Origin of the sequence: Streptomyces sp. NBC_01723 (assembly GCF_036246005.1) — a bacterium.
Lineage (GTDB): Bacteria > Actinomycetota > Actinomycetes > Streptomycetales > Streptomycetaceae > Streptomyces.
This window is the reverse complement of sequence record NZ_CP109171.1, coordinates 4,931,395-5,045,276: the sequence shown is the minus strand read 5'-3', so window position 1 is coordinate 5,045,276 and position 113,882 is coordinate 4,931,395. Positions and strand designations below refer to the sequence as shown.

Below are 113,882 nucleotides of genomic sequence, written 5' to 3'. Positions count from 1 at the left end.
CTCCCGGGCCGCTTCGAGGCGGCCGAGCGCTCCGACACCGTCCTGGTCAACTGCGCCTACGACCGCGCGGGCCTGCGATTCGGCCACGACTACGGGCACTTCCTCGCCCAGACGGCCCACGCGCTCGGCGCGCTGCGGGAGCGGGCGGACGTCCGGTACGCGGCGCACATGCCGGCCGACGAGCGGTTCGTGCACGACCTGCGCCGGGAGCACGGCATCGCCCTGCCCGTCGAGCGGCTCTACGCCATGTCGAACGACACGATCCGCGACCTGTACGCCCGTGCGCGGCTGGTGATCGGGATGCGCGGGCACGCCGGGATGATCCCGTTCGGCTGCGGTACCCCGATCCTGAGCCTCGTCTCCCATCCGAAGCTGGCCTACTTCCTGTCGGACATCGGGCGCCCGGAGTGGGGGCTGTCGGTGCACGACCGGGAGCTGGGACCGCGCCTCGCGGAGCGGGCGTCCGCGGTGCTCGACGACCACGCGGCGGCGGTCGCCGACGTGTACGGCGCGCAGGAATTCCTGTGGAAGACCACGCAGGCGAACCTCCAGGAACTGCGGAGCGTCTTCGACCTGACGTGACCCCGGGCGCGAATCACCAAGAATTCACTTCCACCGCGAACGGAGTTCGCTTTTCCGCGCCCGATCGGACACCGGCGGATTCGGCGGCGTCGTTAGCCTGTTCCAATCCCCGACCTTCGAGCGTGAGAGGCCCGCGTGCCGAAACTGTCCGTCGTCGTCCCCATGCACAATGTGGAGACCTTCGCCGAGAGCACTCTGAGAAGTCTCGCCAACAACGCGGACCCGGACTTCGAGTTCCTGCTCGTCGACGACTGCTCCACGGATGCCACGTCATGGGTGATCGACCGCTGGGCGGAGCGACGCTCCGACACCCGGGTGATCCGGCACGAGACCAACCGGGGCATAGCGCAGGCCCGCAACAGCGGAATCGACGCGGCCCGGGGCGAGTACGTCACGTTCCTCGACGGCGACGACTGGTACGGGCCGGGCTACCTGCCCGAACTCGTGCGCAGCATGGATGAGTTGGGCTGCGACTTCGCCCGCACCGACCACGTGCAGGCCACCGGCAGGGAGCGGGTGATCAAGCGGCCGCCGGCGCCCGTGCGCAACACCGTGATGGACCCGCGCGACGGCATCGCGCCGCCGCACATGGAGACGATGGTGGACTACCCCTTCGTCTGGGCGGGGATCTACCGCCGGCACCTCTTCGCCGACGGCGGGATGCGCTTCGCGACCGAACTGCGCACCGCCGAGGACCGGTTGTGGATCTGGCGCCTGCACCTGAAGGCGCGCTCGTACGCGTCCGTCGGTCTGCACGGCGTGTTCTACCGGCGCGGCGTCGCCACCTCGCTGACCCAGATCAAGGACTCCCGGCAGCTGGACTTCATCCCGGCCTACGACATGCTCCTCGCGGACCTGCTGAAGGACCCGGAGGCCGAGCGCTTCCTGCCGAAGGCCGTGCGGACGTACTGCGCCATGATCGCTTTCCACCTCGGCAAGGTGGACGAGTACGAGTCGGCGGCGGCCCAGCGGCTGCGCCGGGAGGCGCGGGACGCGCTGCACCGCATGCCCCAGCACGTGCTGGAGGAGACCCTCCGGACCATCGACAGGACTCGCGGCAGGCTGCTCAACCGCCTGCGTGACGGGCGGAAGGCTGCCTGACCCATGTCCCACACCACCTCCACGCCCCACCGGACCCAGATCTTCCAGGTCTCCACCCTGTACGGAGCGGCCACCCTCGCCGCGGCGCTCGACGCGGGCCTGTTCGGGCCGCGCGACGGCGCCCGGCGGGTGCTGCTGGTCTCGAACAACGCCGCCATACCCGAGACCGCGCTGCGGCTGGACGAGATGCACGGGTACGGGCGAATAACCGCGCGGTTCGACTCCGTCGTCAGCTGGAACGAGGCGATCCGCCCGCACCACCCCAGCGCCTGGGGCCCGCGCGGAAACGACACGGCCCTGTGGCAGAAGGCCTTCCGGCTCGCCTGGGGCATCGACGAGCGGGACCTGGTCGAGCTGGCGGTCGAGTCGATCCAGGTCAACCCGGCCCGCGCGCTGGCGGCGATCTTCTCCGAGAGCGCCGTCCACGTGTACGCCGACGGCCTGATGAGCTACGGCCCGACCCGCGAGAAGCTCCCGCTGACCATCGCGAGCCGCGTCCGGCGCCTCCTCCACCTGGACCTGATCCCGGGGCTGCGGCCCCTGCTGCTGTCCGAGTACGGCGTCGAGCCCGAGATCGTCCCCGACGACGCCTTTCGTGCCGTGCTCGACGAGATCTCCCGGGAGGCGGCGGACGACTCCGAACTGGCTCCGGTGATCCGGGAGAAGCCGACGGCCGTGCTGCTCGGCCAGTACCTGGCGGCGATCAACGTCCTCACCGCGCAGGAGGAGGAGGACCTGCACGTCCGGATGCTCACCGGGGCCGCGCGGGCCGGGCACCGGTCCGTGGTCTTCAAGCCGCACCCGACGGCCCCCGCCGGTTACACGGCGGCCCTGAGCAAGGCGGCGGCGGACGCGGGCGTGCGGCTCACCGTGCTGGACGCGCCGCTGCTGGCCGAGACGCTGTACGACCGCTGCGCGCCCGAGCTGGTCGTCGGCTGCTTCTCGACGGCGATGGTGACCGCCTCGGCCTACTACGACGTGCCCGTCGCCCGGGTGGGGACGGCGCTGGTGATGGAGCGGCTCAAGCCGTACCCGAACAGCAACCGGGTGCCGTTGGCCGTGATCGATCACCTGGTGCCCGACCTGGAGCGCGGCGAGGAGCCGGCCCGCGTCGGCGCGGCCCCGGAGTCGCTGTCACCGCTGGTGCGGGCGATCGGCTTCTGCATGCAGCCCAAGACGTACGCGGACCTGCGGGAGCCGACCGAGGCGTGGCTGCGCGCCCAACTGGCCGTCACCCCCGCCCACTACTTCCCCGAGCTGCGGCTGACGGAGCTGGGACTGCCCGGCAGCCGCCCGCAGTTGCGCGCGAGGCTCCAGGTGCGGCGGGCCCGGCGGGTGGTGCGCAGGGCGGTGCGGCGCGGCGCCGGGAAGAAGTGACCCGGGCCGGGCCGCGGGCGGCATCCGCCCGCGGCCCGGCCGTCGTCGTGGGCCCCCGCCGCTCAGCCCAGCCAGCGGCCCAGCCGCAGCCCTGTCCACAGCAGGGCGGCGGCGAACGACAGCACGACCGTCGCGACCGTCAGCCCGGCGAGAGCGCCCACGGCGGCCGCCCAGCCCGCGTCCGCGGCGACCACGCGCGGCGCGAGCGCCTCCAGGAACATCAGGTGGATCAGGTAGGCCCCGAAGGAGGCCCCGGCGAGCCGGGCAAGGAGCGGGCGGAAGCGCTCCGGCACCCTGATCCGGTCGAGGGCCATCAGCAGGGTCCCCGCCAGCAGCGCCACCACGAGCGAGGCGTACGGGCCGGGGAAGTGCACCCGGTGCTCGTAGACGGCCACCGCGGCCCACGCGCACAGCCCGCCGGCCAGCCACAGCAGCCGTCGTCCCCGGCCGCCGACGGCGGAGCCCGGCAGCGAGAGCAGGACGGCCCCGGCGACGGCGTACACGATCTGGTAGACGCCGAACTGCCAGGCGAAGGGCGGGACCCGGACGTCGAGGAGGCGCCCGAGGTCGCCGAGCACGGTCGGCGCGAGGGCGATGCCGAGCAGCGCGGCACCCGCGCCCCAGGGCCGTTTGCCGGCCCGGACCAGGACGGCCACCGACAGCAGCAGGATGACGGGGACGTACGCGTACAGGTACCAGAGGTGGAAGGCGGGCCGCACGGAGCCGAACACCGCGTCCAGGGCGAGGTCGCGCACGGGGTCGGTGTGGGCGTCCCGCACCCAGTCCCAGAGGAGGTACGCGACGGTCCACACGGCCATCGGCACGACGATGCGGGTCAGCCGCTTGCGGACCTGCCCGTCGTCACGGGGCGGCGCACCGCTGAGCACGACCCACCCGGCGATGGCGAAGAACAGCGGCACGGCGCACCGGCTCAGCGCGTCCCCGGTGAGGGCGGTCCAGTAGACGGGCCCGCCGCCCGCGGGGCTGCGGTCCACGGCCTTCATGAGTTCGCCCGCGGCGTGGCAGACGATGACCCCGACCGAGGCCAGGACGCGGACGAGGTCGATGTCGTACCGGTGCTCACCCCGGACGCGCGGGGGCGAGGGCGCCGCGGCGGTGGCGGCGGGCCGTACGGAGTCGGCGGCGGTCAAGGGCTCGGCGGCGATGGGTGGTCACTCCCGGGTAGGACGCGCGGGGACATCGGTGCAGGCTATGAGGGCGCCGTGAGCGGCGGGAAGCCGTGCCGGATGAACATCGGCCACCTGTGCGTGACCTTCCGGTGAACGGCGGGAGACGTCATCCGACGGCCTCCCGGAGTTCCGCAGAAGTTCTCCCCGCGGCCCGTCCGGAGGCAGCGCGTCCGGCCGAGGACCTCCCTAGTCTGGCCGCACCCACCCCACTGGCGTTCCACGTACCCACCTGCACCTTCGTGACGGATTGAGGTCGTTCGCCCATGAACAGCCGTTCCCTGCTCCGCAGTCCGGTCTCCCGGCGTCTGCTGCGTCCCGTGGCGGATCTGATCGACCAGCGCATCGACAGTCGGGTGCGCTCGGCGGTCCGGGAGGCCACTCCACACCGGCTGACCTGCGACGTGCTGCTCGGCGCGGACGGCCGGGGCCTGTCCCGGGTGCTGGCCGAGGGCCCGCTGGAGCGGCTGCGCGCCGAGGTCGCGGCGCTGTCCGGCGACCGTGCCGCGGCCACCCGCAACGTCACGACGGCCTACCGTCTCCTGATCGCGCTGGAGTCGCTGGGCGTGGGCCGGATCGCGGGCGGCACCATGAACATCTGCGGCAAGCTCGCCACCGTCCCGCTGCTCGATCCGCCCAACGACGAGATCCTGGAGATAGGGACGCTGTACGGGATGTTCTCCACCGGGCTGGTCCGGATGCTGGAGCGCGACGGCCGCAGCCCGAACCTGACCATCGTGGACCCCTTCGCCGGTGTGCAGCTCCAGCCCGGCACCACCGTGCGTCCCGACCCGACGGGCACCCCGGTCGACGAGCACGCCGTGCGCACCAACCTCGCCCTCGCGGGCCGGGCGGGCGAGGAGGCCCGGATCCGGCGCGGCTACTCCGAGGACCCCGAGACCCGGGCGGCCGTCTCGGACCGTGCCTACGGCGTGATCGTCGTCGACGGCGACCACTCGGCGAAGGGGGTCCGCCAGGACCTCCAGTGGGCCGAGGAGATCGCCGCGCCCGGCGGGATCGTCGTCCTGGACGACTACGGCGACCCGAGCTGGCCGGGCATCAAGGAGGCCCTGGACGACCACCTGCGGGACGGCACGCGCTTCAGCTACCTGGGCAGGGCGGCCCACTCCGCCTTCCTGCGGGCGTCCTGAGCAGCGTTCGCGAGCACCCCGGACGGGTGAGGGCGGACGCGCTGAACCCGCGGGTCCGAGGGTGCCGTCAGCGGCCTCGCCGGCGCTCTCGGAGCGGCCGCCGACGCCCGGGTTGCGGACGGTGCCCGCCCGGACACATTGAGCAATTCGTGCGATTTTCCTTCCATCGGATCGCGCGCGCCGACCCCATTTCCGGCTCGGAGGAGGCATCCTCCCCTCATGGCCACTGCGCAAGAGACGCACAAGTACCCCGGTGAGCTGAACGACGTCCCCGGCTGGTTCTGGCCGCTCGACCAGGTGCTGTTCTCCTGGTTCCTGGAGCGACAGGAGACCATGGGCACCCGCGGCGACCTGCTGGAACTGGGGGCCTACCTGGGCAAGAGCGCGATCCTGCTCGGGCACCGGCTGCGGGACGGCGAGACGCTCACCGTCTGCGACCTGTTCGGGGCCGAGCCGCCGGACGCGGCCAACCGGGCGGAGGCGGCCAAGTCGTACTCCTCCCTCACCCGGCAAGCCTTCGAACGGAACTACCTCTCCTTCCACAAGACCCTGCCCACCATCGTCCAGGCGCCCAGCTCCGCGATCGTCGACGAGGTCGCGCCGGGCAGCTGCCGCTTCGTCCACATCGACGCCTCGCACCTGTACGAGCACGTCGAGGGCGACATCGGCGCGGCCCGCGATCTGCTGGGGCCCGACGGGATCGTCGTCCTCGACGACTTCCGCAGCGAGCACACCCCGGGCGTCGCCGTCGCCGCCTGGGAGGCGGTGCTCAACCGCGGGCTGCGCCCGGTCTGCCTGAGCAGCCAGAAGCTGTACGGCACCTGGGGCGACCCGGAACCGGTGCAGGAGGCCCTGCTGGCCGCGCTGCGCGGGCGCGACGACATCGCCGTGACGGTGGAGCGGGCCGCGGGACAGCGGCTGGTGCGCACCCGCGCCAAGAGCAAGCGGCTGAGCCCGCCCCCGCTGCCGGTCTCCCGGTACCCGGCGCCGAAGGAGCCGGCGGCAGCGCCGGCGGACACCGCGCCCGTGCCGGGCCAGACCACCCAGCCGCGCCCGGCGGCCGGCACGGCCCGGACCACCCGGCCGCCGAGCCCCCGCGCCCGGACCCGCCGGCTGGCCCTGGACCTGCTCCCGCCGATCGTCACCCGAGCGGTGCGCCGGTATCTGGCCGCGCGGCGGGCCAGGGCCCGTCGTTCGGATCAGTCCAGGCCGTAGGCCGTGCCGATGCCCGTGATCACCAGGGCGAGCGCTTCCTCGAAGTGCCGCTCGTAGTCCGTGAAGATCTCCGCGCCCGCCGCGGCCATCAGTGGGTAGGCGGCCAGCAGGCGGGCGCGTTCGTCCACGTCGAAGCCCTCCCGGCGCTCGTCGGGCAGCGGCTGGACGCCCTGTTCCTCGGTGACGAAACCGAGCGTGAACAGGTACGCCGTCGTACTGGCCCGCACCGCCTGGGCGAGGGTGAGCCCGGCGGCGGTGAACAGACGCAGGCTGTCCTCCATCTGCTCGGCGTGCTCCGCGCCGGTGAAGCGTGAGCCGGTCAACTACCCGGCGCTATGGCGCCGGGTTTGCACAACGGGCATCGCTGGCGGTGATGCTGCGTTTGCGTCCAGTCCCACTCCGAGGGGTTCGGGATGGGGCAGGGGCCGTTGACGGGGCCCCGCGTCGCCACAACTCCCACGCTCTGGCGCGGATGTTGCGGGAGCCGTTCTGGTCCGCGTAATCAACGAATCCGCAGGACCGGCACGCGAACCAGGCCTGCGAGACCCGGTTCGCCTTGTCGATGTACCCGCATTCGGCGCAGGTGCGGGAGGTGTACGCCGGATCGACATGCACCACCGGCACCCCCGCCTTGCGGGCCTTGTACGCGATGAACTGCCCCAGCTGGGCGAAGGCCCAGCTGGAGTGGGTGGCCCGTTGGGGCTTGCGAAGCCGTACCCGCTCGCGGATGCCCGTCAGGTCCTCCAGGGCGATCCCGCGACCGGTGCGTTCTGCCTCGGCCACCACATGCTTCGCGGTCTTGTGGTTGACGTCCCTGGCCCGACGGGCCTCCTTGCGACGCCGCTTCTTCAGACGGCGCTTGGCGGACGGAGTGTTCTTGCGCTGCAGCCTGGCGCGCAGGCCGCGTTCTCGGACGCGCGCACGATTGAGTTCGCGTCCGGCCATGATCTCGCCGTCCGATGTGGTGGCTATGTTGACGATGACTCGCCTCTGCGGTGCAGGGCCAAGGTGGCCAGCTGCTCCGGCGAGGCGGTGAACGCCACGTCCTTGATGCGCCCTGCCACCGTCCAGACCGAGACCCGTCTCTCGACCGTCTGCCAGGACAGCATCCGGTCGTCATAGGGCTGCGCACCCTGGGGCCGGAAGCAGACCGGTTTCCCGGCCGCCCGGCGGTAACGCTTCGAACCGGGCTTCCCCAGATTGCCTGCCTTCAGGTTCGCCCGCAGCGTTGCATACGCATCACACGTCTTCTTGACCACATGCTGGGCAGCCTGCGCACCCAGCCCCCACCGGGCCCTGACCTCGTCGTAGACAAGCCTGCGCAGCGCGAAATTCCGCCTCACGTCCTTCTCGAACGCCACGCCACTGACCCAGGTGGCCGCCTCATTGCAGGCACGCAGGGTCGCCTCAAGCGCCGCCGCCTGCACCGGCGTCGGCAGCAGTCTCACCTGCACCGTCAGCTTCACGATCACCCAACGTACATACGTGTACGACCATCCACCGCACGTTCCCTCCTGATCACCCGACCGGGTGAACCTGCTCTGTGCGCACCATCTCCGGCCCCCGCCGGAGACGACACCCGGCCGCTCCGCGCCGCGACCGCAAGGATGCGATTCCTCCCAGAGGTGAAGCCCTGGGGTTCCTCGCAAGACCAGGTTGAACACCCTGGCGCCGTGCCGGTAGCCGAGCAGGCTCGCGCGCAGGCCGCGGTTGGTCTTGAGCAGCCGCTCCCGCCAGGTGTCGGCCGGATCGAGCGGGGTCCCCGCCTCCACCCGCCGGTACATCTCGGTCGACCACCGCGGCGAAGTGCGGCGCGGGCCGACGGCCGCGCTCCCGACGCGGCACGGGCCTCTTCCTCGTACGCCCGGACGGGTACGTCGGCTGGGCGGGCGACTCCCCCGCCGGCCTCGACGCCCATCTCGCGCGCTTCGGCCGGCCCTGACGGAGCCCGGCGGCTACGCGCTCGCGACCGAGAGCTTCACGGCGAAGCCCAGGAACAGCGCGCCCGCCGCCGAGGTCGCCCCCGCCGAGAGCCGCCTGCGGCGCCGGAAGGCGGCGGCCAGCCGGGTGCCGCTGAAGATCAGCGCGCTGAGGTACAGGAAGCTGGCCACCTGCGCGAAGACGCCCAGGACGACGAAGGACAGAGCGGGATAGGCGTAGCCCGGGTCGACGAACTGCACGAAGAAGGCGACGAAGAACAGGATCGCCTTGGGGTTGACCAGGCTGACCACCAGGGCCCGGCGGAAGGGCCGCTCGTCGCCGCCGGCGGCGGGGACGTCGGTGTCCCGCGCGGCCTGTTCCCGGCGCGTACGCCACATCACCCACGCGGCTCGCAGCATGCCGAACGCCATCCAGGTGAGGTATCCGGCACCGGCGTACTTCACGATCCCGAACAGCACCGCGTTGGCCTGGAGCAGCGAGGCGACCCCGGCGGCCGACAGCGTCATCAGCACCGTGTCCCCGCACCACACACCGGCGGCGGCCGTGTACCCGGCGCGCACGCCGCGACGGGCTGCGACGGAGAGGACGTAGAGCGAGTTGGGACCGGGGAGCAGGACGATCAGAGCGAGACCTGCGAGGTAGGTGGGGAGATCGATGACGCCGAACATGGGCGGAGTGTCGCACGAAGTCACGAAACTCCGCCCAGGTGTTCCACTGTTCGGGAACGGCCCCTACGGCGTCAGAAGACGCCCGAGGGCTCGTACGTCCCCCAGATCTCGCGGAGCGCGTTGCAGACCTCGCCGACCGTCGCCCGCGCGCGCAGCGCGTCCTTCATCGGGTAGAGGACGTTGTCGGTGCCTTCCGCGGCCTTCCTCAGCGCGGCCAGCGCCGTATCGACCGCTTCCTGGTCGCGTTCGGCGCGGAGCTTGGCGAGGCGTTCGGCCTGCTGCGCCTCGATGGCCGGGTCGACGCGGAGCGGCTCGTACGGCTCCTCCTCGTCGAGCTGGAAGCGGTTGACGCCGACGACGACGCGCTCGCCGGAGTCGGTCTCCTGGGCGACCCGGTACGCGGAGCGCTCGATCTCGCCCTTCTGGAAGCCGTGCTCGATGGCGTTGACCGCGCCGCCAAGCTCCTCCACCTTGGCCATCAGCTCCAGGACGGCGTCCTCGACGTCGTCGGTCATCTTCTCCACGACGTAGGAGCCGGCGAAGGGGTCCACGGTGGCGGTCACGTCGGTCTCGTAGGCGAGGACCTGCTGGGTGCGCAGGGCCAGGCGCGCCGACTTGTCGGTGGGCAGCGCGATGGCCTCGTCGAAGGAGTTGGTGTGCAGCGACTGCGTACCGCCCAGAACCGCGGCGAGTCCCTGCACGGCGACGCGGACCAGATTGACCTCGGGCTGCTGGGCGGTCAGCTGCACACCCGCCGTCTGCGTGTGGAAACGCAGCATCAGCGACTTCGGATCACGCGCGCCGAACTCCTCGCGCATCACCCGCGCCCAGATCCGGCGGGCCGCGCGGAACTTGGCGACCTCCTCCAGGATCGTCGTACGCGCCACGAAGAAGAACGACAGACGGGGCGCGAAGTCGTCCACGTCCATCCCGGCCGCGACCGCCGTGCGCACGTACTCGATACCGTCCGCCAGCGTGAACGCGATCTCCTGCGCGGGCGAGGCACCCGCCTCCGCCATGTGGTAGCCGGAGATCGAGATCGTGTTCCACTTCGGGATCTCGGCCCGGCAGTACTTGAAGATGTCCGCGATCAGCCGCAGCGACGGCTTCGGCGGGAAGATGTACGTGCCCCGCGCGATGTACTCCTTCAGCACGTCGTTCTGGATCGTGCCGGTCAGCCGGTCCGCACTCACCCCCTGCTCCTCGGCCACCAGTTGGTACAGCAGGAGCAGCAGCGCGGCCGGGGCGTTGATCGTCATCGACGTCGACACCCGGTCCAGCGGGATGCCGCCGAACAGCACCCGCATGTCGTCCACCGAGTCGACCGCCACACCGACCTTGCCGACCTCACCGTGCGCGATCGGCGCGTCGGAGTCGTGACCCATCTGGGTGGGCAGATCGAAGGCCACCGACAGACCCATGGTGCCGTTGGCGATCAACTGCTGGTAACGGGCGTTCGACTCCGTCGCCGTACCGAAACCCGCGTACTGACGCATCGTCCACGGCCGGCCCGTGTACATCGACGGGTACACACCCCGGGTGAAGGGGTACCTCCCCGGCTCGCCCAGCCGCTCGGCCGGGTCCCAGCCCTCCTGGGCGTCGGGCCCGTAGACCGGTTCGATGGGCAGTCCGCTCTCGGTGGACCGAGCACTGCCCGACTCGCGTGCCATGGTGTGTCGCCTCCCGCTGAGCACCTGTTCGAACCGACCGGACCACCGACTCCTACTCGCCAGTACGGCCGATCCTCCGACGGACTGTATCCGCGCGCCCGCAACCGGTGGAGCGGCGCACGCTGGGACCTTGCTCACAGCCTCCAAGCGGTCCCGGTCACAACAATGCCGCTCCGTTCAGGCGGCGTCATCCGCGGGGAACATCTCAGGGGACATCCGTGCGGAGCCGTGGGACGACGGGGGGCCGTGATGCGTGAGGCGAGCATGGGGAACGCGGGGAGGGCGGCCGCCCTCGCCCTGGGGGCCGCGCTGGTGGCGGCCGGTTGCACCGTGCAGGGCACGGGTGCGGACGGCAAGGGGCACTCGCCGGTGCGCATAGACGTCACCGGCGCCCCGCCGAAGCACACGCCGGCCGAGGACCGGCCGTCGGGCGGGCCGCCGTCGGGTGAACCACGTACGGACGGGCCACGTTCACCCGAGCCGCGTACGGACGAGCCGCGTGCGGACGAACCTCGTTCCGACCCCGACCCGCTCCCGGCCCGGGTGCTGTGGACGCGCGGCGACTCCGGCCGGGACGTGCGCGAACTCCAGGCCCGGCTGCGTCAGGTCGAGTGGCTGGTCGACGGGCCCACCGGGACGTACGACGACCTGACCGAGCGCGCGGTGAGCGGCTTCCAGGGCAAGCGCGGGCTGTCGAGGACGGGCAGGACGGACACCGTGACCTGGCAGCGGCTGCTGGGCATGACGCGCGAGCCCGGCAAGTGGGACCTGTACCTGATGGGCGGGCAGCCGGCCGCCGCGCCCGACCCTCGCTGCACGACCGGCCGGGTGCTGTGCGTCAGCAAGTCGAGCCGGACGCTGCGCTGGATGGTCGACGGCCGGACCGTCTCGACGATGGCGGTGCGCTTCGGCTCGCAGCGCACACCGACCCGCGAGGGCGTCTTCGAGGTGTACTGGAAGTCCCGCGAGCACTGGTCGACGCTCTACGACACGGCCATGCCCTACGCGCTGTTCTTCAGCGGGGGCCAGGCCGTGCACTACTCGTACGACTTCGCGGCCCGCGGCTACGCGGGAGCTTCGCACGGCTGCGTCAACGTACGGGACGAAGCGGCGGTCAAGGATCTGTTCGCGCAGGTGAGGAACGGCGACAAGGTCGTCGTGTACCGGTGAGGCGCGGGGCGGGGTGAATGGGGCGCGGGCGGGACCGGGGGAACGTGTCCCGCCCGCGCCAGGTGCACGAGCCGCAGGTACGGGGGGAACCCCGGCTCGGTGCGGAAGCCGATGACCAGTCGGCTCACTCATTACTGCGCCCGGGTGGCCGAAAGTGTCACACCCGTGGGGCACGATTCCCTGTCGCCGGTGAAAGCGCAGGTCAGGGGGCGGAAGGCGGAGGAGGCGTGCCGCTGGGGGCGGACGGCGTCGGGGCCGGTCGGAGCGGCGCGGCGGTCGTCGTCGTCTTCGTCCTTGGCGTCGTCGCCCTTCCTCCCGCCCTTCTCCTTGCCGTCCTCGTCGCCCCTGTCGTCCTTGGCGTCTTTCTCGGTCCTGTCGTTCTTGTCGCGGCGGTCGGTCCTGTCGTCGCCGTCGCCGCCACCCGTCCGGAGTCCGCCGTCCCGGCCGTCGGCTCCGGTGACGGCGAGGAGGTGCTTGCAGTACTTCCCGACCCGCGACGAGCCGCCGGCCGCCTCCTTCAGGGCGCGCCGGTGGGCGCCGTCGACGTCCTTGCCGGCCCGCACCTTGCGGCACATCGCGACGTGGCCGGAACGCCGGGCGTCGGCACCGGCGGTCCCCCGGTCGTCCGAGTCCCGGCGCTCCGGGCTCCGGTTCGCCGCGGTGCCGCCGTCGCCCGGGGTGTCCGTGCCGGGCGTGCCCGAGGGGGTGCCGTCGGGCACCGCCCCGCCCTGCGCGCCGTCCATCGGGGAGGGCGAGAGGAGCGGACGGTCGGGGGACACGGCGGCCGAGGCGCTGGCGCCGGGTTCCGGTTGGGTGCGGTCGAACAGCACTCCGGTTCCGGCCGCGACGGCGACCCCGCCGATCATGCCGACGGTCAGCGCGGCGACCAGGCCGAGCCGCAGGGGCCGGCTCCAGCCGGGGCGCCGGGGGCCGTCGCCGGGCGGGCCGATCCGTACCAGACCGGCGTCGGAGGGCCGGGTCGCGGTGCCGGTCGCGAGCGCGCCCGGAGCTCCCGCGGAGAGGTCGGTTCGTTCGGCGTACGCCTTGCGGAAAGCGGCCAACGCGGCTGCCTCGCCGGGGAGTTCGTCGGCGGTCGGCGGGGGCGGGGTGGAGAGCGCGCCCAGGGCCAGGGCGAGCCGTTCGGCGCGTTCGCGGTCCGTGGGGCGGACAGCGTCCGGTGACTCTCCGCGCAGCAAGAGCTCCGCTGTTTCGCGGTCCAGCCACTTGTCCTGCTTGTCGGCCATCACATGTCCTTCTGCGTCCGCGCACGCGTATGCGTCACACTGGCGGACGTCACCGCACGACCGCGCGGTTCTCGCTGCGGCGGCAGGGCGTCCAGCCCGCCGCCGGATTCCGCATCGCAGGAGAGCAGTTCGGCCAGCCGCTTCAGGCCGCGGTGCGCGGCGGTGCGGACGGCTCCGGGCCGCTTGCCGAGCGTCTCGGCGGCGCTCTTGGCGTCGAGGCCCACCACCACGCGCAGGACGACGGCCTCGGCCTGATCCTGGGGCAGCCGGGCGATGAGCGAGAGGGTGCTGTCGGTGGCCAGGGCCTCCATGGCCTCGCCCGCGGTGTCGGACTCGGCGGGCCTGCCGGCCAGCTCCGTCTCGTCACCGCCGATCGCGGGCCGGCGACCGCGCATGCGGATGTGGTCAAGGGCCCGGTTGCGGGCGATCCGGGCGGCCCAGCCGCGGAACCGGTCGGCGTCCCCGTCGAACCGCTCCAGGTCGCGGGCGATCTGCAGCCAGGCCTCGGACGCCACGTCCTCGGCGTCGTGATCGCCGACGATCGTCCTCACGTACCCGAGCAGCCGCGGATGCACGGCGCGGTACACAGTCCGGAACGCGCTCTCGCTCCCGTCCTGTGCCGCACGCAGCGCGGCGGTCAACTCCGCGTCGTCCCCCAGCACCGAGAAGCCTTTCTGCGCCTAAACCGGCGCCGCTCTCGCGGACGTGGTCCTCGCCGTCGTGGTTTCGCCGTTGGTGGTTGCGGTGGTCTCCCGCAACCCCATCGCGGGAGCGAGCCCCCCGCTGGTCGGCACGAATGGCACGTTACGTCTTGAAACCGCCACTCGTCCATGTCCCGATCGCATTGCCGTACAAGATGCAACTAACCCGTGACGCGGTGAGGTGTGACAGAAAACGCACTCCCGGCGCTGAAGGGAGTACGGGCCGCCGCGCGGCCCGTGCCGCGCGACGGCCGGGGCCTCTCCTGTGGGGGGTGGCGGCCCCGGCCGTTGCCTCGGCGAGCGGACGGGGCCGCCCTCACAGGTTGGTCGTCGCGTCCCGGCACAGCAGCCGGAGCGAACCGTGACCGGCGAAGCAGCGACGGGCCTCGTCGACCGGGTCCCACAGCCGGCCGTCGGGGGTGCGGACCCAGTGGTCGCCCCCGGTCGCCCACCACTCGCCGCCGGACTCCCGCGCGATCACCTCACCGGCGTAGGCGCCCAGGCCGCGCAGCGCGGTCTCCACGGCGGCGTAGGGCGCCCCCTCGCGGCGGATGCCGTCGATCACGCGGTCGACGCGCCACAGGCTCTGCGCCGAGTAGTCGAGGCGCAGCCGGGCGCCCTCGCGCATCGTGGCCACCGCGTCCGCCGCCCACCGCACCGGCTTCGCGGCGGCCGACGGCCGGTTCTCCTGCTGGGTCGTCAATCCGCTGGTCACAGTCGTCATATGGGCTAGAGCGCCGCCGGGCGGAGTTTCGTCACAGGCTCGCGGGGGCCGTTCCGCAACCGGCGCAGGACCACCCCACCTCCGCCACGTCCGCCGCACCGCCGCCGCGCGTTCGCCGCACGACCGTCACAGGCGGGCGTCCCGCCCGCGGGCCCGGCGGGACACCACGGCGCGCAGGACCCGGCGCCCCTCCGTGGAGACCTCGAGGGCGGGGCGCAGCCCGGCCGGGCCGTGCGCGGCGAGCAGGTCCAGGACGGTGACCTGGCGGCGCAGCTCGCCCGCGACGAGCGGTGCCGGCCGGTTCGTGTCCGCCGCCGGGTCCAGGAGCCGGTGGACGCGCAGTGCGGCGGCGGAACAGGCGTCGGCCCAGGTCCGCAGCGCCGGGCCGGAGCACGCGTCCGGCGCGTCGGCCAGCATCACGCGGGCCAGCAGCACGGCCTCGTCCTCGCCCTCGCCACCGGTTCCCGCGAGTGTGGCGCGCACCTGCGCCAACTCCCCCGCCCAGTCGGGTTCGGCGTCGTCGGCGAGGGTGGCCCACAGGGGTCTGAGGACCTCGTCGTCGCCGTCGAGGAGCGGCAGACAGCGATCCAAACAAGCCAGTCCGCTCGCGGCGAGTCCGCGTGTGTCGGCCTGTGCGATCAGTTCCACCAGGCTCATCGGTTGCCTCCCTGTTCCCGCCGATTCGCCCCGCTCACCACCACGGAGCCCACACTGACCCTTACAGCGTGCGACGACCCGGGAGTGTCACAGCGGGACGACGCCCAGCCGGTCGAGGAACCGGAAGAAGAGTTTTTCGGCCACCGGACCGGAGTCGTCGCCCCCGGCGTCCGCACCGGCGGCCGGTTCCGCCGCGAGCACCTCCGCCAGGTCCACGGTGCTCGCGGTGCGCCCCGCCTCGGCGGCCCAGGCGACGGCGCGTTCGGCGGCGTCCCGGGGCTCCAGGAAGTAGTCCTCCAGCGTGAGCCCGTCCCGTTCGGCGCCCAGGTACCCGGCCATCGCGGACCGCGCCAGACAGGTCGTCCACGCCCCGCTCTCGGGCGCCGCGGCCTCCACGACCACGCAGTCGCTGTCCATGACGTACCCGAACAGGGCGGGGGCGCCGGTCTGTGCGGCCAGGTCGTTCATGTTGCCGACGTCTCCGTCGCCGCCCGGGAACTCCCACACCTGCCAGCCGTCCGGCGCGGACTGACGCAGCGCCATGTCCGCGGCGCCGGCCAGCGCGTCCAGTTCGGCCAGCGGCCGCGCGCCGCGGCCCACGACGAAATAGCCCCAGTACCCCATGTCCCGGTTCCCCCCCGGTCTCGGTTCGGCTGCCCAAAGACCACCACAGCCGTACGGGAGTTCGCAGCCGGATAGGACAATCTCGTATCAGTCGAGCCGGTTCGCCAGCGAGCTGAAGTCGGCCCAGGACAGGTCGGGTTCGCCGGGGTCCCACAGCTTCTGGACCGTCGCCGCCAGCGGCAGCTTGATGCCCTCGGCGACCTGCGCCTGCGTCTGCGCGCTCGGGATGTCGCCCCAGACCGCGAAGCTGCCGCCGAGTATCTGGTCGTCGTACTTGGCGTCGACGGCCGTGGTGCCGCGGATGACGCGCGGGGTCCACTGCTCGTAGATGCGCTCGCCGGTCGGGTAGACGAAGGTCTGCGGCTCGCCGAGCACGTAGTAGAGGAACTCGTCGTTGTAGTTGAGGACCTGGCGCCCCTCGGCGAGGTACTCGGTGGGCGGCCGGGCGCCGATCTCCTTGCCGGTCCAGTAGGCGACCTTGATGTCCTTCGACGGTTCGACGGACGTGTCCTTGAAGAAGCCGTCGTTCCAGGCGCGCGGGACGCGGTCGTGGGCCTGCACCGTCTTGGCGCGGTCGTTCAGCCACTGGGTGGTGAGGTCGGCGACGGTGCCGCCGGAGCCGTAGGCCTCGCGGGCGGCGGCGGCCAGGTCCGGGTAGGACGCCTCGGGGTCGGGCACCACGAGCGCCTGGTACTCGTCGGCGCCCAGGTGGAACTGGGAGCCGGGGAAGAGGTCGGCGTACTCGTTCAGCAGGTCGTCGACGATCTCGGCGGACTCGGGCTTGGAGATGTCGATGGCGCCGCGCGTCGGCGTGCCCTGCGCGTTGCGCAGCTGGAGGTCCGGGTGGGCGGCGATCACGGCGCCGAGGTGGCCGGGCGAGTCGATCTCGGGAACGACGGTGATGTGGCGCGAGGCGGCGAGATCGATGATCTCCTCCATCTCCGCCTTGGTCAGGTGGTCGTCGGAGACGATCTCGGGGTGCGAGTCGGACTCGATGCGGAAGGCCTGGTCGTCGGAGAAGTGCAGGCCCAGTTCGTTGAACTTGAGGTCGCCCAGCTCGCGTATCCGGTCCTTGATCCAGTCGGCGTCGTAGTGCTTGCGGGCGATGTCGAGCGAGAAGCCGCGCTTCGGCTTGGCGGGCTCGTCCTTCACCACGCCCTCCGGCGCGGTGCCGCCGCCGTCCACGGCCTGCTTCAGGGTGCGGGTGCCGTAGTAGACACCGGCCTCGGCCGGCCCGCTCACGGTGACCCTGCCGTCGCGCACGGTCATGGTGTACGACTCGGGGTTCGCGCCGTTGTCGGCCTTGACGTCGAGGAGCACGTCCCCGGCGCGTTCGTCGTCCTTCTCCCCCGCGTACGTCAGCCCGAGGTCACCGGCGATCTGCCGTCCCTCGTCGGCGAGGGCGGCGTCGGCGACGACGACGCGGTGCTCCTTCTCCGGCTGCCAGCCGGGGCCGCGGGCCGCGGTGTGCTCACGTACGGCGGGTATGGTGCGCGGTTCCTCGGACAGCGGGTAGGAACGGCTCGGACTGGGCGCGGCCGCCTCCGCGGGGGACCGCGCGGCCTGGCCGCCCGGCCCGCCGTCGCCGTCTCCGTCGGTGGCCCACAGGCCGACTCCCACACCGAGCGAGGCGACCACCGCACCGGCGATCACGGCCCGCTGCCTCACCTTGTTCGCCGGTATCCGGCGTCCGTGCTCGCTCACGGCGCCAACCTAAGCGCGCCGCTGCCGCAATGCGTCCACCACATGTTCTGAAACTCTCCCGTTCGGGTGAAATTCGGGCATCGGTCGGACACGTCATGCCGTCACTCGATAACGTGACGCCACATCCTTCGCACACGAGGACCACGCTGCCTGTGCACCGTCTCCCAGATCTCTCCGGCCGAGTGGCCATACCGGTACCGGTGCAAACACGCGCCACTCCGGCAACGCACTCATCACTGGACCGCTTCAACACGGCCCCCGCCGACGAAGCCGCCCGGACCCTCCTGGCGTGCCTGGGCAGCCACGACTGGGCCCACCGCCTGACGGCCCACCGCCCCTACCCGGACCTCCCCGCCCTCCTCGCGGCGGCGGACGAGGCGGCCTACGACCTGACGCCGACGGCCCTGACGGAGGCCCTGTCGGCGGAGACCCAGCCCGCCCTCCCCGCCGACACCTACGCGGCGGCCCACACGGCCCTGAGCGCGGCCCACGCGGCCTACGAGTCCCGCTTCGGACATGTGTTCGTCATCTGCCTGGACGGCTTGAACCCCGACGAGTCACTGGACCGGGTACTGGCAGCCATCCGGTCACGATTGGCAAACGATCCTGACGAGGAACGCCTGGTGGCAGCAGAGGAACTCCGCCGCCTGGCAAGAGCACGGCTGAGCAGCACCCTCCAGGCGCGCGGGGAACGGCGCGACCAGCCACACACCACGCGTACCCGGCAAAGCACCCAAACCCCCACCCCCTGAGCCGCCGCACTGCTCCTTTGAGTGCAACTTTGATCACACAGGCAGGCCCCCCGTAAGCGCCGCAGGCAACCGTCGCTACCATGCTGGGGGCCGGTGGACCGTACCCGGCCGGGCCCGACCGACAAGGAAAGCCGGCGCGGCCCCAATCCCCGCTCCCGGAGGAAATTTCCGTGCCGGCTGGAACGCTGTACCGCGGCCGGGAAGGAATGTGGTCCTGGGTGGCTCATCGAGTCACCGGCGTCCTCATTTTCTTCTTCCTGTTCGTTCACGTGCTGGACACCGCTCTCGTGCGGGTGTCCCCCGAGGCCTACGACACCGTCGTGGCCACGTACAAGACGCCGATCGTCGCGCTGCTGGAGTACGGCCTCGTCGCCGCCATCCTCTTCCACGCGCTCAACGGCCTGCGTGTCATCGCCGTCGACTTCTGGGTCAAGGGCGCCCGCTACCAGAAGCAGATGCTCTGGACCGTCGTCGCCCTGTGGGTCGTGCTGATGATCGGGGCGATCTACCCCGTCCTCGGTCACGCCGCTCGTGAACTGTTCGGGAGCTGACGCCAATGTCCACGACTGAATCCCCCGCATCCGGGATCGGCCCCGTCGAGGGCGCCTCCCTCTACACGGTCGACAACCCGGCGCCGCTGATCGAAGCCCCCCGCGCGCGGACGAAGAAGACCCCGAAGTCCACCCGTGGCAACTTCGAGATGGTCGCCTGGCTCTTCATGCGCCTGTCCGGCGTGGTGCTGGTCGTCCTGGTCATCGGGCACCTGCTCATCCAGCTGGTGCTGGACGGCGGTGTCTCGAAGATCGGTTTCGCCTTCGTGGCCGGCCGCTGGGCCTCGCCGTTCTGGCAGGTCTGGGACCTCCTGATGCTCTGGCTCGCGATGCTGCACGGCGCGAACGGCCTGCGCACGGTCATCAACGACTACGCGGAGCGCCCCAACACCCGGCTGTGGCTCAAGGGCCTGCTCTACACCGCCACGGTGTTCACCATCCTGCTGGGCACGCTGGTGATCTTCACCTTCGACCCGAACATCCGCTAGGCACGGGGCTGCGAAAATCATGAAGGTACACAAGTACGACACCGTCATCGTCGGCGCCGGTGGCGCCGGCATGCGCGCGGCCATCGAGTCGACGAAGCGCAGCCGCACCGCCGTCCTGACGAAGCTCTACCCCACCCGCTCCCACACGGGCGCCGCGCAGGGCGGCATGGCCGCCGCGCTGGCCAACGTGGAGGAGGACAACTGGGAGTGGCACACCTTCGACACGGTCAAGGGCGGTGACTACCTGGTCGACCAGGACGCCGCCGAGATCCTGGCGAAGGAGGCCATCGACTCGGTCCTCGACCTGGAGAAGATGGGCCTGCCGTTCAACCGGACGCCCGACGGGACGATCGACCAGCGCCGCTTCGGCGGGCACAGCCGGAACCACGGCGAGGCTCCCGTCCGCCGCTCCTGCTACGCGGCCGACCGCACCGGCCACATGATCCTCCAGACGCTGTACCAGAACTGCGTGAAGGAGGGCGTGGAGTTCTTCAACGAGTTCTACGTCCTGGACCAGCTGATCACCGAGGTCGACGGCGTCAAGAAGTCGTCCGGTGTGGTCGCGTACGAGCTGGCGACCGGCGAGATCCACGTCTTCCAGGCGAAGTCCGTGATCTACGCCTCCGGCGGCACCGGCAAGTTCTTCAAGGTGACCTCCAACGCGCACACGCTCACCGGTGACGGCCAGGCGGCCGTGTACCGGCGCGGGCTGCCGCTGGAGGACATGGAGTTCTTCCAGTTCCACCCGACCGGCATCTGGCGCATGGGCATCCTGCTGACGGAGGGCGCCCGCGGTGAGGGCGGCATCCTCCGCAACAAGGACGGCGAGCGCTTCATGGAGAAGTACGCGCCGGTCATGAAGGACCTCGCGTCCCGTGACGTCGTCTCCCGCTCCATCTACACGGAGATCCGCGAGGGCCGCGGCTGCGGTCCCGAGGGCGACCACGTCTACCTGGACCTCACCCACCTCCCGCCGGAGCAGCTGGACGCCAAGCTCCCGGACATCACGGAGTTCGCGCGGACCTACCTCGGCATCGAGCCCTACACGGACCCGATCCCGATCCAGCCCACCGCGCACTACGCCATGGGCGGCATCCCGACCAACGTCGAGGGTGAGGTCCTGGCGGACAACACCACCGTCGTCCCGGGCCTGTACGCGGCCGGCGAGGTGGCCTGCGTGTCGGTGCACGGCGCCAACCGCCTGGGCACCAACTCGCTGCTCGACATCAACGTCTTCGGCCGCCGGGCCGGCATCGCCGCCGCCGAGTACGCCCAGAAGGCGGAGTTCGTCGAGCTGCCCGCCGACCCGGAGTCCCTGGTCGTCGAGCAGATCGAGCGGCTGCGCTCCTCCACCGGCACCGAGCGGGTGGCGACGCTCCGCCGCGAGCTGCAGGAGTGCATGGACGCCAACGTCATGGTGTTCCGCACCGAGCAGACGATCAAGACGGCCGTCGAGAAGATCGCCGAGCTGCGCGCCCGCTACAAGAACGTGTCGATCCAGGACAAGGGCCGGCGGTTCAACACCGACCTGCTGGAGGCCGTCGAGCTGGGGAACCTGCTCGACCTGGCCGAGGTGATGGCGGTGTCCGCCCTCGCCCGCAAGGAGTCGCGCGGCGGTCACTACCGCGAGGACTTCCCCAACCGCGACGACGTCAACTTCATGCGCCACACCATGGCGTACCGCGAGGTGGGCGACGACGGCGCCGAGTCCATCCGGCTCGACTACAAGCCGGTCGTCCAGACCCGCTACCAGCCGATGGAGCGTAAGTACTGATGGCTACCCCTGTCATGGAGAAGAGCGACTCGGCCCCCGAGCCCGGCTTCGCCGACTCCCCCTACATCACGGTCACCTTCCGCGTCCGCCGGTTCAACCCGGAGGTCGCGGCCGAGGCCGCCTGGGAAGACTTCCAGCTGGAGATCGACCCGAAGGAGCGTGTCCTCGACGCGCTGCACAAGATCAAGTGGGACCTCGACGGAAGCCTGACCTTCCGCCGCTCCTGCGCGCACGGCATCTGCGGGTCGGACGCCATGCGGATCAACGGCAAGAACCGGCTGGCCTGCAAGACGCTGATCAAGGACCTCAGCCCCGAGAAGCCGATCACGGTCGAGCCCATAAAGGGCCTGACGGTCCTCAAGGACCTGGTCGTCGACATGGAGCCGTTCTTCCAGGCGTACCGGGACGTGATGCCCTTCCTGATCACGAAGGACACCAACGAGCCGACGCGCGAGCGCCTGCAGACCGCCGAGGACCGCGAGCGCTTCGACGACACCACGAAGTGCATCCTGTGCGCCGCCTGCACGTCCTCGTGCCCGGTGTTCTGGAACGACGGGCAGTACTTCGGTCCCGCCGCGATCGTGAACGCCCACCGCTTCATCTTCGACTCGCGCGACGAGGCCGGCGAGCAGCGGCTGGAGATCCTCAACGACCGCGACGGCGTCTGGCGCTGCCGCACGACCTTCAACTGCACGGACGCCTGCCCGCGCGGCATCGAGGTCACCAAGGCGATCGCGGAGGTGAAGCGGGCGCTGATCACGCGCCGCTTCTGACCCGCGGGACGACCGCCACGGCCGAGGGCCCCGATCCACGTGATCGGGGCCCTCGGCCGTCCTACGGGCGGGTCAGCCGCGCAGCGGGCGGCCTTCCTTGTCCGTGCGGTCGTTGCTGACCAGGAAGATGATGCCGTCGATCAGCGCCCAGAAGCCGAGGCCGCCGCAGGTGAGCAGCTGGGCCACACCGACACCGACGGAACCGACGTAGAAGCGGCCGATGCCCAGGGTGCCCAGGAAGAGCTGGAGGATGCCGGCGACGATCTTCGACTTGTCGGAGTAGGGGCGGCCCTGCGGGTCGACGCCGTAGGGAGCGGTGGGGTTCGGGGGAACGGTCATGGTGTGGTGCTCCTGGGGAGATGTGGGACGGACCGGGGCGGTATGGCCCCGGCGGCCCAGGAGGGGACACCGCTGATCGCACGCTCGACGCACGGCGGCTCACGTCAATGACGTGGCCGTCCCCCCTCTGTGCGTCACGAAGCGTAGGAGACGTGTGGGTCAGTTGGGAAATATTATGATCCAACGTTCCCATTTCGTGATCATTGATCACGCGACGTTGCGAACGACCGTCCAGGCCACCGCCGTCAGCAGGATCAGCGCCTGACCCCACGGGGCGATCCGGGGCCGGTAGAACCGGCCGCGCAGGCCCTCCACCGTCCAACGGGCCCACAGCGCCAGCGCGAACGGCGCGGCGAGCAGCAGGGCGCGGTTGTCCAGCCAGGCCGCGGCGAAGTGACCGTGCATCAGGTCGTAGACCATGCGCGTGGCGCCGCAGGCCGGGCAGAGCAGCCCGGTGACGAAGCGGAACGGGCACTGGGGCAGCGGGTGGCCGCCCTCGTGCGGATCGGTGCCCCACAGGTACCCCGCACCGGCGGCGCCCGCGACGAGCACCCCGAGGGGTGCGGCCGCGGGATGCCACTGACGCCGTCGCCGGCCGGGTGGTGCGCAGCGCGCGGTGTCAGCCACGCAGGACGCGGCCCTGGTCGTCCGTGCGGTCGTTGCTGACCAGGTACATGATGCCGTCGATCAGCGCCCAGAAGCCGAGGCCGCCGCAGGTGAGCAGCTGGGCCACGCCTATCCCCACGGAGCCGACGTAGAAGCGGCCGATGCCGAAGCTGCCGAGGAAGAGCTGGAGCACACCGGCGACGATCTTCGACTTGTCTGAGTACGGGCGGCCGTAGGGGTCGTAGCCGTAGGGGGCGCTCGGGTCGGTGGCGTAGTAGCCCGGCGCCGGCGGGGGGTAACCAGGGGTCTGGTAGCCGGGAGCGCCCTGCGGGTAGCCGGGGGTCTGGTAGCCGCCGGGCGGGGGCTGCTGGCCACCCTGGGGATAGCCGTAGGGGCCGGGCTGCCCGGCGGGGCCGGAGCCCTGGTTCGGGTAGCCGTAGCCGGGCGGCTGGGAAGGCTGGGGCGGCTGCTCGCTCACAGTGGGGTCACTCCTGGTCGACTTCGGAAACTGCCGGTCATATTGCAGGACCGGAGCCGCACAAGAGAAGTCGGGGGCGGGAACGGCCGTCCGCCCGGGCGGGTGACCGCGCGGCACTGTCGCCGCCGCGTCCGTCCACCGGGGCCCGCACACACCTAATCTGACGTCATGTCAGATCATGAGTCGTACGAACTGCTCGGGTTCGACAACGTGCTGCTGCCCGTCGGGAACCTCGGCGAGGCCGTCGACTTCTACGAGCGGGCCGGGTTCACGGTCGCCTACCGGCTCGACGAGGCCGGGATCGCGCTGCTGAAGGTGGGGGGCGAGACACCCGGGCTGCTGCTGCGGGTGGAGGAGGAGTTCTGGCGGCAGCCGCCGCTGTGGCCCTCCGCGCGGGTGTGGCTGGAGACGACCGACGCCCGCACCGCCGCCACGGCGCTGCGGGAGGCCGGGGTGCCGCCGCTCGACGAGCCGTTCCCCGTCGCCACCGGCTGGACCGTCGAGTTCGCCGACCCGTGGGGCAACGTCATCGGCCTGACGGACTACTCCAAGCGTCCGGAACTGGGCCGTCGCCCCTGAGCGACTTCCGGCTTGAACGTGTTCAAAAACGGGTCTACAGTCAGTCCTGTCAGCGTTTTGAACGCGTTCAAGAAGGGGTGGGGCATGGACCGCACCGTCATCGCCTACGTCATCTACCTGGCCGTCAGCATCGGACTGACCGTCTGGGTGGCCCGCACGCTCAGCCGCAACGGACGGGTCTTCCTCGCCGACGTCCTGCACGGCAACGAGAAGCTGGCCGACGCCGTCAACCACCTGCTGGTGGTCGGCTTCTACCTGGTCAACCTCGGCTTCGTCGCGCTCTACCTGAGCGACGACGCGACCATCACCGACACCCGCGGCATCTTCGAGGCGCTCTCGACCAAGCTCGGCGTGGTGCTCCTGGTGCTCGGCGTGATGCACCTGGGCAACGTCTACGTGCTCAACAAGATCCGGCGGCGCGGCCTGATGGAGCGGGAGCAGGTGCCGCCGGTCCCGCCGCAGGGCTGGGTGGCCCCGACGGCCGGAGCCTGAGCCGATGGCTCCCGCCACCGGGACGGCCGGCGCCCCCGTGCGCCGGCTCACCGTCCTCTACGACGCCGAGTGCTCCCTGTGCACCCACGTACGGGACTGGCTGCTGCGTCAGCCCCACCTGGTGAAGCTGGAACTGGTCCCGGCCGGGTCGGACGAGGCGCGCGGGCTCCTGCCCGGCCTCGACCACGCGGCCACCCTCGACGAGGTCACCGTCGTGGGCGACGCCGGTCAGGTCTACCGGGGCGCGGCCGCCTGGATCGTCGTCCTGTGGGCCCTGCGCGAGCACCGCGCCCTCGCCCACCGGCTCAGCACGCCCGCCGGCGCCCGGCTGGCCCGCGGGGCGGTGCTGGCCGCCGCGAAGTGGCGGGGCGGACGACGGCAGTGGGGCGGCAACGGGTACCGGCGCGCCGACGGCTGGGTCTACGAACCCGGGCTCGGCTGGATGTACGCCGGACCCGGGTGTGCCGACGGCACCTGCGCCACTGGATAGGCTCTGTACCCGTGCCTGCGACCAACGACGGCCCCGACGACGGCGCCCCCCTCACCAAGTCCGAGCAGACCCGCGCGCTGATCCTGGAGACGGCCATGCGGCTGTTCCAGGAACGCGGCTACGACCGGACCACGATGCGGGCCATCGCCCAGGAGGCCGGCGTCTCCGTCGGCAACGCGTACTACTACTTCGCCGGCAAGGAGCACCTGATCCAGGGCTTCTACGACCGGATCGCCGCCGAGCACCAGGCGGCGGTCCGCGAGGTCCTGGCCAAGGAGACGGACCTGGAGGCGCGGCTGGCGGGCGTGCTGAAGGTCTGGCTGGACATCGCCACGCCGTACCACGAGTTCGCCGTGCAGTTCTTCAAGAACGCCGCCGACCCGGACAGCCCGCTCAGCCCCTTCTCCCCCGAGTCGGAGCACGCGCGCCAGGAGGCCATCAGCATCCACCGCGCGGTGCTGGCGGGCGCGAAGACCAAGGTGCCGGAGGAGCTGCGGGACATCCTTCCGGAGCTGATGTGGCTCTCCCAGATGGGCCTCGTCCTGTACTGGATCTTCGACCGGACGGAGGGCCGCGAGCGCAGCTACCGGCTCGCCGAACGCGGCGCCCGGCTCACCGCGCGGGGCGTCGTGCTGGCCCGCTTCCGGGTCCTGCGCCCCCTGGTGCGGGAGGTGCACGAGCTGTTCACCGACTTCCTGCCGGGCATGACGCGGGCACTGCCGGACCCCGGCCGGAAGGCCGACGGGAAGACCCGGGGTCAGGCCTGACGGGACGCCAGCTCGATCACCGTGACGTCCGACTCCGCCCCCACGCGCGTGGGCGGGCCCCAGGCGCCCGCGCCGCGGCTGACGTACAGCTGGGTGTCGCCGTAGCGCTCCAGACCCGCCAGGGTGGGGTTGGCGGCGCCCGCGATGAGGTTGCCGGGCCAGAGCTGGCCGCCGTGGGTGTGGCCGGAGAGCTGGAGGTCGACGCCGTGGTCGACGGCGTCGTGGATCTGCACCGGCTGGTGGGCGAGCAGCACGCACGCCCGCGCCCGGTCCCGGTCACCGAGGGCCTTGGCGTAGTCGGGGCCCTGGCCCTCCTCCTCGCCCGCCACGTCGTTGACGCCGGCCAGGTCGAAGTGGCGCAGCTCGGTGCGGGCGTTCTCCAGCGGGAGCAGTCCGAGCCGCCGCACCTCCTCGACCCACTGCTCGGCGCCGGAGAAGTACTCGTGGTTGCCGGTGACGAAGTACGCGCCGTCCCGCGCCCTCAGGCCGGCCAGCGGGGCCGCCGCCGGGCCGAGGTCCTTCACGCTGCCGTCGACCAGGTCGCCGACGACGGCGATGAGGTCGGGCTGCGTGGAGTTGATCGTGTCGACGACCTTCTGCGCGAAGCCCCGGCCGAGCACCGGGCCGAGGTGGACGTCGCTGACCACGGCGATGCGGTAGCCGTGCGCCGCGCGCGGGAGCTTGGCCAGCGGCACGGTGACCCGCTTCACCGAGGGGCCGTTCAGCACGCCGTACGTGCCGTAGCCGACCGTCCCGACGGCCGCCGCGGCGGCGGCACCGGCGACGACGCGGGAGACGAAGAGGCGGCGGGAGGGGAGGGCGAGCGGGCTGTCGGGCGCCTCGGGCGGCTGCGGTCCCCCGGGTGGCCGGGGCGGCTCGGTCGCCCGGCCCGGCTCGGCGGGCTCCGGCTGCTCGGGCGGGGCCGTGGCGGCGGGTATCCGCTCCTGGTCCGCGGCCTCGGGCCGCGGCGGCTCCGCGCCGCTCCGCCGCACCGCCCTGCGCTCCAGGAAGCGCCGCAGCAGCGGGCGGACGACCTCGCCCGCCAGCAGCGCGAGGAGCAGGTAGACGGAGAGCGCCAGCCACAGGAAGCCGGGCCAGGCCAGCACCTGCTGGAGCCAGAAGGGGGCGCCCGCACGCTCGGCGACCAGGGCACCGACGGCCAGCACCCAGCCCCCGGCGATCACCGCCCCGCCGGCCCGGCGCCCCGGGCCCGGGCCCGGGGTGGTGTCACGGAACAGGCGCCGCCACACGTACCAGTTGGACGTCACGAGGACGCTCACCACTGCCAGCGCGACCAGCGCGAAGACGACCACCATGCCGCCGTATCCCCTCGGTTGTGACGTCCGCGACGTCTATGAGCTTCGGCGCAGTACGCGCACCGAACGCAACCCGATGCCTCCGACGACCGTCCCCAATACGAAGGAGACGACGGCGAGCAGCAGGTGCACCCAGAAGTACGCCGTGGGGTCGCCGTCCTCGAAGGCGAGCCCGCTGCTGTCCTTGATCAGGTTTTTGACGAAAGTGATCCAGATGATCCAGCTCCACACCCCGAAAGCGAGCAGGAACCAGGAGACGGGGCGGCTGAGCTTCATGGTTTCAGTATCGCCGCACGCTGTCCTGAACCGTGCGCGGGGTGGGGAGGGGGGTGGGAAGGGCCCGCTCCCGGGAGGTACGTTCTCGCTCGTGCCCGCACCCAAGAAGGCCCTCAGGCGAACCCTGTCGGTCACCTCCGCCTCCCTGACCGCACTCGCCGTGCTCTCCCCCGCCGCCCTCGCGGCCCCCGACCCCTCGAAGAGCCCGACGCCCACTCCCCCCGCGTCGATGTCGACCATGGGCGGCGCGCGGCTGGGGAAGCCGGGCACGCAGGTGGACCTGGCGGGCGGGGCGCCGGTGCTGCCCAAGGACATCACCGCCCGTTCCTGGATCGTGGCCGACGCCGAGTCCGGCGACGTGCTCGCCGCGCACAACGCGCACTGGCGGCTGGCCCCGGCGAGCACCCTGAAGATGCTGTTCGCCGACACGCTGCTGCCGAAGTGGCCGAAGACCACCGAGCACAAGGTGGAGGTCTCCGACCTCGCGGGCATCGGCGCCGGCTCCAGCCTGGTCGGCGTCAAGGAGGAGGAGACCTACACCGTCCACGACCTGTGGCTCGGGGTCTTCCTGCGCTCCGGCAACGACGCCGTGCACGTGCTGTCCGCGATGAACGGCGGCGTCGACAAGACCGTCGCGGACATGAACGAGCACGCCGAGGAGCTCCAGGCCCTCGACACCAACGTGGTCAGCCCCGACGGTTACGACGCGCCGCACCAGGTCTCCTCCGCGTACGACCTGACGCTGTTCGCGCGCTCGGGGCTCCAGAAGAAGGACTTCCGCGAGTACGCCTCGACGGTCCGCGCGAAGTTCCCCGGCCAGACGGAGAAGGACAAGAAGGGCAAGACGACCCGTACCCCCTTCGAGATCCAGAACACCAACCGGCTCCTGGCCGGCGACTCGGACATGGAGGTCTACCCGGGCATCGCGGGCGTGAAGAACGGCAACACCACCAATGCGGGCGCCACCTTCACCGGCGTCGCCGAACGGAACGGCAAGGTGCTGCTCGTCACGGTGATGAACCCGGCCAAGGACGAGCACAACGAGGTCTACAAGGAGACGGCCCGCCTGTTCGACTGGGGCTTCGCGGCGGCCGGGAAGGCGCGGCCGGTGGGCGAGCTGGTCCGGCCGAAGAGCGCCGCACAGGCGAGCCCCGGGCCGGACGCCTCCGGAGAGGCCGGCGGCACCGGGAAGGGCGCGGCGGGCACCGGGCCGGTGGCGGGCGCGACGGCCTCGGACGGCTCCGGCGGGGTCGGGATCGCGGCCGGTGTCACGGCGGGGGTGCTGGTGCTGCTGGCCGGCGGCGCGTTCCTGGTCAACCGGAAGTGGCCGCTGCCGGACCTGGTCCGCCGCCGGACCCGCCCGTGACGTCAGGGGCGTCGGCACCGTCGCCGTCGTCCCCGCTCCCGGCCTCCTGCGCCTTGCTCCCGGTCGCCGTCCAGGAGGCCGCGAACAGCAGCAGCTTCGAGGTGAAGTTGATCCACAGCAGCAGGGCCACGGGGACGCCGAAGGCGCCGTACATGCTCTTCGCCGCGACCCCCTGGATGTAGCCGCTGATCAGCAGCTTCAGCAGTTCGAAGCCGATCGCGCCGATCAGCGCCGCGACGACCAGACGGCGGCGCTCGGGGTGGACGCCGGGGAGCAGCGTCAGCACGTACAGCAGCAGGAGGAAGTCGGCGAGGACGGCCACCGCGAAGGCGGCGATGTAGAGCAGGACGCCGCCGACGCCGCCCTCGGCCAGGCCGATCGAGCGGATGATCCAGCCCACCAGCGCCGAGGCGACGGTGGAGATGGCGACGGTGATCAGCAGCGCGCCGCCGAGACCGATCAGCACGCCGGCGTCCTTGGCCCGGTGCAGGACCGGGTTCTCCTCCTCGTCGGGCAGCTCCCAGACGGCGCGCAGACAGCCCCGGGTGGCCTCGACCCAGCCCATGCCGGTGAAGAGCAGCAGCAGGCCGGAGATGAGGCCGACGGTGCCGGCGTTGTCCACCAGGCCCTGGATGTTCAGCTGGTCGGCGATGCCGGGGATCTGCTCGGCGATCTTGTCCTGGAGCTGGTCCTGCTGCTCCTTGCTGAGCGTGGCGGCGGCCACGGCGGCGGCCAGGCTCAGCAGCGGGAAGAGCGCGACGAAGCTGGTGAAGGTCATGGCGGCGGCCAGCCGTGCCCACTTCACCCGGTCGAGCCGTTCGTACGAGCGCCACGCGTGCGTGGTCATCAGGCGCGCGATCCACGGTCCCACGAGGGGGAGCTTCTTCAGCCAGTCCATGATCCGACCCTGCCCCCGCTCGTCCCGGTCCATGATCTCGTCGGGCCACCGGATCCGTCTGCGGCCCGGAAGACCAGTGTTCTTGTGCCCCAGAAGCGCAGGATCGTGCCCAGGACCATGCCGATTCCGGCGCCGGAGACGGTGTCGGCGCGCTGTGAGGTGAGGCCGAGGCCGTAGTGGCTGACGGTCAGGCACAGCAGTTGCACGCCGGCACCGGCGAGGTTCACCGCGACGAACACGGCGCAGGGGCGCAGTCCCCGGGGGCGGGTGTGCCGGTAGGTGCCCAGCGCGTTGCCCGCGTACGCCACCGCGCAGCCGGCCACGAAGGACAGCGTCTTGGCGCCGAGCGGACCGAGGCCCGCGGGACCGCGCAGGCAGGTGAAGAGGCCGAGGTCGACGGCGTAGGCGAGCAGGCCCACGGAGGCGAAGCCGGCCAGCTCGCGCCGGTCGGCTACCAATTGGCCACCGCCAGGCCGTACATCGCCACCCAGACCACGCCGATCAGCGCGAGCGCCCGGTCGCGCAGGACGACGTCCTCGGGTTCGCCCGCGGTGCCGCGGTCGGCGAAGACGGCGTAGCGCAGGACGGCGAGGACGAAGGCGACCATGGACAGCTGGCGCCAGGGCAGCACGCTGGTGTGCGGGACGCCGCCCTCCTCCATGGCCCACAGGCAGTAGCCGAGGACGGCGACACCGGCCGCGAGCTGCCAGACGAAGCGGAGGTAGCCGGTGGTGTACTCGGTGAGCAGCGCGCGGGTGGCGCCCGCCTGCCCGGCCATCTGGACGGCCTCGGAGTACCGCTTGGCGGCGACCATGAACAGCGCGCCGAAGCCGGTCGTGATGAGGAACCAGCGCGACAGGGGGATGCCGAGCGCGAGTCCGCCGATCATCGCCCGCATCAGGAAGCCGGTGGTGACGACGGCCAGGTCGACGACGAGGACGTGCTTGAGGGTGACGCAGTACGCCAGTTGCATCGCGAGGTAGGCGGTCAGCAGGGCCGCGACGGACGGCGGGCACAGCCAGGCCGCGACGAGGGGCGCGAGAACGCCCAGGAGGCCGCCGACGGCGTACGCGAGCGGCACCGGGACCTGTCCGGCCGCGACCGGGCGGTGCCGCTTGACCGGGTGGGCGCGGTCGGCCTCGGCGTCGCGGGCGTCGTTGACGAGGTAGACGGCGGAGGCGCAGGCGGTGAACAGCACGAAGACCAGGGCGAGCCGGCTCAGCGCGGGCACCGAGAACAGCTCGCCCGCGGCGGCCGGGGCGGCGACGACCAGGACGTTCTTGACCCACTGGCGGGGGCGTGCGGTCCGGAGCAGGCCGCTCAGCACGCCCTTCGCGCGGGGCGTCGCGGGCTCCCCCGGCCGCTGCGGGGCGCGTTGTCCCAGGACGGCCGTGTCAGTCACGGGTGCCTCCTCGCATCCAGCGGGCGCCGAGCCGGGCCGTGAGCGCGCCCAGGGCCGCGCCGGCCGCGACGTCCGAGGGGTAGTGGACCCCGACGACCAGCCGAGAGGCGCACACCGCGGCGGCCAGCGGCCGGACCGCGGGCACGCCGAGCGCGCCGAAGGCGACCGCGGCGGCCGCGGCCGAGGTGGCGTGGGAGCTGGGGAACGAGTGCCGTCCGGCGGTGCGCACCAGGGGCACGACGTGTGCCGGGCGCGGACGGCGCACGACCCGCTTCAGGGCCATGCTGACGACGTGGGCGCCCGCGGTGAGCGCGGTGCCGCGCAGCCAGGCCCCCCGCCGCGCGCGGTCCACTGCGGCTCCGGCGAGACCCGCGGCGAGCCACAGGGCCGCGTGCTCCCCGGCCCAGGACAGGGCGCGTGCGGCGCCGGCCACGCGCGGGTCCGTGCCGCAGGCTCTGAGCGCCGTGACGATCCGGTGGTCCATGTCGTCGAGGTCGTCCATGCCGACTCACTGTTCCCGCCCGCCGGACCGGAAGGACGGCACGATCGAGCGACATACCATTAATCACCCGTTTCGGGTATATGCGTCACGTTTTGGAACTAATCGTTCGCACAGGGGCGATACGGTCACCGGCATGTCTGCCGACACCGACTGGGGTCCCGTCACCGGCTGGGGCCGCACCGCGCCCACCGCGGCCCGTCTGATCCGCCCGCGGACGTACCAGGAGGCCGCCCTGGCCGTCCGGGACTGCGGGGCCCGCGGCGGCATCGCGCGGGGGCTGGGACGGGCGTACGGGGACGCCGCGCAGAACGCGGGGGGCGCCGTGCTGGACATGACCGCCCTGGACCAGGTGCACGCCGTCGACGTCGCCGGCGGCACCGTGCTCTGCGACGCGGGCGTCTCCCTGCACCACCTGATGGAGGTGCTGCTGCCGCTCGGCTGGTTCGTGCCGGTGACGCCCGGCACCCGCTACGTCACGGTCGGCGGGGCGATCGGCGCGGACATCCACGGCAAGAACCACCACGTGTCGGGGTCCTTCGCGCGGCACGTGGTCTCCTTGGAGCTGCTCACCGCCGACGGCGGGGTCCGCACCGTCACCCCGGGCACGCCCCTGTTCGACGCGACCGCCGGAGGCATGGGCCTGACCGGGGTGATCCTCACCGCGACGCTGCGGCTCCACCCGGTCGAGACCGCGCTGATGTCCGTCGACACCGAGCGCGCCGACGACCTGGACGACCTGATGGCCCGTCTGACGGCCACCGACCACCGCTACCGCTACTCGGTCGCCTGGATCGACCTCCTCGCGCGCGGCAGGGCGACCGGCCGCGCGGTGCTCACCCGCGGCGACCACGCCCCGCTGGACGCCCTGCCCGCCCGCTCCCGCGCACGGCGGGCGCCGCTGGCCTTCCGCACCTCCCGCCTCCCGGCCGCCCCCGACCTCGTCCCCGACGGGCTCCTCGGCCGGACCACGGTGGGCCTGTTCAACGAGGTGTGGTACCGCAAGTCCCCCCGGTTCAGCCGGGGCCGGCTCCAGCGGATCTCCACCTTCTTCCACCCCCTGGACGGCGTCCCGCACTGGAACCGGATCTACGGCCGCGGCGGCTTCGTGCAGTACCAGTTCGTCGTCGGCGAGGGCCGGGAGGACGCCCTGCGCCGGATCGTGCGGCGCATCTCGGACCGCCGCTGCCCGTCCTTCCTCGCCGTCCTCAAGCGGTTCGGCGAGGCCGACCCGGGCTGGCTCTCCTTCCCCGTGCCCGGCTGGACCCTGGCCCTGGACATCCCGGCGGGCCTGCCCGGCCTCGGCACCTTCCTGGACGAGCTGGACGAGGAGGTCGCGCGGGCGGGCGGCCGGGTCTACCTCGCCAAGGACTCGCGGCTGCGGCCCGAACTGCTCGCCGCGATGTACCCGCGCCTCGACGACTTCCGCGCGCTGCGCGCGGAGCTGGACCCGCGCGGGGTGTTCGTGTCCGACCTGGCCCGCCGCCTCACCCTCTGACCCCTCTGGAGCTGTCGTGAAGGACGCCTTCGGCCTCCCCCAGTCCCTGCTCGTCCTCGGCGGTACGTCCGAGATCGCGCTCGCCACCGCACGCCGTCTGGTGGCCCGCCGCACCCGCACGGTGTGGCTGGCCGGCCGGCCCTCCCCCGCCCTGGACGCGGCCGCCGAGCAGCTGCGCGGCCTCGGCGCCGAGGTGCGCACCGTCGCCTTCGACGCGCTCGACCCCGAGTCCCACGAGGCGGCGCTCGGCAAGGTCTTCGCCGAGGGCGACGTCGACCTGGTGCTGCTGGCCTTCGGCATCCTGGGCGACCAGGCGCACGACGAGCGCGAGCCGCTGAACGCCGTGCGGGTCGCGCAGACCAACTACACCGGCGCGGTCTCGGCCGGCCTGGTCAGCGCCCGCGCGCTCCAGGCGCAGGGCCACGGCTCCCTGGTCGTGCTCTCCTCGGTGGCCGGCGAACGGGCCAGGCGCGCCAACTTCATCTACGGCTCCAGCAAGGCCGGCCTGGACGCCTTCGCGCAGGGCCTCGGCGACGCGCTGCACGGCACGGGCGTGCACGTCATGGTCGTACGCCCCGGGTTCGTGCGGTCGCGGATGACCGCCGGGATGGAGGAGGCGCCGCTCGCCACGACGCCCGAGGCCGTCGCCACGGCGATCGAGCTGGGGCTGCGGCGGCGCTCGGAGACGGTGTGGGTGCCCGGCGCGCTGCGGGTGGTGATGTCGGCGGTGCGGCACCTGCCGCGGACGCTGTTCCGGCGGCTGCCCGTGTGACGTCCGGCCGCCGGGTGGGCTCGGATCACCCGCCGGGCAGCGAGCCGCTCTCCACGCGCCCGGCCTGCGGGGGCACCGTGGCGCTGCCGAAGGGGAACTCGCGCAGCTTGCGCCACACTCCGTCGGGACCCTGCTCGTAGAGCGCGAAGCCCGTGCAGGACCACTGGGCGGCGTAATCGGACAGCTCCTCGTAGGCGCGGTCCATCGCCGCTTCCTCGATGCCGTGCGCCACCGTGACGTGCGGGTGGTACGGGAACTGCAGTTCGCGTGCAACGGGACCGGACGCGTCGCGCACCCGCTTCTGGAGCCAGGAGCAGGCCGCGGCGCCCTCGACCACCTGGACGAAGACCACGGGCGACAGCGGACGGAAGGTCCCGGTGCCGGACAGCCGCATCGGGAAGGGCCGGCCGCGCGCCGCCACCTCCGCAAGGTGCGCCTCGACCGCGGGCAGCACGCTGCCGTCGACCTCGGTCGGCGGCAGCAGGGTGACGTGCGTGGGGATGCCGTGAGCAGCGGCGTCGCCGAAGCCCGCGCGCAGCTGCTGGAGCTGGCTGCCGTGAGGCTCCGGGACCGCGATCGACACGCCGATCGTTACGGTCCCCACGTCGTCTCCCGTCGTTACGTGTCACTCGTCGTATGTGTCGTTGTGTCGGACACCCGGCTATCGACTGTACGGCCACGACCGTGTCCGGGGCAGGCGCAACCGGAGTGATGTGCAGCGCTACGGCGGCGTGCCGGGGCGCACGGCGGGGCCGGGACCAGGGCGGGGCGGTGGCCCCGGGTCAGTGCTTGGCGGGCAGGAAGCCCACCATGTCGTACGTCCGCGAGAGGGTCTCGGCGGCGACGGCGCGTGCCTTCTCGGCGCCCTTGGCCAGGATCGAGTCCAGCGTCTCCGGGTCGTCCAGGTACTGCTGGGTGCGCTCCCGGAACGGGGTCACGAACTCGACCATGACGTCGGCGAGGTCCGTCTTGAGTGCGCCGTAGCCCTTGCCGACGTACTTCTCCTCCAGCTCGGCGATCGCCGTGCCGGTGAGCACCGAGTAGATCGACAGGAGGTTGCTGACGCCCGGCTTGTGCTCGCGGTCGAAGCGGATCACGGTGTCCGTGTCGGTGACCGCGCTCTTCACCTTCTTCGCGGTGGCCTTGGGCTCGTCCAGGAGGTTGATCAGGCCCTTCGGCGTGGACGCCGACTTGCTCATCTTGATCGACGGGTCCTGGAGATCGTAGATCTTCGCCGTCTCCTTGAGGATGTACGGGGAGGGCACGGTGAACGCCTCGCCGAAGCGGCCGTTGAAGCGCTCGGCCAGGTCGCGGGTCAGCTCGATGTGCTGGCGCTGGTCCTCGCCGACCGGGACCTCGTTGGCCTGGTAGAGCAGGATGTCCGCGACCTGGAGGATCGGGTACGTGAACAGGCCGACGGAGGCGCGTTCGGCGCCCTGCTTGGCGGACTTGTCCTTGAACTGGGTCATGCGGCCGGCCTCGCCGAAGCCGGTGAGGCAGTTCATGATCCAGGCGAGCTGGGCGTGCTCGGGGACGTGGCTCTGCACGAAGAGCGTGCAGCGGTCCGGGTCCAGGCCGGCCGCCAGGAGCTGGGCGGCGGCCAGCCGGGTGTTGGCCCGCAGTTCCTTCGGGTCCTGCGGGACCGTGATCGCGTGCAGGTCGACGACCATGTAGAACGCGTCGTGGGTCTCCTGGAGGGCCACCCACTGGCGGACGGCGCCGAGGTAGTTGCCGAGGTGGAACGAGCCTGCGGTGGGCTGGATTCCGGAGAGCACGCGGGGCTGGTCATTCGCCATGCCCATCATTCTCTCAGAGAGATCGGCGGGTTCTGTGCGTGGGGAACTGCGGGCCGTTCGTGGCTGGTCGCGCCCACGCGGCGGCAGCCGCACATCGACACGGCCCCGCGCCCCTGACGGGGCGCTCTCAGCCCAGGTCGATCTCCGGGTACAGGGGGAAGCCCGCCACCAGGTCCGTCGCCCGCTGGGCGATCTCCTCCGCCACCTTCTCGTCCAGGACGTGGGACGCCTTCGACGGGGCGCCCGACTTCGTCGTGCCCTGTTCCGTGGTCGTCAGGACGCGGTCGATCAGGCCCGCGACCTCGTCCATCTCCGCCGTGCCCAGGCCGCGGGTGGTGAGGGCCGGGGTGCCGATGCGGATGCCGGACGTGTACCAGGCGCCGTTCGGGTCGGACGGGATGGCGTTGCGGTTGGTGACGATGCCGGAGTCGAGGAGGGCGGCCTCGGCCTGGCGGCCGGTGAGGCCGTAGGAGGACGCCACGTCGATCAGGTTGAGGTGGTTGTCCGTGCCGCCGGTGACCAGGGTGGCGCCGCGCCGCATCAGGCCCTCGGCGAGGGCGCGGGCGTTGTCGACGATGCGCTGGGCGTAGTCCTGGAACGCGGGCTGCCTGGCCTCGGCGAGGGCGACGGCCTTGGCGGCCATGACGTGCGGGAGCGGGCCGCCGAGCACCATCGGGCAGCCGCGGTCGACCTGGTCCTTGAGGGAGTCGTCGCACAGGACCATGCCGCCGCGCGGGCCGCGCAGCGACTTGTGGGTGGTCGTCGTCACGATCTGGGCGTGCGGGACCGGGTCGAAGTCGCCGGTGAGGACCTTGCCCGCGACGAGGCCGGCGAAGTGCGCCATGTCGACCATGAGGGTCGCGCCGACCTCGTCGGCGATCTCGCGCATGATCCGGAAGTTCACCAGACGGGGGTACGCCGAGTAGCCCGCGACGATGATCAGCGGCTTGAACTCGCGGGCGGAGGCGCGCAGGGCCTCGTAGTCGATGAGGCCGCTGGCCGGGTCGGTGCCGTAGGAGCGCTGGTCGAACATCTTGCCGGAGATGTTGGGACGGAAGCCGTGGGTGAGGTGGCCGCCGGCGTCCAGGGACATGCCGAGCATCCGCTGGTTGCCGAAGGCCTGGCGCAGCTCGGCCCAGTCCGCGTCGGTCAGGTCGTTGACCTGGCGGGCGCCCGTCTTCTCCAGGAAGGGCACCTCGACGCGGGCGCCGAGGACGGCCCAGAAGGCGACCAGGTTGGCGTCGATGCCGGAGTGCGGCTGGACGTAGGCGTGCCGGGCGCCGAAGAGTTCGCGGGCGTGCTCGGCGGCGAGGGACTCGACGGTGTCGACGTTGCGGCAGCCGGCGTAGAAGCGGCGGCCGATGGTGCCCTCGGCGTACTTGTCGCTGAACCAGTTGCCCATCGCGAGGAGGGTGGCCGGGGAGGCGTAGTTCTCCGAGGCGATCAGCTTGAGCATCTCGCGCTGGTCGGCGACCTCCTGGCCGATGGCGTCGGCGACGCGGGGCTCGACGGCGCGGATCGCTTGCAGCGCGGCGCGGTAGGCGACGGACTCGGGGGTGAGGTCTGCGGACACGGGGGCCTCCGGACGTTGGAATCAGCGTTCAGGTCGGCCCAGGCGCTCGGCACTTGTCCTTCGGGCCGCTTCCCGATGGTTCATCCCATCCTTGCGCGCCAGTCACGGCCCGGGGCCAGGCTACCGGAAAGCGTCTGCGGGGTAGCTGTCCGTCGCGGAGTGCGGCTTCGTCGTGGCTGGTCGCGCCCACGCGGCGGAGCCACACATGCCACAGCCCCGCGCCCCCAGGGGGCGCTCATCCAACCGGCGCTCAAAGGATCACGTGGGGCAGGAACCTGGCGTACTCGTCGGTCACGAGTCCTGACGACTCCCGTATGCCCAGGCCCGCCGACTCGTTCTCCACCACCCAGGCGCCCAGGACGACGCGGTTGCCGTCGAAGTCGGGGAGGGGGGCCAGTGCCTGGTAGCAGCACGGCTCGTCGCGGGAGGCGGGGGCGGTGCCCGGTTCGTGGATCGTGACGCCCGCGCCCTCGCGGCCCAGCAGGGGCTTGGCGACCCAGCCGGTGGTGCGGGACAGCTCGCGGGGGCCGTCCAGGTAGGCCGGCAGGAGGTTGGGGTGGTCCGGGTACAGCTCCCAGAGGATGGCCAGCAGGGCCTTGTTGCTGAGCAGCATCTTCCAGGCGGGCTCGATCCACAGGGTGGTGCCCGTGCCGCCGCCGTTGTCGAGGGTGTCCAGGACGTGGCCGGCGAAGCGGTCGGTGGTGAGCCACTCCCAGGGGTAGAGCTTGAAGAGGCTGCGGATGAAGCGCAGCTTGTTGTCGACGAAGCGGCCGGAGAGGCGGTCCCAGCCGATCTCCTCCATGGAGATCCAGTCGGTCTCCAGGCCGGCCTGTTCGGCGGTCTCCTTGAGGTAGGCGACCGTCATCAGGTCCTCGCCGAGTTCGTCGTCCGAGGAGTGCGCGAAGTACAGGGGGTTGCCGGGCGGGAGCAGCGCGGCCTGCTTCTTCCAGGCGTCGACCAGGCGCTCGTGCAGGCTGTTCCACTGGTCGGCGCCGGGGAAGCACTCCTCCATCCAGAACCACTGCGGGGACGCGGCCTCGACCAGGGAGGTCGGGGTGTCCGCGTTGTACTCCAGGAGCTTGGCGGGCCCGGTGCCGTCGTAGCGCAGGTCGAAGCGGGCGTAGACGGAGGGGAGTTCGGCGCGGCGGTGCCAGGCCTCGGTGACCGCCCGGACGATACGGGGGTCGGTGATGCCCAGGTCGGCGAAGCGGTCGTGGGTGACGATGTGCTCGGCGGCGGCCAGGCACATGCGGTGGAGTTCCTCGACGACCTCCTCCAGCGCCTCGACCTCCGGCAGGGAGAAGACGTAGTGGGCGCTCTCGTCCCAGTAGGGGCGCAGGGAGCCGTCGGGGTAGCGGGTCAGGGGGTAGATCAGGCCCTGTTCCTCGACGGTCTCCTGCCAGCCGGTGCGCGGGGTGATGGTGCGGCGTTCCACGCGCTCAGCCTCCGCCGCTGCCGCCCGAGCAGCCGAAGCCGCCCCGGTCCACGGCCTCGGACCGGCTGAAGGTGCCGTCGTCGGCCCAGCCGCCGCTCACGTCGGCGTCGTAGTACCAGTCGGCGTCGGCCGAGGTCCGCTTCTTGCCGCCCTTGCCGTACGAACTGCCGGAGGAGCCCGACTTGCAGTTCTTGTCGGAGACGACCTTGTAGCCGTTGAGGTAGTCGTAGCTGTCGCGGTCCACGCACCGGCGGTCGGGGTCCGAGCCGCATGCGCTCAGGGCCGCCGCGAGCATTCCCATGCCACCGAGCACCACGGTGCTCGACCGCAGCCGTCGCCGGGTCTCTGCCATTTCCTCGTCTCCCCGTTGTCCGTGCGGTTGTACGACAGTTGGGCCGATCGAGTGTACGGCCCCCGTCGCGGGTGGACTTTACGGCAGCGCCCGGCACAGGGCGTCCAGGGCCCCCGCCCAGGCGTGGTCGGGCGGGGTGCCGTAGCCGACGACGAGGGCGTCCAGCGGGGGGACGTCGGCGTCGGGGTGCCGGAACATGGAGAGGCCGTGGACCGCGAGTCCGTGCCAGGCGGCGGCGCGGACGGTCTGCTTCTCGGTGCCGGGCGGCAGTTCGAGGACGGCGTGGAGTCCGGCGGCGATGCCGGTGACGCGGACACCGGGCGCCCGTTCGGCGAGGGCGGCGACCAGGGCGTCGCGGCGGCGCCGGTAGCGCAGGCGGGCGGAGCGGACGTGGCGGTCGTAGTCGCCGGAGCCCAGGAACTCGGCGAGGGTCAGCTGGTCGAGGACGCCCGGGGTGCGGCCCGCCATGCCGTCCATGACCTCCTCGACGAGCGCGGGCGGCAGCACCAGCCAGCCCAGGCGCAGGCCGGGGGCGAGGGACTTGCTGGCGGTGCCGAGGTAGACGACGCGGTCGGGGTCGAGGCCCTGGAGGGCGCCGACGGGCTGGCGGTCGTAGCGGAACTCCCCGTCGTAGTCGTCCTCCAGGACCAGTCCGCCGGTGCGGCGGGCCCAGTCGATCAGCGCCGTCCGGCGCTCGGGGAGCAGCGGAAGGCCGAGGGGGAACTGGTGGGAGGGGGTCAGCAGGACCGCGCCCGCGGCGGCCGCGTCGTCGGGCGGGAGGGTGCCGCGGTCGCCGAAGGGCAGCGGGGGCGTGTCACAGCCCGCTCGCCGGAGCAGCCGGCGGTGGTGGGGCAGGCCGTAGGACTCGACGGCGACGGCGTTCCCGGCCCGGCGGCGCAGCAGTTCGGCGAGGACGCCGAGGCCGCCGAGGAAGCCGGCGCACACCACGATCCGGTCGGGGTCGGCGTGCACGCCCCGCGCGCGGGACAGGTATCCGGCGAGCGCCGTGCGCAGTTCCACGCGGCCGCGTGGGTCGCCGTAGCCGAGGGCCTGGTCGGGGGCGGCGGACAGGGCGCGGCGGGCGGCCCTGAGCCACTGGGCGCGGGGGAAGGAGGCGAGTTCGGGCGTGCCGGGGACGAGGTCGTAGGCGGGGCGGCCCGGCTCGCGCGGGTGGGGTGCCGGGCGGTGTGCGGGGGCGGCAGGCGTGCGGTCGGCGACCCGGGTGCCGGAGCCCTGCCGGGCGGCGAGCCAGCCCTCGGCGATCAGGTCGGCGTAGACCTCGGCGACCGTGTTGCGGGCCACGCCCAGGTCGGCGGCGAGCGAGCGGGAGGAGGGCAGCCGGGTGCCGGGGGCCAGCCGGCCGCCGCGGACGGCCTCGCGCAGCGCCTCGGTGAGGCTCCGGCGCAGGCCGGGGCCGGAGCGGTCCAGATGCAGGTCGACGCCGAAAGTGGCCCAAGATTTCGCCATGGGAATGGACCATACCCCTGGGCTGCCTCACTTCTACGCTCGCTGGCATGACGACGAACGAGAACACCACCGCCACCGCCCCCGAGCCCTTCGCCGCCGAGCACGCACCCCGGCTGGAGTGGGCCAAGCACGCACCCGAGGTCTGGAAGGCGATGCTCCGCCTGGACAAGGCCGCCACGCAGGGGCTCGACCCGAAGCTGGGGGAGCTGGTGAAGATCCGCGCCTCCCAGCTGAACCACTGCGCCTTCTGCCTGGACATGCACACCAAGGACGCGCTGGCGGCCGGGGAGAGCGTGGAGCGGATCGTGCAGCTCGCCGCCTGGGACGAGTCGCGGCACTTCTACACGGAGAAGGAGCTGGCGGCGATCGAGCTCACCGAGGCGGTGACGGTGCTGACTGGGGGCGCCTCCCAGACGAAGTCTGGGGGAGGCTTCGTGCCGGACGCGGTGTACGAGAAGGCCGCCGCGCACTTCGACGAGCCGGAGCTGGCGCAGCTGATCGCCGCGATCACGGTGATCAACGCCTGGAACCGCTTCGGGGTGACCTGCCGGCTGACGCCGGGGCACTACACGCCCGGCCAGTACGCGTGACGGCCCGTACGACCCGTCTGGACGCCGGCGTCCGTTCGGCGCTCCAGGGGATGGGCGCGGCCGCCAAGCGGGGCCTCGGTGACGCCGGACTCGCCGAGCTGGTGCAGATCCGCGCCTCGCAGCTCAACCACTGCGCCTTCTGCCTCGACATGCATCTGGGCCTCGCCCGCGAGCACGGGGTGAGTGAGCGGCAGCTGGATCTGCTCGCCGCGTGGGAGGAGGCCGGTGAGGTCTTCGACGCGCGGGAGCGGGCCGCGCTGGCGCTGACCGAGGCGGTGACGGTGCTGACCGGGGGCTTCGTGCCGGACGCGGTGTACGAGGAGGCCGCGCGGCACTTCGACGCCGACGGGCTGGCGCACCTGCTCGGGCTGATCGCGGCGATCAACAGCTGGAACCGGCTCATGGTCGCGCGGCGGATTCCGGCGGGGAGCACGCGGTGGTGACGACCGGCGCCGAGCGGTTCCGATCCGGGGCCGGCTGAACGCTCGCGCGCCCCGGGGAGGGCCCCTCGCCCGCCGTACTCGGCGGACTCGGGGCCACCCGGGTCACGTTCGGGCCGGGTCTCCGGCGGCACGCCGTGGGGGCGGTGCGGGAGATCGCGGCACGGCTGACGCGGTGAGGCTCAGGACAGCCACTCCTTCCAGACGGACTCGTGGCCGTCCACCCACTTCTTCGCCGCCTCCTCGGGCCGCATCTTCTGCTCGGCGATCATCAGGGAGACCTGGTTCTGGTCCTCGGTCGTCCACTTGAACCTCTTGAGGAGGTCCGCCGCCTTGCCGCCCTTCTTCGCGAAGTCGGCGTTGAGGTACTTCTGGAGCGGGGTGACCGGGTAGGCGCAGTCGACCTTCTCCGGGTCGGCGTCGCAGCCCTCCTTGTACGGGGGCAGCTTCACCTCGGTCATCGGGACCTTCTCGAACAGCCACTGAGGCGTGTACCAGTAGCTGAGGAAGGGCTTCTTCTCCTTGGCGAACTGCTTGATCTGGGTGATCTGGGCGGCCTCGGAGCCCGCGAAGACGACCTCGTAGTCCAGGTCCAGGTTCTTCACCAGGGCCTTGTCGTTGGTGACGTAGGACGGGGAGCCGTCCATCAGCTGGCCCTTGCCGCCGCTCTCCGCGGTGCGCAGCAGGTCGGCGTACTTGTTGAGGTTCTTCCAGTTGGTGACGTCCGGGTGCTTCTTCGCGAAGTACGTCGGGACGAACCAGCCGATGTGCCCGGTGACGCCGAGGTCGCCGCCGGGGGCGATGGTCTTCTTGTCCTTGACGTACCGCTGCTCCTGCTCGGGGTGGCCCCAGTCCTCCAGGATGGCGTCGACGCGGCCCTGGCTGAGCGCGTCCCAGGCGGGGACCTCGTCGACCTGGACGGTGTCGACGCGGTAGCCCAGCTCGTGCTCCAGCAGGTACTGGGCGACGGCCACGTTGGCCTGGGCGCCGACCCAGGACTGCACGGACAGGGTGACGGTCTTCGCGCCCTGGGCGTTGGCGAACGGGGACGCCTGCTTGGTCATGTCGGCGGCGCCGCAGCCGGTGAGCAGGGTCAGCGCGGCGGCCGAGGCGACGGCCGCGGTGGTACGTACGCGCATGTCAGGCTCCCTTTCTCGCGCGGCGTTCGGTGGGCTGGGTGACCCGGTCGAGCATCAGGCCGAGGCAGACGATGGCCGCGCCGGCCACCAGACCGCTCGCCAGGTCGCCCTGGGCCAGGCCGAAGACGACCTGGTAGCCGAGCGCGCCACCGCCGACCAGGCCGCCGATGATGACGACGGCGAGGACCAGGACGACGCCCTGGTTGACGGCGAGCAGCAGCGACCGGCGGGCCAGCGGGAGCTGGACCTGGCGCAGCTGCTGTCCGCTGGTGGCACCGAGCGAGCGGGCCGCCTCCAGGGCGGCCGGGTCGACCTGGCGCAGGCCCTGGGCGGTGATGCGGACGACGGCCGGAAGGGCGTAGACGACCGCGGCGGCCACCGCGGGCGCCCGTCCCACGCCGAACAGGGCGACGACGGGGATCAGGTACACGAACTGCGGCATGGTCTGGAAGACGTCCAGGACCGGCCGCAGCAGGCGTTCGAACCGCTCGCTGCGGGCGGCGGCGATACCCGTCGCGAAGCCGAGGACGAGGGTCACGGCGACGGCCGCGAGCACCTGCGAGAGCGTGTCCAGGGACGGGTTCCACACGCCGAGCACACCGATCGCGGCCATGGCGAGGACGGCGGTGAGCGCGGTGCGCCAGGTGCCGATCAGCCACGCGAGGGCGGCCACGACGAGGAGCACCGACCACCACGGCAGCCACTGCAGGCCGTCCCGGACCGGGTTGAGGACCCAGCTGGTGAAGTGCGCGGCCCAGTCGGCGGTACCGCCGACGACGGGCACGCCGGAGTACAGGTGGGCGGTCATCCAGTCGACGGCCCGGTTGACGGGCTCGGCGATGTTCACCTCCCAGCCGTCGGGCCACTCCAGGAAGCCGGCGACGCGTCCGGCGATGGCGACGGCCGCGGCGACGGCCAGGGCGTACAGCCAGGTCAGCGGCGACCTGCCGGGCTCCCCGAGCCGCTCCTCCCCCGCCGCGCAGGTCACCCGGTCCAGGACGACGGCGAGCAGCACGATCGGGATGCCGGCCGCGAGGGCGGCGCCGACGTCGACCGAGGCGAGCGCCTGGTAGACGCGGTCACCGAGGCCGCCGGCGCCGATGACGGAGGCGATGACGGCCATGGAGAGCGCCATCATGATCGTCTGGTTGACGCCGAGCAGGAGTTCCTTGCGGGCCAGCGGGACGCGGGCGGTCAGCAGCCGCTGGCGGGCGGTGGTGCCGAGGGACTCGACGGCCTCCAGGACCTCCCTGTCGGCGCCGCGCAGGCCCAGCGAGGTGAGCCGGGCCATGGGCGGAGCGGCGTAGACGACGGTGGCCAGGACGGCGGCGGGGACGCCGATGCCGAAGACCAGGACGACGGGGAGGAGGTAGGCGAAGGCGGGCAGCACCTGCATGGTGTCGAGCACCGGGCGCAGCACGCGGTCCATCCGGTCGGACAGGCCGGCGGCGAGGCCCAGCAGGGCGCCCACGACGACCGACGCGAGGACGGCGACGACCATCAGGGCGAGGGTCTGCATGGTCGGCACCCACATGCCGAGCAGGCCGCAGGCCAGGAACGCGGCGGCGGTGCCGAGCGCCAGCTTCACGCCGGCCACACGCCAGGCGACCAGGGCGCCGATCGCGGTGACCCCGGCCCAGCCGACGGCGAGGAGGGCGAGGTACACGGCACGTACGGCGAGGACGACGACGTTGCTGACGTGGCCGAAGAAGTAGAGGAACAGGGGGTGGCTGTCGCGGTTGTCGATGATCCAGTCGCTGGCCTTGCCGAGCGGCTCGGAGACGTCGACGGTCAGCGCGCTCGGCCAGGTGGCTCCGCCCCACTGGGTGACGGCCAGGGGGACGAGGATCGCGGCGAGCACCGCGAGGGTGAGGAGCTTGCGGACGGCGGGGTGGGTGAGGAAGCCCGGCGGGGCGGCCCTTTGGGCCTGTGCGGTGATCGTTGCCATTACGCGGGCTCCTCCGGGGTGGCGGAGGGCGGGGTGGTCGGCTCGCGGCGCTTGGCCGGTGCCGCTCCCTGTGGGACGGGTACCGCCCCGGCGGCACGACTGCCCGCAGCCGCGTCGGGTGCGTCGGCTCTGTCCGCTGCGGCGGGCTCGGCCGCAGCGGCCGCGGTCGTCGTGCCCGCCACCACCGACAGCAGGGATTCCGCGTCGACCACGCCCAGGCAGCGGCCGTCGGACATGACTCGGGCCGGGGAGCCGGCGCGGGCGACCGCCTCGATGGCCTCGGAGACGGTGGCCTCGGGGCGGATCGCGGGGCCGGTGCCGGCCTCGTCGGACGAGGAGGCGGGGCGCATCGCCGTACGGACGGTGAGGACCTGCTCGCGCGGGACGTCGCGGACGAACTCGCGGACGTAGTCGTCGGCGGGCGAGCCGACGATCTCCTCCGGGGTGCCGAGCTGGACCACGCGCCCGTCGCGCATCAGGGCGATGCGGTCGCCGAGCTTGAGGGCTTCCTGGAGGTCGTGGGTGATGAAGACCATCGTGCGGCCCTCCTCGCGGTGCAGCCGGACGACCTCCTCCTGCATGTCCCGCCGGATCAGCGGGTCGAGGGCGCTGAACGGCTCGTCGAAGAGCAGCACCTCGGGGTCGACGGCGAGGGCGCGGGCGAGGCCGACGCGCTGGCGCTGTCCGCCGGAGAGCTGGCCGGGGCGGCGCTGTTCCAGGCCCTCCAGGCCCACCTTGGCGACGATGGCGGCGGCGCGCTCGCGGCGCTCGGCGCGGCCGACGCCCTGGACCTCCAGGCCGTAGGCCACGTTGTCGAGGACCGTGCGGTGCGGCAGCAGGCCGAAGTGCTGGAAGACCATCGCGGCGCGGTGGCGGCGCAGTTCGCGCAGCCGGGACTTGTCCATGGCGCGGACGTCCTCGCCGTCGATGGCGATGGAGCCGGCGGTCGGCTCGATGAGCCGGGTCAGGCAGCGTACGAGGGTGGACTTGCCGGAGCCGGACAGGCCCATGACGACGAAGACCTCGCCCTTGCGGACGTCGAAGGAGACGTCGGCCACGGCGGCCGTGCAGCCGGTGCGCGAGCGCAGCTCGGCCGGGCTCAGGGCGGCCAGATCGGGGTCGGCGGGGACGCGGTCGGCCTTGGGGCCGAAGACCTTCCACAGGCCGTCCACGGAGAAGACGGGAGCCGCGCTCTCGTCCGTACCCGGCGGCGTGCCGGCGCTGGTGGTGGTACTCATCGGGCGTCACCACCGATCAGCTCGACGGCGCGCTCGCCGACCATGAGAACGCCGATCATCGGGTTCACGGCGGGCATGGTCGGGAAGACGGAGGCGTCGGCGATGCGGATGCCCTCCAGGCCGCGGATGCGCAGCTCGGGGTCGACGACGGCCTGTTCGTCGGTGGCGGCGCCCATCCGGCAGGTGCCCGCCGGGTGGTAGACGGTGTGGGCGACCTTGCGGGCGTACTCGCTCAGCTCCTCGTCACCGGTGACGTCCGGGCCGGGGCAGACCTCGCGCTTGAGCCAGCCGGCCAGCGGCTGCGTCTTCGCGATCTCGCGGGCGATCCTGATGCCGTCGACGAGGGTGCGGCCGTCGTAGTCGTCCTCGTCGGTGAAGTAGCGGAAGTCCAGGGCGGGCTTCACGGACGGGTCGGCGCTGGTGAGGTGGAGGCGGCCGCGGGACTTCGGCTTGGGGATGTTCGGGGTCATCGAGACGCCGAACTCCGGGCGTTCGTAGCCGAGGCGCTCCGGGTTGTCCGTGAACGGTATCTGGTAGAAGTGGAACATCAGGTCGGGGCCCGCGTGTTCGGGGTCGCGGCGCACGAAGAGACCGGCGTCGGAGTCCATCGCGGAGTTGTCCGGGATGGGGCCGTCGGTCTCCCACACGATCACCGATTCGGGGTGGTCGAGCAGGTTCTCGCCGACGCCGGGCAAATCGAGCGCCACGGGTATGCCGAGCGCTTCGAGGTCCTGGCGGGGGCCTATGCCGGAGTGCAGCAGCAGGCGCGGCGAGTCGACCGCCCCGGCGCACAGCACGACCTCGCCCCGGGCCTTGACCAGGATCTCCTCGCCGTCCTTGGTGCGGACGTGGACGCCCTCGGCGCGGGTGCCGTCGAGCTGGAGCCTGTGGGCCCAGGTCTCCAGCATGAGGGTGAGGTTGGGGCGCTCGTCCATCACCGGGTGCAGGTACGCCACCGAGGCGGACGACCGCTTGTTGTTCTCGGGGTGGTAGGCGAGGTCGAAGAAGCCGGCGCCCTCGGTGAACGGCTTCTCGTTGAAGCCGTCGATCCGGGGGACCTCGAGCGCCTTCTGCGCGGAGTCGACGAAGTCCCGGGCGATGGCGTTCCGGTCCTTCTCGTCGACGGGGACGATGTTGTTCTTCAGCCGCGCGTAGTAGGCCTCCATCTGCACCGCGCCCCAGCCCTTGGCGCCCGCGGCCTCCCACTCGTCCCAGTCGGACGGCAGCGGCTTGAAGGCGATGAGGGTGTTGTGCGAGGAGCAGCCGCCGAGCACGCGGGCGCGGCTGTGCCGGATGTGCGAGTTGCCGCGCGGCTGCTCGGTGGTGGGGTAGTCGTAGTCCAGTTCGCCGCCGAGCAGGCCCATCCAGCGGCGCAGGGTGAGTACGTCGTCGCGGCCGACGTCGCTGGGGCCGCCCTCGATGACGGCGACGGTGACGTCCGGGTTCTCGGTGAGCCGTGAGGCGATCACCGATCCCGCCGTGCCACCGCCGATGACGACGTAGTCGTAGACGTGAGTGGTATCTGGCATGGGGGTACTCCAGTGGGGCGAGCGGATGGTGCGGGGAGATGCGTGGAGGTGCGCGATATCAGCCGGTGAACCAGCGGACGGGCTTCGGCGCGAGGTTCTGGTAGACGTGCTTGCTCTCGCGGTACTCGGCCAGGCCCGCGGGGCCGAGTTCGCGGCCCACGCCGCTCTTGCCGAAGCCGCCCCACTCCGCCTGGGGCAGGTAGGGGTGGAAGTCGTTGATCCAGACGGTGCCGTGCCGCAGCCGGCCCGCGACCCGGCGGGCCCGTCCCGCGTCGGCGGTCCAGACGGCACCGGCCAGACCGTACTCGGTGTCGTTGGCCAGGGCTATGGCTTCGTCCTCGGTGCGGAAGGTCTCGACGGTGAGGACCGGTCCGAAGACCTCCTCCCGGACGACCCGCATCTCGCGGTGGCACTGGTCGAGGACGGTCGGCTCGTAGAAGTAGCCGCTCTCGGGCCGCTGGGGGGACGGCTCGGGGCGCTTGCCGCCGCTGCGCAGCACGGCGCCCTCGGCGAGGGCGGAGGCGACGAAGTCCTCGGTCTTGGCGCGCTGCTGCTCGGAGACGAGCGGGCCGCACTCGACGCCGTCCTCGGTGCCGCGGCCGAGGCGGATCCTGGCGGCACGGCGGGCGAGTTCGGCGACGAAGCGTTCGCGGACCGACTCCTCGATGATGAGGCGGCCACCGGCGGAGCAGACCTGCCCGCTGTGGATGAAGGCGGCGTTGAGGGCCTGGTCGACGGCGGTGTCGAAGCCCTCCTCGGTCGCGCAGGCGTCGGCGAAGACGACGTTGGGGTTCTTGCCGCCGAGTTCGAGGGCGACCTTCTTGACGGTGACGGCCGCGGCCTGGGCGACCTTGGTGCCGCTGACCAGACCGCCGGTGAAGGAGACCAGGTCGACGTCGGGATGCTCGGCGAGCCGGGCGCCGACCGTGTGGCCGGGACCGGTGACGATGCCCGCGACGCCGGTGGGGAGGCCGGCCTCGACGAGCAGGTCGATCAGGGCGACGGTGGTGAGCGGGGTGATCTCGCTCGGCTTGATCACGAAGGTGTTGCCGGCGGCGAGGGCCGGGGCGATCTTCCAGCTGGCCTGGAGGAGCGGATAGTTCCAGGGCGTGATCATGGCGCAGACGCCGACCGGCTCGTGCACCACGACGCTGTGGATCTCGGGCGAACCCGCGTCGACGACCCGGCCGGGGGCCTCGCCGGCGACCAGGTCGGCGAAGTAGCGGAAGGCGTCGGCGACGCAGTCGATGTCGACGCGCCCCTCCTCGACCGTCTTGCCCGCGTCGCGGCTCTCCAACAGGCCGAGGGTCTCGCGGTCGCGCACGAGGAGGTCGGCGACGCGGCGCAGCAGGGCGGCCCGCTCGGCGACCGGGGTGTGCGGCCACGGCCCTTCGTCGAACGCCCGCCGGGCGGCGGCCACCGCCAGGTCCGTGTCCTTCTCGTCGCCCTCCGCGACCACGGCGAAGGGCAGGCCGTCGGCGGGGTCGAGGATGTCGCGGGTCGCGCCGGAGGACGCGGCCAGCCACCGGCCGCCGGCGTGGATGGTCCGGTGCCCCCGGTCCGCCTGGGTTTCCGTGCTGTTCGCCATGGTGGGATTGCCTTCCGTTCCTGATCAACGCCCCTGTGTCACACGTGTGTCACTCCCGGGGACCGTGAGCCCCTGCCCAACCGCCCCTCATGCATGCCGATTCGGTCATCGAAAGTGCGGCGCATCACGGAGGAAAGGCATAAAGGGTGTGTAACGGACCCGGGACGGGCCGGAAACGGGGACGGGCCCCGCTCCAGTCGAACCGGAGCGGGGCCCGTCTGCGGGCGGGGTGGGCTCAGAGGAGGCCGAGACCGCGGACCGCGTCGCGCTCCTCCGACAGCTCCTTGACGGAGGCGTCGATGCGGGCGCGGGAGAACTCGTTGATGTCGAGACCCTGGACGATCTCGTACTTGCCGTCCTTGGTGGTGACCGGGAAGGAGGAGATGAGGCCCTCCGGGACGCCGTAGGAACCGTCCGAGGGGATGCCCATGGAGGTCCAGTCGCCGTCGGCGGTGCCGTTGACCCACGTGTGCACGTGGTCGATGGCGGCGTTGGCGGCGGAGGCGGCCGACGAGGCGCCGCGGGCCTCGATGATGGCCGCGCCGCGCTTGGCGACGGTCGGGATGAAGTCCTCGGCCAGCCACTTCTCGTCGTTGACGGTCTCGGCGGCGTTCTTGCCGGCGATGGTGGCGTGGAAGATGTCCGGGTACTGGGTGGCGGAGTGGTTGCCCCAGATGGTCAGGCGCTTGATGTCGGCGACCGTCGAGCCCGTCTTCTTCGCGAGCTGGGTCAGCGCGCGGTTGTGGTCCAGGCGGGTCATCGCGGTGAAGCGCTCCGCGGGTACGTCCGGGGCGGCGGCCTGGGCGATCAGGGCGTTGGTGTTGGCCGGGTTGCCGACGACGAGGACCTTGATGTCGTCCGCGGCGTGGTCGTTGATGGCCTTGCCCTGCGGCTTGAAGATGCCGCCGTTGGCCTCCAGGAGGTCGCCGCGCTCCATGCCCTTGGTGCGGGGGCGGGCGCCGACGAGGAGGGCGACGTTGGCGCCGTCGAAGGCGACGTTCGGGTCGTCGGTGATCTCGATGCCCTGGAGGAGCGGGAACGCGCAGTCGTCCAGCTCCATCGCGGTGCCCTCGGCGGCCTTGAGCGCCGGGGTGATCTCCAGGAGGCGGAGCTTGACCGGCACGTCCGCGCCGAGCAGCTGGCCGGAGGCGATGCGGAAGAGCAGGGCGTAACCGATCTGGCCGGCCGCGCCGGTGACGGTGACGTTCACGGGAGTGCGGGTCATGGCGTTCTCCGTATGACAGCTGGCGGTGGGGCGTCCCTGCCCCGGGCATTTGATCGATCTCTTGATACCAAGAGACCGATCCGGCCGTCAGGCTATCGCGCCCGCGGTGTCCGGGACGTCCGGGTCGGTGTGGCCCGGCCCACAGGCGCGTCCCGGCTCCACCGGGCGTGCGGGCGGGCAACGGAAAGGCGGCCGCCCGTCCGGGAGAGGGGGGACGAAGGCGACCGCCGTTTCGGGGGATACCGTTGCCGGACTCCCGTGGGGGTACTTCTCGCGTGCCCGAGTCCTCGCCGGACATGCCTGTCGACGGCGAACTTTCTTCGCGGGCCCGCCGAGTGCCGTCCCGCCGCCTACTCCGTGCAGCCCTGGACGCCGGACGCGGTCGTCACGCACGCCTCCGCCGCGGCCGCGGACTTCACCGCCACCATCGGGGTGTACGCGACGGTGTCGCCGACTCCGGAGACCGTCCCCGTCTGCTGGTTCCTGCCCTCGGCGCTCACCTGGACCTTGTCGCCCTGGGCGGCCTGGGTCACGCGGGCCCACGCGGTACCGCAGGTCTTGCTGTAGCGGACCTCGACCGCGGTCGTGCCGACGGTGGCGGTGGCGGCGGTGGTGACCAGGTCGCCTCCGCAGCCCATGACCTCCGGGTCCTTGCCGGTGCAGGCGTCGCCGCTGCACTTCACGCCGGGCGGCAGCTCCTGCTCGCTGCTCACCGTGGGGGACGGGGAGGGCTTGGTGCCCTCGTTCTTCTTGTCCCCGCCGTCGTTCAGCAGGAAGAAGGCGCCCGCGATCACGACGAGTACGCCGACGACCCCCGCGACGAACGTCGTCATCCGCCTGCTGCCGCCCCCGTTGGACCGGCCGCGCGAGCCCGGGCCGCCGCGCGGGGGCTCGCCGTACCCGGCGGAGGGGCTCCGGCCCTCGGGCGCGGCGGGACCGGGCGTCGCCGCGGGGCCCATGGCCGTGGCGGCCTCGCCGGAACCGGCCAGGTGCCCGAGACGCGCCGTGCGGTCACCGGTCGGTGCGGGCCCCCGGTACCCGGCCAGACCCCACGAGTTGCCGTCGGTGGCGCCGCCCGGCGACGGGGCGTCGGAGAACGGGGCGGAAGGGGTGCCGGTCGTGCCGCCGCCCCGGACCGGGCCGGCGGCCGCGTCGGGGCTGTCCGCCGCGGTCGGCTGGGCGGGGACCGTCGGCCCCAGCGTGGGCGCCACCCCGGCGGGCCCCGCGACGCCGGACGTGGCCGACGCACCGCCGCCGTGGCGGCCGGAGCGGCTTCCGCGGCCGTTCCTGCCGCCGTGGGCCGGTCCCGCGGTCTTGCCGGACGCGGTGCCCAGGTCGCCGAGCGCGGCCCGCGCCTGGGATATGCGGATGGCCTCCATCGTCATGTCGTGGCGCATCTCCGAGCGGCTCCAGGCGCGCTCGGCCAGCTCCCACATGGTGGTCAGGTGCAGGGGGTTGGTCCCCGTCACCTCCGCCAGGGCGATGATGGCGCCCTTCGGCGCCAGCAGCCGTCCGTTCAGGTATCGCTCCCAGGACGTCTTGCTGTAGCCCGTGGCGTCGGCCACCGACGCGACGCTCAGTTCACTGCGGTCCACGAGTCGGCGCAGCTGGCCGGTGAACTCTTTGATCTGCGGATCGAGTTCCTCCGGCAAGGCCTTCCAACGAGGCACTGCTTCCCCCCTCTTCCCCCGGTACGTGCTGGTCGTTCCCCCGCCGTTCTGGCTACCCACAGGGATGCGCCCGATCAGGAGCTCAGTTCCCGGGGTGGGGGCGCACAGGAGCACAGAGGCCGCAGGCATGCACGGTCGCACGCCCACCGACACCTGGTCCAGTCTCCCACCGGCGTTCCCGTGCTGGTGACGGAACCCCTGAACGGAGCCCTTTCCGGGGTCCGCGTAGCGGAGTAGCGGAACGGTCACTTCCGTGCCACAGCGCCCTGACAGGCGTTGAACAGCGCGTTCGACGTGCAGGAGTGTGGATCCAGACGGCGGCCCGTCCTTCCACGGGGGTGGGGACGGGCCGCCGTTCGAGCGGGGCTTCGCTAACTACTTACGGTGAAGTGCAGCAGATCGTTCAGGAAGGGGATCTTCAGCGGCGCGTCCGGCTGGGCCATCAGCGCCAGCATGGCGATGGCGATGCCCAGCACGCCGTAGGTGACGATGTCCGTGAAGCGCGAGCGGACCGCGAGCATGCCGACGTCCTGCACGGACCAGCGCAGCGCGGCACCGATCAGCAGCGCGACGCCGACGAGCACCAGTCCCCACCGGAACACGTCGAGCCCGGTGATCAGCAGGCCGATCCCGACCAGGCCGACCACGGTGAGCACCGGCCACTGCCGGGCCGGCGCCGGGGCGTCGCCGGCCGCGGCCCGGCCGCCGCCCTCGGGGCGCGCGGTGTCGCGGGTGAAGAGCGGGAACCGGCGCGTGGCGCGTTTCGGCCGGCCCTGGGCGTCGGGCGCGCTGACCGGGTCCCGGACGACGATCTCCTCGGGGTCTTCGGCGGCCCCGGGGTCCGAGGCGTCCCCCACGCGGTCGGGACGCCCGGTCTTGTCGGCGGACCCGGCGGTGTCGCCGGAGTCCGGCGCTCGGTCCGCGCCCTCGGTGCCCTCGGCGCTGTCGGCGCGCACCGCGGTGTTCTCCCGGGCCTCCGCGCGGTCCGTCGTCCGGCCCGGGCGCTCGGCGTGGGTGTCCTCAGCCGGCACGGCGCTCCGCCGCCTCCACCACGTTGACCAGCAGCTCGGCGCGGGTCATCGGGCCGACGCCGCCGGGGTTCGGGGAGATCCAGGCGGCGACCTCGGCGACGTCCGGGTGGACGTCACCCACGATCTTGCCCTCGGCGTTGCGGGAGACGCCCACGTCGAGGACGGCGGCGCCCGGCTTCACGTCCTCGGCGCGGACCAGGTGCGGGGAGCCGGCCGCGGCGACGATGATGTCGGCACGCTTGAGGTGGGCGGAGAGGTCCCGGGTGCCGGTGTGGCACTGGGTCACCGTGGCGTTCTCGCTGCGCCGGGTGAGCAGCAGCGGCATCGGGCGGCCGATGGTGACCCCGCGGCCGACGACCACGACCTCGGCGCCCTTGATCTCCACGCCGTAGCGGCGCAGGAGGGTGAGGATGCCGTTGGGGGTGCAGGGCAGCGGCGCCGGCTCGTTCAGGACGAGGCGGCCGAGGTTCATCGGGTGCAGGCCGTCCGCGTCCTTGTCCGGGTCCATCAGCTCCAGGATGCGGTTCTCGTCGATGCCCTTGGGCAGCGGCAGCTGGACGATGTAACCGGTGCAGGCCGGGTCCTCGTTCAGCTCGCGGACGACCGCCTCGATCTCCTCCTGGGTCGCCGTGGCCGGCAGGTGACGCTGGATGGAGGCGATGCCGACCTGCGCGCAGTCGCGGTGCTTGCCGGCGACGTACTTCTGGCTGCCGGGATCGTCGCCGACCAGGACGGTGCCGAGGCCGGGGGTGACACCCCTCTCCTTCAGCGCCGCCACGCGGGCGGTCAGTTCGGACTTGATCGCGGCTGCGGTGGCCTTGCCATCGAGAATCTGGGCGGTCATGCCCCCATCCTCGCGGATGACCGGCCCCCGGTTCCAATCCGGCCGGCATCCGATCGTCGATTCATGATCGACGTTGTTGCACTTGCACAACACCTTGTGAGCGGGCTGGACAAGTAAGAGATCGGTCAAGAACGATTGGGGTGCACAGTGCCGCGGGGCCGTACCGGGGGGACGAACCGCACCGAAGAAACTCCTCCGACTCGCGCCGCGCGCCGTCCCCGCACTTGACAGCGACGGAGGAAGTCCCGCCATGAGTTTCGGCGATCCGAACAACCCTTACGGCCCGCCCCAGGGCGGCGGCCAGCAGCCGAACTACGGCTACCCCCAGCAGCAGCCCCAGGGCCAGCCCGGCTACGGCTACCCCGCGGCCCCGCCGGTACAGCAGCCGTACGGCGGCGGCTACGCGCCCGCCCCGGTGGCGATGCCCGGCTCGGTGAAGGCAGCGCGCGTGATGCTGTTCGTCCTGGGCGGCTTCCAGGTGATCGGCGGTCTGCTGATGATGATCGCCAGCGCCTGGTTCTCGGAGGAGTTCGAGGACGCGGTCAACTCCGACCCGAGCCTCTCCGCCGAGGACGCGGACACCGCCGCCAGCGTCGGCACCGGCATCATGATCGTACTCGGGGTCATCGTGCTGGCGTTTGCGTTCTGGGCGATATTCACGGGCGTCAAGTTCGCGACGGGCCGGGGCGGGGTGCGCGTCTCCGCGATCATCTACGCGTCGGTGGTCGTGCTGTTCAGCGTCATCAGCCTGTTCGCGGCGAACGTCTTCGCCCTCATCAGCCTGGTGCTCGGCATCCTGATCATCGTCTTCTGCGCCAACCGGAACGGCAGCTACTGGTTCACCCGCCCGCAGTACTGAACCGGCGTACGCCAGTGCGTACTTCTCGCCAATCACGTCACAGGGCCGTGTCTCACCCGTACGAGGGGGGCACGGCCCTGGTGCGTCGCAATAGTCTGACGCGGGTAGCCGTCAGGCACGGGGAGACGCACCTTGTTCAGCATCATCGTGGTACCTCCGCCGACCTCGGAGGACGAACACAGCAGCGCCCAGCTCCGGCTCGCACCCGGCGAACGGCTCGTCTTCGGACGCGCCGTGCCCGAGGGCGGGCTGCTGATCGCGCACGACGGGGTGTCCCGCCGGGCCGGTGAGATCACCGCCCACGGCACCTTCTGGACCGTGAGCAACCTCTCGGCCCGCCAGACGTACGTGGTGGAGAACCCGGAGGGCGCGGGCGAGCACATCAAGGTCGCGCCGGGCCGGCTGGACGCGCCGGTGCCGTTCGAGTTCTCGCGGATCGTGCTGCCCGCGGCGGGCGACCTGCTGCCGGTCGAGGTGTGGGCGCCGCGCCACGACTATCTGCGCGCCGAGGACGGCACCGACGGCGAGCCGACCGCGCCCGCCTTCTCCGTCGACCGCACCAAGCGGTACTTCGCGGTGCTGGCCGCGCTGTGCGAACCGCGGCTGCGCGGGGCGCCGCACGCGCCGCTGCCGACCATGGACCAGGTCGTCGAGCGGCTCCGCCCGGCCTGGCCGGCCGCGTCCCGTACGTCGGTGCAGTGGAACATCGACTACCTCGCCGTGAAACTGCGGCTGAAGCCGGGCCCGGAGACCGCCGACCCGGGACCGCGGCTCAACGGCAAGAAGGAGTCGCTGGTCTCCCTGGCGCTCCGCTTCGACCTGGTCCGCGAGGACGACCTGGCGGTCCTCGCGGCACCGTCCGGACAGGCACCGCGATGACCGAGCCGTACGCCGTCCCGGTGCCCCGGGGCTACCGGGTGGGCGGGTGGGAGGTGCGCGAGCCGATCGCCACCGGCGCCTTCGGCAGCGTCTACGCCGCGCGCCGCGTCGACGGCACCGGAGGCACCGAGGGCGGCGACGGAAGCGGCGGGCACCTGCCGGACACGGCCGCCCTGAAGTTCCTGCCCACCGGTACCGGCACCCCGCGGCAACTCGCCCACCTGCGGGACCTGGTCGAGCGCGAGATCGCGCTGCTGCGCCGGCTGCGGCAGCCCCGGCTGATCCGGATGTACGAGACCCTCACCGTCGACGACCCCGACCACCCCCGGCTGGACGGCGCCACCGTCCTCGTCCTGGAGCGGGCGGAGGGCTCCCTGTCCGCCCTGATCGCCGCCTCGCCCCGCCCGCCGGACGGGCCCGCACTGCTCGCCCAGGTCTGCGCCGGGCTGGCGCAGCTGCACCGGGCGGGCTGGGTGCACGGTGACCTGAAACCGGCCAACGTCCTGCTGATGGCGGACGGTTCGGTGCGGCTGGCCGACTTCAACATGGCCGCCGAACTGGAGGGCACCCACGCCTACACGCCCGCCTTCTCCACCCCGGACTACACGCCGCCCGAACTGCTGTGGTCCGAGATCGGCGAACGCGGCCGCCGCATCCGGCCGTCCGCCGACGTGTGGGCCTTCGGTGTCCTCGCCCACCTCGTCCTCACCGGGTCCTTCCCGCTGCCCGGCGGCACCCCGACGGCCCGCCGCGACGCCGCCGTCGCCTACGCCCGCGGCACCCACGAGCTACGGCTCTCCCCCGAACTGCCGGAGGCGTGGCGGGGGATCGTCGGGGACTGTCTGACCCGGACGCACGCCGGCCGGACCGGCACCGCCGCCCTGCTGCGCCGGGTGACGGCGGCGGCGGACGCCGCGAGCGGGACGGCGAGGTTCTCGCTCCGGGCCCGGGGCGGCACCCGACGGGGCGTCGTCGCGGCCTCGGCCGCGGGCACCGTGGCGCTGGCCGCGCTCGCCTACGGCGTCGTCTCCTGGGCCGGTGACGGCCGGCAGCCCACCGCGGGCCCGCGCGGCGGCGGCACCGCGAGCGTCTCCGCCGCCGCCTACGGCGCGGACGTGCTGCGCACCGACCGGGACGTGCCGCCCGCCTACCGGCTGCTGATCGTCGAGACGGCGCACGACTGCGACCGCGAGGAGGTCAGCCCGGCCCTGATCGCGGCCATGCTGAAGGTGGAGAGCGACTTCGACCCCGCCCTGTCCGACCCGGCCAAGAACGAGTACGGCATCGCCCGCTGGACACCGAGCGTGCTGCGCTGGTGGATGAACGAGGACGGCACCCCCGGCGAGACCGTCCCGGAACCGCCGTTCCCGCCCGCCGAGTCCATCCCCGCCATGGGCCGCTACCTGTGCTGGATCACGCCCCGTCTGGAGGCCGGCCTGCCCGGCGACCGCTCCGTCCTGGTCGCCGTCGCGTACCGGACGTCGTACAAGAAGGTGAACGACGCGGGCGGGGTTCCCCCGAAGTACCGTGACTACGCCGACCGCGTCGCTCACCACCTCAAGGAGTACACGCCTGAGGAGCGGAAGTGACCCTGTGACATCCGAGGTTCACGGCGACCCGCCGCGCCGCCCGAATGCTTGGGGTGCCCTCGTCCACCTCCCGTACGCTGCCCAGCGGCGGACTCGCCATCGCACACGCGGGGGTGCCCCGGGTCGCCGGGGAGATCGCGGCCCACCGGACGTTCTGGCTGCTGAGCAATCTCGGCGTGGACCAGACCTACGTGGTGGAGAACCCGGAAGGCGCGGGCAAGCACATCAAGGTCGGCCCGGGCCGGGTGGAGGCGCCGGTGCCGTTCGAGCCGGCGCGCGTGACCCTGCCCGCGGCGGGGGACCTGCTCACCTTCGACGTCTGGGCACCGCGGCACGCCTTCCGCAGCATCGAGCGCCACGGTCTGCTCCGCCACCTGCACGGCATCCCGGAGGTCGGCGAGGTCGACGGCGACTTCGGCCCGAAGACCCGGAGCGGGGTCGTCATCTTCCAGGAGCGGGCGGGACTGGCCGCGGACGGCATCGTGGGACCGGCGACGTGGCGGGCCTTGCGCAAGGGCGGGGAGTCCTGAACCGTCCTGGAACGTTGCAGGTACCCTCGCACTCCCTTCCCGGCCAGCATGGCCATGGCGAGAACGCCACGCATGACCCAACGGGGGAAGGAACCTTCATGAGCATCCGCACCACGCGTGCCCGCCTCGGCCTCCGCCTCCAGCGGCTACGTCAGCGGGGCCGGCTCCTACTACGACGACTTCGGGGACGAGGGGCACCCTGTCGACGTCGTCGTACGCCTACCTCGGCAGCGGATCGACCGACGCCACGAAGCACAAGCTCATCTACCACGGAGCGAAGTACCACTTCGACCTCTACCGGACGGCCTCGGGCCAGTACCGCTTCTACCACAACGACGCGTGGCACTACGCGAGCTACACGTCCAACACCTGCGACTGAAACGCCTGTTGGGCCGGTCCCCTCGACCGGCCCAACACCGGGCGTCCGGGTCAGTGGAAGAAGTGCCGCGTCCCCGTGAAGTACATCGTCACGCCGGCCTTCTTCGCGGCCTCGACGACGAGTTCGTCGCGGACCGAGCCACCCGGCTGGACCACGGCCTTCACGCCGGCCGCGGTGAGGATCTCCAGGCCGTCCGGGAAGGGGAAGAAGGCGTCGGAGGCTGCGTACGCCCCCTGCGCCCGCTCGGCGCCCGCGCGCTCCACCGCCAGCTTCGCGGAGTCGACGCGGTTGACCTGGCCCATGCCGACGCCGACGGAGGCGCCGTCCTTGGCGAGGAGGATCGCGTTGGACTTGACGGCGCGGCAGGCCTTCCAGGCGAAGGCCAGGCCGGCGAGGTCGGAGTCGCTCAGCGCCTCGCCGGCCGCGAGCGTCCAGTTCGCCGGGTCGTCGCCCTCGGCCTGGAACACGTCCTTGACCTGGGCCAGGCCGCCACCGTCGATCGGGCGGAACTCCGCGGGCGGCTGCGGTGCCTCGGGGCAGCGCAGTACGCGGATGTTCTTCTTCTTGGTGAGGGCTTCGAGGGCGCCTTCCTCGTAGTCCGGCGCGACGATGACCTCGGTGAAGATCTCCGCGACCTGCTCGGCCATCTCCTTGGAGACCGGGCGGTTGACCGCGATCACGCCGCCGTACGCGGAGAGCGGGTCGCAGGCGTGCGCCTTGCGGTGCGCCTCGGCGACCTCCGCGCCGACCGCGATACCGCACGGGTTGGCGTGCTTGATGATCGCGACACACGGCTCGGCGTGGTCGTACGCGGCACGGCGGGCGGCGTCCGTGTCGACGTAGTTGTTGTACGACATCTCCTTGCCGTGCAGCTGCTCCGCCTCGGCGAGGCCGCCGCAGCCGCCCGTGTAGAGGGCGGCGGGCTGGTGCGGGTTCTCGCCGTAGCGCAGCACGTTCTTGCGCTCGTACGTCACGCCGATGAACTCCGGGAACTGCTCGCCGTCGCCGGCGTACTCCCCCGCGAACCAGCCGGCGACCGCCACGTCGTACTCGGCGGTGTGGCGGAACGCCTCGGCGGCGAGCCGCTTGCGGGCGGTCAGGTCGAAGCCGCCGTCCTTCACGGCGGAGAGCACGTCCGCGTACCGGGCGGGGCTCGTGACGACCGCGACGGAGGGGTGGTTCTTGGCGGCGGCGCGGACCATGGAGGGGCCGCCGATGTCGATCTGCTCCACGCACTCGTCGGGCGACGCACCGGAGGCGACCGTCTGCTCGAACGGGTAGAGGTTGACCACGACCAGGTCGAACGGCTCCACGCCCAGCTCGCCGAGCTGCTCGCGGTGGCTGTCCAGGCGCAGGTCGGCGAGGATTCCGGCGTGCACCTTGGGGTGCAGGGTCTTGACCCGGCCGTCCAGGCACTCGGGGAAGCCGGTCAGCTCCTCGACCTTGGTGACGGGGACGCCGGCGGCGGAGATACGGCCGGCCGTGGACCCGGTGGAGACGAGTTCGACGCCCGCCTCGTGGAGCCCGCGCGCCAGCTCCTCCAGCCCGGTCTTGTCGTAGACGCTGACGAGCGCCCGTCGGACGGCCCGCTTGTTGCTCTCGGCGGTCACTGGATAACTACCTTTCGTCCCTCGATGCGATAGCCGTTGCGGGCGAGCCGCCCCACGACATCGACGAGCAGCCTTCGCTCGACTTCCTTGATGCGCTCGTGCAGAGCGCTCTCGTCGTCCTCGTCCCGGATCTCCACCACGCCCTGCGCGATGATCGGCCCGGTGTCGACGCCGTCGTCGACGAAGTGGACGGTGCAGCCGGTGACCCTGGCGCCGTACGCGAGCGCGTCCCGCACGCCGTGGGCCCCCGGGAAGCTGGGGAGGAGGGCGGGGTGGGTGTTCACGAACCGCCCCCCGAAGCGGGCCAGGAACTCCTTGCCCACGATCTTCATGAACCCGGCCGAGACGACGAGGTCCGGCTCGTGCGCGGCGACGGCCTCGGCGAGCGCCGCGTCCCACTCGTCGCGGCTCCCGTAGTCCTTGACCTTCGTCACGAAGGCCGGCAGCCCGGCGCGCTCGGCGCGGGCCAGCCCCTCGATGCCCTCGCGGTCGGCGCCGACGGCGACGATCTCGGCTCCGTAGGCCTCGACGCCGGTGGCGGCGATCTCGTCGAGCAGCGCCTGGAGGTTGGTGCCGGATCCGGAGACCAGCACGACGAGGCGCTTGGCTCGCGGGGCCACGGGCTTGGCGGCCACGGTGAGGGCCTTTCTCGGGGAAGCGGTACGTTCGTCGGTTTGTACAGTCGTACGAATGCTTCGCGCCCCGGGATACGGGGAAGTCTACGAAGCGGCCGACCGTCAGCAACGATACCGGCACACCGGACGGCCCCCTCGGGACGGGGGCGTGGCCGGAAGGTAGCGTCTGCGTGGAGCCTGACCGGGAACGCGACCTGCGCGTCACGCGTTCACCAGTCGTGCCGACCCGTTCGCCCGTTCCACCCGTTCATCGCCGCCAAGGGGAAGACGCTCACTTGATGCCGGACCGCAGCCTGAGACCGCTCACGCTCCCCCAGCAGTCGGCGCAGCCAGGGGGGCGCAGCACCGTGTTGCTGCGGGAGCGCCCCTCGTCACCGCCCGGCACGCCCTCGGACCGCGGGAACGGCGGCGGGCAGGACGGCTCCCAGGACACCCCGGACCGGGACAACCCGTTCGCCCCGCCCCCGGAGGGCACGCCGGACCGCCCCTGGCAGCCGCGGCACCCGTCGGGCGACGGCGGCGACTCGCAGGACTCGTCCGGTTCCCAGGGCGGCGGGCGTTCGCCGTGGGGCGGTCAGTGGAGCGACCGGCAGCCCGGCCGCTCCTCCGGCGGCTTCGGTGAGCGGCCCGGCAGTTCTGGTTCCGGTTCCGGTCCCGAGGGGCAGGGCGGCGGCCCGGGCCCGCGCTGGGACCCCACGGACCCGTCGCAACGACGTGCGCGCTTCGCCCTGCTGAGCGGCATGTGGGCCCTCTTCTTCGCGCTCTTCACCTGGCCGTACGTGGCTCTGCTGCTCGGCGCGCTCGCCCTGTACTGGGGCATCAGCTCTCTGCGCGCCAAGCCCCGCGCCGCCACCGACCCGGACACCCCGGCCCGCCCCGCCTGGCAGACCGGCCGCCCGCAGCGCACCGCGGCCATCAGCGGCCTGGTCACGTCGTCCCTGGCCATCCTCCTGGTCGCCGCGTCCTTCGGCGCCCAGCTGGTCTACAACGACTACTACACCTGCCGCGAGGACGCCCTGACCAACACGGCGAAGCAGGGCTGCGAGCGCCTGCTTCCGGAACAGCTGCGGGACCTGCTGGGCACGGAGGGCTAACCGGCCTCCGGTTCCGTCCTTCAGCCCGGCCGGTCTTCTCTCCCAGGCCGTCCGGTCTTCTCTCCCAGCCCGTCCGGTCTTTTCTTCCAGCCGGTCCGGTCTTCTCTTTCAGCCCGTCCGGCGTTTGAGGACGAGGCCGTCAGGCCGAGGGGGGTCTGGGGGCGCAGCCCCCAGGGACGGGAAGGGTAGGGGCGGCGGGGGCGAAACACCCTCCCCCTACCCCCGCGGCGGCTCCGCCGGAGAATCGACCGGCAGCAGATCGTACGGCCCACCGCCACCCTCGTCGTCGCCGTCGTACGGCCCGAACGGCACGGCATCCTCGTCCACCTCCCCCGCATCCTCGCCACCCTCCGCATCGGCCCCGCCACCCCGCTTCCACCACCGCCCCACGACAGACACCGGCGCCCACCCACGTCCACCCCCGTCGGCCGCCTCGCCGCCGTCCACGACCGGCTCCCGCACGGCACCGCCCCGCCCCCGCCAGGCCCGCACCACCACCGCCACCGGCACCGCCGGCACCACGATCCACGCCAGCGTCGCGCCCCCGGCCTGCCACCACACCGGCCCGAACCGCGCGAGGGCATCGCTCCCGAGCGGCCCGCCCGCGAACGCGGCCAGCAGGGCGACGAACACCGCGCACAGCACGGCGGCCACGACGGCGGCCCCGGCGGTCCGCCGCCACGACCACACCCCGGCGGCCGCGTCACCCCCGGCGGCCCCGCCCACGGCCGCTCCCACAGGGGCCCCCGTGGCCGCCCGCGCCGTGAACCACCCCACCACCGTCCCCGCCACCAACGGCACCCCTCCCGCCGCCCAGTGCAGCGGCGTACCGGGCCCCGCGTCCGGCACCGCCGCCAGCAGCGGGAACGGCGGCAGCAACGGGGCCGGGGCGGAGGCCAAGGGGTGCACGGCATGCCCGGCACCGAGCGCGAACCCGGGCCCGAGGGCGTACACCGCCGCCCACACCGCCGCGTTCGGCACCAGCGCCAGGCAGAGCAGCAGTACGGCGAACCGCCCGGACCAGCCCTCGGTCAGCCGCAGGAAGGCCTCCTGCGCGGCGGCTCCGTGCCACACCAGCGAGACGCCCACCAGCAGCGCCCCGCCCCCGACGAGCACCGCCGCACCGGCGCCCGCGGCGCGCGTCGAGGCGCCCAGGCGCGCGTCCGGCTCCACCATCAGCTCCCGCAGGTTCCGCGGCAGCACGCGCAGCGCCCGGCCCACCGGCCCGCCGGGCCGGCCGAACGCCGTCCACACGCCCGCGCCCGCGGCGCCCATGGCGACCAGCGGCAGACAGAGGGCGGCCCACCACCAGGAGGGCCGCAGCGCGCCGCCCGTCGCGTACAGCACGACGGGCCCGGCGACGCAGAGGTAGCCCGCGACGACCCCCACCCAGGCGAAGCGCGCGGAGACCGGCGGCGGCCCGGCGTCCCGGAGGCGCCCCTCGGCCGCGAAGCCCGTCCCGGCGGCCCCCGCCCCGGGTCCGGAGCCGACGGCCACGCCCACCCCGTCACCGGGGTCGGTGGCGTCCCGGGCCGCGCGGTGCAGCAGCCACGCCGGCAGCAGGACCAGCAGCAGCGGGGTGACGCCCACCGGTGCGGGAGTGCCGGAGAGCGTGTCGGCGCGGACCAGTTCGGCACCGTGCGCCAGCACCCAGATCGAGGCGGCGACGTGCAGGGTGCCCTCGGGGCCGCTGTCGGGGTAGGGCGAACTGATCCACAGCAGGGTGACCAGCGCGGCGCACGCGGCCAGTCCCAGCACCGCCGCGACCGCACCCCCCAGGAGACCGGCGCCCAGGCCGGGCGACCGGTCGCGCCAGCGGGTGCGCAGCAGAGTCAGCGGGGCCGGGCGGGCGGTCGTCTGGGTCACGCCCGCCATGCTCCCAACGACACGCGCTTTCCCGGCGTAACAGGCGAAGCACCGTTGTGTCGCTCAATATATGTTTATGTACTTTTTCGTACGAAGGGGCGCCTTGTGACACGGAGCCCTGGAACCCCGCTCCCACCCCCCAAGGCCCGCCGACGGCTGCGCGAGTCGGCCTCGCTGACGCAGGCTCAGCTCGCGGACCGGATGGGCGTCACCCGCGCGACGGTCCGTACGTGGGAGAGCGGTCGCAGGACACCACGCGGCCGGAGACGGGAGGCGTACGCGGAACTGCTGAAGACCCTGGCCGAGGAGGAGTCGGCAGCGGCGGAGCCGGCGCCGGAAGCGGAAGCGGAATCCGGCGCCCAGCCGGCGCCGGTGCCCGTCGTCGTGGCCGTCCGCACCGGCCCGGGGAGCCCGGCCGAGGCCGCCGACAGCCTCGTCCTGCCGGCGAAGGCACTGTCCGCGGAGGAGCGGCAGGAAGCCGAACCGGAACGCGAACCGGAACGCGAACCGACACCGGAGCCCAAGGCCGAGCCGAAACCGGTCGCACTGACGCCCGCTCAGGCGTTCGACGCGCTCTACGAGTTCGGCACCCCCGCCCTCGTACGGCAGACCTTCCTCCTGACCGGCCGCCGGGAGCTGGCCCGCGAGTCGGTGGAGCGGGCGTTCCAGACCGCCTGGGAGAACTGGCCGGAAGTGGCCCGCGACCGCGACCCGGTGGGGTGGGTGCGGGCGGTGGCGTACGAGTACGCGCTCTCGCCCTGGCAGCGGTTCCGCCCGCGCAACCGGCACCCGGAGCCGCCGCCCGCCGACCCCGGCGACCGCACGCTCCTGAACACCCTGCTCCGACTCCCCCCGCGGCACCGTCGGACGCTCCTGCTGTACGACGGCGTGGGCCTGGACCTGCCCGAGACGGCGGCGGAGACGGAGGCGAGCACTCCGGCGACGGCCAACCGGCTGTTGAACGCCCGCCGGGCGATGGCCGACCGGCTGCCCGAACTGGCCGACCCCGAGGTGCTGCACCGGCGGCTGGCCGAGGTGGCGTCGAACGAGCGGCTGCGGGCGGCCAAGCCGCCGACGGTACGGGTGGGCAGCGAACGCCGGGCCCGGTTCTGGACCCGGGCGGCGATCGCCTTCACCGTCGCCCTCATCGGGACCACCGCGCTGGCCCTGCGCACCGCGCCCACGCACTACGAGCCGCCGGTCTCCCCCGGCGAGACGGTGCGCGGGGTGCCGCCCAAGGTGGCACCGGGCGCACTGTCGGACGAGGAACTGGAGCTGCGGCAGAAGCTGCGCGACCAGATGCAGGACGGGCCGGAGCGGCTGACTCCACGGCTCGAATGACCGCGGGTACGACGAGGGGCCCGTCCTCCGCGAGGACGGGCCCACTCGGTGCCGTACGGGAAGGCGGGGTCAGCCGTTCAGGATCTCCCTGGCGAGCTTGGCCGTCTCGGTCGGGGTCTTGCCGACCTTGACGCCCGCGGCCTCGAGGGCCTCCTTCTTCGCCTGGGCGGTGCCGGACGAACCGGAGACGATGGCGCCGGCGTGGCCCATGGTCTTGCCCTCGGGCGCGGTGAAGCCCGCGACGTAGCCGACGACCGGCTTGGTCACGTTCTTCGCGATGTACTCGGCCGCACGCTCCTCGGCGTCGCCGCCGATCTCGCCGATCATGACGATCAGGTCGGTCTCGGGGTCGGCCTCGAACGCGGCGAGCGCGTCGATGTGCGTGGTGCCGATGATCGGGTCGCCACCGATGCCGACGGCGGTCGAGAAGCCGATGTCACGCAGCTCGTACATCATCTGGTACGTCAGCGTGCCGGACTTCGAGACCAGGCCGATGCGGCCCGGCTTGGTGATGTCGCCCGGGATGATGCCGACGTTGGACTGGCCCGGGGTGATGATGCCGGGGCAGTTCGGGCCGATGATCCGGGTCTTGTTGCCCTTCTTGCCGGCGTACGACCAGAAGGCGGCCGAGTCGTGCACGGCGATGCCCTCGGTGATCACGACGGCCAGGGGGATCTCGGCGTCGATGGCCTCGACGACGGCGTCCTTGGTGAACTTCTCCGGCACGAAGATGACGGAGACGTTGGCGCCGGTCTTCTCGATGGCCTCCTTGACGGTGCCGAAGACCGGTACCTCGGTGCCGTCGAAGTCCACGGCGGTGCCCGCCTTGCGCGGGTTCACGCCGCCCACGACCTCGGTGCCGTCACCGAGCATGAGCTTGGTGTGCTTCATGCCGGTGGCGCCGGTCATGCCCTGGACGATGACCTTGCTGTCCTTGTTGAGCCAGATAGCCATGGTGTGTTCTGTCCTCGTCCTGAGTGCTTACTTGGCGGCGTGGGCCAGCTCGGCGGCCTTGTCGGCCGCGCCGTCCATGGTGTCGACGCGCTGGACCAGCGGGTGGTTGGCGTCGGTGAGGATCTTGCGGCCCAGCTCGGCGTTGTTGCCGTCGAGGCGGACGACGAGCGGCTTCTCGACCTTCTCGCCGCGGTCCTCCAGGAGCTTCAGCGCCTGGACGATGCCGTTGGCGACCTCGTCGCAGGCGGTGATGCCGCCGAAGACGTTGACGAACACGGAGCGGACGTCCGGGTCGCCGAGGATGATCTCCAGGCCGTTCGCCATCACCTGGGCGGAGGCGCCGCCACCGATGTCCAGGAAGTTGGCGGGCTTCACGTTGCCGTGCTTCTCACCGGCGTACGCGACGACGTCCAGGGTGCTCATGACGAGACCCGCGCCGTTGCCGATGATGCCGACCTCGCCGTCGAGCTTGACGTAGTTGAGGTTCTTCTCCTTGGCAGCGGCCTCGAGCGGGTTGGCCGCGGCCTTGTCGTGGAGGGCCTCGAAGTCGGGGTGACGGAACTCGGCGTTGTCGTCCAGCGACACCTTGCCGTCCAGGGCGATGACGTCGCCGCCCGCGACCTTGGCCAGCGGGTTGACCTCGACCAGGAGGGCGTCCTCCTTGATGAAGGTGTCCCACAGCTTGACCAGGATGTCGGCGACCTTGTCGGCGACCTCGGCCGGGAACTTCGCGGCCTCGACGATCTCGCGCGCCTTCTCGGGCGTCACGCCGTCGATCGCGTCGATCGGCGTCTTGGCGACGGCCTCCGGACGGGTGGCCGCCACCTCCTCGATCTCCACGCCGCCCTCGACCGAGGCGATGGAGAGGAAGGTGCGGTTGGCACGGTCGAGGAGGAAGGAGACGTAGTACTCCTCGACGATCTCCGGAGCGGTCTCGGCGATCATCACCTTGTGGACCGTGTGGCCCTTGATGTCCATCCCGAGGATGTCCGTCGCGCGGGCGACGGCCTCGTCCGCGGAGGCGGCGAGCTTCACGCCGCCGGCCTTGCCGCGGCCACCGACCTTCACCTGAGCCTTGACGACGGACTTGCCGCCCAGACCCTCGGTGATCGCGCGCGCCGCCTCAGGCGTGTCGATGACTTCACCGGCCAGCACCGGTACATCGTGCTTGGCGAAGAGGTCCCTCGCCTGGTACTCGAACAGGTCCACGCGCTTCCGTCCCTATCAGTGATCTCGCGGTTCGTTGGATGCGTGGGCGTGCCGCGAAGGGCAACGTGACGTCCGCTGTGTCACAAGGGGAGCGCACACGGTGACCGAGCGCGCGGCATGTCCGTCTCGCAGGTTATCGCCGCATGCCGGGGGTCCCTAAATCGTGGGTCACACCTGAGCGGTGATGCCTGTCACATGATGCCGCGCTCACTGGCACGCGGTGCCGGATGTGAGCGGCTTCGGCGGGGTGCGGGGCGCATTCGAGGCGGGGCGCGGGGAGCCTCACCGGGCTGGGGTTAGCCCGGTGAGGCCCGTCGGCCCGGAGGCCCGCAGGGGTGCGGGTCTCCGGTGTGCGGGCCGGCCGGTCCCCACCCCAATGGGGACCGGCCGGCCCATCCGCGGAGTTTCGGCCCGAGGGAGGCCGACGGCTTTCGGCCGTCTCGGGCTGCCGCTCCGCGGAGCCTGTGGGCGGGACGGGGGTACGGCGGAGGTACGGGAGTGCGAGGGCGCGGGCGCGTCGGCGGACGCCCGTCGGGCGCATCCGCCCCAGGGGCCTCAGACGCGCGCTCGCGACAGGGAGGTTCCGCCGGCTAGGCGGGAGAGACGGGGATGTCCCGGTAGGAATCCCGGGTCTCGCCCGTGCCGGCACGCTCCAGCGCCACGGGGACGAGCCGGAACGGGATCCGGTGCTGCGGGGTCACCGCGTGAGCGTCACCGTGACGGGGCATCCCCTGGTCGGCACCGGTCGCGGTACCCAGCGATCCGTCGGGGGCGCCGGTGGGCGCGTGCCGGGTGGGGGCGTAGTCGGTGGGCGCCGGGGTGGTTCGGCGGGGGTCGCCGGAGTGCGTCACCGCGGGTTGTGAGCCGGTCTCGACCGCGCCGGGGGCGGGGCCGATGTGCGCGGCGCGGTCGGTGGCGTCGGGTCCGGTGTCGGTGGTGGCGGTGCGGGGTTCGGTGGCCTCGGAGGGGTCGGAGGTGCCGGCTCCGTCGGAAGGGTGCGCGGAGTCGTCGGCCTCGGCCGGGTCCGACCGGCGATCGTCCGGAAGGTACGGGTCGGCCCGACCGTCCGAACCGGCGGCCCCGGACAGGTCCGGAAGCTCCGACAGCGGAGGCGACGACGGCCACGTGGGGACCGAGGGATCGGAGATGCCGGGGTCGGTGAAGCCGGGGTCGGTGAAGGCCGGGTCCGCGTCGGAAGCGGCGGAGAGCAGGGGCAGCCGCTCGGTCGTCCGCTCCACCACGTCCCCGACGGCGGAGAGCGCGTCCTTCGGCGGGAGGAGGGCCGACTCACGCGCCTCCGTCGCCGGACGCCCGACCGGCACGTCGACGACCTGCCGCACGGTGTCCCGCAGCGAGGGCGCCCCGTCGGCCGCCTGGGCCCGCTCCCCGCAGACCACGCCGAGCACGAACAACCCGCCCACCAGCAGCGCCACGTGCAGGGCACGCCGCCCGGCCGCCGTGCGCATCACGCGCAGAGCGGCACCGGGCAGGACTGCTGACCAGATCAAGAGGGGGAGATTCCTCCCGTGCGGCGGCGGAACGGCTCGCGCGTCGAACAACGCGCCGATGACGCGCGATCCTCGCACGGGACTCCGCGGTTTGCGCAAGCCCCTCATTACCGATGGGTAGCGATGTCCGTTTCAGCGGCGGGAATCGGGCCACCCCGGATGGACGAATCGTCACCCTGCGTCCGGTATCGGCAGGGGCCGCCTCTCGATCGCCGCCGCCATCACCTCCGGGAAGTGGTCGGGCGTGCAGGCGAACGCGGGTGCCCCCAGCGCGGCGAGCGCCGCCGCGTGCTCCCTGTCGTAGGCGGGTGTCCCCTCGTCGGACAGGGCCAGCAGCGTCACGAACCGCACGCCTGCCGCCTGCATCGCCGCGACCCGCCTGAGCATCTCGTCCCGGATGCCTCCCTCGTAGAGGTCGCTGATCAGCACCACCACGGTCTCCGCGGGCCGGGTGATCCGCGACTGGCAGTACGCCAGCGCCCGGTTGATGTCCGTACCGCCACCGAGTTGCGTGCCGAAGAGCACGTCGACCGGGTCGTCCAGCTGGTCGGTCAGGTCGACGACCGCCGTGTCGAAGACGACGAGCCGGGTCTCAATCGACGGCATGGACGCCAGCACCGCCCCGAACACCGACGCGTACACGACCGATGCCGCCATCGACCCCGACTGGTCGACGCAGAGGACGACTTCCTTCTTCACCGACCGGGACGCCCGCCCGTAGCCGACGAGCCGCTCCGGCACGACCGTCCCGTACTCCGGCAGGTAGTGCTTGAGGTTGGCCGAGATCGTGCGGTTCCAGTCGATGTCGTGGTGCCGGGGACGGGTGACGCGGGCGCTGCGGTCCAGGGCGCCGGTGAGGGTGGTCCGGGTGCGGGAGGCCAGCCGCTTCTCCAGGTCCTCGACGACCTTGCGCACGACGGTTCGCGCCGTCTCCTTCGTCGTCTCCGGCATCGCCTGGTTGAGCGAGAGCAGGGTGCCGACGAGGTGCACGTCGGCCTCCACCGCCTCCAGCATCTCCGGCTCCAGCAGCAGCGTGGCGAGACCGAGCCGGTCGATCGCGTCCCGCTGCATGACCTGTACGACGGAGGAGGGGAAGTACGTCCGGATGTCACCCAGCCAGCGCGCGACGGCCGGTGCGGAGCCGCCGAGCCCCGCCGCACGGTCCCGTCCGCCCCGCGCCGCGGCCTCCTTCCCGTAGAGCGCGGTGAGCGCCCCGTCCATCGCGGCGTCCTGCCCGGAGAGCGTGCGGCCGGTGCCGTCGGCCGGGTTCCCGCCCAGCACGAGCCGCCACCGCCGCAGCCGCTCCCGCGCGGCGTCGGCCCCCGCCGGTTCGGTCGTCATGCGTCCACCCCCACCAGGTCGTTCCCGTCAAGGCCGGTTCGCGCCGGGGCGTTGCCCTCCAGGCCCAGCAGCAGCCGGACCACCGGGAGCACCGCGTCGGCGCGCTCGGTGTCGAGGTCGGCCGCGAAGCCCGGTATCCCGGGGCCGGCCGTGGTCACCCTCCCCCGCGCCTCCGGTCCGCGCCGGACCAGCTCACCGAGGCTGCGGCGCACGCCCGGCTCGTAGGCCGCGAAGGTGCGTCGCAGCAGCGGCAGCACCTCCGTGAACGCCTCCGCCGCCACGCCGGTCAGCCAGGCGTCGACCAGGGCGAGCAGCCGTTCGTCGTGCAGGAGGAGCAGGCCGCCGCCCGAGCCGCCTCCGACGAAGCCCTCGATCCACGCCGCCGCGTCCGCCGGTGGCGTCCCCCGGGACAGCGCCAGGCCCATGAACCGCGCGGCCTCGTCCGCCGCCAGCACACCGTCGTCCAGCAGGAGCCGCACGGCACGCCCCCGGACGACACCGGGCACGATGTCCCGCGCCGAGAGGGTCCGCAGTACCCCCTGCCAGCGGGACCGCAGGCCGCCGTGGCCCGGCGCGGAGGTGTCGCCGAGCAGGCCCACCGCTGCGTGCACGGCGTCCACATGGCCGCGCATCTCGTCGGCCGCGTCGGCGTCCAGGGCCGCACAGGCCGCGGGCAGACCGACGAAGACGCGCTCGGCGAGCCCCGCGGCGACCTCCGCCAGCGCACCCGTGTCGGTACCGCGCACGTCCCCGTAGCGCAACGAGCGGGCCAGGGCCGGCAAGGCCCGCGCGAGGTGGCCGACGTCCGTGTCGAGCGCCGCGCGGTCGGCGAGTATCCGCATCACCGGCGTGAGCGCGTCCGTCAGCCCGGCCGGCAGGCAGCGTTCGGCGAGCGCGGTGACCTCGGCGAGGTCACGCGCGGTGACGGCGTCCGCCTCCGCCTTGGCGGTCGCGGCGGCGAGCACGGTCGTGCCCCACACTCCGGCCTCGGCGACCCGCACCGACAGCTCCGGCTCCCAGCGCAGCCGCCATGTCTCCCGGAACGTCCCCGTACTGCCCCGGGAGGCGGCCGGCTCGCCCCAGCCGACGCCGAGCAGCCGCAGCCGGTGCAGCAGTCTGCTGCGGCTCGCGTCGGTGTCCTTGCGCAGGTCGAGTTCCAACTCCCTTCGCCGTGCCTCCGGTTTGAGCCGCAGCCGGCGCTGGACGCGGGCCAGGTCGCGCTGCAGGGGCACGGCGGGCGCCCCCGCGGGGACCTCCCCCAGCACGTCCCCCACCACCAGCCGGTCCCGGACCAGTGCCAGGGGCACGTCCGAGCCGTCGCACATCACCGCCCGTACGGCGTCCGTCGTCTCGCCCAGTCCGGCCAGCGGGCGCCCGCGCAGCACCGCGAGCGTCCCGGCCAGCCGCACCGCCTCGATGACGTGCGCCGAGGAGACGGTCCGGCCCTCGTCCCGCAGCAGCCCGGCCACCTTGGTCAGCCAGCGCTCGACCGGCCGGTCCGCCGCGCCGAACAGGTGCGCGTACCAGCCGGGCGACTCGATGCCCGCCCCGTACCCACCTGACCGGGACAGCCGTCGGTAGGTCCAGGGCACCCACGTCAGGTCCACCTTGGTCCTCGGCAGCCCCTTCAGCAGGGCCCGGTCGGCGGTGGCGGTGACCTTGCGCCGGAGCGCGGGCACGTGCCACGCCCCGCACACCACGGCGACGCCCCGGGCGGACTCCCGCTGCGCCGCCCGCACCTGGAGCCGCATGTACGCCTCCCGCACCAGGTCCCGCCCGTCGTCTCCGCCGCGCTCCTCGGTCTCCCGCAGGGCACCCATGGCCTCTTCCAGCGCGGTGAACGGCGCGAGCGCGTCCCCGTCGCCGCCTCCGTGGCCCCGGTGCTCGACGACGTCCTCCCACCAGCGCTCGGGGTCGTCGTGACCGGCGGCCCCGGCGAGGGCGGCGAGCGGATCGACCCGGACCTCGGGTGCCGACGCGCCGGAGGGGTCCCCCGGGCCCGCCTCCGGCTCCTCGTCCGCCCTCGCCGCGTCCTCCCCCGCCGTGTCCTCCTCCGACCGCCAGGCCAGCGAGTGCGCGGCCGGGAGGTCGATGAAGCGGGCCGGCACGTCGTGTTCCAGGGCCCAGCGGAGGGCCACCCACTCCGGGGAGAACTCGGCCAGCGGCCAGAAGGCCGAGCGGCCGGGCTCGTCCACGGCGTGCGCGAGCAACGCCACCGGTGGCCGCATGTCCTCGTCGGCGGCCAGCGGGATCAGGGCGTCGGCCTCGGGCGGCCCCTCGATCAGCACGACCCCCGGCCGGGCCGTCTCCAGCGCCGCCCGCACCGCCCGCGCCGACCCCGGACCGTGGTGACGCACACCCAGCAGCAGCGGTCCGGGCGCGCCGCCGGGCCCTCCGCGGTCAGTGCCCGTCACACCGTCCCCCTCGCCCACCAGGCCGCCGCCCCCGGGTCCCCCGCCCCCGAGTCCGCAGCCTGCGTGCCCACGTCGAGTCCTCGTCGTCCCCCTTGGCGACGGCCACCCGCCTCTCCGCTCCGTGCCGCGTCCTCGTCCACGCCGCCTCGCCGTTCACACGCTCACCTCGCGGCAGGCGCGGTAGAAGTCCTGCCAGCCGTCGCGCTCCCGGACGACCGTCTCCAGGTACTCCTGCCAGATGACGCGGTCGGTGGCGGGATCGCGGACGACCGCGCCGAGGATGCCCGCGGCGACGTCGCCGGGCCGCAGCACCCCGTCACCGAAGTGGGTGGACAGCGCCAGACCGCCGGTGACCACGGAGATCGCCTCGGCCGTGGACAGGGTGCCGCTGGGCGACTTCACCTTCGTACGCCCGTCGCCCGTCAGCCCGTCGCGCAGCTCGCGGAAGACGGTGACGACGCGGCGGATCTCCTCGATGCCGTCGGGGGCCGGGGGCAGGTCGAGGGAGCGGCCGATCTGGTCGACGCGGCGCGTGACGATCTCGACCTCGGCCTCGGCGCTCTCGGGCAGGGGCAGCACCACGGTGTTGAAGCGGCGGCGCAGGGCGCTGGACAGGTCGTTGACCCCGCGGTCGCGGTCGTTGGCGGTGGCGATCAGGTTGAAGCCGTGAACGGCCTGCACCTCCTGGCCCAGCTCCGGTATCGGCAGGGTCTTCTCCGACAGGATGGTGATCAGGCTGTCCTGCACGTCGGCGGGGATGCGGGTCAGCTCCTCCACCCGCACGGTCGCGCCGTCCGTCATGGCCCGCATGACGGGACTGGGCACGAGGGCGTCGCGGCTCGGGCCGTGGGCGAGGAGTCTCGCGTAGTTCCAGCCGTAGCGGATCGCCTCCTCCGGGGTGCCGGCGGTGCCCTGCACCAGCAGGGTGGAGTCGCCGCTGACGGCCGCCGCGAGGTGCTCGGACACCCAGGTCTTCGCGGTGCCGGGCACGCCGAGCAGGAGCAGGGCGCGGTCGGTGGCGAGCGTGCTGACGGCGACCTCGACGATGCGGCGCGAGCCCACGTACTTCGGGGTGATCACGGTGCCGTCGGGCAGGGTGCCGCCGAGCAGATAGGTCGCGACGGCCCAGGGCGACAGCTTCCACCGCGCCGGGCGCGGACGGTCGTCCTGCGCGGCCAGCGCGGCCAGTTCGGCCCCGAACGCCTGCTCGGCGTGGGGCCGCAGCCTCTCCACTCCGGACATCGCCTCCACGGACACAGGCATGGCTGATTCCCCCTCCAGCTCGGCCGGTTCGATCTGTCATCCACGGTGCACCACGCCACTGACAATCGCCCTGACCTGCGAAGACGCTCTCGCCGGGGGCGTTGTCAGTGGGAGGATCTACCTTCGATGTCATGACTCAGCAGGGGGAGCGCTGGACCGCGGACCAGGTGCTGGCACTGGCACCTGACGCCGCGTCACGTGCGGCGGGCGGCAGGTTGGGGGCGGCCGGTCCGTGGTCCGAGGTGGGGAGTTCCCACGAGGGGGCGGTGTGGGGGCTGTGCAAGGGGAGCGGCAGCGAGCCGTACCGGACGGTCGTCGACGTCGCGGAGGGGTCCGGGCCCGCGTACCGGTGTGCGTGCCCGAGTCCCAAGGTCCCGTGCAAGCACGCGCTGGGGCTGCTGCTGCTCTGGTCGGGCGGGGGCGTCGCGGCGCCGGGGGCGGCGGCGCCCGAGTGGGCGGAGCGGTGGCTCACCGGACGACGCGAGCGCGCGGAGGGGAGAGAGGGGACGGGCGCGGCGGACTCGCCGCCAGGACGGGGGTCCGGGGCCGCTGATCCGGAGGCGGCGCGGCGCCGGGCCCTGCAGCGGGCCGGGCGGATCACCGCGGGCGCGACGGAGCTGGAGCAGCGGCTGACGGACCTGCTGCGCGGCGGTCTGGCCGGCGCCGAGCAGGCGGGCTACGGGCTGTGGGAGGAGACGGCGGCCCGCATGGTCGACGCCCAGGCCCCGGGTCTGGCCGCCCGCGTGCGGGAGCTGGGTTCCCTACCGTCGTCGGGCCCCGGCTGGCCGGTCCGGCTGCTGGAGGAGTGCGCCCTCCTCCACCTGCTCGACCAGGGCTGGCTGCGGCGCGAGGGCCTGCCCGACGGGCTGGCGGCGACCGTCCGTTCGCGCGTGGGTCTGCCGGCCTCAGCGGACGGTCCGCCGGTGCGGGACCGCTGGCTGGTCCTCGCCCAGTACGACACCGCGGACGCGCGGCTGACGACCCGTCGCATCTGGCTGTACGGCGCGGAGACGGGCCGGACCGCACTGCTCCTCTCCTACGGCGCCGCGGGCAGGGCACCGGAGTTGGCGCTGCCGGTGGGCCTGACGCTGGAGGCCGAGGTGTCGGCGTATCCGGGCGCCGGACAGCAGCGGGCGGCCCTGGGGCGGCGGTTCGCCCAGCCCGCGACCACGGAGACACGCCCGACAGGAGTGACCACGTCCGGAGCCGCCGCCCGGTTCGGCGAGGCCCTCCGCGACGACCCGTGGCTGGACTCGGTGCCGTTGACGCTGGGGCGCGTCGTCCCGGTGCCGGACGGCGACGCGTGGCAGCTGGCGGACGCCGACGACGACACCGCGCTGCCGCTCGTGCCGGGCGCCGGAAACCGGGCGGGCATCTGGAGACTGGCCGCACTGTCGGGCGGCGCGCCCGTCACGGTCTTCGGCGAGTGCGGCCACCGGGGCTTCACTCCGCTGACGGCCTGGCCGACCGGCCCCGGCCCGGCGGTGCCGCTGTACTGACCCGCCCGGCGCCGGAACCGGCGCGTCCCACGCCCGCAGCTGCCGGGCCCACACCCTGCACGCCCCACGCCCGCACCGACCACCCCGGGCCATGGACTCACGAGGGAACCAGAGGGGACCGCATGACCAGCACACCCACTCCCCCGAGCACACCGTCGCCGACGACGGCCTCCTGGGAGGAACTCGTCACCGCCGCCCTGCTCGGCACGGACCGGCGTACGCCGCCGGGCAGCGAGCCCGGACCGGGTGCGCCGGCCGCACTGCTCGACGCGGCGGCCGCGGAGACCGTCCGTCGCCGTGCCGGGCTGCGGCCGGCCCGTGCGGCGCGGCGTCCCGACCCGGCTCCCGTGGATCCGCGCCCACCCCTGCCCGCCGCGGCCGCCCGGCGCCTCACGATGCTGCTCGCCGACCGGCCTGGCGCCGCGGGCGGCGGGCGCCGGGGGGCCGCTCCCGATCTGATGGAGCTGCTGCCCCAGTGGCTGGCGACGGCCAACACGCGCGGCTTCGCGGCGCCGCCCGAGGCACTTCCGGCACTGCTGGACGCGGCACGCGGGCGCACGGACCTGCGGCCGGCGGCGCTGCGGTTCGCGGGGCCCCGCGCCCTGTGGCTGGCCCGGCTGAATCCGGACTGGCGGTTCGCCCTTCGTGCCACGCCGGGCGGCGGGACCGCGCTGCCCGGCCCCGAGGCCGCGGACCGGGTGCGGCGGCTCTGGGACGAGGGCCTGTTCGCCGAACGGGTCGCCCTGCTGGCGTCCCTGCGCGCCCGCGACCCGGCCGGCGCGCGCGGGCTGCTGGCCTCGACCTGGGCGACGGAGCGGGCCGAGGACCGGCTGATGTTCCTCGACTCCCTGCGGACCGGACTCGCACCGGCGGACGAGCCCTTCCTGGAACAGGCGCTGGCCGACCGCAGCCGCAATGTACGGGCGACGGCGGCGGAGCTGCTGTCGGCCCTGCCGGGCTCGGCGCTGGCCGCGCGGATGGCGGCCCGGGCCGTGACCTGCGTGTCCCTCGACCGCGCCCCGGACCGTCCGGCGATCGCCGTCGAGGCGCCGCACGAGTGCGACGCGGGCATGGAGCGGGACGGCGTGGTGGCCAAGCCGCCCGGCGGGCGGGGCGAACGGTCCTGGTGGCTCGGCCAGTTGGTCGAGGCGGCCCCGCTGGCGACCTGGCCGGCCCGGCTCGGCGGACGCGGCCCCGAGGAGATCGTCGCCCTGCCGGTGGCGGACGGCTGGCGGGGCGAACTGCACGCGGCATGGTGCCGGGCGGCGGTGCGACAACGCGACGGGGCGTGGGCGCGGGCGTTGCTGGGAGCGCCCACGGCGCCCGAGGCCGGTGGTCCCGGCGCGGTGTCCCTGGCCGAGCGGGCCAAGCTGCTCGGCACGCTGGGGGCGGGCGAACGGGCAGATTGGGTGGCCGGTTTCATCGCCACCCACGGGCTGTCCGAGGCGTTCCAGCTGCTCGGCATGTGCGGGGTGCCGTGGGCCCCGTCGCTCGGACGCGCCGTGGTGGACGCGCTCGACATCGCCCGGGACGCCGGGAGTTATCCGTGGAGCTTCAGCGGCGTGATGGGGCTGGCCGAACGCTGCCTGGACCCCGCGGAGGCGGGCCGTCTCAACGGCCTGCTGGCGATACCGGACGAGTCGGAGGACGCGTCGCCGGGCGCCGGCGGCTACTGGGCGGAGGCGTTCCAACGGCTCGTCACGACACTGCGGTTGCGGGCGGCGATGGCGGAGGAGCTGGCAGCGGGGTAGGACGTGGCGCAGTGGGAGCCGCCGGCACCCATGACCGCCCGAGAGGGGGCGGTTACGCCTCCGCGTGTTCCCGCACGTTCGCGCGGACCCAGTTCACGATCGACGCCGTCGTTGCACCCGGCGTGAAGATCTCGGCGACGCCCTTCTCCTTCAGCGGAGCGATGTCCGCCTCGGGGATGATCCCGCCGCCGAAGACGAGGATGTCCGCCGCGTCCCGTTCCCGCAGCAGCGCGATCACGGCGGCGAAGAGCGTGTTGTGCGCACCGGAGAGGATGGACAGCCCGATCGCGTCGGCGTCCTCCTGGATCGCGGTGTCCACGATCTGCTCGGGTGTCTGGTGAAGCCCGGTGTAGATGACCTCCATACCGGCGTCACGCAGGGCCCGCGCGATCACCTTGGCCCCGCGATCGTGGCCGTCGAGCCCCGGCTTGGCCACCACCACGCGGATCGGACCGGCTGCCACACCCATCACTGCCTCCATGAAGCGACTACATCCATCCGTACCGACAAGTACCGCACACTTCGCCGACGCCGTACACAGGAGCACGGCACTCAAACCCGCACCTCGTGCACGAAGTCCGCAAAGCGCGCACCTTCGCGGCGCGCATGCCCCGCACCACGGCGTCCGGGAAGTGAACGAACGTTATCGCCAGCATCCCGCAACCGGCAGTTTCGCGGCGGATACAGAGGGGGAAATCACATGGTGGGACACGTTCGCCGCGCACCGCACCAGGGCGCGGCGGCATCACGCGCACGGAGAGCCGCAGCGAGGGCGGGACGGGGAAGCAGCGGGCCTCGTCGCCGTATCACCGACACCACGGGCCAGACGAATCCCACAGGTCAGACCAGACCCACGGGACCCCCCTGGCTCGGATACCGCACGCCGACACACCCATCCGGGTAAACCTCGCAAACATCGCCAATCACTGGTGTCACGGCACTCCAACGAGGGCACACGGGGGACAGAGGCGTCCCTGCGCGTGCCGGACGGAGGTCGGCCCCATGAAGGTCACCACGGCAGCACTGCCCCTTCTTCCGCTTTTTCAGCGTCTCCTCCCGGGCTTGCCCGGAATCCCAGGACTAACGGAACTGGCGAGCCTGCCCGGACGGCTGACCGGGCTCTCCCTGACCTTCCTGAAGGCGAGCGCCCTGGAGGTCGCGATCCTCGCCGGGCATCTGCTCCTGTATCCCTCGGGGATCGTCCAGGAGCGCCGCCCCTCCCTGCCCCTCCCGTCCGTCGGCTCACGGGACCCGGAGCCCTCGCCGCCGCCCCCCCGACTCCCGGCCCCCCCGAGCACGCCGGTCGTCCTGCTGCACGGTTTCATCGACAACCGGTCGGTCTTCCTGCTGCTGCGCCGCAGCCTGGCCCAGCACGGCAGGCACCAGGTCGACTCGCTGAACTACTCCCCCCTGACCTGCGACATCCGCACGGCGGCCGAGTTGCTCGGCCGGCACATCGAGGAGATCTGCGAGCGCACCGGCAGCGAGCGCGTCGACGTCGTCGGGCACAGCCTCGGCGGGCTGATCGCGCGGTACTACGTGCAGCGGCTCGGCGGTGACCTGCGGGTCCGGACGCTGGTGACGCTCGGTACCCCGCACTCCGGCACCCGCGTGGTCCCGCTGGCCAACGCGCACCCGATCGTGCGCCAGATGCGCCCCGGGTCGGCGGTGATCGAGGAGCTGTCCCGGCCCACGCCCGGCTGCCGTACGCAGTTCGTCAGCTTCTGGAGCGACCTGGACCGGGTGATGGACCCGCTGGAGACGGCCTGTCTCGACCATCCCGACCTGACCGTGCAGAACGTACGGGTGAGCGGCGTCGGCCACCTCGCGCTGCCGGTGCACCCGGCCGTGGCCACGGGGATCCGGCAGGCATTGGACGCCGTCGAGGCGGAGAACGGCACGGAGACGGACGGGCGAGCGGGGTCGGGCGGACGCGCGGGGTCGGGCGGACGAGCCGGCGGTCTGACGGTCGCCTGACTCCGAAACAACCCGTTCAGCATCGAACACCGATCGAACAAAAAGCCAAAGTCGTGCCCGCCGTCCCCCAAAACACGGCCGATTGCCCGTTTCCTGCTCCAGCGAAACCTGACGAAGATTGTCGTGCCCGTATACCGCCGGGTACAGTCGCCGCACTGCTCTGGCAGCCCCTGTTGTCGAGGCGAAAGAGAAGTTGGTGAACGACCGTCACCCGTCGGGGACCATGACCACCCCGGCTTCGGCTTCCGACGCCGCGTCGGCGCATTACGCGTCGTACGGCACAGGGGAGGCCCAGTACGGCGACCTCACCACGTACGGCGGCTACGACACCACTGGTTTTCCGACCAACGGCCCCGCCTCCGCGGCCTTCGACGCGGACCCCCTCTTCGGCAGCCTGCCGGGCCACACCACCGGCACCTACGACACGACGGGCTCGTACGGCACCACGGGCACCTACGACACCACCCAGTGGTCCGACGGCGGCGGGCAGCAGCACCACGACGCGTACGCCGCCCAGCACCACACCGGCTACGACTCCGGGCCCTACGACGCGACCGCGTGGACGGCCGGTTACCAGGAGTCCGCCGGCATGCAGCCGCAGGCCACGGGCGCCGAGGCCACCGGGCAGTGGGACACCGGCGCCTGGACCCAGCCGGACCCGTCCGGCAACCCGGCGGACGGGACCCAGCAGTGGGACTGGGGCACGCAGACCTTCGAGACCGGCAGCTTCGAGACCGGTGCCTTCGAGACCGGCAGCTTCGAGACCGGTGCCTTCGCCACCGGCACCCTGGACACCGGCGCTTTCCAGACGGTCGCCTCCGACGAGACCTCCGCCTTCGAGACGGCCACCTTCGAGGCCACGGCTTTCGAGACGGCCACCTTCGAAGCCAACGCCTTCGCCACCGGCACGTTCGACACCGGCGCCTACGACGCCACCCAGTGGAACCCCGACGGCGCCACCGCGCACCCGGCGGAGCCCGCGGCAGCGCAGGACGCCACCCAGGACATCCTGTCCGCCGGGGACGAAACGGCCCCGCACGAAGGCGAGTTGGCCGCCACCGGCGAACTCCCCACCGTGACACCCCTCCTGGACGGCCAGGAGGAGATCACCCCGGCCGCCCGCATCCCGGCCGCGCGCGGCGCCTCCCGGGCCGGGACGCGTTCCCGCCGCCGTCTGCCCGCCAAGCGCTCCGCGCTGCTGACCATCGCCGTGCCGTCGGCCTGCGTGATGAGCGTCGCCGGTATCGCGGCCGCCTCCGTCGGCAGCCTCACCGGCGACGAGGGCACGGAGACCACGGCGGCGGCCGCGGACCCGGGCGGGCAGCAGGCCGCGCCGGTGAAGCCGTCCACGGCCAACAACAAGCTGGACACCCAGCTCACCAGTCTCGCCGCCGGAGCCGACGACTTCGCCGACCGGGCCAGCCGGACGCAGGAGCGCATCGACCTCAAGGCCGAGCAGGCAGCCGAGAAGAAGCGCGCGGCGGAGGAGGCGGCCCGCAAGGAGCGGCTGCGCCCCAAGTTCGCCCTCCCGGTGGCGCAGCACGGCCTCAGCGCGTACTACGGGCAGGCCGGCATCAACTGGATGTCCGTCCACAGCGGCATCGACTTCCCCGTGTCGTACGGGACGACGGTGATGGCCGCGACCGACGGCACCGTCCGGACGCAGTACAACAGCGCGTACGGCAACATGATGATCGTGACGGCGAAGGACGGCACGGAGACGTGGTACTGCCACCTCTCCAGTTATCAGGTTCCCTCGGGTACGAGCGTCAAAGCCGGTGACGCCATCGCATTCTCCGGCAACTCGGGCAACTCGACCGGCCCGCACCTGCACTTCGAGGTGCGCCCCTCCGGCGGCTCGGCGATCGACCCGCTGTCGTGGCTGCGCAGCCACGGTCTCAACCCGCAGTGACGCCGTAGCGTCTCAGCCGTCTGCCCGCCCCGGGGGCGTGCGCCGCCCGGCCGCGCGGACCCGAGCCGCAGCCCGGGCCCGCGCGGCCGGTCCGGCACCGTCAGAGCTTCTCCACCGGCGCGTACCGCAGCAGCAGCCGCTTCGGCTTGGTGTCGCCGAAGTCGATGGTCGCCTCCGCGTTGGACCCGGTGCCCTTGACCCCGACGACCGTTCCGAGCCCGAACTGGTCGTGCGTGACACGGTCGCCGACCGCCAGGGACACCGTCGGCTGCTCCGCGCCGGCGGACCGGCGGGTGGCGAAGCCGGACGCGCCCGACGCCGAGGAGCGGGAACGGGACGACGACAGCGAGGCCGCCACTCCCGAGACCGGAGCGGAGGGAGCCGGTCCGTTCGCACCGGTGCGCTTCCACTCCAGGTGGGGGGCCGGGATCTCCTCCAGGAAGCGCGAGGGCGGGTTGTAGGAGGGCTGGCCCCAGGCGCTGCGCAGGGTGGACCGGGTCAGGTAGAGCCGCTCGCGGGCGCGGGTGATGCCGACGTACGCCAGCCGCCGTTCCTCCTCCAGCTCCTTGGCCTGGCCGAGGGCGCGCATGTGCGGGAAGACGCCGTCCTCCATGCCGGTGAGGAAGACGACCGGGAACTCCAGGCCCTTGGCGGTGTGCAGGGTCATCAGGGTGACGACGCCGTCGCCGTCCTCTTCGTCCGGGATCTGGTCGGAGTCCGCGACGAGCGCGACCTTCTCCAGGAAGTCGGCGAGGGTGCCGGCCTCCTCACCTTCGGCGCGCTCCTGTTCGAACTCCAGGGCGACGGCCGCGAGTTCCTGGAGGTTCTCGATGCGGGTCTCGTCCTGCGGGTCGGTGGACGCCTGCAACTCGGCGAGGTAGCCGGTGCGTTCGAGGATGGCCTCGAGAACGGTCGCCGGTCCGGCGCCGGACTCGACGATGGTGCGCAGGTCCTCCATGAGCGTGTTGAACCGCTTGACGGCGTTGGCGGAACGCGCCGCCATGCCGTACGCCTCGTCGACGCGCTTGAGCGCCTGCGGGAAGCTGATCTTCTCGCGCTGCGACAGGGCGTCGATCATCGCCTCGGCCCGGTCGCCGATGCCTCGCTTGGGGACGTTGAGGATCCGGCGCAGCGGCACCGAGTCCTCGGGGTTGGCCAGCACCCGCAGGTAGGCCAGGACGTCCCGGACCTCCTTGCGCTCGTAGAAGCGGACGCCGCCGACGACCTTGTAGGGCAGGCCGGTGCGGATGAAGACCTCTTCGAAGACACGGGACTGCGCGTTGGTGCGGTAGAAGACGGCGACGTCGCCCGCCTTGGCCTCGCCCGCGTCCGTGAGGCGGTCTATCTCGTCGGCGACGAACTGGGCCTCGTCGTGCTCGGTGTCGGCGACGTACCCGGTGATCTGCGCGCCGGCGCCCTGGTTGGTCCACAGGTTCTTGGGCCGGCGGGACTCATTGCGCTCGATGACCGCGTTGGCGGCGGTGAGGATGGTCTGGGTGGAGCGGTAGTTCTGCTCCAGGAGGATCGTCGTCGCGTTCGGGTAGTCCTCCTCGAACTGGAGGATGTTGCGGATGGTGGCGCCGCGGAAGGCGTAGATCGACTGGTCGGCGTCGCCCACCACGCACAGCTCGGCGGGCGGGACCTCGGCCTCGGGCGGCACGTCGACCGGGTGCTCGGAGGTGCCGACCAGCTCGCGCACCAGGGCGTACTGGGCGTGGTTGGTGTCCTGGTACTCGTCGACCATGACGTGCCGGAAGCGGCGGTGGTAGTGCTCGGCGACGTCCGGGAAGGCGCGGAGCAGGTTGACCGTCGTCATGATCAGGTCGTCGAAGTCGAGGGCGTTGGCCTCGCGCAGCCGCGACTGGTAGAGCGCGTACGCCTGGGCGAGGGTCTTCTCGAAACCGTCGGCGGCCTGGGCGGCGAAGTCCTCCTCGTCGATCAGCTCGTTCTTCAGGTTGCTGATCTTGGCGCTGAAGGACTTGGGCGGGAAACGCTTGGGGTCCAGGTCGAGGTCGCGGCAGACCAGCGCCATGAGCCGCTTGGAGTCGGCGGCGTCGTAGATCGAGAAGGACGACGTGAAGCCGAGCCGCTTCGACTCGCGGCGCAGGATGCGGACGCAGGCGCTGTGGAAGGTCATCACCCACATCGCGTTGGCGCGCGGGCCCACGAGCTGCTCGACGCGCTCCTTCATCTCACCGGCGGCCTTGTTGGTGAAGGTGATCGCGAGGATCTGGCCCGGGTGGACGCCGCGCTCGGCCAGCAGGTGGGCGATGCGGTGGGTGAGCACGCGGGTCTTGCCGGAGCCGGCGCCGGCCACGATGAGCAGGGGGGAGCCGGAGTGCACCACGGCGGCGCGCTGGTTGTCGTTCAGCCCGTCCAGGAGGGCGGCCGGGTCCAGGGCGGGGCGCGGGGCGCCGTCCCGGTAGTACCGGTCGCGCTCCGGAGGCGCGTCGAACTTCCCGCCGAACAGATCGTGCGGGACCGGCTCCGGTCCGTGACCGTCCTCGGGCGGCGGCGGGGGTTCCTCCTCGTGACCCCGGGGGGTCTGGAGGCTCGCCAGGAAGCTGTCGTCAAAGAGGCTGCTCATCGCTCTCCGAGTCTAGGGCGCCCCACCGACAACCCGGCGCCACCCCGGAAAACGGCCGGGACACCACCCACCGGCACGCCCTGCGACGTGGTGCGACACGAAGAGTGACGCCCGTCGCCGAGGTCACGAAAATGTATCGGGCATATCACCCACCAACCTTCACAGCGGCCACACGAGTTGGCTACGGTGCGGGCAGGCCGAACGACCCCCTCCGGCGAACCTCGCCGGGCCGCGCGGCCTCCGCCGAGTCCGGCGTGCCCGCCACGGCGCCCGGAGCCGGGGACCCAACCGAGAACTTGGGGTGAATCGGCCGCACCGCCCTCCAGAGGACGGTCCGCCGTAGGGCAACCCTTCCGTGCCGCCCGAACCCGACAGCTAACCCGGTAGGCGGAGCACTGGAAGGAGTCGCCTCCTTGGCGTCGCACCGCAAGTCGCGCCCCACCGGTTCACGCGTCACGGGCCTACGGACCCCGGCCCTCGCCACAGCGGCCCTCACCTCCGTCGCCCTGCTGTCCCAGACAGCGAACGCCACCCCGTCGGACGACGACAGGCCGAGCCTCGAAGAGGTCGAGAAGAAGGTCGACGACCTCTACCGCCAGGCGGGGTCGGCCACCGAGAAGTACAACGCGGCCAAGGAGAAGACGGCCAAGCAGCGCAAGAAGGTCGACACCCTCCTCGACGACGTCGCCCAGCGCACCCAGAAGCTCAACGACGCCCGCGAGGAGCTGGGTTCCTTCGCCTCCGCGCAGTACCGCACGGGCACGGCGGTCCCGGAGACGGCGACCTTCCTGCTCGCGGACTCGCCGCAGGAGTACTTCGACCAGAACCAGCTGATGGGCCGGCTCACCGGCCGTCAGAAGACCGCGGTCGACGACTACGTCACGCAGCAGTCCGAGACGATGAAGAAGCGCCGGGAGGCCACCGAGAGCCTGGAGACGCTCACCGGCTCGCAGCAGGACCTGAAGACGGCCAAGTCGACCGTCCAGAAGAAGCTCGCCACCGCGCGTGAGCTGCTGTCGAAGCTGACCGCCGAGGAGAAGGCCCGGCTCGCGGCGATCGAGAGGAAGAAGCAGGAGGAGGCTGCCCGCAAGGCCGCGGAGCTGGCCGAGCAGCAGGCAGCGGAGCGCGAGCGGCGGGAGGAGGCCGCACGGCAGGAGAGCGGCGGTGGCACCTCCTCCGGTTCCTCGGAGTCCGGCGGCAACGGCTCGTCGGGCTCCTCGACGCCGGACTCGTCGTACGGCACCAAGGCCGAGAAGGCACTCGCGTTCGCCCGCGCCCAGATCGGCAAGCCGTACGTCTGGGGCGCCACCGGCCCCGGCTCCTACGACTGCTCCGGCCTCACCCAGGCCGCCTGGAAGGCCGCGGGGGTGACGCTGCCGCGCGTCACGTACGACCAGGTCAACGCCGGCACGACCGTCCCCGTCTCCCAGGCCCTCCCCGGTGACCTGGTCTTCTTCTACGACGACCTCAGCCACGTCGGCCTCTACATCGGCAACGGCATGATGATCCACGCCCCGAAGCCGGGCGCGTACGTCCGCGAGGAGTCGATCTACTACGACGGCGAGTCGTCGATCCACAGCGTGGTGCGCCCGGCCTGACCGGCGCGGCTCTCTAGCATCGGGGCATGTCGTCAGGCACGTCGTCAGGCACTCTCCCCTCCCCCCTGCGCGCCTGGTGGGCGCAGCGTCCACCGGCGGCCGGGGCCGCGGTCATGGCGACCGGCATCCTGTCGGTCGCCCTGCACATGACGGGACACGAGGTCCTGTCCCGCATCGCCCTGTTCCTTGCCTGCGCCGCCTGGCTGACCCTGGCGGTGAACTTCGTCCACCTGCTGCTGGCCGAGCGCCCGCAGTGGCTGACGCGGGCGGGGACACCGGGCGCGCTCACCGCGGTCGCCGCGACCACCGTGCTCGGCACCCGGCTCTCGCTGCTCGGCTGGACGACCCTGGCCGCCGCGCTGCTGGCGCTGGCGACGCTGCTGTGGCCGGTGCTGCTCCTCCTGGTCGTGCGGCACTGGGGGCGCAGGATGCCGGGGGCGGTGTTCCTGGGGTGCGTGGCCACGGAGGGGCTGGCGGTGCTCGGCGCCACGCTGTCCGCGGTCACCTCGACGCCCTGGCTGGCCCACGCGGCGCTGGTGCCGTTCTGGCTGGGGATCGTGCTCTACCTGATCGCGCTGTTCCGCTTCGATCTGCGGCAGGTGGCCCGGGGCTCCGGTGACCACTGGGTGGCGGGCGGGGCACTCGCCATCTCGGCCCTCGCCGGCGCCAAACTGATCGCGGCGACCGGCACCGGCATGTACCTGTGGAACTCCGACGACGGCGCCGTGCTGCACGACGTGACCGTCTTCCTGCTCACTCTCGACCTCGCCTGGTACGTCGTCCTGCTGGTCGCCGAGTTCGTCTGGCCGCGGGTCCGCTACGACGTGCGGCGCTGGTCGACGGTCTTCCCGCTCGGCATGACGGCGGCGGCGACGCTGTCCGTGGCCGCCGCGATCGACGTCGCGTGGCTGGACGCGCCCGGCCGGGTCCTGCTGTGGATCGCGGTGGCCGGGTGGCTGGCGGTCGCGGCGGGAGCGGTCGCCCAGGCCCGGGCCGGGCTGCGGTCCGCGGGCACGAGCGCCTCCGCCGTCACGTCCACAGCACCGCGATGAAGATGTTCGCGACGGTCAGCAGGCCCACGAGGCCGAACAGCGGCTTGTCGACCTTCTCGTCGTCGCGCTTCACGTAGACCAGGCCGAGGATCACGATCAGCAGGGCGAGCTTCACCCCGATCTTGAGGTTGTCCACGGACTGGTCGTCGGCCTGGTTGAGACCGACCAGGGCGACACCGGTGACCAGCATCGTCAGCGCACCGTGCAGCATCGCGGGGATGAAGCGGGCCGTGCCCCGGCCCATCGCCTTCATCTGGGTCAGGAAGCCGCCGAGGAGCGCGGCGATGCCGATGATGTGCAGACCGACGAAGAGGTGGATGAGTACGTCCATGAGGCCGGAGCCTAATGAGCGGCCGGAGGACGTCCGACACCGGCCCGGCGGTGCCTGAGCCGCCCCGGTGCGGAAAGCGGCGCATATATGCGCCCCATAACAGCTCAGGTCCCTCACCCGTCCCCGATCGGGCAGCTCGGTCATCACCCCGCGTGAAGACGACGGCCGCCGGACGGGCACGCGGTCAGATGCATGCGCGGGCCGATCCGGTACCGCCACTTCCGCGCATCCCGGCACCGGACCGTTACCGACGCGCCTAGCGTCCTCCCTCAGGCAGCCGGAGCGGACCGGAGCCGACCCGGCACGGGCCGGAGTCGAGTCGTACGGAAGGACGTGGGTCGCAGGTGGGAACGCACCGCAGGCCGCGACAGCGCGTGACGGGCGGCGGCAGGGCCCGTACGGCGGCCACCATCACCCTCGCGGGCGCGGCCACCGCGACGGGCCTGGGCGGGACCGGTCACGCCGATCCGCAGCCGACGGCGGCCCAGGTCAGGGCCAAGGTCGACAAGCTGTACCAGCAGGCTGAGGTCGCGACCGAGAAGTACAACGGCGCCAAGGAGAAGGCGGACGCCGCCGAAGAGCACCTGGAGAAGCTGCGGGATCAGGCCGCCCGCAAGGAGGACCGGTTGAACTCGGCCCGGGAGGCGCTGGGTTCGGTCGCCGCGGCGCAGTACCGCAGCGGCGGCCTCGACCCCGCCCTGCAGCTCGCGCTCTCCGCCGACCCCGACCGGTATCTCGACAACGCCGCCTTCGTCGAACGCGCGGGCAGCCGGCAGACGGCCGCCGTGGGCCGGGTACGCAAGGAGCTGCGGGACATCGAGCGACTGCGCGGCGCCGCCCGCGTCGAGCTGACCTCGCTGACCTCACGCCGGGCCGAACTGAAACGCCACCGCGAGACCGTCACCGGAAAGCTGGAGACGGCCCGCCGCCTGCTGTCCCGGCTGACCGCGGAGGAACGCACCCGGTCGGGCCAGGGCACGGGTGACCGCGCGTCCCGCTCGTCGGCGGGCGACCGGCAGCCACTGTCCGCCCCGTCCGCCCAGGCACCCAACTCCCGCGCCGCGGCGGCCGTCGCCTACGCCTACCAGAAGCTCGGCAGCCCCTACGTGTGGGGCGCGACCGGTCCGGACGCCTTCGACTGCTCCGGCCTCACCCAGGCCGCCTACCGCGCCGCGGGCGCCTCCCTCCCCCGCACCACCTACGCCCAGATCGACGCGGGCCGCCGCGTCGCCCGGTCCGAACTGCTCCCCGGTGACCTCGTCTTCTTCTACTCCGGCATCAGCCACGTCGGCATCTACGTCGGCAAGGGCCAGATGATCCACGCCCCGAACCCGTCGGCCCCGGTCCGCGTGGCACCCGTCGACCAGATGCCGTTCGCGGGGGCGGCGCGGGTGGTGTGACCGCCCGTTCGTCACCGGGACCCTTACGGAAAGCCCCGGCGTCGGCCACTGGGCACCCGGCTCACGGAGTCACACCAGCCGTCGCGCCGTCGCCCACCGCGTCAGCTCGTGGCGGTTGGACAGCTGGAGCTTGCGGAGGACCGCCGAGACGTGGGACTCGACCGTCTTCACCGAGATGTACAGCTGCTTGGCGATCTCCTTGTACGCGTAGCCCCGGGCGATCAGGCGCAGCACCTCGCGCTCGCGCTGGGTGAGGCGGTCCAGGTCCTCGTCGACCGGCGGGGCGTCGGTCGAGGCGAACGCGTCCAGGACGAAACCGGCCAGACGCGGGGAGAAGACGGCGTCGCCCTCCTGGACGCGGAAGACCGAGTTCACCAGGTCGGTGCCGGTGATCGTCTTGGTCACGTAGCCTCGGGCGCCGCCGCGGATCACGCCGATCACGTCCTCCGCCGCGTCCGAGACGGAGAGGGCGAGGAAGCGGACGGGGCGCTCGGTGTCGCTCATCAGGGGGGCGCAGCGGCGCAGGACCTCGACGCCACCACCGCCCGGGAGGTGGACGTCGAGCAGCACGACCTCGGGGCGGGTCGCGGTGATCACCGTGACGGCCTGGTCGACGTCGGCGGCCTCCCCGACGACCTCGACGCCGGTCTGCGCGGTCTGGCCGATCTCGGCCTGGACGCCGGTGCGGAACATGCGGTGGTCGTCGACGAGCACCACACGCACGCGCCGCTCCCCCGCGGTGCCGTCGGCCGGCTGCGCGGGCTCGGCCGCCTCGTCCGCTCCCGCCGTACCGTTCGCCTCGGTCGGGTCGCTCATGACGTCTTCTCCGCCCTCTCCATTTCCAGTTCGACCTCCGTGCCGCCGTCCGGCACCGCGCGCAGTCGCGCCGTGCCGCCGTTGCGCTCCATGCGGCCGATGATCGATTCTCTGACGCCCATACGGTCGGCGGGTATCGAGTCGAGGTCGAAGCCGGGGCCGCGATCGCGGACGGACACGAAGACCCTCCTGCCCTCGACTTCGGCGAAGACCTGTACGGCGCCGCCCTCGCCACCGTACTTGGCCGCGTTCACCATCGCCTCGCGCGCGGCCTGCATCTGTGCGCCGATTCCGTCGTCGAGCGGGCAGTCGCCCACGACCACGACCTCGATGGGGACTCCGTGCTTGTCCTCGACCTCCGCGGCATTGCGCTTCACGGCCTCGGCGAGGGTGGTGGGCTCGTCGTCCTCGTCCTTCCCGTTGCCCTCCGGCTTGTAGAGCCAGGAGCGCAGGTCGCGCTCCTGGGCGCGGGCGAGGCGGCGCACCTCCCCCGCGTTCTCCGCGTTGCGCTGGATCAGGGTCAGGGTGTGCAGCACCGAGTCGTGGACATGGGCGGCGACCTCGGCGCGCTCCTGCGCGCGGATGCGCATCAGCCGCTCCTCGGAGAGGTCCTGCGTCATCCGCACCAGGTAGGGACCGGCGAGGAGCGTGATGCCGACCAGGACGGCGAGCGCCGCCTGCAGGACGGAACCGAGATGGGCGGCGGAGCCCTGGAGGACGAAGATGCCGGTGACACCCGCCGTCACCAGCAGGACGCCGCCCACCGAGCGCAGCAGCGTGACGGTGCGCCGGTGGCGGCCCACCTCGGCCCAGCGGGCCCGGCGCGCGTTGTCCGCCTGGCGCCAGACGAGGGCGACGCCGGCGCCTACGAGCACGGTCGGCCAGAGGTAGACGCGGGCACCGCCGCCGAGGTCGACGTTGCCCACGAAGACCAGGGCGACGACGACCATGAGGAGCAGGGCGACGATCTGGCCCTTGTCCGGCTTGCGGGCGACGAGTCTGCGGCGGCCGTCCGGCGAGGTCTCGGCCGTGACGAGGGACGGCGGCTTCTGCGCGTCGACGCCGCCGACGCCCAGCGGCACGAAGAACCAGAAGGCCGCGTACAGCAGCGCGCCCAGCCCGTCGGCCATGAACAGACCGACGAAGGCGAACCGCACCCAGATGACGGGCAGGCCGAGATGGCCGGCCAGCCCCCGCGCCACGCCACCGAGCCAGCGTCCGTCACTGCTGCGGTAGAGCTTGCGCGGCGGCCGCGGTTCGACGAGGGGTGCTGCTGCGGCTTCCGGCATGACACTGATGGTCACACGGGTGCGGGAGGCGCAGCATCAGGGTCGGCCCCCGAGACTCCCCTGATCTTCGCCCCGCCGCGCCCTCGAACGCTCCCCCGGCCCCGCGTCAGGGCCGATATCAGGGTCCGACCAGGGTCGAACCGACTCCCGTCGGGACGCCGCGCCCGTCACCATGGACTCATGACAGATCACGAGCACGCCGCGACGGGTCCGGGACCCGGCTCCGGCCCGCGCCCTCCACGGGGTGCCGGGCCGCAGGATGCCGCGCCCGCCGCGGATGCCACGGATGCCGCGACCGGCCCCGGCGCGGGCGGCCACGTCCCCGGGCCGCCGCACGAGTTCCGGCGCGACCGGCAGCACCGGACGATCGCCGGGGTCTGCGCCGGCCTCGGCCGGCAGTGCGACCTGGACCCGGTGATCTTCCGCATCACCCTCGCGGTGCTCTCCGCGACCGGCGGTATCGGCCTCATCTTCTACGGCTTCGCCTGGCTCTTCGTCCCCGCCGACGACGAGGAGGAGAACGAGGCGCGCAAGCTGCTGACCGGCCGGGTCGACGGTCAGGCCCTGGCCGCGGTGCTCTTCGCCCTGGTCGGCTGCGGAGTCTTCCTGACCATGCTGCACAACGGCGGGGTGCTCACCTTCGCCGTCGTGCTCTCGCTCCTCCTCGCGGGCGCCGGCTACTGGTCGCGGCAGCGGCGGACCCCCGCCCCCGACCCGATAGCCGCGCAGGCCGTCGCGGACGCCCCGCCGGAGGCGCAGGCGCCCCCGATCATGTTCACCTGGCCCTCCTGGTGGCGGGACCCCATAGTCAAGGACGGCACCCATGACGGCGGTACGGGCTACCTGTGGGGTCCGCCCGGCTCCGACGAGCGCGACATCGCCGCGGCCGTCAACATCGGCCGCGGCGCCCCGCACCGGGGCGGTCACATCCCGCCGGGTGAGCGACGCCCCCGGTCCCCCCGGACGCGCGGCCCACGCGGCATCGGCGGCTGGGTGTTCCTTCTCGCCCTGCTCGCCGGCTTCCTCGGCACCCGACTGACCTGGGACGACCAGCCGCTCGGCACCAGTGTCCAGACCGGACTGGCATGCGCGCTCGCCGTCTTCGGCCTCGGTATCGCGGTCAGCGCCTTCCTGGGGCGCACGGGAGCGGGGTCGATCTTCCTGGCGATCATCACGGCGGCCCTGCTCGCCGGGTCGGCGGCCCTCCCGAAGGACGTCGGCACCGAGTGGACCCGGACCACCTGGAGGCCGACGGCGGTGACCGACGTGCGCGAGCGGTACGAGGTCGGGGTGGGCGACGGCACGCTCGACCTCTCCCGGCTGAACGTGGCCGACGGGCAGACGGTCACCACCCGCGCCGACGTGGGCGTGGGCCGGATAAAGGTCGTCGTGCCGCGGGACGTGACCGTGCGGCTCAGCGTCGAGGTGGGCGTCGGTGACATCCAGCTGCCCGGGGAGAAGGAGAAGGACGTGGACGTGGCGCCCGGCAAGCACAAGGAGGTCACCCTGGCTCCCACCGTGAGCGACAAGGACAGCGGGACGCTCGACCTCGATCTCCAGGTCGGCCTCGGACAGGCGGAGGTGACCCGTGCTGCGTCATAGGTTCCAGCCCGGACGGCTGGTGGCGGGCTTCTTCCTGATGCTGGCGGGCGTCGTCTACGCCGGTGACGCGGGCGGACTGTGGGAGACACCGTGGTTCGTGATCATCCCGCTCGTCGTGGGCGGGCTCTGCCTCGCGGGAGCGGTGGGGGTCGTGGCCCGTTCCGCGCGCCGGGACGACACCCGGGCGGACCTGCCCGGCTGACGGCCCGGGGGACACCGGCCCGCGCTGGGCCGGCACAGGGCCGGCCGCGACGGCCTCTACCGGTAGGCGCCCTCCGACCGGTCCCGGCGCCGGGAGCGCAGGGCGGCGTCGATGGAGAGGAGTGGCGCGCCCGCGAGGACGAGGGGGAGCCAGGCCATGAGGTAGGCGAGATCGTTGCCGTAGTAGTACGGATCGGAGGCCCAGCTGACGGTCAGCCACAGGCTGAGCGAGATCAGGGCGCCGCCGAGTGCGGCCAGGCGGGTCAGCAGGCCGAGCAGGGTGCCGATGCCGACGGCCAGTTCGCCCAGGGCGATGGCGTAGCCGAAGCCGGACGGGCTCTTCAGGGCCATGTCGACCAGCGCGGGGATGGCCGAGGAGTCCCGGACGGTCCGCATCATGTCGCCGATGGAACCGGCGCCCGAGTCCTTCATGAAGGCGCTGTCGGTGAGCTTGTCGAGGCCCGCGTAGATGAAGGTGACGCCGAGAAAGATCCGCAGGGGCAGGAGGGCGTACCTGGCGGCGTTGTCCCGCCAGTCGCCGCCGTTCTGCCGGGAGGAGTACACATCGCCCCGCATACCGTGCGTCATCACTGCCAGCCGCCTCTCGCCGCGCATGCCGAGCCCCTCCACCAGACCATACGTACGACACCCAGGCCCCGCTCAACCCTCCCGCAACCGGTTTCTTGCTGTCGGTTTCGACAGGTCGGCGTCCGCCGGTGGGAGTCAGTCGAGGGAGTCAGCCCGTGGGACCGGTCCGTGGGACCGGTCCGTGGGATCGGTCCGTGGGATCGGTCCGTGGGATCGGTCCGTGGGATCAGTCCGTGACGTCGATCGCGTAGCGGTTGGTCTCGACTCCGGCGCCGGTGACCACCTGGACGTCGACCCGGCCCGGTTCCATGTCGGCCGGTACGGGGACGGTCAGCGCGTCGTCCGTGGGGTTGCTGAAGCCGCCCGTCACGGGGACGAGGGGGACGTGGACGTTGACCGCGCCGATGCGGACGACCATGCGGGACAGGCGGTCCGCGCGCTGGGCGCCCGGGGGTACGAATCCGGCGCCGCGGATCTCGATGTCGTCGCCCGTGCGGATCGGCCCGTCCAGGTCACCGGCCTCGCGTGCCCTGACCACGGAGAGGATCACCGGCCTGCCGCCCTCGGCGTACTTGCCGGCCACGTAGGTCGCCGCCGACACCAGCACCACCACCGCGAGCCCCCACGGCAGGTCGGGGAGGTGTTCCGGGCGCCGGGCCAGCCGTACCGCCGCGAAGACCAGGGCGACGGCGCTGATCACGACGTACTGGATGTCGGCGAAGGTCCCGCGGCCCGCGTCGTCCGTCAGCAGGTCGGAGGCGCGCGGCCGGTCCGCCCGTACCTTCTGGAGGCGCTGCCCCAGTACCCGCAGTCCGACCACGCGGCGCACCAGGACGGCGATGCCGCACACCACCGCGAGCACGGTCACCGCGCCGGTGGCGCGGCCGAGTCCGAGGCCGGAGATCAGCGCGTCCCGCCGGTCGTGGCCCGAGGCGAGGGCCAGTTGTCCGGCCAGCACCAGCACGGCGTACGCGACGAGGAGGACCCAGGCGGCCGCCACGGCCCGGGAGGTGGAGAGGCGGTTGTCCTCCCCGATGACCGGAGCCAGCGCTCCGCCCCGCGTCCGGTGGAACCACGAGGCCGCCGTCAGCGCCCCGGCCACCACCAGCGCGGCGGCGAGTCCGGCCGTGCGCGCCGCCGTCCAGCCGGAGCCGATCGCGGTGAGGGACTGGCCGAGCAGCAGCAGGACGACCGCCGCCCACACGGCCGCCACGGTGCGCCGGCCCAGACCGGCGAGCCAGGCGTCTCCCTCGGCGCGGCCGCGTTGGGCGACGAGTTCGGCGGACTGGGTCAGTTCCTCGGAGACCCACTGGCGGGAGGCGGAGGCCGAGTGGGCCACGGCGGCCGGCAGCCCCTGTCCGGCCGCGAATTCGTCGCGCCGCCGCAGGAACGCGGCGACCGCCCGGCGGTGCCCCTCACGGGCGCCGTGCGGGCAGTCCCCGCAGGTGCAGCCGCCGCCGTGGGCCGCGTCGATCGCGTCCTTGTCCGAGCCGCTCCCGCGTCTCGCCTCCTGCACCGCCACGCCCGCCGCCCGCCTTCCCGCGCACCTGCGAAGGAACATCCGTGAAAGAACATCCGTGAAAGAGCCCCTGGGTCCGTAAGTCCCTTGGGACGACAGCGAATTGTGCCGTACACCACCCCTCGCGCGCCGGGCGGCCCCGGTCCCTCGTGCTCAGCGGGGGTGACTCTCGGGGCACCGCTTTGACGCGGTCGCGGGAAGGCGTCAGTCGAAGAGGTCCGGCTCGCTCCGGCTGATCTCCTGCCACAGGGGCTGGTAGTTGATCCACGCCACCAGGTCGCCGCCGAGCTGCTCCCGGGTGGCCACCGCCTGGCGGTGGTCGATCAGGACCGGCCGTCCCGCCGCCCGGGCCGTCAGCTGCACCTGGCAGGACCGCTCCAGCGACAGGAACCACCAGGCCGCCGCGTCCACCGAGTCGCCCACCGTCAGCAGTCCGTGGTTGCGCAGCACGAGCGCCTTGCCGGAGCCGAGCACCCGGGCGATGCGCCGTCCCTCCTCGGCGTCGACGGCGACGCCCGAGTAGGAGTCGTACAGCGCGTGGTCCTCGTAGAAGGCGCAGCTCTCCTGGGTGATCGGGTCGAGCAGGTCGCCGAGGGCCGACAGCGCGCGCCCGTGCACCGAGTGGCAGTGGGCGACCGCGACGACGTCCGGGCGGGCGGCGTGGACCTGGGAGTGCACGGTGAAGGCGGCCTGGTTGACGTGGTGGCCGCCCTGCACCACCTGGCCGTCGGAGTTGGCCAGCACGAGGTCGCTCACGGTGATGTGGGCGAAGGGCATGCCGAACGGATTGACCCAGAAGCAGTCGGTGTACTCGGGATCGCGGGCGGTGATGTGTCCGGAGACGCCGTCCTCGAAGCCGTACCGGCCGAAGAGGCGCAGCGCGCTCGCGAGCCGTTCCTTGCGGTGCCGGCGTTCGTCCTCGAGCGAGTCGTGCATCGGCGGCATCGCGAACCGCAGCTTGTCGGTGGGCAGCGGCGGGGGCGGAGTGGCCCCGGGCGTCCCGTGCATGTGTCCTCTGTCCTTCGGCACTGGAATTGCCTTACGTGCCGGAAGTTACCGGGGGTGCGGCCGGTGCGACAGGTCCGGGCGGGATACTCGACACAGGGTGTCGGGTTTCGGCCGCACACTCGGCGTATGACCTCAAGCACGTCGTCGGGTGCGCCCTCGGCCACCCCCACGAACTGGGCCGCTTTCGTCACCGCCGAACCCGCCCTGGCCGCCACCGTCGAGGCGCGTTTCGGCGCGTACACGCACCATGTCCTCGCCACCCTCCGCAAGGACGGCTCGCCGCGCACCACCGGCCTGGAGGTGCGGTTCCTGGACGGTGAGCTGTGGCTCGGCATGATGCCGGGGTCGGTGAAGGCGCTCGACCTGCGCCGCGACCCGCGCTTCGCGTTGCAGGCGAACCCGGGGGGCGGCACCGGCATGGGCGGCGGGGACGTCCGGATCGGCGGCCGGGCGGTGGCGGCCGAGGACGCCGCGACCCGGGCCCGGTACGCGGAAGAGGTGGAACCGCCGGAGCCGTTCCACCTCTTCCGTACCGAGCTGACGGAGGTCGTGCGGACCCACGTCGAGGACGACAAGTACCTCGTCGTCGAGATCTGGCAGCCCGGTGGGCCCGTGCGCACGGTCAGGCGCACGTAGCGCCTGCCGCGGCGCTCACTCCCACTCGATGGTGCCCGGCGGCTTCGACGTCACGTCGAGGACGACGCGGTTGACGTCCTTGACCTCGTTGGTGATCCGGGTCGAGATCTTGGAGAGCACGTCGTACGGCAGCCGGGACCAGTCGGCGGTCATCGCGTCCTCGGACGAGACGGGCCGCAGCACGATCGGGTGGCCGTAGGTGCGGCCGTCGCCCTGGACGCCGACGGAGCGGACGTCGGCGAGCAGGACCACGGGGCACTGCCAGATCTCGCGGTCGAGGCCGGCCGCCGTCAGCTCCTCGCGGGCGATGGCGTCGGCCTCGCGGAGCAGGTCGAGCCGCTCCTTGGTGACCTCGCCGACGATGCGGATACCGAGGCCGGGGCCGGGGAAGGGCTGGCGCTGGACGATCTCCTCCGGCAGGCCCAGCTCCTGGCCGACCATCCGGACCTCGTCCTTGAACAGCTTGCGCAGGGGCTCGACGAGCTGGAACTCGATGTCGTCCGGGAGCCCGCCCACGTTGTGGTGGGACTTGATGTTGGCGGTGCCGGTGCCTCCGCCGGACTCGACCACGTCCGGGTAGAGCGTGCCCTGCACGAGGAAGGCGACCTCGGGGCCGTCCTCCTGCATGATCTCCAACTGCGCCTGCTCGAAGACCCGGATGAACTCCCGGCCGATGATCTTCCGCTTCTCCTCGGGGTCGGAGACCCCGGCCAGCGCCTTCAGGAAGCGCTCCTCGGCGTCCACGACCTTCAGCTGCACGCCGGTCGCGGCGACGAAGTCCTTCTCGACCTGCTCGGTCTCGCCCTTGCGCATCAGGCCGTGGTCGACGTAGACGCAGGTCAGCTGGGAGCCGATGGCCTTCTGGACGAGGGCGGCGGCGACGGCGGAGTCCACGCCGCCGGAGAGGCCGCAGATGGCGCGCCGGTCGCCGACCTGCTCGCGGATGATCGCGACCTGCTCCTCGATCACGTTGCCCATGGTCCAGTCGGGGGTGAGGCCCGCGCCGCGGTACAGGAAGTGCTCCAGCACCTGCTGCCCGTGTGTGGAGTGCATGACCTCGGGGTGGTACTGGACGCCGTAGAGCTGCTTCTCGTCGTTCTCGAAGGCGGCGACCGGGACGACGTCCGTGGAGCCGGTGACGGTGAAGCCCTCGGGGGCGGCGGAGCAGGCGTCGCCGTGCGACATCCAGACGGCCTGCTCGGCCGGGGTGCCCTCGAAGAGGGTGGAGGACGGCCTGGAGACCGACAGTTCGGTACGGCCGTACTCACGGGCGCCGGAGTTGTCGACGGTGCCGCCGAGGGTCTGCGCCATCAGCTGGAAGCCGTAGCACATGCCGAAGACGGGGACGCCGGCCTCGAACAGGGAGCGGTCGACGGTCGGGGCGCCCGGCTCGTACACCGACGAGGGGCCGCCGGAGAGGATGATGGCCGCCGGGTTCTTGGCGAGCATCTCCGCGACCGGCATGGAGCTGGGCACGATCTCGCTGTAGACCCGCGCCTCGCGGACACGACGGGCGATGAGCTGGGCGTACTGCGCACCGAAGTCGACGACCAGGACGGTGTCGGGGGCGGCGGCAGCGGGAGTCGCTGATGACACGGGGTGCCTTCCGGCGGTCGGGCGGGGGTCTTGTGCTGCCGATTCTACCGAGGCGGGCGGGTGGCCCGTCCCGGCCCGGTGCGCGGCCGGGTGCACAGACCGGTGTGTGATCCGGCTTGGACACCGTCGGTTCTCGCGGGCATACTGGCGCCATGCTCACGCACCAGGTCTCCCTGTTTACCTATGGCAACCGGCCCACCGGCTGCCATGGTCGTGCTGCTTGAGCAACTGACAAGCGACTTCCCAGGCGCCCCGGGCCGACAAGGTCCGGGGCGCCTGGCGTTTGCGGACCCTGCCGGTCCGGGGCACCGCCACCCATCGGCGAGGAGCCACGACATGACCGTCACCACAGCAGCCGCGTCCGTCACCGCCGCGGACAAGACCGGCGCGCGCACCACCGAGGCCGTCGAGGTGATCACCGGCGCCCGGGAGCGCATCGACGCCCTGGACGACCGGATCATCGGCCTGATCCAGGAACGGATGGCGGTCTCCGCCGTCATCCAGGAGGCGCGGATCACCTCCGGCGGCCGGCGGGTGAACCTCTCCCGCGAGATGGAGGTCCTCGACCACTACAGGTCGGCGCTGGGCAAGCCGGGTACCGCACTGGCGATGACGATGCTGGAGCTGTGCCGCGGGCGGGTCTGAGGTCGCATCTGAGTTCGGGCACCGTCTCACCCGTACGGCGCGTGACCGTGGCGCGAGCGGCTTCGTTGTCCCGGTGTCCGTGTCAGCCAGGGGCGGGCCCGAGAGAACCACGCGTGGCTCGCTGGAGCGATGAGACGTGCGGATCGTGCCGTACGTCGTGGGACCTCGCTCCAGACAAGTGACCGGACGGCAGGGGACAGCAGCCCGGTCACCCAAGAGAACGGCCGGCTCCGGGGACGCCCGGGGCCGGCCGACGGAACAGCCTTCAAGACCAGCGGCGCTACCCCCCGGCGCCGCTCCGAGGCACCGGCGCTGCCCTGACGCCGGTGCTGGCTGAGGAAGGGCCCCGCGGCCTTGGTCCGCGGGGCCCTTCGCCGTGCGCGCGGCTCCGCGGAACGCGACACGGGGGACGACGGACGTGACGCAGCCCACATAAGACTTCTGTGAAATCGAGACAACCATTCACAGGCTTCACCGATCCAACAGGCCGAGGCATCCCACGGGCAGCGGCTCAGCCCGCCTGTGGGAGAGGGACCCGCGCTCGGAGGGGGGTGCGGGTCCCTCTCACCTCTTCCTCGGCTCCTCTTCCTCAGCTCTTCTTCGGCGGTACCGCCGGTATGCCCAGGAAGGGCAGACGCAGCGCGCCGAATGCCTCCGCCGGGACCGCCGGGGACTTGGGCTCGACCGGCGCCAGCCGCTCGTACGCGGTCCCCTGGGCGGGACGCGGGTCGCTCTCGCCCTTGTTCGGCCAGTACGACATCGCCCGCTCGGCCTGCGCCGTGATGGTCAGGGACGGATTGACGCCCAGGTTGGCGGAGACCGCGGCGCCGTCGACGACCGAGATGCCGGGGTGGCCGTAGAGCCGGTGGTACGGGTCTATGACGCCGGTCTCGCGGGAGGCGCCGATCGGGCAGCCGCCGAGGAAGTGGGCGGTGAGCGGGGTGCCCATCAGCTCCCCGACGTTGGAGCCGGCGAAGCCGTTGATCTCGGCGGCGAGCGCGGAGGCACCCTCGGTGGCGGCCTTGATCTGCTTGGGGTTGGGCGAGCCGTGGCCCTGGCGCGCGGTGAGCAGGCCCTTGCCGACGCCCGTCGGTTTCAGGTGCGTGGTCAGGGAGTTGTCCAGCGACTGCATGACCAGGCCGATGATGGTCCGCTCCGACCACTTGCGGTTGGACAGGGAGCGCAGGACCAGCAGCGGGTGCTTGGCCGCGTGGCCGAGGAAGCCCAGGACGCGGGAGGCGCCCGAGGCGGTGTGCCCGGCGTAGGGGACCTGGAGGATCGACAGGCCGCCCATCGAGTTGGAGCCCTTGCCGTAGCGGACCGGCTCGATGTGGGTGTTGGCGTCCGGGTGGATCGAGGACGTGATGGCGACGCCGCGCGTGAAGTCGGCGCGGGACTCGCCGGTGGCCTTGCGGTAGCGGCGGTCGTCGGTCTGGGCGCCGACCAGCGCCTCGGAGTTGGTGCGGGTCAGCTCGCCGAGCTTGTCGGACAGGTGGGCGAGCTGGCCGTTCGCCTTCATGCGGTGCAGCAGGGTCTGGGTGCCGTAGGTGCCGGCGGCCAGGACGACCCGGCGGGCCGTGAAGGTGCGGCCCGCGTCCTTCTTCTGCCGGTCGGTGGGGAGGGTCTCGACCGCGAAGCCGCCGCGCGAGTCCTCGGTGACCGAGACGACCGTCGTCATCGGGTGCACGACCGCGCCCGCCTTCTCGGCGAGGTACAGGTAGTTCTCGTTGAGGGTGTTCTTCGCGCCGTGCCGACAGCCCGTCATGCACTCGCCGCACTCGTTGCAGGCCTTGCGGTCGGGGCCCGCGCCGCCGAAGTAGGGGTCGGACACCGTCCCACCCGGCTCCGCCTTCGCCCTGCCGTCCGCGTCCTCGCCGTCGCCGAAGAACACGCCGACCGGCGCCATGTGGAAGCTGTCTCCGACGCCCATCCGCTCGGCGGCGGCCTTCAGGTGCACGTCGGACGGGGTCATCGTCGGGTTCAGCCGGACCCCGAGCATGCGGCGGGCCTGGTCGTAGTACGGCGTCAGCTCATCGTGCCAGTCGGTGATGTCACGCCACTGGGGGTCCTCGAAGAACGGTTTCGGCGGCACGTAGAGGGTGTTGGCGTAGTTGAGGGAACCGCCGCCGACGCCGGCGCCTGCCAGGACCATGACATTGCCGAGCAGGTGGATGCGCTGGATGCCGAACATGCCGAGCTTCGGCGCCCAGAGGTAGTTCTTCAGGTCCCAGGAGTTCTTGGGGAGGGTGGTGCGGGTGAAGCGGCGGCCGGCTTCCAGGACGCCGACGCGGTAGCCCTTCTCCGTGAGGCGGAGGGCGGAGACGGATCCGCCGAAGCCGGAGCCGACTATCAGGACGTCGTAGTCGTAGGCGTCTTGAGGCACGGGTGTCTCCTCGTCGAGTTTCGCGTGCGGGCCGTCGGTGGTTCTCGCGCCCGGGCGGCGGGGCCGCATGTCGATACAGCCCCGCGGCCCCAGGAAAGGGTGGGTTACCGGAACCGGAATGCCTTCATCAGGCGGAGGCTGCGGCTCATGAAGGCCGCGTACTTCTCGTCGTCCATGCCCAGCGAGGGGGCCATCGGCAGCAGGCGCTGGTGGGCGACGGTCTGCGACTCGGTGTACTTGAGGATGCCCTCGGAGCCGTGCCGGCGGCCGAGCCCGGACTCCTTCATGCCGCCCATCGGCGACTGCACGCTGCCGTAGGCGGAGGCGTAGCCCTCGTTGATGTTGACCGTGCCGGTGCGCAGGCGGGCGGCGACCTCGCGGCCCCGGCGGGCGTTCGTGGTCCAGACCGACGAGTTCAGGCCGTACGGCGTGGCGTTGGCGCGGTCGACGACCTCGTCCACGTCGGAGAAGCGGTACACGGAGACCACCGGGCCGAAGGTCTCCTCGCAGCACAGGGTCATGGCGTCCGTGACACCGTCGAGGATCGTGGGCTCGTAGAAGTACGGGCCGACGTCCGGCCGGGCCACACCGCCGGCGACGATCCGCGCCCCCTTGGCGACGGCGTCCTCCACATGCCGCTTGACGGTCTCCAGCTGGTGACCGCTGACCAGCGACCCCATGTCTGCGCCGTACGCCAGGGCACTGCCCAGCCGCATCGCGCGGGTGCGGGCGGCGAAGCGGTCGAGGAAGGCGTCGGCGACCGACTCGTGGACGTAGAGCCGCTCGATGGAGACGCACAGCTGGCCGGCGGAGGAGAAGCACGCGCGCACGGCGCCCGCCGCCGCCTTCTCGATGTCCGCGTCGTCCAGGACCAGCATGGCGTTCTTGCCGCCGAGCTCCAGCGAGACGCCGACCAACCGGTCCGCGGCGACGGTCGCGACCTCGCGGCCGGTGCGGGTGGAGCCGGTGAAGGACACGTAGTCGCCGTGCTTGACGACCTCGGGTCCGATGACCGGGCCGACTCCGATGACCGCCTGGAGGACGTCGGCCGGCAGCCCCGCCTCGATCAGCAGGTCACGGGCCCACAGCGCGGTCAGGCAGGACTCGGTGTCCGGCTTCATCACGACCGCGTTGCCCGCGACGAGGGCGGGCAGGGCGTCGCCGACGGACAGCTCGAACGGGTAGTTCCACGGGACGATCTGGCCGACGACGCCACGGGGGTGGCGCAGTTCGGTCACCTTCGTCAGGGTCGGCACGGCGCCGGTGTGCCGCTTGGGCCGCAGGTACGCGGGCGCCTTGCGGCCGTAGTGCCGGGCGGCGACGGCGACGGCCTGGACCTCCTCGTGGGCGTGCAGGCGGGCCTTGCCGGTCTCCAGCTGGATGAGGTCGAGGACCTCGGCCTGGCGCTCCAGGACCAGGTCGTGGAAGCGCAGCAGGACCGCGGCACGCTGCCGGACCGGAACGCGCGCCCACACGGCCTGGGCGGCGCGGGCCTGCTCGAAGGCGCCGGCCACGTCCTCGGGCGTGGACTCGGGCAGGTCGGCGAGCTTCTCGCCGGTGAACGGGGTGTGGTTGGCGGTGCGGCCGGAGCCGGCCACGCCCTTGGTGAGCTGGGCGACCAGCTCGGGCGTGACCACGTCGGCAGCGGTGCGGGCGCCCTCCGGGTAGGGGGCGAGGGGGTTCGTGCCGGTGAGTTCCGGGGCCTGCGCGTCCGTCATGAGCCGCAGGGTATGACGCCGCGAGGCCTTTGTGTACCCGTCGGTAACGGGGATTCACCGAGTGCTCACATGACGCCAGTGATCGCTGGCACAAACCCGCTGATCAGGGCTTTGCGACCGTCCAGTTGGCGACGACCGTGCGGGCGATCTCCTTTCCCTCGTCGGCGAAGTAGCCCTTGCGCGGGTAGTCGATCGACACCTTGTACATGTCGCCGTTGCCCGCCCGGTAGTACAGGATGTGGAACTCGCGCGGCCGGGGGTTCTGCGAGTCCGTGGTCACGTACTCGATGGTGTTCTGGGCCGCCTTGCCGCCCTGGGACTCGGTCTCGCTCGGCTCGCCCTTGGGGGCGGGGTCGTCGGCGAAGCCGTAGGAGTACTCGCCGTCCTTGAAGGTCTCCCAGTCTGCCCAGGCGCCCGCCATCGCCGTCTCGGGGATCTCGCCCGTCTTGTCGTCGGCCTTGATGTCGCGGTCGACGAGGACGCTGACCGCTCCGCTTGGGTCGGTGAACGTCTCGTTGGTGCCGTCCCAGCCGACGGGGTGCTTCTGCTTCACGAACTCGGCGGGCAGGCCGACGCTCATCCCGAGCTTGGCGTCGAGCCTCTGCTCCTTCCAGCCCTCGGGCAGCGGCCCCGCGAAGGGGTCCGCGACCACCAGGTACGACGCCACCGCCGCCGCGACGACCGCTGCGCCGAGGGTGATCCAGGCGTTGCGGCCCAGCCGGACGCTCCACCGGGACCCCGGCCCCGACGGTCGGTCCCCCGCGGCGACGCGCACGACCTGGGTGGGCGGTGGCGCGGGCGGGTTGGCGGCGGCGTCCAGCAGGCCGCGCACCCGGGCGGCGTCCGGGCGGCGCGCCGGGTCCTTGTCCAGCAGCGCCGTGATCACCTCGGCCAGCGGGCCCTGCGCGGCGGCGGGCGGCGCGGGGGTGGCGTTGAGCACCGACTGGAGCGTGGCGGGGGTGTTGCTGCGGCGGAACGGCGAGACGCCCTCCGTCGCCGCGTACAGCACCACGCCCAGCGACCACAGGTCGCTCGCCGGACCGGGGCGCTGGCCCAGCACCCGCTCCGGGGCGATGTACTCGGGCGAGCCGACGAAGCCGCCGGTGTCGGTCAGGTTGGTCTCGCCCTCGATCTGGGCGATGCCGAAGTCGGTGAGGACGACCCGGTCGTGCCGGCCGAGCAGCACGTTGTCCGGCTTCACGTCCCGGTGCAGGATGCCGGCCGCGTGCGCGGCCTCCAGCGCGCCGAGCACCTCCAGGCCGATCCGGGCGGCCTCGCGGGCGCCCAGTGTGCCCTCCTGCAACGCGTCGCCCAGCGAGCGGCCCCGCACCAGCTCCATCACGATCCACGGCCGGCCGTCGACGACCGCCACGTCGTGCACGTTGACCACGCCGGGGTGGTCGAGCCGGGCGGCGGCGCGGGCCTCGCGACGCATCCGCTCGAAGGCGTTGTCCCGTTCGCGCTCGGGAAGGTGGTCGGGTACGCGGGGCTCCTTGACGGCCACCTCGCGGTCCACGGTCTCGTCCTTCGCCCGCCACACCGTGCCCATGCCGCCGTGCCCCAGCTTGGCCAGCAGCCGGTAGCGGCCCGCGATCAGGCGCCCGGCACCCGGGTCCTGCGCGGACGGGGGCTGCGCGGACGGGGCCTGCCCGACCGGGGTCTGGGCGGAAGGTGACACCGGCTGCGGTACGACCTGGGTGGGTGCCGCGTACGGGTTGCCGGGATGCGGCACGGCGACGGGCCGGTTCGGTGGCTGCAGGCCAAAACTCGTCGGCTCGTCCGATCCCCTGCGGGGTCCCCCGTTGCTGCTCATGGGTTCATCCATATCGCGCCGGACGCGTCCATATCCACCGCGGGTGCACGGTGGTCACAGACCCGTGACGCACGCTGCCGCTTATCTCCCCTTTAGGTGTGATGCGGGGGACTCGTGGGCGGACGGAGCGCCGGACGGGGACACCGAGGGGGACGCGGGATCCGTCGTCGGTGTCGCGGGCGCCGAGCTGGTCGGGGCGCCGCCCCCGCCGTCGTCGCCGTCCACCAGCAGCACCGCCGCCGAGATGCCCGCGCCGGACGCCGCGACGGCCAGCAGCACCGCCATGAGCACGCTCCGCTTCATCCGCCGGGACTCGCGGGCCGCCGTCGTCGCGGGCGTGCGGCCGGTGCTGAGGTAGAGGCGCAGCATCCGGTCCGCCTCCGCCGCGTCCAGCCGCCGTCGCGGATCGCGTTCGAGGAGGCCCAGGACGACGGGGAGGAGCGGTCCGGTCTGGGCGGGCGGGTGGATCTCCTCGGTGACCACGGCGTGCAGGACGCCACCGAGCGAGTCGCGGTGGAAGGGGGAGGCGCCGCTGAGGATCGCGCAGAGCAGGACGCCCAGGGACCACAGGTCGGACTCCGGTCCGGTCCCGGCGCCGGACATCCGCTCCGGCGCGGTGTACTCGGGCGAGCCGACGAAGGAGCCGCTCTCGGTGAGGGTGGTGGCGCCCGCGACCTGGGCGACGCCGAAGTCGGTGAGGACGACCCGGCCGTCCTCGGCGATCAGCACGTTGGACGGCTTCACGTCCCGGTGCAGGACGCCGGCCGCGTGCGCGGTGCGCAGGGCGTCGAGCAGGGCGATGCCGATCCGGGCGGCCTCGCGGGGGCCGACGAGGCCGCGGGCGACGACGCGGTCCGCGAGCGAGCCGCCGTCGACGAGTTCCATGACCATGTACGCGCGGGCGTCGTCCTCGACGACGTCGTGCACGACGATGACGTGCGGATGCCGCAGCTGCGCGACCGCGCGGGCCTCGCGCAGGGTGCGCTCGCGGCGCCGCCGGGCCTCGGCGGCGGACAGGGTCTCGTCGAGGGGCAGCGCCTTCACGGCCACCTCGCGGGCGAGCAGTTGGTCGGTGGCCCGCCACACGATGCCCATGCCGCCGCTGCCGAGCCGCTCATGGAGCCGGTATCGGCCCGCGATGACACGCCCGCCGGCCCCCTCGGTCACCATGCGTCCCATGATGCCCCACCGGACGCGGCGCCTCCGCGTCGCGGCCACCCGGGTGGCCGACAACCGACGGGTGCGCGGGCGCCGTTGGGGCGGCTCCCGGCCGGTGTCCGGCGTCGCGCGGTGCGGGTCTCAGCCCGTCCGCTCCTGCCAGCTCTGCAGCACCGACCTGAACTGCCGCTCGGTGGTGGGCCAGTCGTCCGCGGGGCCCGACATGTTGAGGGCGTACTCGACGCCGTCGCGGGAGATGTGCGTGTGCGCGACGGCGCGGCGCGGGCCGGGGAAGGGGGTGTCCTTGGCCAGCGCGGTCCAGGTGTACTCCCACCTGGCGCTGTCGCGGTCGCGGTAGCTGCCGCGCTCCAGGGTGACGCGCCGGTAGTCGACCAGCCGCTGGAGCTGGACCTCCAGATCGAGCTGGTGCGCGTGCGGGTCGTTGTAGTCGGGGGCCGTGTCGACGGAGACGCGCAGGAGGCGCTTGCCGCCGTCGGGGCTGTAGTCGGCCTGCTTGAGTTCGCCCTCGCCGTCGAAGGCCTCCCGCTGCCAGTTCTTGGGCAGGTAGAGGCTGAAACCCAACGGGTCGTCGCGGCGTTTCCAGTTGTCCGGGACGGATCCGCCGGAGCCCTTGTCGTTGGTGGGGGACCCCGAGGGCGAGGAGGACGTGGGCGCGGTGGGCTCCGGGCCGGCCTCGGTGCCGCCGCCGTCGCGCTGTTGCAGCAGGACGGCGGTGCCCGCGCCGATGAGGGCGGCGACGGCGACGACCAAAGCGACGGTGCGCAGCCGGCCCTGCCGACGGCGCCGGGGGCCGGGGGCTCCGGAGGGCGCGGTGTGCGGGTGGCCCGGCGGTACGGTGCCCGGCGGCACCGTACCCGTCCCGTACGCCTGTGCCGTGTGGCCCGTCGCGGGGTGGCCGACGGCCGCGGTGGGCCCGGTCACCGGCGGGTACGGCGTCGCGCTGGGCGTGCCCGGCGTCCCGTGGTGCAGGGTGTCGCCCTGCCGCACCGGGCCCGTGTGCCGGGTGGTCGGCACGTACGCCTGGGCCGCGTCCGGCCGCCGTCCCTCGGCCGCCTGGGCGAGCAGGTACTCGGCCTCGGTCGCGTCGGGCCGCGTCTCCGGGTCCTTGCGGAGCAGGGCGCTGATGACCGGCGCGAGCGGACCGGCGTACCGGGGCTCGGTGGCCTCCTCCTCGACCACGGCCTGCATGGTGGTGAGCGGTGAGGTGCGGCGGAACGGCGATCTGCCCTCCACCGCCGTGTACAGCGTCGCCCCGAGCGCCCACAGGTCGGAGGCGGGGCCGGGGTCGTGGCCGCGCACGCGCTCGGGGGCGAGGTAGTCGACGGAGCCGACGACCTCGCCGGTCCGGGTGATGGTGGTGTCGCCCTCGATCTGCGCGATGCCGAAGTCGGTGAGCAGGACGCGGCCGTCGTCGGCGAGCAGGACGTTGCCGGGTTTGACGTCGCGGTGCAGGACGCCGGCGGTGTGCGCGGCGCGCAGGGCGCGCAGCACCCACAGGCCGATACGGGCCGCCTCGCGCGACTCGACCCGCTCCTCCTCCTTGACCGCGTCGGCCAGCGAGCGGCCCTCGACCAGCTCCATCACGATCCAGGGCCGGCCGTCGTGTTCGAGTACGTCGTGCACGGTGACGACGGCCGAGTGGTTGATCCGCGCCGCCGCGCGCGCCTCGCCCCGGGTGCGTGCCAGGAGGATCGCCTGGTCGCTCTCGGAGACGTAGAGCGCGGCGGTCAACTCCTTGATGGCGACGGTCCGGTTCAGTACCTCGTCGTGTGCGCGCCACACCCGGCCCATGCCGCCGCTGCCGATGGCGTCCCCGAGCCGGTAACGGCCCGCGACGAGCCGGCCCTGCATCTGATTCACGTTGCCCCGCAATGGTCTTGTCAGGGTCAGACTAGGGACCGGTCCCCTCTCGGGGAACGGGTGGGGTCGCATGGAAACCGCTCTGTGACGGTTGTCGCTTTCCGTGACGGGAGGCAACCATCGGGGCGAACTGCGGTCAGCGCGTGTACTGGTAGGTCGCCGAGGCCTGTTCGAACAGTCGGCTCACCTCGTCCCGCTCGGCCTCCGGTCCCCGCACCTGCACCACGTGGTAGCGGCCGTCGATCAGGATGGCGACGTTGCGCACGAACAGCTCGCCGCCTGCACCGGTCCAGGTGAACTGGCCCTCCGCCATGGTCCGTCCGCCGACCTCGATGGTCTTCAGCCCGCTGGAGGTGGCCCAGCTGGAGGCGCGGTAGGGGGCCAACTCGGGCTCGCCGTCGCGCTGGTAGACCATCGGGTCGTCGCCGAACTCGGAGGTGCGGTCGCGGCCGGGCACGACCAGCAGCTCGAAGCCGCCCTTGCCGTACACGACCTGGCCGCTGCCGTTGCGGGGGGTGCGGGTCCAGTCCTCGGCGACGGCGACGCGGAAGCCCTCCGGGTCCTTGCGCAGGGTGAACCCGTCGGCGACGTTCGACTGGGTCTCGGTGGAGCCGCCGTCGGTCTCCGAGTCGCCGGGGGTGGTCCCCGGGGACGTCTGCTCGGGTCGCGGCTCGCTGCTGACGTCCGGTGACCCGGCGGGCGGCGCCTGGCTCGCGTCGCCGGCGGTGCCGGTGCGGTCGGCGGCGCCGGAGTCGCGCGTGTCGCTCTTCGGCAGGAAGAACATGGCGTACGCGACGGCTCCGGCGAGGGCGAGCAGTATCAGCAGGAGCAGGGTCCGGCCGAGGCTGCGCGGCGAGCGGTCGGGTTCCGCGCGGCCCCGCTTGTGGCGGCCGTGGTGCGCGGGCAGTCCGGCCCGGCGCCGGCGCACCAGTTCGCCGCGGCGGCGCACGATCGGCAGCCGGCTGCGGCCGGTCTCGGCGGGCGGGGCCGAGATGACGTGCAAGCCGGCTTCGGGCTCGGGCGCGGAGCGCACGAGGGAGCGCAGCCAGCCGCTCAGTTCCTCGAAGTCGATGCGCTCGGTGGGGTCCTGACGCAGCAGCGACTCCACGACCGGCCGCAGCGGGCCGCACTCCTCGGCGAACGCCGGGGGCTCCGCGCACACGATCTGCACCAGCTCGGCGGTGGACTCCTCCGGGTAGGGCGCGTGCCCCTGTACGGCGCGGTAGAGCAGCGCGCCCAGCGCCCACAGGTCGGTGGCGGGGCCGATGGGCGCGGCCAGCTGCCAGTTCTCGTGCACCGGCCCGGCCTGCTCGGGCGCCCACCGCTCGGTCACCGGGCCGACCACGGCCATCCGCGTCTGCCGGGCCCGCTCGGCGGCGAGCGCGGTGGCGGGCCCGCGCGGCGCGGCGGTACGGGCGACGAGGTCGTCCCAGCGCCCGGAGGTCACCGGCCCACCCTCCTGCGCCGGGACGGCGTACCCGGCGGTGTCCCCCGGCCGGGGGGCGGGGGGCAGGGCGCGGCCGGATGCGGCCGGATCGCCGGGGAGGCGGGGGGCGGGGGGTGCCGGGTCACCGGTGAGGCGGGGTGCGGAGGTCGCGGGGTCACCGCCGAGGGGGGGTGCGGGGGTCGCCGGGTCACCGCCGAGACGGGGCGGGGCGGATGCCGGGTCGCCTCCGGTGCGGGGCGTGGCACCGTGCCAGGAGGTCGGGCGGACGCCGTAGGGGTCGGCGATCTGCCCGGGCGGTACGGCGGCGCCGTGCCCGGCGTCCTCGGCGGGCGGGCCGACTCGCTCGGCGCCGTGGGCGGATCCGGGACCGGCGTCCGCATGCGGCGGCCGGCCCGCCTCGGCGCCGGAGGCGGGGTAGCCGCCGGGTCGGCCGGTGTCGGCGCCCTGGCCGGGTGGCCCCGTCGTGTCGTCGGGGGCGGGGCGGGCCCCCGGGAGGGCGGCGCGGCCGTTCTGGGCCTCCTGGACGCGGGCGGCGGCACGGGCCCCGGCGCGGTACGCGGCGATCGCGCCGGCGCGGGCGGCGCGGATGTCGCCGCTGGTGTCGAGCTGAGCGGGCGCGAGCCCGGCGGGTGCGCCCGGTCCCACGGCCCCGGGCACCGGCAGCCCGCCGACGCCCCGGGCCTCGATGGCGGCCCGCCGGGCGGCCTCCGGGTCGGCGTCACCGGGGCCGAGGATTCCGGAGTCACCGGAACCCAGGATTCCGGCCCGCGCTCCGACCGGCCCCGGCAATCCGGGCCCGGCGCCGCCCGGCCCGGGCACACCGCCCCCGGGGCCGAAGGTTCCGTTGGGGTCGAGCGGGCCGGGGGCGGGGTCCTCGTCGGGCGGCGGGACGGGGTCGTACCCGCACAGCGCCTCCTCGGCGGCCCCGACCGCCAGGCCGGTCAGCATCACCCGCCCGTCGTCGCAGACCAGCACGGTGCGCGCGGTGATGTTGCGGTGCACCCAGCCGTACGTGTGCAGCACCCGCAGCGCCAGCAGGATGTCGGAGGCCACCTCCGCCGCGCGGTACGGCGTCAGCGTCTGCTCGGCGAGGAGCGCGGCCAGCGGCCTCGCGGCGACCAGCTCGCTGACGATCCACAGCGACCCGCCCTCGGCGAACACGTCGAAGACCTGGTCGAGGCGCGGGTGGTCGGGAACGGCGGCGGCGGCCTGCGCGGCCTCGACGGCCCGCCGAACCACGGGGTCGGCCGGCCGCCGGATGCCGGTGCTCCCGCCGGAGGATCGCCTGCCGGGGTGCCGGACGCCGCCGTCACGGGCCGTGAAGCCGTCGGGCAGACCGTCCGCGTCGAGCACCTCGGCCTCGACGACCTCCGGCAACGGGACCTGCCGGACCAGGACTTCCTGACCGCTGTACGTGTCGAAGGCCCGGGTCTCGGTGAGTTCGTACTCGTCGGACGGCGGCAGGGGCAGGCGGTAGCGGTCGGCGAGCACCCGTCCCGCATAGTCGTCCACGTCGCCACCCCCGGCAGCCCGTCGGTCAATTCCGTTCGCCCGGCGGGCCGTTCCGGCTGCGTACGGTCCGCAAGCACTCACGATACGTGCCGGAGGCAACCCGCAAAGAGCTGATGCCAGATATCGGGCCGCTCAAACCCGGAGCCGTCCGCTCAGGACTTGGGTTCGAAGGACTTCGTCAGGGTCTGCCAGGTGTCCCGGCGCAGGTCGCCGTCCCAGTCGTCGGCCTTCGCGGTGTACATGAGCGCGTAGCCCTGGTGGTCGTTGACGACGAATCCCCGGTCCACGGTGCGGTACTTGGTGCCGCCGTCGGTGTAGGTGAACTCCCAGTCGGCGGTGTTCCAGCCCCGGTAGCCCACCTTCTCTATGCGGATCTTCTTGTACTGCGAGCGGACCATGTACCGCTCCTGGTTCTCCCAGTCGGCGACCGGGTCGCCCTTGGGCGTGGAGGTCCAGGCCACCAGCAGCTTCTGCCCGCCGGGGCCGGTGAACCGGTCGCCGGAGGCACCCGTGGAGGCGAACCTCCAGCCCTCCGGCAGCCCGATGCGGTATCCCTGGCCGCCCTTGTGGGTGGCGGCCACGTCCTCCTCGCCCTCGGAGGACTTCCCGGCGTCGTCCGAGGACCCGCCGTCCGCGTCGCCGGAGGCGCTCGCGCCGCCGTCCGGCGTGCCGCTCGCGTCACCGTCCGTCGCCGGGTCGGAGGCGGCGCCGTCGGTGCCGGTGCCGCCCTCGTCGTCCTGCTTGGTCTCGCCGCTCGGTCCCGCGGAGGCGACGGGCTTGCCGCCGTTGCCGCCCTCGGCCCCCTTCTCGTCGTCGCCGCCGAGGGTGAGCGCCAGCACGGTGCCGAGCACGGCGAGCGCCACGATCACCGCGATGACGATCAGCGTCCGGCGCGGCACCACGTCGGTGAGCGGTGCCCGGGGCACGGGCCTGGCCGGCAGGTCCGGCGGCGGCACGACGGGCCAGCCGGAACTCCGCTTGCCGCCGGGAGCGTTCGCGCCCTGCGCGCCGGCGCCCGAACCCTGCGCCGATCCCGTCGCGGCGGCCGTCGCGGCGGCACCGGACGCGGCGGTACCGGACGCGCCCGCCCCCGTGGAACCGGGGTCCTCGCCGGACCCGGAGCCCGTACCGCCCTGCCTGCTCCGCGAGGCGGCGGCCGCACCGGCCGCACCCGCCCCGACGGCGGCCTTGCGCACCGAGCGCAGCGCCCCGCGCAGCCGCTCCCCGGCCTCCTCGGCCCGCTTGCCGCCGGCGCCGCCCCGGCGCGTCCGCTCTTCCGGCTGGGGCGGGATCGGTACGACCTTGGTGGCGTCGGCCGGATCGATCTCGTCGGGGGCGGGCGCGTGGATGACCTTGGTCAGCATGGCGCGGGCACCGGCGTCGTCGAGCCGGTGGGCGGGGTCCTTGTTGAGCAGCCCGTAGATGACGTCCCGCAGCGGGCCGGCGTTCTTCGGCTCCTCCAGGTTCTCCGTCATCACCGCGGTGAGGGTCGCGATCGCGGAGCCCCTGTCGTAGGGCGGGGTGCCCTCGACGGCGGCGTACAGCAGCCCGCCGAGCGACCAGAGGTCGGCGGCCGGTCCGGGCTTGTGGCCGCGGGCGCGCTCCGGGGAGATGTAGGAGGGGGCGCCGACGAGCATGCCGGTGGAGGTGATGGACGGGTCGCCCTCGACCTGCGCGATGCCGAAGTCGGTGAGCACGACCCGGCCGTCCTCGGCGATCAGCACGTTGGACGGCTTCACGTCGCGGTGCAGGATGCCCTCGCGGTGCGCCGAGCGCAGCACGTCGAGGACGGCCAGGCCGACCTCCGCGGCGCGCTTGGGCTCGAGCAGACCGTCCTCACGGATGGCCTCGGCGAGCGACTTGCCCTCGACGAGTTCCATCACGATCCAGGGCCGGTCGTCCTCCTCGACCACGTCGTAGACGGTGACGGCGCCGTTGTTGCGGATCCGCGCGATCGCCTTGGCCTCGCGCAGCGTGCGCGTGATCAGGCGCCGCTTCTCCTCCTCGTCGATGTTGCCCGGGAACCGCAGCTCCTTGACGGCAACCGTGCGTCCCAGGGTCTCGTCCTGGGCCCGCCACACCGTCCCCATGCCGCCGCGGCCGAGCACGTCCCCCAGCCGGTAACGCCCGGCGAGGAGACGTGCGCTCTTGTCCGTACGGGGTGTCCCCGCCCGCTCCGCGTCCGACATGCGTCCCCTCATGCAACCCGCCCTGACAGAGCCTTCATTGTCCCTCACGCGACAAGTGCTCGACGCCCAGGGTGCCACGGGGGCCCGGGCGGCGCGGGGGACGGACCGTGCGGCGGGCCCGAAGGGTCCGGCCCGCCGCCGCGGACGCTACCGGGACACGATGTCCGGCGCCCCCAGCCGGGCCGCGTCGGCCGTCAGGTCGTCCGGCTGGCGCTGCGACTCCCGCTCCGCCTCGACCCGCTTCTCGTAGTGCTGGACCTCGCGTGCGACCTGGTCCGTGTCCCAGCCCAGCACCGGTGCCATCAGCTCGGCGGCCTCACGGGCGCTGCGCGTCCCGCGGTCGAAGGTCTCGATGGAGATGCGGGTGCGCCGGGTGAGGACGTCGTCCAGGTGCCGAGCGCCCTCGTGCGAGGCGGCGTAGACGACCTCGGCGCGCAGGTAGTCGTCGGCGGCGTGCAGCGGTTCGCCCAGCGAGGGGTCGGCGGCGACGAGTTCCAGCACCTCCTCGGCCAGCGACCCGTACCGGTTCAGCAGGTGTTCCACGCGCACCACGTGCAGGCCGGTGCGCGCGGCGATCCGGGCCCGCGCGTTCCACAGCGCCTGGTACCCCTCGGCGCCGAGCAGCGGGGTCTCCTCGGTGACGCTGTCGGCGACCCGCAGGTCGAGCCCGTGCACCGCCTCGTCCACGGCGTCCTTGGCCATCACCCGGTACGTCGTGTACTTGCCGCCCGCCACGACGACCAGGCCGGGCACCGGGTGCGCGACGGTGTGCTCGCGCGAGAGCTTGCTGGTGGCGTCGGACTCGCCGGCCAGCAGCGGGCGCAGCCCGGCGTAGACGCCCTCGACGTCGTCGCGCGTGAGGGGCACCGACAGCACCGAGTTGACGTGCTCCAGGAGGTAGTCGATGTCCGCGCTGGAGGCGGCCGGGTGGGCCTTGTCGAGGTCCCAGTCGGTGTCCGTGGTGCCGATGATCCAGTGCCGGCCCCAGGGGATGACGAACAGCACGGACTTCTCGGTGCGCAGGATGAGCCCGGTGGTGGAGTGGATGCGGTCCTTGGGCACGACGAGGTGGATGCCCTTGGACGCCCGGACGTGGAACTGGCCGCGCTCGCCCACCATCGACTGGGTGTCGTCGGTCCACACCCCGGTCGCGTTCACGATCTGCTTGGCGCGGATGTCGTACTCCCCGCCCGCCTCGACGTCCTGGACGCGGGCGCCGACCACGCGTTCGCCCTCGCGAATGAAGGAGGTGACCCGCGCTCGGTTGGCGACCTGGGCGCCGTACGCCGCGGCCGTGCGCACCAGGGTGGCGACGAAGCGGGCGTCGTCCATCTGCGCGTCGTAGTACTGGAGCGCGCCGACCAGCGCGTCCTTCTTCAAGGCGGGTGCCACCCGGAGGGCGTGAGAGCGGCTCAGGTGACGGTGCATCGGCAGGCCCCGCCCGTGGCCGCGGGCCATGGACATGGCGTCGTAGAGCGCGACGCCCGAGCCCGCGTACAGCCGCTCCCAGCCCTTGTGCTGCAAGGGGTACAGGAACGGCACCGGCTTCACCAGGTGCGGCGCCAGCCGTTCGAGCAGCAGGCCGCGCTCCTTCAGCGCCTCCCGGACGAGCGCGAAGTCGAGCATCTCCAGATAGCGCAGGCCGCCGTGGACCAGCTTGCTGGACCGGCTGGAGGTGCCCGACGCCCAGTCCCGCGCCTCGACCAGGCCGGTCGACAGGCCGCGCGTCACGGCGTCCAGCGCGGTACCCGCGCCGACCACGCCGGCGCCCACCACCAGTACGTCCAGTTCGCGCTCGGCCATGGCCGCGAGCGACTCGGCGCGCTGCGCCGGCCCCAGTGTCGCTGTCCTCACTGCTGCCTCCCGCTGTGGTCGCGTCGGCCGCACCCGTCGGGCGAAGCCCGTCTCCTGGTACCCACCATGCCCAGATTCTGTCCGCCCTGCCCGCCATCGGCCGCCGCACGCCCTCAGCCTGTGGACAACGTCCCGCAGGTCACCGTCGAGACTCACCCGAAACGAGGCAGATCAATCCCACAAATCGGTCATATTTACTCCTAGTCTGACGTTGTGCTCGCCCGTCCTGTCCACCGGGCTTGCGCATCTGTCCCGCTTCGGCTACTGGGAAGGGTGGCCCACGCCATGCCCGCAGATCTCGCCGTCATCGGACTCGGCCCGTACGGCCTGCCCCTGGCCCAGGCCGCCGTCGCCGCCGGCATCCCCACCCTCGGCTACAAGACCGGCCCCGAGGCCGGCCCCCTCTCCCCAGCCGAGCTGCGCCGGATGCTCGCGGCGGGCTTCCGCACCGCCGCGGGACCGGCCGAGGTGGGCCGGGTGCGCACCGCGGTCATCTGCGCGCCCACCCCGCCGGCGCCGGACGGCGGCCTGGACCTGACCCAGGTCGAGGCCGCTGCCCGCACGCTCGCCGCCCACATGCGCCCGCACACCACGGTGATCCTGGAGTCGCCGGTGCGCCCGGGGACCACGGAGGAGTTCCTGCGCCCGATCCTGGAGCAGGGCTCCGGGCTGCGCGCGGGCCGCGACTTCCACCTCGCCTACTCCCCCAGCCGCGTCGACCCCGGCAACCGCGACTTCACGCCCGCCAACAC

97 protein-coding genes, 6 pseudogenes and 2 riboswitches (2 of these 105 only partly in view) are annotated in these 113,882 nt (G+C 72.8%); of the genes and pseudogenes, 41 read left to right on the top strand and 62 right to left on the bottom strand.

Features of this window, described 5'->3' with window-relative positions:
- From OIE75_RS23515 to OIE75_RS23505, 3 genes are all read left to right on the top strand, one after another.
- Positions 1-582, top strand: the 3' end of a protein-coding gene (locus OIE75_RS23515) for a polysaccharide pyruvyl transferase family protein (protein ID WP_329472052.1). It extends 1,689 nt beyond the left edge of the window; 582 of the gene's 2,271 nt are visible here — the last part of the coding sequence; the start codon falls outside the window, past its left edge; the stop codon is at positions 580-582.
- Between the two features lie 135 nt (positions 583-717).
- A complete protein-coding gene (locus OIE75_RS23510; RefSeq protein WP_329472050.1) occupies positions 718-1,683 on the top strand; it encodes a glycosyltransferase family 2 protein in 966 nt (321 codons plus the stop codon).
- A gap of 3 nt (positions 1,684-1,686) precedes the next feature.
- Positions 1,687-3,060, top strand: coding sequence for a polysialyltransferase family glycosyltransferase (locus OIE75_RS23505; RefSeq protein WP_329472049.1), 1,374 nt, complete (start codon positions 1,687-1,689; stop codon positions 3,058-3,060).
- Between the two features lie 62 nt (positions 3,061-3,122).
- Here OIE75_RS23505 and OIE75_RS23500 read toward each other — a convergent pair whose 3' ends face one another.
- Positions 3,123-4,211 (bottom strand): acyltransferase, encoded by a 1,089-nt coding sequence (locus tag OIE75_RS23500; protein ID WP_329472048.1) that lies wholly within the window; start codon positions 4,209-4,211, stop codon positions 3,123-3,125.
- 302 nt (positions 4,212-4,513) lie between these two features.
- On the opposite strand from OIE75_RS23500, the gene OIE75_RS23495 reads away from it, so the two are divergent.
- Positions 4,514-5,398 (top strand): class I SAM-dependent methyltransferase, encoded by an 885-nt coding sequence (locus tag OIE75_RS23495; protein WP_329472047.1) that lies wholly within the window; start codon positions 4,514-4,516, stop codon positions 5,396-5,398.
- Positions 5,399-5,617: 219 nt separating this feature from the next.
- Entirely contained in the window at positions 5,618-6,613 is a 996-nt protein-coding gene (locus OIE75_RS23490; protein ID WP_329472045.1) for a class I SAM-dependent methyltransferase, read from the top strand.
- Here the strand turns inward: OIE75_RS23490 and OIE75_RS23485 are convergent.
- From OIE75_RS23485 to OIE75_RS23475, 3 pseudogenes are all read right to left on the bottom strand, one after another.
- Positions 6,598-6,933 (bottom strand): annotated as a pseudogene (locus OIE75_RS23485) (TetR/AcrR family transcriptional regulator C-terminal domain-containing protein); the annotation flags it as partial. The gene OIE75_RS23490 and the pseudogene OIE75_RS23485 overlap by 16 nt on opposite strands.
- 13 nt (positions 6,934-6,946) lie before the next feature.
- Positions 6,947-8,079 (bottom strand): annotated as a pseudogene (locus OIE75_RS23480) (RNA-guided endonuclease InsQ/TnpB family protein).
- 189 nt (positions 8,080-8,268) lie between these two features.
- Positions 8,269-8,406 (bottom strand): annotated as a pseudogene (locus OIE75_RS23475) (TetR/AcrR family transcriptional regulator C-terminal domain-containing protein); the annotation flags it as partial.
- On the opposite strand from OIE75_RS23475, the pseudogene OIE75_RS23470 reads away from it, so the two are divergent.
- Positions 8,373-8,555, top strand: a pseudogene (locus OIE75_RS23470) (aromatic-ring hydroxylase C-terminal domain-containing protein); the annotation flags it as partial. The pseudogenes OIE75_RS23475 and OIE75_RS23470 overlap by 34 nt on opposite strands.
- A gap of 13 nt (positions 8,556-8,568) precedes the next feature.
- On the opposite strand, the gene leuE reads toward OIE75_RS23470, so the two are convergent.
- A complete protein-coding gene (leuE, locus tag OIE75_RS23465) occupies positions 8,569-9,222 on the bottom strand; it encodes a leucine efflux protein LeuE (RefSeq protein WP_307014744.1) in 654 nt (217 codons plus the stop codon).
- 71 nt (positions 9,223-9,293) lie between these two features.
- Entirely contained in the window at positions 9,294-10,892 is a 1,599-nt protein-coding gene (locus OIE75_RS23460) for an acyl-CoA mutase large subunit family protein (RefSeq protein WP_329472044.1), read from the bottom strand.
- 249 nt (positions 10,893-11,141) lie between these two features.
- On the opposite strand from OIE75_RS23460, the gene OIE75_RS23455 reads away from it, so the two are divergent.
- Positions 11,142-12,062, top strand: a complete 921-nt coding sequence (locus tag OIE75_RS23455) for a L,D-transpeptidase family protein (RefSeq protein ID WP_329472043.1) — start codon at positions 11,142-11,144, stop codon at positions 12,060-12,062.
- A 131-nt stretch (positions 12,063-12,193) separates the two neighbouring features.
- Here the strand turns inward: OIE75_RS23455 and OIE75_RS23450 are convergent, their stop codons facing one another.
- The 6 genes from OIE75_RS23450 to OIE75_RS23425 form a co-directional block, all read right to left on the bottom strand.
- Positions 12,194-13,306, bottom strand: coding sequence for a hypothetical protein (locus tag OIE75_RS23450; RefSeq protein WP_329472042.1), 1,113 nt, complete (start codon positions 13,304-13,306; stop codon positions 12,194-12,196).
- Positions 13,306-13,968 carry an RNA polymerase sigma factor gene (locus OIE75_RS23445; RefSeq protein WP_329472040.1) on the bottom strand — a complete coding sequence of 221 codons (663 nt, stop codon included), beginning with the start codon at positions 13,966-13,968 and terminating at the stop codon, positions 13,306-13,308. Before OIE75_RS23445 ends, OIE75_RS23450 begins: the two co-directional genes overlap by 1 nt.
- Before the next feature lie 355 nt (positions 13,969-14,323).
- Positions 14,324-14,731, bottom strand: coding sequence for a hypothetical protein (locus OIE75_RS23440; RefSeq protein ID WP_307014735.1), 408 nt, complete (start codon positions 14,729-14,731; stop codon positions 14,324-14,326).
- 126 nt (positions 14,732-14,857) lie between these two features.
- Positions 14,858-15,388 carry a hypothetical protein gene (locus OIE75_RS23435; protein ID WP_307014733.1) on the bottom strand — a complete coding sequence of 177 codons (531 nt, stop codon included), beginning with the start codon at positions 15,386-15,388 and terminating at the stop codon, positions 14,858-14,860.
- A gap of 87 nt (positions 15,389-15,475) precedes the next feature.
- Complete coding sequence (locus tag OIE75_RS23430; RefSeq protein ID WP_307014731.1) at positions 15,476-16,012, bottom strand: hypothetical protein; 537 nt, start codon at positions 16,010-16,012, stop codon at positions 15,476-15,478.
- Between the two features lie 87 nt (positions 16,013-16,099).
- Positions 16,100-17,665, bottom strand: a complete 1,566-nt coding sequence (locus OIE75_RS23425; protein WP_329474039.1) for a beta-N-acetylhexosaminidase — start codon at positions 17,663-17,665, stop codon at positions 16,100-16,102.
- Between the two features lie 251 nt (positions 17,666-17,916).
- Between OIE75_RS23425 and OIE75_RS23420 the strand changes: the two genes are divergently transcribed.
- The 5 genes from OIE75_RS23420 to OIE75_RS23400 all read left to right on the top strand — a co-directional run bounded on the left by OIE75_RS23420 (position 17,917) and on the right by OIE75_RS23400 (position 22,054).
- On the top strand, positions 17,917-18,468 hold the full coding sequence (locus OIE75_RS23420; RefSeq protein ID WP_443078385.1) for a 2-oxo-4-hydroxy-4-carboxy-5-ureidoimidazoline decarboxylase: 552 nt from the start codon (positions 17,917-17,919) through the stop codon (positions 18,466-18,468).
- Between the two features lie 170 nt (positions 18,469-18,638).
- Positions 18,639-19,019 (top strand): succinate dehydrogenase, cytochrome b556 subunit, encoded by a 381-nt coding sequence (gene sdhC / locus OIE75_RS23415; RefSeq protein WP_079163643.1) that lies wholly within the window; start codon positions 18,639-18,641, stop codon positions 19,017-19,019.
- A 5-nt stretch (positions 19,020-19,024) separates the two neighbouring features.
- Positions 19,025-19,507 carry a succinate dehydrogenase hydrophobic membrane anchor subunit gene (locus OIE75_RS23410; RefSeq protein WP_122615873.1) on the top strand — a complete coding sequence of 161 codons (483 nt, stop codon included), beginning with the start codon at positions 19,025-19,027 and terminating at the stop codon, positions 19,505-19,507.
- A gap of 19 nt (positions 19,508-19,526) precedes the next feature.
- Positions 19,527-21,281 (top strand): succinate dehydrogenase flavoprotein subunit, encoded by a 1,755-nt coding sequence (gene sdhA / locus OIE75_RS23405; protein WP_329472038.1) that lies wholly within the window; start codon positions 19,527-19,529, stop codon positions 21,279-21,281.
- Positions 21,281-22,054 carry a succinate dehydrogenase iron-sulfur subunit gene (locus OIE75_RS23400; RefSeq protein ID WP_122615871.1) on the top strand — a complete coding sequence of 258 codons (774 nt, stop codon included), beginning with the start codon at positions 21,281-21,283 and terminating at the stop codon, positions 22,052-22,054. The genes sdhA and OIE75_RS23400 overlap by 1 nt, the downstream gene beginning before the upstream one ends.
- A 72-nt stretch (positions 22,055-22,126) precedes the next feature.
- On the opposite strand, the gene OIE75_RS23395 is transcribed toward OIE75_RS23400, so the two are convergent.
- The 3 genes from OIE75_RS23395 to OIE75_RS23385 all read right to left on the bottom strand — a co-directional run bounded on the left by OIE75_RS23395 (position 22,127) and on the right by OIE75_RS23385 (position 23,477).
- Positions 22,127-22,393, bottom strand: coding sequence for a TM2 domain-containing protein (locus tag OIE75_RS23395; protein WP_122615870.1), 267 nt, complete (start codon positions 22,391-22,393; stop codon positions 22,127-22,129).
- A 207-nt stretch (positions 22,394-22,600) separates the two neighbouring features.
- Positions 22,601-23,020, bottom strand: a complete 420-nt coding sequence (locus tag OIE75_RS23390) for a DUF2752 domain-containing protein (protein ID WP_329472036.1) — start codon at positions 23,018-23,020, stop codon at positions 22,601-22,603.
- Positions 23,013-23,477 (bottom strand): TM2 domain-containing protein, encoded by a 465-nt coding sequence (locus tag OIE75_RS23385; RefSeq protein WP_234955217.1) that lies wholly within the window; start codon positions 23,475-23,477, stop codon positions 23,013-23,015. Before OIE75_RS23385 ends, OIE75_RS23390 begins: the two co-directional genes overlap by 8 nt.
- A 168-nt stretch (positions 23,478-23,645) precedes the next feature.
- On the opposite strand from OIE75_RS23385, the gene OIE75_RS23380 reads away from it, so the two are divergent.
- The 4 genes from OIE75_RS23380 (at position 23,646) to OIE75_RS23365 (ending at position 25,805) form a co-directional block, all read left to right on the top strand.
- Positions 23,646-24,056 carry a VOC family protein gene (locus tag OIE75_RS23380; protein WP_122615867.1) on the top strand — a complete coding sequence of 137 codons (411 nt, stop codon included), beginning with the start codon at positions 23,646-23,648 and terminating at the stop codon, positions 24,054-24,056.
- Positions 24,057-24,140: 84 nt separating this feature from the next.
- Entirely contained in the window at positions 24,141-24,548 is a 408-nt protein-coding gene (locus OIE75_RS23375; RefSeq protein WP_307014725.1) for a hypothetical protein, read from the top strand.
- Between the two features lie 4 nt (positions 24,549-24,552).
- Complete coding sequence (locus tag OIE75_RS23370; protein ID WP_329472035.1) at positions 24,553-25,038, top strand: thiol-disulfide oxidoreductase DCC family protein; 486 nt, start codon at positions 24,553-24,555, stop codon at positions 25,036-25,038.
- A gap of 11 nt (positions 25,039-25,049) precedes the next feature.
- Positions 25,050-25,805: a TetR/AcrR family transcriptional regulator gene (locus tag OIE75_RS23365; RefSeq protein WP_307014722.1), complete on the top strand. Its 756-nt coding sequence runs from the start codon at positions 25,050-25,052 to the stop codon at positions 25,803-25,805.
- Here the strand turns inward: OIE75_RS23365 and OIE75_RS23360 are convergent.
- Together OIE75_RS23360 and OIE75_RS23355 are read right to left on the bottom strand one after the other, a co-directional pair.
- A complete protein-coding gene (locus tag OIE75_RS23360; protein WP_329472034.1) occupies positions 25,796-27,121 on the bottom strand; it encodes a metallophosphoesterase in 1,326 nt (441 codons plus the stop codon). The genes OIE75_RS23365 and OIE75_RS23360 overlap by 10 nt on opposite strands.
- Before the next feature lie 36 nt (positions 27,122-27,157).
- Complete coding sequence (locus OIE75_RS23355) at positions 27,158-27,397, bottom strand: SCO4848 family membrane protein (RefSeq protein ID WP_122615862.1); 240 nt, start codon at positions 27,395-27,397, stop codon at positions 27,158-27,160.
- A gap of 91 nt (positions 27,398-27,488) precedes the next feature.
- On the opposite strand from OIE75_RS23355, the gene OIE75_RS23350 reads away from it, so the two are divergent.
- Positions 27,489-28,763 carry a D-alanyl-D-alanine carboxypeptidase family protein gene (locus OIE75_RS23350; protein WP_329472033.1) on the top strand — a complete coding sequence of 425 codons (1,275 nt, stop codon included), beginning with the start codon at positions 27,489-27,491 and terminating at the stop codon, positions 28,761-28,763.
- Here OIE75_RS23350 and OIE75_RS23345 read toward each other — a convergent pair.
- From OIE75_RS23345 to OIE75_RS23330, 4 genes are read right to left on the bottom strand one after another with little or no spacing between them, the layout of a single operon-like run.
- Positions 28,711-29,661 (bottom strand): YihY/virulence factor BrkB family protein, encoded by a 951-nt coding sequence (locus tag OIE75_RS23345; protein ID WP_329472032.1) that lies wholly within the window; start codon positions 29,659-29,661, stop codon positions 28,711-28,713. The two genes, OIE75_RS23350 and OIE75_RS23345, sit on opposite strands and share 53 nt — an antisense overlap.
- Positions 29,649-30,119 (bottom strand): GtrA family protein, encoded by a 471-nt coding sequence (locus tag OIE75_RS23340; RefSeq protein ID WP_307014717.1) that lies wholly within the window; start codon positions 30,117-30,119, stop codon positions 29,649-29,651. The genes OIE75_RS23345 and OIE75_RS23340 overlap by 13 nt, the downstream gene beginning before the upstream one ends.
- Entirely contained in the window at positions 30,113-31,063 is a 951-nt protein-coding gene (locus tag OIE75_RS23335; RefSeq protein WP_307014716.1) for a decaprenyl-phosphate phosphoribosyltransferase, read from the bottom strand. Before OIE75_RS23335 ends, OIE75_RS23340 begins: the two co-directional genes overlap by 7 nt.
- Positions 31,056-31,565 carry a phosphatase PAP2 family protein gene (locus OIE75_RS23330; RefSeq protein WP_122615857.1) on the bottom strand — a complete coding sequence of 170 codons (510 nt, stop codon included), beginning with the start codon at positions 31,563-31,565 and terminating at the stop codon, positions 31,056-31,058. Before OIE75_RS23330 ends, OIE75_RS23335 begins: the two co-directional genes overlap by 8 nt.
- 133 nt (positions 31,566-31,698) lie before the next feature.
- On the opposite strand from OIE75_RS23330, the gene OIE75_RS23325 reads away from it, so the two are divergent.
- Together OIE75_RS23325 and OIE75_RS23320 are read left to right on the top strand one after the other, a co-directional pair.
- On the top strand, positions 31,699-33,060 hold the full coding sequence (locus OIE75_RS23325; RefSeq protein ID WP_307014714.1) for an FAD-binding oxidoreductase: 1,362 nt from the start codon (positions 31,699-31,701) through the stop codon (positions 33,058-33,060).
- Between the two features lie 16 nt (positions 33,061-33,076).
- The gene (locus tag OIE75_RS23320; protein ID WP_122615855.1) at positions 33,077-33,832 is read left to right on the top strand and encodes a decaprenylphospho-beta-D-erythro-pentofuranosid-2-ulose 2-reductase; all 756 of its coding nucleotides are present in this window, start codon (positions 33,077-33,079) and stop codon (positions 33,830-33,832) included.
- A 25-nt stretch (positions 33,833-33,857) separates the two neighbouring features.
- Here OIE75_RS23320 and OIE75_RS23315 read toward each other — a convergent pair whose 3' ends face one another.
- The 6 genes from OIE75_RS23315 to pdxR all read right to left on the bottom strand — a co-directional run bounded on the left by OIE75_RS23315 (position 33,858) and on the right by pdxR (position 40,455).
- The gene (locus tag OIE75_RS23315; protein WP_329472031.1) at positions 33,858-34,436 is read right to left on the bottom strand and encodes a 2'-5' RNA ligase family protein; all 579 of its coding nucleotides are present in this window, start codon (positions 34,434-34,436) and stop codon (positions 33,858-33,860) included.
- Positions 34,437-34,614: 178 nt separating this feature from the next.
- Positions 34,615-35,628 (bottom strand): tryptophan--tRNA ligase, encoded by a 1,014-nt coding sequence (gene trpS / locus OIE75_RS23310; RefSeq protein WP_307014710.1) that lies wholly within the window; start codon positions 35,626-35,628, stop codon positions 34,615-34,617.
- A 127-nt stretch (positions 35,629-35,755) separates the two neighbouring features.
- Positions 35,756-37,201, bottom strand: coding sequence for a glycine hydroxymethyltransferase (locus tag OIE75_RS23305; RefSeq protein WP_329472030.1), 1,446 nt, complete (start codon positions 37,199-37,201; stop codon positions 35,756-35,758).
- Between the two features lie 29 nt (positions 37,202-37,230).
- Positions 37,231-37,317: riboswitch (ZMP/ZTP riboswitch) on the bottom strand.
- Between the two features lie 134 nt (positions 37,318-37,451).
- Positions 37,452-38,636 (bottom strand): glutathionylspermidine synthase family protein, encoded by a 1,185-nt coding sequence (locus OIE75_RS23300; protein ID WP_329472029.1) that lies wholly within the window; start codon positions 38,634-38,636, stop codon positions 37,452-37,454.
- Positions 38,637-38,640: 4 nt separating this feature from the next.
- Positions 38,641-38,988, bottom strand: coding sequence for a hypothetical protein (locus tag OIE75_RS23295; RefSeq protein WP_307014706.1), 348 nt, complete (start codon positions 38,986-38,988; stop codon positions 38,641-38,643).
- 78 nt (positions 38,989-39,066) lie between these two features.
- Positions 39,067-40,455, bottom strand: a complete 1,389-nt coding sequence (gene pdxR / locus OIE75_RS23290) for a MocR-like pyridoxine biosynthesis transcription factor PdxR (protein ID WP_307014705.1) — start codon at positions 40,453-40,455, stop codon at positions 39,067-39,069.
- Between the two features lie 47 nt (positions 40,456-40,502).
- Here pdxR and OIE75_RS23285 point away from each other — a divergent pair, with 47 nt between their 5' ends.
- The 3 genes and pseudogenes from OIE75_RS23285 to OIE75_RS23275 form a co-directional block, all read left to right on the top strand.
- Complete coding sequence (locus OIE75_RS23285; RefSeq protein WP_329472028.1) at positions 40,503-41,045, top strand: carboxymuconolactone decarboxylase family protein; 543 nt, start codon at positions 40,503-40,505, stop codon at positions 41,043-41,045.
- Entirely contained in the window at positions 41,042-41,488 is a 447-nt protein-coding gene (locus OIE75_RS23280) for a carboxymuconolactone decarboxylase family protein (protein WP_307014703.1), read from the top strand. The genes OIE75_RS23285 and OIE75_RS23280 overlap by 4 nt, the downstream gene beginning before the upstream one ends.
- A gap of 44 nt (positions 41,489-41,532) precedes the next feature.
- Positions 41,533-41,664: pseudogene (locus OIE75_RS23275) on the top strand (isocitrate lyase/phosphoenolpyruvate mutase family protein); the annotation flags it as partial.
- Positions 41,665-41,667: 3 nt separating this feature from the next.
- Here the strand turns inward: OIE75_RS23275 and OIE75_RS23270 are convergent.
- The 9 genes from OIE75_RS23270 to OIE75_RS23230 form a co-directional block, all read right to left on the bottom strand.
- Positions 41,668-42,624, bottom strand: coding sequence for an ABC transporter substrate-binding protein (locus OIE75_RS23270; protein ID WP_307014702.1), 957 nt, complete (start codon positions 42,622-42,624; stop codon positions 41,668-41,670).
- Position 42,625: 1 nt separating this feature from the next.
- On the bottom strand, positions 42,626-44,572 hold the full coding sequence (locus OIE75_RS23265; protein ID WP_329472027.1) for an ABC transporter permease: 1,947 nt from the start codon (positions 44,570-44,572) through the stop codon (positions 42,626-42,628).
- Positions 44,572-45,810: a quaternary amine ABC transporter ATP-binding protein gene (locus tag OIE75_RS23260; RefSeq protein WP_329472025.1), complete on the bottom strand. Its 1,239-nt coding sequence runs from the start codon at positions 45,808-45,810 to the stop codon at positions 44,572-44,574. The genes OIE75_RS23265 and OIE75_RS23260 overlap by 1 nt, the downstream gene beginning before the upstream one ends.
- The gene (locus OIE75_RS23255; protein WP_329472024.1) at positions 45,807-47,339 is read right to left on the bottom strand and encodes a GMC family oxidoreductase; all 1,533 of its coding nucleotides are present in this window, start codon (positions 47,337-47,339) and stop codon (positions 45,807-45,809) included. The genes OIE75_RS23260 and OIE75_RS23255 overlap by 4 nt, the downstream gene beginning before the upstream one ends.
- 58 nt (positions 47,340-47,397) lie before the next feature.
- Complete coding sequence (locus OIE75_RS23250; RefSeq protein ID WP_329472023.1) at positions 47,398-48,927, bottom strand: aldehyde dehydrogenase family protein; 1,530 nt, start codon at positions 48,925-48,927, stop codon at positions 47,398-47,400.
- A gap of 235 nt (positions 48,928-49,162) precedes the next feature.
- Entirely contained in the window at positions 49,163-50,152 is a 990-nt protein-coding gene (locus tag OIE75_RS23245) for a malate dehydrogenase (RefSeq protein WP_307014697.1), read from the bottom strand.
- 350 nt (positions 50,153-50,502) lie between these two features.
- Positions 50,503-51,822: a helix-turn-helix domain-containing protein gene (locus tag OIE75_RS23240; protein ID WP_329472022.1), complete on the bottom strand. Its 1,320-nt coding sequence runs from the start codon at positions 51,820-51,822 to the stop codon at positions 50,503-50,505.
- Between the two features lie 371 nt (positions 51,823-52,193).
- Positions 52,194-52,853, bottom strand: coding sequence for a DUF3017 domain-containing protein (locus OIE75_RS23235; RefSeq protein WP_443078384.1), 660 nt, complete (start codon positions 52,851-52,853; stop codon positions 52,194-52,196).
- Positions 52,843-53,697 (bottom strand): bifunctional methylenetetrahydrofolate dehydrogenase/methenyltetrahydrofolate cyclohydrolase, encoded by an 855-nt coding sequence (locus tag OIE75_RS23230; RefSeq protein WP_122615840.1) that lies wholly within the window; start codon positions 53,695-53,697, stop codon positions 52,843-52,845. Before OIE75_RS23230 ends, OIE75_RS23235 begins: the two co-directional genes overlap by 11 nt.
- Positions 53,698-53,947: 250 nt before the next feature.
- On the opposite strand from OIE75_RS23230, the gene OIE75_RS23225 reads away from it, so the two are divergent.
- From OIE75_RS23225 to OIE75_RS23205, 5 genes and pseudogenes are all read left to right on the top strand, one after another.
- Positions 53,948-54,556: a hypothetical protein gene (locus OIE75_RS23225; RefSeq protein ID WP_307014694.1), complete on the top strand. Its 609-nt coding sequence runs from the start codon at positions 53,948-53,950 to the stop codon at positions 54,554-54,556.
- Between the two features lie 132 nt (positions 54,557-54,688).
- Positions 54,689-55,435: an FHA domain-containing protein gene (locus OIE75_RS23220; protein WP_185832627.1), complete on the top strand. Its 747-nt coding sequence runs from the start codon at positions 54,689-54,691 to the stop codon at positions 55,433-55,435.
- Entirely contained in the window at positions 55,432-57,024 is a 1,593-nt protein-coding gene (locus OIE75_RS23215) for a serine/threonine protein kinase (protein WP_329472021.1), read from the top strand. Before OIE75_RS23220 ends, OIE75_RS23215 begins: the two co-directional genes overlap by 4 nt.
- An 80-nt stretch (positions 57,025-57,104) precedes the next feature.
- Positions 57,105-57,389: pseudogene (locus tag OIE75_RS23210) on the top strand (FHA domain-containing protein); the annotation flags it as partial.
- The gene (locus OIE75_RS23205; protein ID WP_329474037.1) at positions 57,372-57,554 is read left to right on the top strand and encodes a peptidoglycan-binding domain-containing protein; all 183 of its coding nucleotides are present in this window, start codon (positions 57,372-57,374) and stop codon (positions 57,552-57,554) included. The pseudogene OIE75_RS23210 and the gene OIE75_RS23205, both read left to right, overlap by 18 nt.
- A gap of 429 nt (positions 57,555-57,983) precedes the next feature.
- Here OIE75_RS23205 and purH read toward each other — a convergent pair whose 3' ends face one another.
- Positions 57,984-59,543 carry a bifunctional phosphoribosylaminoimidazolecarboxamide formyltransferase/IMP cyclohydrolase gene (purH, locus tag OIE75_RS23200; RefSeq protein ID WP_122615835.1) on the bottom strand — a complete coding sequence of 520 codons (1,560 nt, stop codon included), beginning with the start codon at positions 59,541-59,543 and terminating at the stop codon, positions 57,984-57,986.
- Complete coding sequence (gene purN / locus OIE75_RS23195) at positions 59,540-60,178, bottom strand: phosphoribosylglycinamide formyltransferase (RefSeq protein WP_125495436.1); 639 nt, start codon at positions 60,176-60,178, stop codon at positions 59,540-59,542. The genes purH and purN overlap by 4 nt, the downstream gene beginning before the upstream one ends.
- Positions 60,179-60,456: 278 nt before the next feature.
- Here purN and OIE75_RS23190 point away from each other — a divergent pair, with 278 nt between their 5' ends.
- The gene (locus OIE75_RS23190; RefSeq protein WP_329472020.1) at positions 60,457-61,272 is read left to right on the top strand and encodes a hypothetical protein; all 816 of its coding nucleotides are present in this window, start codon (positions 60,457-60,459) and stop codon (positions 61,270-61,272) included.
- Positions 61,273-61,488: 216 nt separating this feature from the next.
- Here OIE75_RS23190 and OIE75_RS23185 read toward each other — a convergent pair whose 3' ends face one another.
- On the bottom strand, positions 61,489-63,147 hold the full coding sequence (locus OIE75_RS23185) for a cell division protein PerM (RefSeq protein ID WP_329472019.1): 1,659 nt from the start codon (positions 63,145-63,147) through the stop codon (positions 61,489-61,491).
- A gap of 96 nt (positions 63,148-63,243) precedes the next feature.
- Between OIE75_RS23185 and OIE75_RS23180 the strand changes: the two genes are divergently transcribed.
- Positions 63,244-64,479 (top strand): helix-turn-helix domain-containing protein, encoded by a 1,236-nt coding sequence (locus OIE75_RS23180; protein WP_329472018.1) that lies wholly within the window; start codon positions 63,244-63,246, stop codon positions 64,477-64,479.
- A 69-nt stretch (positions 64,480-64,548) separates the two neighbouring features.
- Here OIE75_RS23180 and sucD read toward each other — a convergent pair whose 3' ends face one another.
- The 6 genes from sucD to OIE75_RS23150 form a co-directional block, all read right to left on the bottom strand.
- Positions 64,549-65,433: a succinate--CoA ligase subunit alpha gene (gene sucD, locus OIE75_RS23175; protein ID WP_307014686.1), complete on the bottom strand. Its 885-nt coding sequence runs from the start codon at positions 65,431-65,433 to the stop codon at positions 64,549-64,551.
- Between the two features lie 27 nt (positions 65,434-65,460).
- Positions 65,461-66,642: an ADP-forming succinate--CoA ligase subunit beta gene (gene sucC / locus OIE75_RS23170; protein ID WP_307014684.1), complete on the bottom strand. Its 1,182-nt coding sequence runs from the start codon at positions 66,640-66,642 to the stop codon at positions 65,461-65,463.
- Positions 66,643-67,232: 590 nt separating this feature from the next.
- Entirely contained in the window at positions 67,233-68,150 is a 918-nt protein-coding gene (locus OIE75_RS23165; protein WP_329472017.1) for a hypothetical protein, read from the bottom strand.
- A 171-nt stretch (positions 68,151-68,321) separates the two neighbouring features.
- The gene (locus OIE75_RS23160; protein ID WP_307014681.1) at positions 68,322-69,491 is read right to left on the bottom strand and encodes a vWA domain-containing protein; all 1,170 of its coding nucleotides are present in this window, start codon (positions 69,489-69,491) and stop codon (positions 68,322-68,324) included.
- A complete protein-coding gene (locus tag OIE75_RS23155; protein WP_329472016.1) occupies positions 69,488-71,905 on the bottom strand; it encodes a DUF5682 family protein in 2,418 nt (805 codons plus the stop codon). The genes OIE75_RS23160 and OIE75_RS23155 overlap by 4 nt, the downstream gene beginning before the upstream one ends.
- Before the next feature lie 153 nt (positions 71,906-72,058).
- Positions 72,059-73,168 (bottom strand): ATP-binding protein, encoded by a 1,110-nt coding sequence (locus tag OIE75_RS23150; protein ID WP_307014678.1) that lies wholly within the window; start codon positions 73,166-73,168, stop codon positions 72,059-72,061.
- Between the two features lie 131 nt (positions 73,169-73,299).
- On the opposite strand from OIE75_RS23150, the gene OIE75_RS23145 reads away from it, so the two are divergent.
- Both OIE75_RS23145 and OIE75_RS23140 read left to right on the top strand, forming a co-directional pair.
- Complete coding sequence (locus tag OIE75_RS23145; RefSeq protein ID WP_329472015.1) at positions 73,300-74,667, top strand: SWIM zinc finger family protein; 1,368 nt, start codon at positions 73,300-73,302, stop codon at positions 74,665-74,667.
- A 122-nt stretch (positions 74,668-74,789) separates the two neighbouring features.
- Positions 74,790-76,418 carry a DUF5691 domain-containing protein gene (locus tag OIE75_RS23140; protein WP_329472014.1) on the top strand — a complete coding sequence of 543 codons (1,629 nt, stop codon included), beginning with the start codon at positions 74,790-74,792 and terminating at the stop codon, positions 76,416-76,418.
- 52 nt (positions 76,419-76,470) lie between these two features.
- Here OIE75_RS23140 and OIE75_RS23135 read toward each other — a convergent pair whose 3' ends face one another.
- Positions 76,471-76,887 (bottom strand): cobalamin B12-binding domain-containing protein, encoded by a 417-nt coding sequence (locus tag OIE75_RS23135; RefSeq protein ID WP_125492772.1) that lies wholly within the window; start codon positions 76,885-76,887, stop codon positions 76,471-76,473.
- Positions 76,888-77,420: 533 nt separating this feature from the next.
- Here OIE75_RS23135 and OIE75_RS23130 point away from each other — a divergent pair.
- Both OIE75_RS23130 and OIE75_RS23125 read left to right on the top strand, forming a co-directional pair.
- Positions 77,421-78,395, top strand: coding sequence for an esterase/lipase family protein (locus OIE75_RS23130; protein WP_329472013.1), 975 nt, complete (start codon positions 77,421-77,423; stop codon positions 78,393-78,395).
- Between the two features lie 196 nt (positions 78,396-78,591).
- Positions 78,592-80,307, top strand: a complete 1,716-nt coding sequence (locus OIE75_RS23125; RefSeq protein WP_329472012.1) for a M23 family metallopeptidase — start codon at positions 78,592-78,594, stop codon at positions 80,305-80,307.
- Positions 80,308-80,407: 100 nt separating this feature from the next.
- Here the strand turns inward: OIE75_RS23125 and pcrA are convergent, their stop codons facing one another.
- Positions 80,408-82,894, bottom strand: a complete 2,487-nt coding sequence (gene pcrA / locus OIE75_RS23120; protein ID WP_329472011.1) for a DNA helicase PcrA — start codon at positions 82,892-82,894, stop codon at positions 80,408-80,410.
- Between the two features lie 231 nt (positions 82,895-83,125).
- Positions 83,126-83,301: riboswitch (cyclic di-AMP (ydaO/yuaA leader) on the top strand.
- A gap of 6 nt (positions 83,302-83,307) precedes the next feature.
- Between pcrA and OIE75_RS23115 the strand changes: the two genes are divergently transcribed.
- On the top strand, positions 83,308-84,492 hold the full coding sequence (locus tag OIE75_RS23115; RefSeq protein WP_307014670.1) for a C40 family peptidase: 1,185 nt from the start codon (positions 83,308-83,310) through the stop codon (positions 84,490-84,492).
- 26 nt (positions 84,493-84,518) lie between these two features.
- Complete coding sequence (locus OIE75_RS23110; protein WP_329472010.1) at positions 84,519-85,544, top strand: tellurite resistance/C4-dicarboxylate transporter family protein; 1,026 nt, start codon at positions 84,519-84,521, stop codon at positions 85,542-85,544.
- Here the strand turns inward: OIE75_RS23110 and OIE75_RS23105 are convergent.
- Positions 85,522-85,875 carry a hypothetical protein gene (locus tag OIE75_RS23105; protein WP_125492766.1) on the bottom strand — a complete coding sequence of 118 codons (354 nt, stop codon included), beginning with the start codon at positions 85,873-85,875 and terminating at the stop codon, positions 85,522-85,524. The two genes, OIE75_RS23110 and OIE75_RS23105, sit on opposite strands and share 23 nt — an antisense overlap.
- A 344-nt stretch (positions 85,876-86,219) precedes the next feature.
- Between OIE75_RS23105 and OIE75_RS23100 the strand changes: the two genes are divergently transcribed.
- Positions 86,220-87,275: a C40 family peptidase gene (locus OIE75_RS23100; RefSeq protein ID WP_329472009.1), complete on the top strand. Its 1,056-nt coding sequence runs from the start codon at positions 86,220-86,222 to the stop codon at positions 87,273-87,275.
- A 69-nt stretch (positions 87,276-87,344) separates the two neighbouring features.
- Here OIE75_RS23100 and OIE75_RS23095 read toward each other — a convergent pair whose 3' ends face one another.
- Positions 87,345-88,091: a response regulator transcription factor gene (locus OIE75_RS23095; RefSeq protein WP_329472008.1), complete on the bottom strand. Its 747-nt coding sequence runs from the start codon at positions 88,089-88,091 to the stop codon at positions 87,345-87,347.
- Positions 88,088-89,380 (bottom strand): PspC domain-containing protein, encoded by a 1,293-nt coding sequence (locus OIE75_RS23090; RefSeq protein WP_329472007.1) that lies wholly within the window; start codon positions 89,378-89,380, stop codon positions 88,088-88,090. Before OIE75_RS23090 ends, OIE75_RS23095 begins: the two co-directional genes overlap by 4 nt.
- 180 nt (positions 89,381-89,560) lie before the next feature.
- Here OIE75_RS23090 and OIE75_RS23085 point away from each other — a divergent pair, with 180 nt between their 5' ends.
- Positions 89,561-90,982 carry a PspC domain-containing protein gene (locus OIE75_RS23085; protein WP_307014664.1) on the top strand — a complete coding sequence of 474 codons (1,422 nt, stop codon included), beginning with the start codon at positions 89,561-89,563 and terminating at the stop codon, positions 90,980-90,982.
- Positions 90,969-91,184 carry a hypothetical protein gene (locus tag OIE75_RS23080; protein ID WP_234955312.1) on the top strand — a complete coding sequence of 72 codons (216 nt, stop codon included), beginning with the start codon at positions 90,969-90,971 and terminating at the stop codon, positions 91,182-91,184. Before OIE75_RS23085 ends, OIE75_RS23080 begins: the two co-directional genes overlap by 14 nt.
- 56 nt (positions 91,185-91,240) lie before the next feature.
- On the opposite strand, the gene OIE75_RS23075 is transcribed toward OIE75_RS23080, so the two are convergent.
- The 3 genes from OIE75_RS23075 to OIE75_RS23065 all read right to left on the bottom strand — a co-directional run bounded on the left by OIE75_RS23075 (position 91,241) and on the right by OIE75_RS23065 (position 94,298).
- Complete coding sequence (locus OIE75_RS23075; RefSeq protein WP_307018087.1) at positions 91,241-91,771, bottom strand: DoxX family protein; 531 nt, start codon at positions 91,769-91,771, stop codon at positions 91,241-91,243.
- 226 nt (positions 91,772-91,997) lie between these two features.
- Complete coding sequence (locus OIE75_RS23070) at positions 91,998-93,293, bottom strand: hypothetical protein (protein ID WP_329472006.1); 1,296 nt, start codon at positions 93,291-93,293, stop codon at positions 91,998-92,000.
- Between the two features lie 201 nt (positions 93,294-93,494).
- Positions 93,495-94,298: a class II aldolase/adducin family protein gene (locus OIE75_RS23065; RefSeq protein ID WP_307014660.1), complete on the bottom strand. Its 804-nt coding sequence runs from the start codon at positions 94,296-94,298 to the stop codon at positions 93,495-93,497.
- 126 nt (positions 94,299-94,424) lie between these two features.
- Between OIE75_RS23065 and OIE75_RS23060 the strand changes: the two genes are divergently transcribed.
- The gene (locus OIE75_RS23060; protein WP_329472005.1) at positions 94,425-94,934 is read left to right on the top strand and encodes a pyridoxamine 5'-phosphate oxidase family protein; all 510 of its coding nucleotides are present in this window, start codon (positions 94,425-94,427) and stop codon (positions 94,932-94,934) included.
- A gap of 15 nt (positions 94,935-94,949) precedes the next feature.
- Here OIE75_RS23060 and guaA read toward each other — a convergent pair whose 3' ends face one another.
- Positions 94,950-96,530, bottom strand: coding sequence for a glutamine-hydrolyzing GMP synthase (gene guaA, locus OIE75_RS23055; RefSeq protein ID WP_307014656.1), 1,581 nt, complete (start codon positions 96,528-96,530; stop codon positions 94,950-94,952).
- 336 nt (positions 96,531-96,866) lie between these two features.
- On the opposite strand from guaA, the gene OIE75_RS23050 reads away from it, so the two are divergent.
- Positions 96,867-97,175 carry a chorismate mutase gene (locus OIE75_RS23050; protein WP_329472003.1) on the top strand — a complete coding sequence of 103 codons (309 nt, stop codon included), beginning with the start codon at positions 96,867-96,869 and terminating at the stop codon, positions 97,173-97,175.
- A gap of 589 nt (positions 97,176-97,764) precedes the next feature.
- On the opposite strand, the gene OIE75_RS23045 is transcribed toward OIE75_RS23050, so the two are convergent.
- From OIE75_RS23045 to OIE75_RS23010, 8 genes are all read right to left on the bottom strand, one after another.
- Positions 97,765-99,558 (bottom strand): GMC family oxidoreductase, encoded by a 1,794-nt coding sequence (locus tag OIE75_RS23045; RefSeq protein WP_329472002.1) that lies wholly within the window; start codon positions 99,556-99,558, stop codon positions 97,765-97,767.
- Positions 99,559-99,662: 104 nt separating this feature from the next.
- Positions 99,663-101,276 carry a succinic semialdehyde dehydrogenase gene (locus OIE75_RS23040; protein ID WP_307014651.1) on the bottom strand — a complete coding sequence of 538 codons (1,614 nt, stop codon included), beginning with the start codon at positions 101,274-101,276 and terminating at the stop codon, positions 99,663-99,665.
- Between the two features lie 103 nt (positions 101,277-101,379).
- Positions 101,380-103,089, bottom strand: coding sequence for a serine/threonine-protein kinase (locus OIE75_RS23035; protein ID WP_329472001.1), 1,710 nt, complete (start codon positions 103,087-103,089; stop codon positions 101,380-101,382).
- 81 nt (positions 103,090-103,170) lie between these two features.
- A complete protein-coding gene (locus OIE75_RS23030) occupies positions 103,171-104,268 on the bottom strand; it encodes a serine/threonine-protein kinase (RefSeq protein ID WP_329472000.1) in 1,098 nt (365 codons plus the stop codon).
- Between the two features lie 120 nt (positions 104,269-104,388).
- Positions 104,389-106,119 carry a serine/threonine-protein kinase gene (locus OIE75_RS23025; protein ID WP_329471999.1) on the bottom strand — a complete coding sequence of 577 codons (1,731 nt, stop codon included), beginning with the start codon at positions 106,117-106,119 and terminating at the stop codon, positions 104,389-104,391.
- Between the two features lie 145 nt (positions 106,120-106,264).
- Positions 106,265-109,087 carry a protein kinase gene (locus OIE75_RS23020; protein WP_329471998.1) on the bottom strand — a complete coding sequence of 941 codons (2,823 nt, stop codon included), beginning with the start codon at positions 109,085-109,087 and terminating at the stop codon, positions 106,265-106,267.
- Positions 109,088-109,239: 152 nt separating this feature from the next.
- A complete protein-coding gene (locus OIE75_RS23015) occupies positions 109,240-111,276 on the bottom strand; it encodes a protein kinase domain-containing protein (RefSeq protein WP_329474036.1) in 2,037 nt (678 codons plus the stop codon).
- 147 nt (positions 111,277-111,423) lie between these two features.
- Complete coding sequence (locus OIE75_RS23010; RefSeq protein WP_307014645.1) at positions 111,424-113,130, bottom strand: glycerol-3-phosphate dehydrogenase/oxidase; 1,707 nt, start codon at positions 113,128-113,130, stop codon at positions 111,424-111,426.
- 285 nt (positions 113,131-113,415) lie between these two features.
- Here OIE75_RS23010 and OIE75_RS23005 point away from each other — a divergent pair, with 285 nt between their 5' ends.
- On the top strand, positions 113,416-113,882 hold the start of the coding sequence (locus OIE75_RS23005) for a nucleotide sugar dehydrogenase (RefSeq protein ID WP_122615802.1). 742 nt of this gene lie beyond the right edge of the window; the window shows 467 of its 1,209 coding nt (coding positions 1-467); the start codon lies at positions 113,416-113,418; the stop codon falls past the right edge of the window.

What these genes read in the sequence shown, in the direction of transcription:
- OIE75_RS23505 (WP_329472049.1), top strand. Translation starts at nt 1,687, where the DNA reads ATGTCCCACACCACCTCCACGCCCCACCGGACCCAGATCTTCCAGGTC.
- OIE75_RS23495 (WP_329472047.1), top strand. Translation starts at nt 4,514, where the DNA reads ATGAACAGCCGTTCCCTGCTCCGCAGTCCGGTCTCCCGGCGTCTGCTG.
- OIE75_RS23490 (WP_329472045.1), top strand. Translation starts at nt 5,618, where the DNA reads ATGGCCACTGCGCAAGAGACGCACAAGTACCCCGGTGAGCTGAACGAC.
- leuE (WP_307014744.1), bottom strand. Translation starts at nt 9,222, where the DNA reads ATGTTCGGCGTCATCGATCTCCCCACCTACCTCGCAGGTCTCGCTCTG.
- OIE75_RS23460 (WP_329472044.1), bottom strand. Translation starts at nt 10,892, where the DNA reads ATGGCACGCGAGTCGGGCAGTGCTCGGTCCACCGAGAGCGGACTGCCC.
- OIE75_RS23455 (WP_329472043.1), top strand. Translation starts at nt 11,142, where the DNA reads ATGCGTGAGGCGAGCATGGGGAACGCGGGGAGGGCGGCCGCCCTCGCC.
- OIE75_RS23450 (WP_329472042.1), bottom strand. Translation starts at nt 13,306, where the DNA reads ATGGCCGACAAGCAGGACAAGTGGCTGGACCGCGAAACAGCGGAGCTC.
- OIE75_RS23440 (WP_307014735.1), bottom strand. Translation starts at nt 14,731, where the DNA reads ATGACGACTGTGACCAGCGGATTGACGACCCAGCAGGAGAACCGGCCG.
- OIE75_RS23435 (WP_307014733.1), bottom strand. Translation starts at nt 15,388, where the DNA reads ATGAGCCTGGTGGAACTGATCGCACAGGCCGACACACGCGGACTCGCC.
- OIE75_RS23430 (WP_307014731.1), bottom strand. Translation starts at nt 16,012, where the DNA reads ATGGGGTACTGGGGCTATTTCGTCGTGGGCCGCGGCGCGCGGCCGCTG.
- OIE75_RS23410 (WP_122615873.1), top strand. Translation starts at nt 19,025, where the DNA reads ATGTCCACGACTGAATCCCCCGCATCCGGGATCGGCCCCGTCGAGGGC.
- sdhA (WP_329472038.1), top strand. Translation starts at nt 19,527, where the DNA reads ATGAAGGTACACAAGTACGACACCGTCATCGTCGGCGCCGGTGGCGCC.
- OIE75_RS23400 (WP_122615871.1), top strand. Translation starts at nt 21,281, where the DNA reads ATGGCTACCCCTGTCATGGAGAAGAGCGACTCGGCCCCCGAGCCCGGC.
- OIE75_RS23395 (WP_122615870.1), bottom strand. Translation starts at nt 22,393, where the DNA reads ATGACCGTTCCCCCGAACCCCACCGCTCCCTACGGCGTCGACCCGCAG.
- OIE75_RS23380 (WP_122615867.1), top strand. Translation starts at nt 23,646, where the DNA reads ATGTCAGATCATGAGTCGTACGAACTGCTCGGGTTCGACAACGTGCTG.
- OIE75_RS23375 (WP_307014725.1), top strand. Translation starts at nt 24,141, where the DNA reads ATGGACCGCACCGTCATCGCCTACGTCATCTACCTGGCCGTCAGCATC.
- OIE75_RS23370 (WP_329472035.1), top strand. Translation starts at nt 24,553, where the DNA reads ATGGCTCCCGCCACCGGGACGGCCGGCGCCCCCGTGCGCCGGCTCACC.
- OIE75_RS23360 (WP_329472034.1), bottom strand. Translation starts at nt 27,121, where the DNA reads ATGGTGGTCGTCTTCGCGCTGGTCGCGCTGGCAGTGGTGAGCGTCCTC.
- OIE75_RS23355 (WP_122615862.1), bottom strand. Translation starts at nt 27,397, where the DNA reads ATGAAGCTCAGCCGCCCCGTCTCCTGGTTCCTGCTCGCTTTCGGGGTG.
- OIE75_RS23345 (WP_329472032.1), bottom strand. Translation starts at nt 29,661, where the DNA reads ATGGACTGGCTGAAGAAGCTCCCCCTCGTGGGACCGTGGATCGCGCGC.
- OIE75_RS23330 (WP_122615857.1), bottom strand. Translation starts at nt 31,565, where the DNA reads ATGGACGACCTCGACGACATGGACCACCGGATCGTCACGGCGCTCAGA.
- OIE75_RS23325 (WP_307014714.1), top strand. Translation starts at nt 31,699, where the DNA reads ATGTCTGCCGACACCGACTGGGGTCCCGTCACCGGCTGGGGCCGCACC.
- trpS (WP_307014710.1), bottom strand. Translation starts at nt 35,628, where the DNA reads ATGGCGAATGACCAGCCCCGCGTGCTCTCCGGAATCCAGCCCACCGCA.
- OIE75_RS23295 (WP_307014706.1), bottom strand. Translation starts at nt 38,988, where the DNA reads ATGGCAGAGACCCGGCGACGGCTGCGGTCGAGCACCGTGGTGCTCGGT.
- pdxR (WP_307014705.1), bottom strand. Translation starts at nt 40,455, where the DNA reads ATGGCGAAATCTTGGGCCACTTTCGGCGTCGACCTGCATCTGGACCGC.
- OIE75_RS23285 (WP_329472028.1), top strand. Translation starts at nt 40,503, where the DNA reads ATGACGACGAACGAGAACACCACCGCCACCGCCCCCGAGCCCTTCGCC.
- OIE75_RS23270 (WP_307014702.1), bottom strand. Translation starts at nt 42,624, where the DNA reads ATGCGCGTACGTACCACCGCGGCCGTCGCCTCGGCCGCCGCGCTGACC.
- OIE75_RS23265 (WP_329472027.1), bottom strand. Translation starts at nt 44,572, where the DNA reads ATGGCAACGATCACCGCACAGGCCCAAAGGGCCGCCCCGCCGGGCTTC.
- OIE75_RS23260 (WP_329472025.1), bottom strand. Translation starts at nt 45,810, where the DNA reads ATGAGTACCACCACCAGCGCCGGCACGCCGCCGGGTACGGACGAGAGC.
- OIE75_RS23255 (WP_329472024.1), bottom strand. Translation starts at nt 47,339, where the DNA reads ATGCCAGATACCACTCACGTCTACGACTACGTCGTCATCGGCGGTGGC.
- OIE75_RS23250 (WP_329472023.1), bottom strand. Translation starts at nt 48,927, where the DNA reads ATGGCGAACAGCACGGAAACCCAGGCGGACCGGGGGCACCGGACCATC.
- OIE75_RS23245 (WP_307014697.1), bottom strand. Translation starts at nt 50,152, where the DNA reads ATGACCCGCACTCCCGTGAACGTCACCGTCACCGGCGCGGCCGGCCAG.
- OIE75_RS23230 (WP_122615840.1), bottom strand. Translation starts at nt 53,697, where the DNA reads ATGACCGCCCAGATTCTCGATGGCAAGGCCACCGCAGCCGCGATCAAG.
- OIE75_RS23225 (WP_307014694.1), top strand. Translation starts at nt 53,948, where the DNA reads ATGAGTTTCGGCGATCCGAACAACCCTTACGGCCCGCCCCAGGGCGGC.
- OIE75_RS23215 (WP_329472021.1), top strand. Translation starts at nt 55,432, where the DNA reads ATGACCGAGCCGTACGCCGTCCCGGTGCCCCGGGGCTACCGGGTGGGC.
- OIE75_RS23190 (WP_329472020.1), top strand. Translation starts at nt 60,457, where the DNA reads ATGCCGGACCGCAGCCTGAGACCGCTCACGCTCCCCCAGCAGTCGGCG.
- OIE75_RS23185 (WP_329472019.1), bottom strand. Translation starts at nt 63,147, where the DNA reads ATGGCGGGCGTGACCCAGACGACCGCCCGCCCGGCCCCGCTGACTCTG.
- sucD (WP_307014686.1), bottom strand. Translation starts at nt 65,433, where the DNA reads ATGGCTATCTGGCTCAACAAGGACAGCAAGGTCATCGTCCAGGGCATG.
- OIE75_RS23160 (WP_307014681.1), bottom strand. Translation starts at nt 69,491, where the DNA reads ATGACGACCGAACCGGCGGGGGCCGACGCCGCGCGGGAGCGGCTGCGG.
- OIE75_RS23150 (WP_307014678.1), bottom strand. Translation starts at nt 73,168, where the DNA reads ATGCCTGTGTCCGTGGAGGCGATGTCCGGAGTGGAGAGGCTGCGGCCC.
- OIE75_RS23145 (WP_329472015.1), top strand. Translation starts at nt 73,300, where the DNA reads ATGACTCAGCAGGGGGAGCGCTGGACCGCGGACCAGGTGCTGGCACTG.
- OIE75_RS23140 (WP_329472014.1), top strand. Translation starts at nt 74,790, where the DNA reads ATGACCAGCACACCCACTCCCCCGAGCACACCGTCGCCGACGACGGCC.
- OIE75_RS23135 (WP_125492772.1), bottom strand. Translation starts at nt 76,887, where the DNA reads ATGGGTGTGGCAGCCGGTCCGATCCGCGTGGTGGTGGCCAAGCCGGGG.
- OIE75_RS23130 (WP_329472013.1), top strand. Translation starts at nt 77,421, where the DNA reads ATGAAGGTCACCACGGCAGCACTGCCCCTTCTTCCGCTTTTTCAGCGT.
- pcrA (WP_329472011.1), bottom strand. Translation starts at nt 82,894, where the DNA reads ATGAGCAGCCTCTTTGACGACAGCTTCCTGGCGAGCCTCCAGACCCCC.
- OIE75_RS23110 (WP_329472010.1), top strand. Translation starts at nt 84,519, where the DNA reads ATGTCGTCAGGCACGTCGTCAGGCACTCTCCCCTCCCCCCTGCGCGCC.
- OIE75_RS23105 (WP_125492766.1), bottom strand. Translation starts at nt 85,875, where the DNA reads ATGGACGTACTCATCCACCTCTTCGTCGGTCTGCACATCATCGGCATC.
- OIE75_RS23095 (WP_329472008.1), bottom strand. Translation starts at nt 88,091, where the DNA reads ATGAGCGACCCGACCGAGGCGAACGGTACGGCGGGAGCGGACGAGGCG.
- OIE75_RS23090 (WP_329472007.1), bottom strand. Translation starts at nt 89,380, where the DNA reads ATGCCGGAAGCCGCAGCAGCACCCCTCGTCGAACCGCGGCCGCCGCGC.
- OIE75_RS23085 (WP_307014664.1), top strand. Translation starts at nt 89,561, where the DNA reads ATGACAGATCACGAGCACGCCGCGACGGGTCCGGGACCCGGCTCCGGC.
- OIE75_RS23075 (WP_307018087.1), bottom strand. Translation starts at nt 91,771, where the DNA reads ATGACGCACGGTATGCGGGGCGATGTGTACTCCTCCCGGCAGAACGGC.
- OIE75_RS23065 (WP_307014660.1), bottom strand. Translation starts at nt 94,298, where the DNA reads ATGCACGGGACGCCCGGGGCCACTCCGCCCCCGCCGCTGCCCACCGAC.
- OIE75_RS23060 (WP_329472005.1), top strand. Translation starts at nt 94,425, where the DNA reads ATGACCTCAAGCACGTCGTCGGGTGCGCCCTCGGCCACCCCCACGAAC.
- OIE75_RS23050 (WP_329472003.1), top strand. Translation starts at nt 96,867, where the DNA reads ATGACCGTCACCACAGCAGCCGCGTCCGTCACCGCCGCGGACAAGACC.
- OIE75_RS23040 (WP_307014651.1), bottom strand. Translation starts at nt 101,276, where the DNA reads ATGACGGACGCGCAGGCCCCGGAACTCACCGGCACGAACCCCCTCGCC.
- OIE75_RS23035 (WP_329472001.1), bottom strand. Translation starts at nt 103,089, where the DNA reads ATGAGCAGCAACGGGGGACCCCGCAGGGGATCGGACGAGCCGACGAGT.
- OIE75_RS23030 (WP_329472000.1), bottom strand. Translation starts at nt 104,268, where the DNA reads ATGGGACGCATGGTGACCGAGGGGGCCGGCGGGCGTGTCATCGCGGGC.
- OIE75_RS23025 (WP_329471999.1), bottom strand. Translation starts at nt 106,119, where the DNA reads ATGCAGGGCCGGCTCGTCGCGGGCCGTTACCGGCTCGGGGACGCCATC.
- OIE75_RS23015 (WP_329474036.1), bottom strand. Translation starts at nt 111,276, where the DNA reads ATGTCGGACGCGGAGCGGGCGGGGACACCCCGTACGGACAAGAGCGCA.